Below are 114,945 nucleotides of genomic sequence, written 5' to 3' on the forward strand. Positions count from 1 at the left end.
GGGCAGCCGCAGTTCAGGTTGACCTCGTCATAGCCCCAGCGCTCGGCGAGCTTGGCGCAGGCGGCCAGGTCGGAAGGTTCGCTGCCGCCCAGCTGCAGCGCCACCGGATGCTCCTCGTCGCCGAAGTCCAGGTGCCGCGGCTGGTCGCCGTGCAGCAGCGCACCGGTGGTCACCATCTCGGTGTACAGGCGCGCGTGCTTGCTCAGCAGGCGGTGGAAGTGGCGGCAGTGGCGGTCGGTCCAGTCCAACATAGGCGCCACGCAAAGGCGCCAGGGGCTGGGTTCGACGGCGGGGACGGAAGCAGGAACGGCAGGCATCGCAGGGCTCGCGCGCCGGGCGGCGCAGCCCTCGATTGTCTCAGCCCGGCGCGCGCACGAAGTCCTGCAGGGCCTCCAGCACGCGCTCAGGAGCGCTGATGTGCGGCAGATGACCTTCGGCGTCGATGACACGCAGCGTGCTGCCGTCGATGGCCTGGTGCAGGAACTCGGCCGCCTCCAGCGGCACGGCGGCGTCGTTGCGGGTCTGCAGCAGCAGCAGCGGGCGCTGCAGGCGCTGCACGGCCTGCCGGTAGTCGCACTGGAAGATCGAGCACAGCACCGTCAGGATCGCGTCGGTCGGCACCCTCTTGATCGTGTTCGCGAAGTGCTCGGCGAGTTCCGGTCGGTCGCGGTTGCCCATCGCCACCGGCGCGAACTGCTCGGCCCAGGCGTCATGGCCGGTCGTCACCGCGCGGTACAGCGCGTTGAGGTCGGCCTCGCTGAAGCCACCGCGGTAGCCCGGCCCGTCGAGGTAGCGCGCCGAGGCCCCGATGCCCACCAGGCGAGAGAACTGCTCGGGCCTCGCGATCGCCGCCAGGATGCCGGTCATCGCGCCCATCGAGTGGCCGACGAAGACGACCTCTTGCAGGCGCAGTTCGTCGAGCAGCGCATTGAGGTCGCGCGCGTAGCCGTCCATCGTCAGGTAGCGGTGCTGCTCGAAAGCCGCCGGGTCGGCCTGGCCGGCACCGGCGTGGTCGTAGAGCACGATGCGGAACTCGTCGGCGAAAGCCGGCCAGATCTGCGCCCAGGCGCGCTGGTCGGTGCCGAAGCCGTGAGCGAAGACGAGGCTGCGGGCGGCGTCGTCGCGACCGGCGAAGGTGACGTGATGGCGGCGTCGCAGGTCCAAACGCGTCTCCGGGATACGGGGCCGACCGATTATGGTGGGCCCCCTTGTGGCCGCGCGGCCCCGCCGTCCCCTGCCCTGATCAGGTGCGGCGGGAGTTCGTCGCGATGGACTCGACGAAGCGCGGCAGCAGCGGCGCCGGCAGGTCGTGGCCCATGCCGTCGAGGATCTCGACCTGCGCGCCGCGGATCTTGACGCCCAGGTCGTGCGCCGCCGCCGGCGGCACCAGCGGGTCGGCGCGGCCGTGCAGCACCAGCGTCGGCGCGCGGATCGCACCCAGCATCGGCGTGCGGTCGCCGTCGGCGATCACGGCGGCGATCTGGCGCGCGGTGCCCGCCGGGCGCCAGGCGCGGTCCACCGCCTGCTCGAAGCGGCGGTGCATCACCGCCGGGTCGGGTGGATAAGCCGGGCTGCCGATGCGCTGCATCACGCGCTCCAGGTGGGCGACGATCGCGGCGCGCGAGTTGTCGGCCGGGCGGGCCAGCAGCGCCTGGCGCGCGCGCAGCGTCGGCTGCGGCAGGCCGCGGGCGCCCGAGGTCGTCATCATCAGCGTCAGGCTGCGCACGCGTTCCGGACGGCGCGCGGCGATGTGCTGGGCGATCATGCCGCCCATCGAGGCGCCGCACAGGTGCGCCGAGGCCAGGCCCAGCGCGTCCATCACGCCCAGCGTGTCGGCGGCCATGTCGGCCAGCCGGTACGGCGAGCGCGACGGCAGGCGCAGCGCGTAGCGGATGCCGGCGATCGCGAGGTTGGGCACGCCCAGCGCGTCGAAACCCTGGCTCAGCCCGGCGTCGCGGTTGTCGAAACGCACGACGCGAAAGCCGCGTTCGACGAGCTGCTGCACGAACTCCTCGGGCCAGGCCGTGAGCTGCATGCCCAGGCCCATCACCAGGACCAGCGGGATGCCGTCGGGCGGGCCGCGGTCGTCGACTTCGAGGGCGATGCCGTTGGCGGCGACCTGCATCAGCGGCCCTCCACCCCGGCGCTGGTCGTGCCGCAGGCGCGGCGCGGGGCGCGGTCAGTCATGAGCACGATGTTATCGGCAGCCGCGTGACCACGCGCCGGGGGCGCTCAGGCGGCCGCCGGTGCGCGTTCGCCGCCGAACTCCTCGTAGGCCTGCAGCGCCTTGGCGGCGTACATCAGCGACGGCCCGCCGCCCATGTAGACGCACAGGCCCAGCATCTCCTCGAACTCGGCGCGCGTGCAGCCGAGCTTGACCAGCGCGTCGGCGTGGAAGCCGACGCAGGGATCGCAGCGTGCGCCGACCGACAGCGCCATCGCGATCAGCTCCTTGGTCTTCTTGTCCAGCGTGCCGGGCTTGGTGGCCGCCATCGCCAGCGCGGAGAAGCCGCGGGTCGTCTCGGGAATGTCGGCGCGCAGCTGGGCCAGCGACGCGGAGATGGAGGCGGTGAGTTCGCGGTAGGACTCGATCATGATACGGGTAGGGGTATAAAAGCGCCGCCATTGTGCCTGGGTCGGCGCGCTCTTGCCAGCGGCAGCACCAGCGCCGGGCCCGGGCTTTGCCGAGCCGCCGCATGCCCAGAACCGCCGCCCCGGCCCGCGACCCGCTGCAGCACTACCGCGAACGCCGCGATTTCCGCGCCACGCCGGAACCGGGCGCCGACGCGGTGCAGCCCGGCGCCGACACCGGCCGCTTCGTCATCCAGAAACACGACGCGACGCGGCTGCACTACGACTTCCGGCTGGAACTCGACGGCGTGCTGCTGTCCTGGGCCGTGCCCAAGGGCCCCAGCCTGGACCCGGCCGACCGGCGCATGGCGGTGCGCACCGAGGACCACCCGCTGGCCTACGCCGACTTCGAAGGCAGGATCCCGGCCGGCCATTACGGCGCCGGCCAGGTCATCGTCTGGGACCGCGGCAGCTGGACGCCGCTGGCCGAACCGCGCGCCGCGCTGGCCGCCGGCAAGCTGCCGTTCGAGCTCGACGGCGAGAAGCTGCACGGCGCCTGGGAGCTGGTGCGCATGAAGCCCAAGCCCGGCGAGCGTGGCGAGAACTGGCTGCTGTTCAAGAAACGCGACGCCCAGGCGCGGCCACGCGCCGAGTTCGACGTCGTCGCCGAACAGCCCGACAGCGTCGCCGCGACGGCTGCCGACAAGCCCCGGCGCCGGCAAAGCCGCGCCGCGCTGGCGCTCGACAGCGTCGCGCCCAAGGCGCCGCAGCCCGAGACGCTGGCGCCGCAGCTCGCGACGCTGGCCTCGGCGGCACCGAGCAGCGGCAGCTGGCTCTACGAGACCAAGTTCGACGGCTACCGGCTGCTGGCGCGCATCCGCCGCGGCGTGCCGCGGCTGTTCACGCGCAACGGCCACGACTGGACGGACAAGCTGCCGGCGCTGGCCGCGGCGCTGAAGGGCCTGGGGCTGCAGTCGGCCTGGATCGACGGCGAGCTGGTCGCGCTCGGCAGCCGCGGCGCCGCCGATTTCAACGCGCTGCAGAACGCCTTCGACGGCCGCGACACGGCCCGACTGCTCTACTACGTCTTCGACCTGCCCTACGTGCAGGGCCGCGACCTGCGTGAACTGGCGCTGGACACACGCCGTGCGCTGCTGCAGTCGCTGCTCGACGAACATCCGCTGGACGGCGTGCGCTTCTCGGAGGAGCTGCCGGCCGGCGGCGCCGGCCCGCTGGCGACGGCCTGCGAACGCCAGCTCGAAGGCGTCATCGCCAAGCGCCGCGACGCGCCCTACCGCTCGCTGCGCAGCGAGGCCTGGCTCAAGCTCAAGTGCCGACGCCGCCAGGAGTTCGTCGTCGCCGGCTACACCGAGCGCACGAACGCCAGCGGCGAGATCGGCAGCCTGATCCTCGCCGTTCACGACGCCGACGGCCGCCTCGTGCACGCCGGCAAGGTCGGCACCGGCTGGGACACACGCGCCGCACGGGATCTGTTCACGCGGCTGCAGCCGCTGGCCCGCGAGGCCGTGCCGTTCGCCGCCGGGACGCCCTCGCCCGGGCGCTGGAGCCGCCGCGCCCCCGGACTGGAACGCTGGGTGCGGCCGGAGTTCGTCGTCGAGGTCGAGTTCGCCGAATGGACGCCCGGCGGCAGCGTGCGCCACGCGGTCTTCGTCGGCGTGCGCGAAGACAAGCCGGCCGCCCAGGTGCTGCGCGAACGCGCCGTCGTGCCCGACACGGCGCCGAGCGCCGCGCCCACCGCCTCGTCCAGCGGCCGCATCGCGCGCGTGCGCATCACGCACGGCGAGCGCATCGTCGACAAGGCCAGCGGCCTGAGCAAGCTGGACCTGCTGCGCTGGTACGACGGCGTCGCCGAACGGATGCTGCCGCACCTGAAAGCCCGGCCGGTGGCGCTGCTGCGCGCGCCGCAAGGCGTCGGACGGCCGGTGTTCTTCCAGAAGCACGCCGAACGCACCGAGATCCCCGGCCTGGTGCTGCTCGATCCGGCGCTGTGGCCCGGCCACGAGCCGCTGATGGAGATCCGTAGCGCCGAGGCGCTGCTGTCGGCGGCGCAGATGAACACGATCGAGTTCCACACCTGGAACGCCACGACGCGCACGATCGCCAAGCCCGACCGCCTCGTCTTCGACCTCGACCCCGGCGAGGGCGTCGACTTCGCCGCCGTGCGCGAAGGCGCGCTGCTGGTGCGCACCCTGCTCGACGAGCTGGGTCTGGCCTCGTGGCTGAAGACCAGCGGCGGCAAGGGCCTGCACGTCGTCGTGCCGGTCGCGCCGCGCGTGGCGGTCGACGTCGTCAAGCCGTTCTCGCGCGCCGTCGTCGCCCACCTCGCCGAACAGGTGCCCGAACGTTTCGTCGTGCGCAGCGGGCCGGCCAACCGCGTCGGCCGCATCTTCGTCGACTGGCTGCGCAACGGCGAAGGCGCGACGACGGTGGCCGCGTTCTCGGCCCGCGCCCGCCCGGGGCTGGGGGTCTCGATCCCGGTGTCCTGGGACGCGCTGCCGGAGCTGCGCGGCGGTGATCAATGGACGCTGGCCAACGCACGCGAGCACCTGTCCTTCGAACGCGAGGACCCGTGGGCCGCGTTCTGGACCACGCGCCAGGCGCTGGCGCCGGCGATGCGCCGCCTCGGCTTCGACCCGCGCGCCGGCGGGGATGGCCGCTGACGCCTGCGCGCCGGCACCGACAGCCGCTGCCGGCAGCTTCCTACAAGCGCAGCACCTGCGGGACGACTCCACGCGCCGCGCCGCTCGCGACACTGGCTGCAGCCTCAAGGAGCCCGCCATGACCGCCCTGCTCACCGCCACGACCGTCCGGCGTCCGACCTGGGTCCGCCCGCAGCCCGTCGTCGCTTTCCACGACTCGCGCGCCCCGCACGCCGACGGTTCGCCGCCCGGTCACGACCACCAGGCCAAGGCCCGTGTCGCCGCCGGCCTGGCCGCCCTGCTCGGCTGGGACTACGCCGGCGAGCTGCACCAGCTGCGCCGCAGCGACGCGCCGGTCTACCTGGTGCCGCGCGAGACGCTGACGCTGGCCGAGGCCCGCCGCCTGGGCGTGCACGGTCCGACGCAGGTCTTCGGCGGCGTCGTGCCGCAGGCCTTCGTCGCGACCAAGACCATCACCCACGGCGCCGCGCCGCAGTCGCCGGTGCCGCTGGGCTGGTCCGGCGCCTTCGGGCGGGCGGTGCAGCAGGCGGTGCTGCCTGGCTGCTCGTGTTTCTCCATCGCCGACGCGCGCCGCGCAGCGCTGCGCCTGCTGCGCCGCGGCGCCGTGCGCCTGAAGGACCCCGGCGGCGTCGGCGGCCTGGGCCAGTGGGTGCTGCACGACGGCGCCGAACTGGACCGCGTGCTGGCCTCGCTGGACGCCCAGGCCGTGGCCCGCCACGGCCTCGTCGCCGAGATCAACCTGCACGACGTGACGACGATGTCGGTCGGCCAGGTCTGCGTCGGCCCCTGGCAGGCCAGCTACTACGGCAGCCAGCGCCTGACGCGCAACCGCGAAGGCCAGGAGGTCTACGGCGGCTCGGACCTGGTCGTCGTGCGCGGCGGCTTCGACGCCTTGCTGCGGCGCGAGCTGCCGTCGGCGGTGCGCCTGGGCATCGAGCAGGCGCTGGCCTATCACCGCGCGGCGGAGAGCTGCTTCCCCGGTTTCTTCGCCTCGCGTGCCAACTACGACGTCGCCCAGGGCCTGGACGACGCCGGGCGCTGGCGCTCCGGCGTGCTGGAGCAGTCCTGGCGCATCGGCGGTGCCAGCGGCGCCGAACTGGCCGCGCTGCAGGCCTTCCTGGCCGACCCGACGCTGCGCCTGGTGCACGCCTCGACGCACGAGGTGCACGGCGGCACCGAGGTGCCGGCCGGCGCGATGACGCTGTACGACGGCGTCGACGCCCAGCTCGGCCGCCTGACCAAGTACGCCTTCGCCCAGACGCATGTCGACAACTGAAGAGACGATCACGATCGACGTCGACGGCGAACGCATCGCCGGCACTTTCGTCGCGCCGGGCACGCTGATCCCCGGCGTGCTGTTCGCGCACGGCTGGGGCGGCAGCCGCGAGCAGTACCTGGCGCGGGCGCGCGAGATCGCCGCGCTGGGCTGCGTCTGCCTGGCTTTCGATCTGCGCGGCCACGCCGGCACCCAGGCGCAGCAGGCCAAGGTCTCGCGCGAGACCAATTTGCGCGACCTGGTGGCCGCCTACGACCGCCTCGTCGCCCACGGCGACGTCGACCCGGAGGCCGTCTGCGTCGTCGGCAGCAGCTACGGCGGCTACCTGGGCACCATCCTGACGACGCTGCGCCCGGTGCGCTGGCTGGCGCTGCGCGCGCCGGCGCTGTACCTGGACGACGGCTGGGACACGCCCAAGCTGCAGCTGCACCGCGACCAGGACCTGAAGACCTACCGCCGCAGCGTCGTGCCGGCGCGCGACAACCGCGCGCTGCGCGCGCTGCAGCAGTTCGCCGGCGACGTGCTGCTCGTCGAGTCCGAGAACGACCAGATCATCCCGCGCGCGGTGATCAACAGCTACCAGGAGGCGGCGCGGCGGGTGAAGTCGATGACGATGCGCTGCATCGCCGGTGCCGACCACGGCCTCTCGGGCGAAGCCGACCAGCGCGCCTACACCCAGCTGCTGCTGGGCTGGTTCAAGGAGATGCTGCTCGGCGCGCGCCGCGGCGCCGTGCAACCGGCCGCGGCCGACGGCGCCGCGCCCGAGCGTCCGTTGCCGACGAAGAAGGCGCTCAGCGCTGTCGCCGCCGACGCGCGGCCAGCAGCGTGAGCAGGCCCAGGCCGGCGGCCATCATCGCGGCGCTGGCCGGCTCGGGCACGGCAAACGCCACCGACAGGTCCAGCGAGGCGTCGCGGCCGCCCCAGCCGGTGGCGCGCAGCGTGTAGGTGCCCGGGCCCAGCGCCCCGGCCAGCACCGAGTTGGCCAGGCCGGCGGCGCGGCCGGCGAAGGAGTCCGACAGCACGAGCTCGCCGTCGGCGCCCAGCAGATCGATGTCGACGCGGTACAGGCGGGAGCCCCGCGGCAGCACCGACCAGTTCGCTCGGCCGTCGATCTGCAGCGGGCTGTCGACGGTGAAGGTGATCGTCTGCTCCAACCGTCCGCGCTGGCCCGCGGCGAAGCTGTCGAGCACCAGGCGGTCGCCGGCCCCGAACGGCTTGTCGAGCACCGTCGACGCCACCAGGCGGTCGAAGTCGACGACTTGCACCGTGGCCTGCGCCGGCAGCGCCGCCCAGGCGGCCGCTGCCAGCGCCATCGCCGTCTTGGTCTTCATTCGCCCTCCAGCGCTTGAACCAGGTCAGGGGCGACGGTGTACCCGAAGCACGCCGGCGCGCCACCCCGCAGCCCCGGGGCGACACGCGGCAATCGGTAATCAAACGTCAACGAGGCGCGCTGGCCGATGCGCCCGCTTACCGCTGAAGCGGCTTGCGCTCAGTCGTCCGGCTGTTCGACGACGAAGAGGAAACCGAGCAGCTCGCCGTCGTCGCCGGTCATCTCGTAGACGTCGGCGCCGGCGATCGCGTCGGCGCCCGACATCTGCACCGCGGCTTCGGTGGCCGCGCGCAGCGCCGTGTCGACGTCGGCGCCGGCGGCGAGCTGCTCGGCCTGCACCGCGTTGGCGCTGTCGCGCGCGGCCAGCACGGCCGGCGTGTCGCCGAGTTCGCCGTCGGGCGTCAGCGTGCCGGCCAGGCGCGCGCCGAGGAACTCGTCGCGCACCGCCTCGCGGCTCGTCGGCTCGGCCCGAGGCTCCAGCGGCACGAGCGTCACGCCCGGCGGCACATGCGCCGGCTCGGCGGGCGGCTCCTGGGCCAGCACCGTGCCGGACAGGACCAGCGCCAGGCCGGCGGCCGCCAGCAATCGGCTCTTGTGCAAACGCTTCATCGCATCGCTCCTTCGGCAAGGGCCACCTCGAGCACGTTCTCGACCGTGCGCACGCCGTCGACCCGGGCAGCGATCTGCTCTGCGCGCGTACGCGCGTCGGGGTCGGGCACGCTGCCGCGCAAGGCGACGCGGCCCCCGACACAGTCGATCTCCACCGGCGCCATCGCCAGCGCCGGGTCGCGGCCGAGCTCGGCGCTGACCGCGGCGCCGATGCCGGCGTCGTTCACCTTGTCGACGAAGAGCTCCGGCGTCTGCAGACGCGGTGCCGGCGCCACGCTGGGCGTCGGCACCGGCTCGACGCGCACGACCGGCAAGGGGTCGGCGGGTTCGGCCGCACGCGCGTCGGCGAAGGGCCTGGGGCTGCACGCGGCGATCGCGGCGACGGCCCCGGCCGAGCAGATCAGGGTGTAGGCGGCGATGGGTCTCATCGGCGGTCCTTGCAACGCGCCGCCGGGATGGCAGCGCCCAGGGCTGCACCGTACGCGGCGGGCCCGCGGCGGCGGGTCGGGCGGCAGGGAAAACAGGCGTAGGACGAGGCCCCGGCGTGCCCGGCGCTCGTCAGCGGCCCGGCGCCGGCTTGGGTTGTGCCGTGCAGGGATCGGACTTCTCGCCGCTGCCCGGGTCGACGAAGGGCAGCAGCGCCGCCACCGGCGCCGCCAGCACGCCGAGCACGATCGCCGCCGCCGCCCGCCCGGCCAGCCGGCCGGCCTGCACGCCGACCTCAGGACGCGAGAAGTGGCCGCCGATCAGCACCGGCGTGCGCAGCGACAGCGGCGAGAAGTCCTTGGGCCGCACCTGCGCGCGCAACGCCAGCGTCTCGTCGGCCAGACTGGCGCGGCCGTCGACCAGCACCGTGCTGTCGCGGTTGTCGATGACCGCCACACGCGGCACGACCAGCCCGTCGCGCACGCCGAACTCCAGCCGAGCGCAGCGCAGTGGCAGCGGCTCGTCGCCGCGCACCAGCACGCCCAGCGCCTGCGCAAGGTCGAGACCCGCGGCCTCGGTCAAGAGGTGCGAGACGGTGCCGCGGCGCAGCATCAGACGGCCGTCGCCGTCGGCGCTGCCGAGGATCTGCGCCGTCGAACGGCCACGGCCGGCGAGCACCAGCCGGCCTTCCAGAATGCCGGTTAGCAGCGCCTGGCGTGCGTCGTCGCCGCCACCGCCGCGGCGCAGTGCCGGGATCCAGCGCGCGACGTCGACCCGCTCGAAACTCAGGTCCAGCGACCAGTGCGCCGGCGTCTGCCGCGCGTCCAGCGCGCTCCAGCCTTCGACCCGGCCGCCGCCGATGACGCCCGAAAGCGCATCCAGCCGCAGCACCGCGTCGTCCAGCCGCACGCGCGTGCGCAGCTGGCGCACCGGGGCCAGCGCCTCGGTGCCGAAGTCGAGCTCGCCGACGGCGACCTGGACGTCGGCGTCCATGCCGCGCAGCTGCGGCAGGTTGAACTCGCGCTGCGGCAGCACGCGCCGCGGCGGCGCATCGGCGGGCGCCGGACGCGCCGGCGCGCCTGCGGCACCGACCGCCGGCCCCAGGTCGGCCAGCGCCAGCCGCTCGCCCCCCAGCTGGCCGCTGAGCCGGCCGGGTTCACGCGTGCCGTCGTAGCGGAAGTCGCCCGCCAGCCGGCTGCTGCCGACGGCCGCGCGTTCGGCCACCAGATGCCAGACGCCGGCGTCGTGCGCCAGCCGGCCGACCAGCTCGAACGGCGGCGTCGCCGGCAGCGCCAGGCCCAGCGGCGACCCGACCGCGGCCAGCGACGGCCCTTTCAGGCGCAACGCGCCATCGAGCCGACGGCCGGTCAGCAGCGCGGCAGCGCGGCCGTCGAAGGCCAGCACGACCTCGCCGACCCGGCCTTCCAGCCGCACCGGCAGCGCCGGCGCCTGCTCGGACTCGTCGAGCAGCGGCAGCGCTGCGGCCGTCTGCGCGCGCAGGTCCAGCGCATGGCCGCGGTACTGGCCCCGGGCACGGGCCTCGATGCCGCGCCCGCCCTCGCCTTCGCTGCCGCTCAGGTCGACCGTCGCACGCAGCGCCAGCAGCCGGTCGTCGATCTCGACGTGGCCCTGGTCGAGCGCCAGCAGCCCGAACCGCGGCAGCGCGGCGTCGCCCGCCGGCGGCGCGGCGGGCTGGCCGAGCTGCCAGCTGGCGCGGCCGTCGGCCAGGCGCTGCAGGCGGGCGTCGAGCGCATGCGCCCGCAGCGCCTCCAGCCGCAGCGGCGCGCCGTCGCGCCAGCGGCGGATGTCGGACCAGAGCCAGTCGACACGCACCTCGCGCGCGTCGACGAAATGCGGCAGCTCCAGACCGTGCGCGGCGCCGACGACGATGCGCGCCGCCTGCACGTGGGGGCTTAAAACGAAGCGCACGCGAAACGGCGCTTCGATGCGCACCGGGCTGGCGGTGGCACGCGCCGCGGCGCGCTCGACCGGCCCGCGCAGGAAAGGCCAGCCCAGCGCTTCGCAGAGCAGCAAGGCCGCCAGCAGCAGACCGGCGAAGGCCGCCACGGGCCTGACAGCACGCAGCACGCCATGGCGGCGTGCGGGGGGATCGCCGAGGGCGGTGCCGGGAGGATTCATGGCCCGGCACCGGCAACAGGCGTTCCGGGCGGGTACGCACGTTGCCGCAGGCGGCCGATGAAACACTCGAACAAACCGCAGAAGCCGGCCGGCACCGCAGCCAAGTCGCCGGTGGCGGCGGGCACGCCACCGATCGCGCCCGGCCAGGCCCCCGGCGAAGAGGGCGAAGGCCTGCCGCTGCCGCACGAACGCGACGAATCGGCCGGCGACAGCGGCATGACGCCGCGCCCGGTGATGGAACAGGCGCGGCGCGACCTGGCCTCGGGCCAGGTGGACACCGACCTGCGGGGCACCCCCGGCCTGGACGCCGCGGGGCGTGAGGACGCCGTCGGGCCCGACGCCGCTGCCGCCAAGCCTTGAGCTCGCCGTGGCGGCCGCCCGCACCCGGGCGAGGTGCGGGGGCTCGCGCCGCGGCGGCGATCAGCGCCGCAGCGCCTCTTCGAGTTGCTGCTTGCTCATCGACGAGCGGCCCGGCAGCTTCGCCTTGCGCGCCTCCTCGTAGAGCTGGCGATAGGTTCGGCCGCCCGGCCCGGCGTGCGAACGCAGCCCACCGCGGCGCGACGGGCTGATGTCCTCGGTCGACGCACGGCTGGCCTCGCGGGCCTCGCCTTCCTGCGCCCGCACCTTGTTGACGGTGCGCGCGGCGATCTCCTCGGCCGTGGCTTCCGGGCGGCCGTGTTCGACCAGACCTTGCTTGATGTGCTCGTACTGGCGTTCGCGCTTGGCGCTCCAGGCCTTGGGCATGGTGTCGTCCTTCAATCGGCGCGCAAGGGCTCCGCCGCGTCGGTCTGGCCGCGCAGCGCCTCGCGCGGGGCGCCGTCGCGGCGCAGCCGGCCCTGCTCGCGCAGCATCTCGCGCCCCAGATCCAGGCGGTGGGCCTGCGGCAGCAGCAGCACGACCTTCGGGAACAGGTGCTCTTCCTCTTCCTCGTGGTGGTGCTCGCACTGCTCCTGCAGCACGTGGGCCTTGGCGCCGAAGGTCGTGTCGGCGGGGTCCATCACCAGCAGGTCGGCGACCAGGCGCTTGAGCGCCAGATGCTCTTCCAGCGATTCCAGCAGCACGTCCTCGGTGCTGGCGCCGGCGACGGCCGGATAGAACACGCGCTCTTCGGCGAGCAGGTGCAGTGCGAGTTCGTCGCCGGCTTCCTGCAACGCCTCGCGGCGCCGGTCTTCGGCTTCGGCGCCGGTCAGGCGGCGCAGCAGTTCCTCGAGGCGACGGTGCTGAGCGACCAGCATCACGACGGCGTCGTCGGCTTCGGGAGAGTCGGGTTCCACGGCGGGCTCCGGATGGGGTGACCAGGCGAGCCCGGGCACGCCGCGTGCCCGGTGGCGTGCCGATGAAGGAACCCGATCTGCTGCCGCCGCCCTCTCCCTCCCGCCAGGATGGAGACCGCCGCGGCGGGCGCGTCGGGCCCTGGCTGCTGACGCTGGCCGGCGTCGCGCTGGCCTGGGTGCTGGCCGACGTGCTGATGCTGGTCTTCGCCGGGCTGCTGTTCGCGCTGGTGTTGCGCGCGCTGGCGGCACCGCTGGAAGCCCGTGGGCTCTCGCCCCACCTGTCGCTGCCGCTGGTGCTGGCGGCGCTGGTGGCGCTGCTGGTGGGCTCGTTCTGGTTCGTCGGCGCCGGCGCCACCGAGCAGCTGCAGGCCTTGCGCGAGACGCTGCCGCGCGCCTGGGCCGCCTTCCTGCAGTGGATGGCCGAGTACCCGACCGGGCGCTGGCTGCAGTCGCTGTGGGAAAGCGCCAAGCCCTTCGAGGACTGGAGCCGGCTGGCCGGCCTGGCCACCGGCACGCTGAACGCCGCCACCGGCGCGGTCGGCGCGCTGGTGCTGCTGCTGGTCATCGGCATCTACCTGGCCGCCGACCCCGACACCTACCGCCGCGGCCTGATCACGCTGGTGCCGCCGCCGCGGCGCGCGCTGGCCGCACGCACGCTGGACGCCACCGGCCGCGACCTCTCGCGCTGGCTGCTCGGCCAGGCGGTGTCGATGCTCGTCGTCGGCGCGCTGACCGGCATCGGCCTGGCGCTGATCGGTTCGCCGCTGGTGCTGTCGCTGAGCCTGATCGCCGGGCTGCTGGAGTTCGTGCCGTACTTCGGGCCCATCGTCTCGGGAGTGCTGATCGTCGGCGTCGCGCTCGCCGAAGGCGAAGGGCTGGCGCTGCAGGCGCTGCTGGTCTGCGTCGCCGTGCAGCAGGCCGAGGGCTACATCGTGCAGCCGCTGGTGCAGCGCTGGGCGGTGCGGCTGCCGCCGGTGCTGGGCATGTGCTCGGTGCTGGTCTTCGGCGTGCTGTTCGGTCTGCCCGGCGTGCTGCTGGCGATGCCGCTGATGGTGCTGACGATGACGCTGGTCGGCGAGCTCTACGTGCGCCGCCTGCCGGGGGCTTCGCCCTAGGGGGCGGGTACGAAACTTGTCCCGTCGCGGCCGGGACGCCCGCACGAGGCGCCGGAGGACGGACATGAGAACCCGACGCAAACGCGGCTGGCGACGCCTCGGCGTGGCCCTGCTGCTGGTCACGATGCCGGCATTCGGCGGCGATGCCGGCAACCTGGTGCTCGAGGAACTCGGCGACCTGCCCCGTCTGCTGGTGCAGGGCGTCGCCACGGGTACGGGCCTTGCCGTCTGACGGGCCACACCAGGGAAGCCCCATGAACACGATTGCCGACGTGATGACCCGCGACCCGGTCGCGGTCCGCCCCCGCGAGACGGTGCAGCGCGCCGCGCAGCTGATGGACGAGCTCAACGTCGGCTGCCTGCCGGTCTGCGAGGACTGGCAGGTGCGCGGCATCGTCACCGACCGCGACATCACGGTGCGCGCCACCGCCGCGGGGCTGGACCCGGGCTCGACCGAGGTCGCCGCGGTGATGAGCGAAGGCGTGCGCTGCTGCTCGCAGCGCCAGTCGCCGGCCGAGGTGCTGCGCCAGATGGCGGCGGTGCAGATCCGCCGCCTGCCGGTGATCGACGACGCCGGCCGGCTGGTCGGCATCGTCTCGCTCGGCGACCTCGCCGCGCGGCTGCCGGCCGGCGTCGAGGAGGCCTTGCGCCAGATCTCGACGCCGGCGGCTCCCGACCGCGCGGCCGCATGAGGCCCGCCACCCTGGCCAGGCTGGCGCCGCTGGCCCTCGCGGCGGCCCTGATCGGCTGCTCCGAGACCTCGCGGCTGCAGAACGGGGCCGACGTCGGGCCCGACCCGACGCTGGTCGAGCCGGTGCGCACGATGCTGCCCACGGTCAAGGTCGCCAAGGCGGTCGGCTGGCCCGAGGGCGAGCGCCCGGTCGCGGCGCCCGGCCTGGAGGTGCAGGCCTTCGCCACCGGGCTGGACCATCCGCGCTGGCTGCAGGTGCTGCCCAACGGCGACGTGCTGGTCGCCGAGACCAACGCCCCGGAGCGCCCCGAGAAAGCCCGCGGCGGCCTCAAGAACTGGTTCATGAAGCTGACGATGAAGAAGGCCGGCGCCGGCGTGCCCAGCGCCGACCGCGTCACGCTGCTGCGCGACGCCGACGGCGACGGCCGCGCCGAGACCCGCGTGCCCTTCCTCGAGAACCTGCACTCGCCGTTCGGCATGGCGCTGGTCGGCGACCGCTTCTTCGTCGCCAACACCGACGCGGTGATGGAGTACCCCTACCGCGGCGGCGAGACGCGCATCACCGGCGCCGGCCGCCGCCTGGCCGAACTGCCGGCCGGGCCGCGCAACCACCACTGGACCAAGAGCCTGATCGCCAGCCTCGACGGCCGCACGCTCTACGCCACGGTCGGCTCCAACAGCAACGTCGCCGAGAACGGCCTCGACGAGGAGCGCGGCCGCGCCGCGATCTGGGCGATCGACGTCGCCGACGGCGCGATGCGGCTGTACGCCAGCGGCCTGCGCAACCCCAACGGCATGGCCTGGGAGCCGGCGACCGGGCTGCTGTGGGTGGTGGTCAACGAACGCGACGAACTCGGCAGCGACCTGGTGCCCGACTACCTCACGTCGGTGCGCGAAGGCGGCTTCTACGGCTGGCCGTTCCGCTGGTGGGGCGACCGCGTCGAGACGCGCGTGCCCGCGCCGCCGACCCTGCCAGAGACGGTCCGGCCCGACTACGCGCTCGGGGCCCACGTCGCCGCGCTGGGCCTGGCCGCGGCGCGCGGCTCGACGGTGACGACGCCGCTGGGCGGCGCCACCGACGGCATGTTCGTCGGCGAACACGGCTCCTGGAACCGGCGACCGCCTTCGGGCTACAAGGTGGTCTTCGTGCCCTTCGTCGGCGGCCGCCCGAGCGGCAAGCCGGTCGACGTGCTGACCGGCTTCCTCGACCCCGAAGGCCAGGCCCGGGGCCGCCCGGTCGGCGTCGCGGTCGACCGGCGCGGCGCGCTGCTGGTGGCCGACGACGTCGGCAACACCGTCTGGCGCGTCGTGCCGGCCGCCAGAGCGCAGCCGCCTCAGCGATAGAGGCCTTCGGCGTTCGCCGCGCGCCAGTTCTGCTCGAACCAGTCGGCGTCCTCGGCGTTGCGCGGACGCACACCCATCAGGATGCCGCCTTCGCGCAGCCCGCTCTCGTACTGCTTGACGCGTTCTTCGGGGATGCCCCAGCCGATCAGCGCGCCCAGCAGGCCGCCGGCGGCGCCGCCCGCACCCGCCCCGGCCAGCGCCGCGGCCAGCGGCCCGGCGATGACCAGGCCCAGGCCGGGCAGCGCGATCGTCGTGCCCACCGCGGCCAGCGCCGCGGCGACGGCGCCGACGGCCCCGCCGATGCCGGCACCGATGCCCGCGCCTTCGGCGGCCTTGGTGCCGAGTTCGGTCTGCGGCGCGCTGGCGCTACCGAAGTGCTGCTGCCGGGTTTCGTCGGACATCACGAGGTTGACGTCGTCGGCGCCGTAACCGCGGTCGATGACGCCCTGGTAAGCGCGTTCCGCGGCTTCGCGGTCGCGGAAAAGTCCGGTGAGGACGCGTTCCTGTGCCATGTGGTTCTCCTGTGGATCGTGGCCGGGCGGCAAGGCCCGTACCCTTGTCCGGGGGCCCCGCATGCCGAGGCACAGCGCTTGCCGACCCCGTGCAGGCGGCCGGCATCGGCCGACCTCAACCACGAAAGGACGGAGAGATGACACAGCACGACGATCGTTACCGGCAGCAAGGCGGCTCGCAGGACGACCGGCGCCAGTGGGAGCAGTCGGGCCGGTCGGAACAGCAGGCCGGCAGCGGCGGCTCGCGCAGCAGCGCGGGCAGCAACTACGGCGACTGGCGCCCCGAGTCCGACACGCGCGGCCAGATGGGCGGCAGCTACGGCGGTCACGACGAAGGCGGCCGCTACGGCCAGCAGGACCAGTACAGCTCGCGCGGTGGCCAGATGGGCGGCTCGTACGGCCAAGGCGGCCCCTACGGCGGCCAGGGCGGCCTCTACGGCAGCCAGTCCGGCATGGGTGCGGGCGGCAGCCGTCACGAAGGCAGCCAGGGTTACGGCCAAGGCTACGGCCAGGGCAGTCAGGGCTATGGCCAGGGCAACCAGGGCTATGGCCAGGGCAACCAGGGCTATGGCCAGGGCGAACGCTATGGTTCGTCGTCCGGCATGGGCGGCTCGCAAGGCGGCTTCGGCAGCAGCGGCTACGGTGCCGGCGGCACGCGCGGCGACTGGGGCCAGAGCGGCCAGCAAGGCGGCATGGGCGGCATGGGTGGCCTCGGCGACTGGGGTTCGACCCAGCGCCACGAGGACTGGGGCCGCTCGGGCACGGGCTCCGGCGGCTCGTGGGGCCAGGGTCAGGGCCAGGGCGGGTACGCCGGCCAGGGCGGCTGGAACTCCGGTCAGGGCCAGGGCCACGACCACCAGTTCGACCCCGACTACCACCAGTGGCGCAGCGAGCAGATGCGCACGCTCGACGACGACTACCGCAGCTGGCGTCAGGACCGCTACAAGAAGTTCTCGGACGAGTTCTCGCAATGGCGCAGCGGCCGCAACCGCGGCGGCACGGGCTCGTCGTCGGAGCAGGGTTCGGGCAGCAGCGGCTCGGGCATGTCCGGCAGCGGCATGTCCGGCAGCACCGGCCTGTCCGAGTCTTCGGGCAGCAGCGCGCTCGGCAGCACCGGCGGCAGCTCGGGCATCAGCGGCGCGGGCAGCCTGGGCGGCAGCTCGCTCGAGTCCGACTCGGGCAGCGGCAAGTCGGCCGGCAGCAAGACCAAGTGAGGTCGGGGCCGCTGGCGCGGCTCTGACACGAAGGGCGCCTCACGGCGCCCTCTTTCATGCGCCGTCCGGCGTGACCCTCGCCCGGCTCAGGATGAAGAACTCTTCCTGGCTGGGCCGCGCCAGCCGCGGCATCGGATCGAAGCCGGTGTCGAAGGCATCCGCCTCGGCCGCGTCGAACTCGTAGACCGGGCTGCCGCGGTACAGCCAGTCGCCGCGCGGCAGCGCACCAGGGACCAGTTCACGTACCAGCAGCGCGGCGGGGAAGACGCCCGGCGCGACGGCGATCGAGTGACGCACGCAGCTGCGAAAACCCAGCGACACGTAGTTCGCCGGGTTGCCGAAAATGACGACGACGTCGTGGCCCAGTGCCACGGCACGTGCGAAGGACTCGGCGACCAGCGCCTTGCCCAGCCCGCGCCGCTGAAACTCCGGCAGGATCGACAGCGGCCCGAAGCTCAGCACCGGCTTCTCTCGGCCCTGCCCGTCGACCAGCCGGGCGCGCGTGTACAGGATGCTGCCGACGAGGCGGCCATCGAGTTCGAGCACCAGTGCGAGCTCGGGCAAGACGTCGGCATGACGGCGCATCCGGTGCACCAGGTAGTGTTCGCTGCAGCCGGGCACATGCACGTTCCAGAACGCCTGGCGCGTCAGCCGCACGACCTCGTCGTGATCCGCCGGCGTCTCGAGACGGATGCGATATGGCGGCCGGCAGCCTCCGGGTTGGCTCGACACCTTGTCCTCCGTTGACGGTCAGGGGCCGACTTTAGGTCGTGCCGCCGGGTGAGGGCACGAAACGGCGCGCGCGCCCGGCATACAGTCGGCCGAATCCGACACCGGCGCTGCAGCGCCCCCGCCCGATGGACCGATTCGAAGCGATGCGCGCCTTCGTGCGCGTGGTCGACAGCGGCAGCTTCACCCAGGCCGCGCGCCAGCTGGGCCTGCACAAGGCCACCGTCAGCCAGCAGGTGATGGCGCTGGAGGCGACGCTGGGCGTGCGCCTGCTGACGCGCAGCACCCGCTCGGTCGCGCCGACCGCCGAAGGCCTGGCCTACCACCACCGCGCCTGCACGATCCTGCAGCAGCTCGACGAGGCCGAGACCGAGCTGCGCCAGGGCGGCCAGGCGATCCAGGGCCATCTGCGCGTGGACGTGCCGGTGGCCGTCGGCCGCCTGGTGCTGGCGCCGGCGATGCGCGAGTTCCTCGACCGGCATCCGGGCCTCAGCGTCGAACTCGGCTGCAGCGACCGCGTCGTCGACCTGGTCGGCGCCGGGGTCGACTGCGCACTGCGCGGCGGCGAGCTGCCCGACTCGGGGCTGGCCGCGCGCCGCATCGGCCAGCTGCGTTTCGTGCTCTGCGCGGCGCCACGCTACATCGACGAGCACGGCCTGCCGCAGACGCCCGAGGCGCTGGCCGGGCACCGGCAGGTCGGCTACCTGAGCGGCGCCACCGGCGCGCTGAGACCGCTGCGCCTGCAGCGCGAAGGCCGCAGCGTCGAGGTGGAGGTGCCGGCGCGCATCGTCACCACCGACAGCGGCGCCGCGCTCAGCGCCGCGCTCGACGGGCTGGGCCTGGTGCAGCTGGCCGAGTTCGTCGCCGCCCACCACCTCGCCAGCGGCGCGCTGGTGCGCGTGCTGCCGGGCTGGCAGAGCCCGTCGCTGCCGATCCACTGGGTGACGCCGACCCCGCGCCAGCGCCCGGCGCGCGTGCAGGCCTTCATCGACTGGGCGCAGGCGCTGCTGGTGCGGCGGCTGGGAAGCGGGCTGGAGCCGGCCTAAGGCCGCGTGCTGCCCGGCGCGCACCAGGACGCGAGATCGTCCTCGGCGCGTTCGACCGCGCAGCCCCAGTCCAGCGGCTGGTCCTGCACGTAGCGCTTGCCCAGGCGCCAGGCGAGTTCGGCGTGCGCCAGCTCGACGCCCATGTAGAAGGCATGCGCCGCGTCGCCCTCCAGCCCCAGCCGCGGCCACAGGTCGAAAGCGCCGGTGCCGTGGCGCAGGCCGTCGCGGTTGTAGACGTGCAGGCCGTCGTGCGCGACCTGGACGCGGAAGTTGGGGTCGCGCACCTGGGCGGCGGTGGCGGCGATCTCCTGCGGCGTGTCCGGGAAGGGATCGCGTGCGTGCACCGTGCACAAGGCCGACGACAGGTTCTTCGGCGGCGTCTTCTCGCGCGCCGCGGCGGTCATGATGCGGCGCGCCCAGTCGGCTTCCTTGATCGCGCGCCGGGCGTGGCGGCTGACCTGCGTCGTCAGCACCGCGGCGACGTCGAGTTCGGCGGCGATGCCGAACAGCAGCGCGTTGATGCCGCTGGTGTCGGCTTCGGTGAGTTCGGTCAGGTTGCCGACGCCCATCAGGATCGGCGCCGTCGGGAAACGCTGGCGCAGCGCGTGGTAGCGCACGATGGACGCGGTGAAGCCGAAGGGGATCGGGTCGAGGATGGGGTCGGCCAGGAAGGCGCGGCCGCGCGCCGACAAGGTCTCGACGGCCGTGAACAGCGAGGCCTCGTCCTGCGGCGTGCGCGGGATCAGCACCGGCGTCGACTTCACTTCGTCGGCGATCCACAGCGTGTCGAGGTTCAGGCTCAGCAGGTAGTCGGCACCGGCGCGGCCGGCGCGCAGCAGTTCGTCGGGGTCGGTGGAGTCGACGCTGACCTCCAGGCCCTCGCCCTTGAGCATGCGCACCACGTCTTCGAGATGCGGGAACGGCGTCGCCGGCAGGCAGCCGATGTCGATGACGTCGGCGCCCTGGCGCACGAAGGCCAGCGCGCGTTCGGCGATGTCCTCCAGCGACAGCCGCGGTGCGTCGATGATCTCGGCGAAGATGCGCGGGCCGGTGGCGCTCAGGTCCACCGGCTTGGCGGCGCGGTTGAAGAAACGCGGCAGGTCCTTCAGTTCCTCGGGGCCACGCTGCACCGGGATGCCGTAGTGCTCGGCCAGCGGCTCCAGCTCGCCGCGGCAGCGGCCGGGCACCAGGATGCGCTGCGCGTCCACTGGCGTCGCGACGCGGCGGCGGATCAGGTCGGCGGTCATCAGCGCGGCGACCTGCAGGCCGATCTCGCGCACCTCCCAGGTGAACGGCGGGTCGGCGATGCCGTCGAGCACACGCTCGAGTTGCGGCTGGGCCAGCCGGCCCGTCAAAAAGACAATGTGTTCCATGCCCGGGACAGTGGTGGAGTGCGCACGCCGGGCCGGGAGGCCGTGGCCGTGCAGATCCACCGTGGCAGCGGGCCTTTCGGCGGGCGGCACGCGGCAGACCTTGGCGCCGTCATGCAAGCCCGGTGCCCGCCTGCGGGCGTGTCAGCGGCGGAGGCGGCTCAGAACAGCAGCCAGAACTTGCGCAGCCAGCCGGGCACACGCAGCGGCTCGGGACGGTAGGTCTGGCGGAATTTGGCGGCGGTCGACATCGGCGGTCTCCTTGGGCTTTCGGATACTGTATATCCATACAGTTGTGCGCGCAAGGCATCAGCCGTCGTCGTTGGCGGCACGCTGGCCGACCGCAGCGGGCGCCGCCAACGGCGGCATCGCATCGAGCAAGGCGTCGAGTTCGTCGACCAGGCGCCGGCGCCGTTCGCCGTCCCAGGCCGCGGCCGCCGCGGCCAGGCAGGCGGTGTCCAGCAGCTCCATCGCCTCGGCCAGTGCACGCCGCCCCGAGGCGCTGAGCCAGACCTGCAGCCGCCGCGGGTCCTGCCGGTCGGGCTGGCGCGACAGCAGGCCGCCGGCTTCGAGCATCGAGACCCGGGCGCTGACGGTGGACTGCGGCCGCTCGAGCTGGCGCGCCAGTTCGGCCAGCGTCGCCGGGCCGGTCTGCGCCAGGTGCAGCAGCAGCTCGACGGCCTCGGGGGCCAGGCTGTCGCGGCCCTGCTCCATGCGCCGCGCGGCGCGCAGCGACAGCTCGCGGTACAGCAGGCCCAGGCGGCGGGCGAAGGTCGGGCTGTCCACCGTGCAGGCCCTCGCGGCGGGCGCGGCGCCCTCAGAGATCGATCTTGCCGATGTTGTCCAGCAGGAAGGGCTGGACGCGCGCGGCCACCGCGGCCTGGATCGCCTCCAGACGTTCGAAGCCGATGTCCAGCTGCCCTTCGGCGGCGCGCAGCCGGGCGTGTTCGGACGAGAGCTTGAAGAACAGCACCTGCGTGATCTCCTTGCTCGCCTCGATCGCCAGCGCCACCAGCTGGACCTTGACGGTGCCCGCCGCCTCGTCGGCGTCGACCGAGCCGAGCTGGAACTTGGCGCCGCCGACGTGCGTGCTGCTGCGGTCGAAGATCGTGATCCACGGGTTGGCCGCGTCCATCTCCTGCAGCCCCTTGAGCACCGAGACGATGAGCGAGCCCGCCGCCAGCGCGGCACCGCCCAGCGCCGCCGTCAACACCGGCAGGATCGCCTGGTGCACGCCGGCGTCGTCGTCGCCGACGGCGGTGTCCTTGAACTCCATCGAACGGGTCGTCCAGCCGACGTTCTGCAGCACCTCGACGTACTTGGCGTACCAGGCCATCACGTCGCGGCTGCCGGCGCTGGCCTTGTTGGCGGCGAGCTGGGCCAGCAGCAGACAGTCGGCGACCGCGGCGCGCTGGTCGGGCCGCACGCTGGTGTGGAACTCGGCGAGCTGGGCGCCGACCGCGGCGAGCTCCTGGCCGCTACCGAAGGACGGCGGTGGGGGCGCCTCGCCGCCGCGCGTGACGCGGTGCCGGGCCTCGGGGAGCGCGAGCTCGCGCACGTACTGGAGGGGATCGCGGGACATGGGAACCTCCTCTGGCCCCGGCGCGCAGCGGCCGGCGCCGCCAGCCTACGCCGCCGCGGCGCCCGCGGGCAGCGATGAGCCTAGGGATGTCCCGGACTCAGCCGCCGCCCCCGGCCCGGCGCACGAGGTCGAAGCGCAGCCCGCTGGCGCCCTCGCCTCGCCCGGTGTTCTTGCTGCGGCCGATCCACAGCAGCGCCCGCCCCGAGGCGTCGCGTGCGTAGTTGAAGGCCCGGCGGACCTCGATGCCGTCGCGCGGCACCTCCTCGTCTTCCAGGCGCAGGAAGTCGGTCGTGAACAGCGAGGCCGCGTCGGCCGGTGTCGTGCGCAGGATCTCGCCGCGCGGATGGAACATGAAGCCCTGAAGCCCGGCCTGCTCGGGCTTGGCCTCGACGAAGGGCGCCGCGCGCAGCCTCTCGACGACGGCCGCGATCTCGGCGTTGCGCGGCTCGGCCAGGCGCGCGGCGTCGACCTGCAGATGCTGCACGACGACGCCGCGCTGCAGCTGGATGGACCAGTTCGCCGGCGTCGCGCCGGCGCGTTTGACCGGCAGGAAGGGAATCCAGTTCGCCGCCACCGGCGTCTGCAGCGTGTGCTGAAGCGGCGCGCCCGGCGCCGGTACCGCGCCCAGCGGCACGCGCAGGGTCTGCGTCGTCGACAGCCGCGTGCTCTCGAAGCGCCGGTCCAGCGGATCGCCGGACGTGCCCTGCACGCGTTTCTCGATCGCCCAGGCCAGGTTGGCCATCTCGTCGCGCATCAGCACCACGTGCTCCAGCGCCGGGCCTTCCTGGGCGTGCAGCGCCGGGCACAGGAACAGGCAGTCGTCCAGCCGCGCACGCGGCGCGGCGGCGGCACGCACCGACATCTCGAACATCGTCCACTGCGAGCCGTCGAGGTTGCGCGCCGGCGGGATCGGTACCTCGATGCCGAAGTTGTCGCGCACGAAGAACTCGGCGACGCGGTACAGCGCGTTGACCGGCAGCGTCACCGGCAGCAGGTACCAGTCGTTGCCGAACACCAGCGCGTACTCCAGCAGCGCCAGCCGGGCGAGGTCGCTCTTGGCCGCGCCCATCGCGCCGAAGTTCAGCCGCCCGTCCTCGAACTCCCAGTAGCGGTCGGCCGGCATGCCGGGGTAACGCGCCATCGCCGGCATCGGCGGCCGCGCGGGGCGCCAGTCGATCGCCGCCGCGCCGGCCACCGCCTGGCCGGGCTGCGGCACCGAGGCGACGACGAAGTCGTCCCAGTCGAGCCGGCCGTCGACGTACTCGTCGGCCTCCAGGCGCAACTCGGGCTGCACGCCCTCGCTGGCGAGCGCGAAGCCGTACTCCAGGCGCTGCGGGTTCCAGTACGGGCTGGCGCCGCTGTCGCTGCGCGGGTCCAGCGCCAGATCGTCGACCCAGCGCAGCCAGCGTTTCAGCACCTCGACCACCGCCGGGGGATCGGCGATGCCGAGCGCTGCGACGAAGCCCTCGGCATCGTCGGCGACGGCGGCGCCGAAGGCAGTGGCCAGCACGTGGGCGTCGACCGAACGGCCGTGCAGCAGCCGGTGCCAGACGAAGCCGGCGTTGTCGGCCGCGGGGTCCGAGGGCGCGGCGATCGCCGCCGGGAAGGCGGCCAGCAGCGGCGCCACCGCGTCGGCGCGGCCGGCGGCGCGCAGCAGGCGCAACAACTGCTGCCCGGCCTGGGCGTTGAGCTTGGGGTGCGCGGCCAGCACCCGCTCCTGTTCGACCATCGCCTCCAGCGGCGGCGCGCCTTCGGGCAGCGCCGTCGCCGGCACCGCGCCGGACGGGTGCAGCAAGCGGCGCATCGGCACGCCCTGCACACGCAGCCGCGCGCCGATCGGGCTGCCGGCGTCCTCGCCCTGCAGCTCGTTGAACTGCCACTGGCGCGCCAGCAGCCACAGCGGGTCGGCCACCGGCGCCTGCAGGCCCAGGCCGACGTCGTCGGCGGTGGGCAGCGGTTCCAGCCGCGACCAGGTGGTCGCCGACGGATCCGGGCGGATCGCCTTCAGGTCGACGGCCACCACCTTGGCGGCCGTCGCGGAGACCTTCAGCACCATCGTCGGGCTCCTTCGTGCGCCGGGCGCATCATTCGCTGGGCACCAGCTTGCCGGCGGCCATCGTCATCACGCTGCGCGCCGAGTGCTCGCCGTAGGCGGCGCGCAGCGCGGCCAGGCTGCGCTCCATCATCGCGGCGAAGTCCACCGAGGGCACGTCGCGGCGGAAGTTGTTCGACAGCATCAGCCCCGGCAGCAGGTTGCCCAGGCCTTGCAGGTCCTGCGGCCGCACGGCGCGCAGCCGGGCCAGTGCCAGCGCCTCGTCGACGACGGCCAGCAACTCGTCCAGCGTCCAGTGCTCGGCCGCAGGGTCGGAAGGCACGGCGAGCAGCATCGTCTGCGGTGGCCGCGCGCCGGGCGCGTCGAAATGGAAAGACAGCCCGGTCGTCTCCTCGGTCGCCGGGATGGTTTCACTCCATTCGTCGACGAAGAGGCCGGCGAAGCCGCTGTCAGGCGTCACCGCGGCCAGCGCGCCCGGCGCGTAGGCGGCGACGGCGACGACGCCGCGCAGATCGTCGCCTTCGGCCGGCGGCAGCGCGCCCCAGCGCCGCACCGGCGCCAGGCCCGGTGCGCCCATCTGCACGAGCTGGAAGTCGGCACCGTCGACCGCCAGGCCACGCGCCTCGGCGGCGCTCAGCACGTCGGCCAGGCGGCCGGCGCCGTCGTGCACGCAGCCCAGCTTGGGCAGCCAGCCGGCGATCGCCAGCTCGTCGCCGTCGAGCAGCGTGGCGCGCGCGGCCAGCGAGGCCGCGACCTCGCCGGCGTAGCCGCCGAGCGTGAACACCGGCAGCACCGGGAACTCGGCGCCGAGGATGGCGTGGATGCGCTCCACCGTCTTGCGCACCTGCTCGCCGAAGCTGTCGCCGGCCTCGGCGGCCGGCGCAGCATCCAGGCGCGCCTTCATCTCGTCGTGCAGCGCGAGCGCACGGTCACGCGCCGCGGCCACGCTGTCTGGCGCCGGGCCGGCGGTGCCCGCCGGGTCGGCGGCCGTCGCGCTGCGCCAGCCCAGCGCCGCGGCGTCGGCCAGCGCGGCGTGCAGCGCGGCCAGCATCGCCTTCGTGTCGGGCGCCGCCGGGTCCAGCGCCTCGGCGTCGTCGGGCAGCGCGGCGGCGGCGACGCCGAGCGCGCCCAGCACCTGCACGGCGCGCGTCTCGGCCGGGGCCAGCCGCGCCTGCAGCTCGGCCAGGTCGACGCCGGCGTGGTCGCCGTGCTGCAGCGTCGCGTCGCTCTCGACGCCGTCGCGCGCCAGCACCATGTCCATGCGGCGCAGCGCCCTCGCCTTCTCCAGCAGCTGGCGCAGCAGCCAGCACAGCGACTCGAACTCGACCAGCCCGCCGGTGCCGGCGGCGGCGTCGGCCGGCGCTTCGGCCTCGAGCACGATCGCCAGGCGCTCGGCGTCGGCGCCGAAAGCGGCGCGCGCCTTGGCCGCCAGCACCGCGGCCAGCGCCTCCTGCACGCGGCTCTGGCCGCCGTGCTGCTGCGGCTCGCCGCCGAGCACCAGCGACAACGGCGACAGACCCAGTTCGTCGACGCCGGCCTGCAGGCGCTCGGCGCGCGGCTGCCAGCGCCAGCCGGGGCGGCCGTCGTAGACCTCGCCGCTGGGCACGCGTTCGACCAGCCGGGCTTCGAAACGCCAGCGCGCCGGGGCGCCGAGCAGCCGCGCCAGCCAGACGTTGAGCCGCGGTTCGACCTGCGACTGCAGGTCGTCCAGCGCCGCCCAGTCGCCGGCGTCGGTGCCGGCCAGCACGACGGCCACACGCTGGGTGTAGCCGCGGGTCGACCGCGGCGTGCGCGTGACGCGCGGCTCGGGCGGCCGCGTCTGCTTGTCCAGCGCCGACATCGCCGCCGCCGAGCCGTCGAGGTTGCCGCCGACCAGCTGGTGCACGCTCTCGCTGACCAGCAGGTCCGAGACCGCGTCGACCAGGTCGGCGAGCTCGTCGACGAAGGCCATCGCCAGCTGGTGCTCGGCGGCGGGCACGCCGGCCGGCCGCACCGCGTCGACGCCCTGCTCACGCGCTTCGGTCGCCAGGCGCAGGCCGTCGACGACGTCGCGGGCGCCGATGTCCTCGCCGGTCTCCGGCGCGTTGCCGGTCGGGCGGTACGGGAAGCGCCGGCGGTACTCCAGGATGTGCTGCGACAGGTCGTGGTCGCGCAGCGCACGCTCGAAGCGGTAGCCCAGCAGCGCCGCCAGCGCCTGGCCGTTGGCCACGCCTTCGAGCAGGCGCTTGGCGCGTTTGACACGCAACGAGCGCAGGTCGATGTCGAAGGCGTGTTCGGCGTGCTGGCGGTTGGCGAGGTGGCCGCTGCGCAGCACCGCGGCGGTCGTCGCCTGCTGCAGCGACGGCGCGTGCACGTAGCCCATGCTGTCGGCCAGGCGCTGGTCGCGTAGCGTGGCATCGGGCTTCAGCCCTTCGACGACGCCGAAAGCGCCCAGGTGCAGCCCGCCGGGCGCGCGTTCGCGCAGCCCGTCCAGGCGTTTGGTCGCCAGCGAGCTGATCCAGGCGTCGAGCCGGAAGGCGGCTGCGTCCAGCGTCGTGCGCAGCGCGTGGTCGAGTTCGCCGACGCTGCGCTGCTGCAGGAAGGCCAGGCTCTCGCGGAAGCTGGCGATGTTGCGCAGCGCCTCGGGCCAGTTCGCGAGCACGCCGCCCAGCCGGGTGCCGATGTACTGGCCGACCGACTGCTCGCCGGTCGTGCCGATCAGCCTGAGGCCCATCAGCGCGCCGGCGTGGCCGAGCTGGAACTGGTCGCCGACCAGCGTCGCGTGATCGACGCCGACGTATTCCGCCGGGCGCAGCCGCAGCGCGGCGGCCTTGGCCGCCGGCGACAGCAGGGTCTGCCGGTCCAGGTGGCCGTAGAACAGGCGCCGGCCGCTGGCCAGCACTTCCTCGTCGGCAGCGAAGGCCAGCAGCGCCTCCAGCAGGCTGTCGGCGTCCTGCATCGCGACCAGCGCGGCGCGCGGGTCCTGGCCGGCGGTCGACAGCAGCTGCACCAGCGCGGCCAGGTAGTCGCGCGCCAGCCGCGCCGCGGGCGGCAGTTCCTGCTTCGGGTTGGCCGGGTCGCGCTGCACCCAGGCCACCGCGTCCAGCGAATGCGCCTTGGGCCGCACGCCGCACAGCGCGATGAAGGGCATCAGTCGCGGCCAGCGGTCCAGCAGGTCGGCGACCATGAAGGCGTTGAGCAGCCGCTGCGAAGCGGCGATCTCCTCCAGGTCGGGATAGTTCTCCACCGCCGCCGGCCCGGCGACCTGGAGGAAACGTTTGGCCACCGACCAGGGCTGCATCGCCAGCACCTGGTGCAGCGTCTCGGCGTCGGCGGACTGCATCGTCGGCACACGCGGCACGGCGGCCTCCCAGAAACCGCGGAACCAGCCGAGCACGGCGTGCAGCTCGCGCTCCAGCGCCGAGTTCGGCTGCGGCCGGTAGCCGCGCGCGCAGACCGGCAGCAGGCCGTAGGGCTGGCGGCCGATGCGCAGCGCCGACAGCGGCCCGCCGGGGCGCAGGAAACGCACGGCATGCGCGCGCAGCGTCTCGATCGCCGCGTCGTCGATCAGGCTCTCGGCGTCCTGCACCGGGTTCCAGAAGTAGCGCAGCGTGTAGCCCAGCGTCGCGCTCCACAGCGCGTTGACCATGTGGCCCGAGCTCGCGCCTTCCTGCAGCGCGCCGCCGGGCACACGCGTGGCGTCGAAGCCGATGCCGCCTTCGGGCACCGGCGGCAGGCCCAGCAGCAGCTGCAGCCGTGCGCCGGCGCCGGCCAGCTCGTCGGGCGGCAGCGGCGGCGGTTCGGCCGGCACCGCCTGGGCCGCGGCCTCGGCCTGGGCCTGCGCGGCCACCGGGTCCAGCGCCGCGGCCAGGTCGCCGCCGTCGGCGGCGAAGCCGGCGCGCGCGCTGCCGGTGTTGTTGGTCGGCGTGCCCTGGGCGACGAAAGCCAGGCCCTGGCCGTGTTCGTGGTTGTGCAGCAGGTCGGCGACCAGCGCGGCGGCGGTCTCGGGCGTCTGCGTCCAGTCGACGCCGATGACGACCAGCCGGTCCAGCCCCTGCATCAGCGTCGTGCCGGGCTTCAGGTCGGCGGCGGTGACGGTGATCGCCATGCCGGCCGCTTCGGCCGCGTCATAGTCGACCAGCCAGGCGCGTTCGCCGGCGAACGGGTCCCAGGCCTCGGGGTCGGGCGGCGCCAGCAGCGGGTCGAACAGCGGCGACATCGGCAGCACGTCGGCGACGACGCGGCCCCATTTGCGCAGCACCTCGACGCCGCCGCGCCAGCCGACGGCGACGAAGCGGTCGGGCAAGGCGGCGGCGGTCTGCTCGCGCGCCTCGCCGGCCGAACGCGGGATCGCCGCTTCGTCGAAGACCGGCGCGGCCTCGGCGCCCAGCGCCGCCAGGTTGCTCGGCACGACGGCGCGCACCAGGTAGGCGGCGCGCATCGGGCCGTAGGGCCGCGACAGCTCGGTCCACGGCGAGGCGCTGTCGGCCGGCGACGCGAAACGCTGCGTCCAGTAGCGCTGCACGGAGGCGATCTCCTGCGGGGTGAGCCCGGGGTCGTGCTGGAAGGCGTGCACGACGTCGGGATAGACGCGGATCATCAGCCGCGTCGTGGCGTCGTCGTAGCGCGTCTGGATCGCCACCGGCAGCAGCAGCACCGGATGGGCGGCGTCCAGCGCCTGCACCATCAGCGCCGGGTCGCGCTGCGCGAGCAGCTGCTCGGACAGGCCGCGGATCGACTGCAGCCGCTCGCGCAGCGCGGCGTCGCCGCCGCGCGCCGCCGACGCCAGGTCTTCGACCCGCGAGACGGCCTGGGCCAGCGTGCGTTCGTCGGCGCCGCCGCGGCGCAGCCGGTCGAGTTCACGCTGCGCCGCGTCGAGCTCGGCACGCGCCCGGCGCTGGGCGTCGCGCGAGCGGGCGTACTCGGCGCGCGCGCCGGCGATCGCTTCACGGTTCAGGTCGAGCACGGGCATGGGGGCTCCTGGGGGCGTGCGCCGAGGTTCAGGTCGCGAGGTCCGGGCCTTCCCAGTAGGCGCGGAAGGGCTCCTGCAGCAGGGCCTGGGCGATCTCGGCGGCGGTCGGGGTGGCGCTGAGGCCCGGGAAGGACGCGAACGGCCGGTCGGCCGGGTTGGACAAGGCGGCCAGCGCGCCGATCGAAAGGTGCTGGCCGGCGTCGACCTTCAGCTGCGACCACGACAGCGTCTTCCACGGGCTCAGGCCCGCCGTGCGCAGCGCCTGGAAGGCCGGCGTCGCGGCGGCGCCCAGCGCGAACTGCTCGCGCGCCCAGGCGAGCGCGGCGCGCGGCCGGGCGCCGATCTTCGCCGCGCCGGCATCCGGTGGCGGCACCGGGACGTCGAAGCCGAAACGCGGCTCGCCCATCGGCTCCTCGACGACGAAACACCAGTCGGCTATGTCGGCCTTGTCGATGTCGAAGCCGAAGAAGCTGATGTCCGGGGCGATGAAACCCGAGAACACCGGCGTCTGCACGTCGGCCGCGCCGGGCAGGCGGCCGTCGGCGCCCTTCAGCAGCTTGCTGTCCTCGGGCCCGGCGTTCTTCACGCGGCGCCAGGCATAGACCGCGGCCGTCGGGTAGCGCAGCAGCAGCCGGCCCTTGATCAGCAGCGCCACGCGGTCGGGGTCGGTGACGTTCGGGTCGACACGTTCGCCCAGCGGCTGGCGGCCCCAGAGGTGGATCGGCGCCATGTCGGGCAGGTGTTCGATGCGGCCTTCGCTGCCCGGCCCCAGCCGGTGCCAGAAACGCTGGAACGGCGTGCCGCGCAGGTCGGTCGGGAAGCCGCGCCACAGCAGCTCGCGGTTCATCTCGTGGTTGGCGCCGACCATGAAGGCGTCGATGAAGTACTGGTTGACCTGCACCAGCATGATCAGGTCGGGCGGCAGCTGGCCGATGCCGGGCATGAAGGCTTCCGGGTCGTGCTCGGCGAGCGCGCGGTACATCGGCTCGCACAGCTGCGGGAAGGCCATGACGCGGTCCAGCAGCGGCCCGATCGCGTAACGCAGCCGGGCCGCGGCGGCCGTGGGCGGCAGGAACGCGGCGACGTAGGGGCTGCTGCCGCCGACCGGCGCGCCGGCCAGCGACAGCTGCGACTGCAGCCGCGCGCGCAGCGTCAGCTCGGGCCGGGTGCGCGCACGCAGCACCTGCGCCGCCTGGGCGAGCGGAAAGTCCACCGGCATGACACGCAGGTGCGTCGCGTCGAAGGGCTCGCGCCAGGCGCGCTGCACACCGCGTGTGGCCTCGGCGAAGGCGTTCAGCACGCCGCGCTGGCGGATCGCCGGCGGCAGCGTGACGCTGACCACGCCGCGCTCGGGCGGCGCCTCGCCCAGCCGCGTGATCTCCAGCGTCTCGCTGACGCCCAGGCGCACGCCGCTGTTGCCGCCCTGCAGGTCGAAGGCGTTGGGCGGCAGGCTGGCCAGCAGGCCGAGGTTGCCGTAGGCGCGCGCGTCGGCCGCCGGCCACGAACCCAGCGCCAGGCCGCTCGCCGCGCGCTGCACCGCCGCGCCGGCCGGCTGCGGCGCGCCGCGGCCGACGAAACGCAGCAGCGGCCGGTCGACACGCACGCTGCCGCTGCGCGCGTCGATGCGCAGCGCGCTGAACTGCAGTGCGCTGCCCTGGGTCTGGGCCTCGACGAGCAGGCCTTCGACACCGCGCCGCCCCAGCGCCTCGACCTGGGCGGCGACGAAACCGAGGTCCGCCGGCCCCAGGCCGCTGGCGGCGCCGGCCAGCGCCGCGAAACGTTCGACGTGCACGTCGGTGAAGACACCACGCGACTGGCCGGCGCGCACACGCGGCAGCGGCACGCCGCCGCGCTCGACGACGGCCCGTGCCGCAGCACCGGCGGCCAGCGCCGCACGCACCCGGCCGGCGGTCGGCGCGACGCGCAGGCCACGCGCGCCGAGTTCGACGCGCGCGTCGTCGGCGGCCGGCAGCGCGACGCCGTCGAACAGCCGCGTGCCGGCGACGCCGTCGGCGAGGAAGGCGTTGACCTCGAAAGCGGCCGGCTTGCGTGTCGCCTCGGCCATCGTGCCGAGGTAGCGCGTGGCCAGCGCCGGCAGCGTCTGCACGCCCACGCCACCACGCATCGCCGCCAGCCGCAGCGTGCGCCGCTGCGGGCTCAGGCCGCGGCGCAGCGCGCCGTCGACCATCGCCGCCGGCAGGCTGGAGCGTTCGACCTGGCCGCCGAGCGACGCCGTCCTGCCGTCGACGCGGTAGGCCACCGCGCCCGAAGGCAGCACGGCCTCGATGCGCGCCAGCGCCGGGCCGGCCAGCTGCAGCAGCCGCTCGGGCGGCAGCGGGTCGAAGTGGCGCGCCTTCAGCGCGCGCTGCACCTCGATCGCCAGGCGCGTGAAGTTCAGAAGCTGCGCGGCCTCGCGGATCGTGCCGACCTGGTCCCAGCAGGCGTCGACGTAGTCTTCCTGGTGACGCCGCACGACTTCGGCACCGTAGCCGGCGGCGGCGCGGTAACGCGGGTTCAGGTTCAGCCCGGCCAGCCACCAGCCGGGCTCGTCGGCCGGCGTCACCGCATGGCGGCGGGCGTGCCAGGCGCCGTACAGCGGCGGCTTGACCTCCTGATGGCGCACGCTGCCGTCGGGCTCGTCCTCGACGGGGTTGTCGACCTGCCCGGCCGGCGTGTCGACGATCGCCGCCAGGCTGGCTGCGTGTTCGGCGGCCGGCGGCGAGCCCGGCACGTAGCCCAGCGGCACCAGCGCGCCTTCCATCGTCGTCAGCTGCGCCGGCGCGTCGCCGTCGAGCAGCGCGTCGACGCTCATCGGCGAGGTGCCGACGCGGCCCAGCAGCGCGCTCGTCGCCGGGTCGTTCTGCCACTTCTTCGGGCTGCGCAGTCGCCGCGCCAGCGACTCGAAGTCGCCCTGGGCGCCGGTCGAAAACTCCCAGTGGTGATAGACCGGCAGCACGACGTCGGCGCCGGCCTGCGGGTTCCAGGCCGGCTGCAGCTCGGTCGGCGCCGAGTCGCCGGCCTGCCCCAGCCCGCGCAGCCGGCCGGGCTCGAACGCCGGCACGACGCAGGCGACGTAGTCGGTGTCGGGCGCCAGCCGGCGCGGGCAGACCAGGCGCGAAACGTTGGAACGCGGGTCGCCCTGCAGGTCGGCGCGGATGCCGTCGACGTCGCCCGCGGCTCGCGCGCTGACCACCTGCGCATGCGCCCAGGACCAGGACTCGGCCAGCGGCGGCAGTTCCTCGGCGAGGTGTTCGGCCGGCACGCGGATCTGCGGCAGCGGCGCCTGGCCTTGCAGGCGCGGCCGGCCGCAGCGGTCGCGGCGCAGCACGACCAGCACCAGCCAGGGCCGCAGCCGGTCGTCGGCGTTGGCCAGCGCCGGCGTCAGCATCCACGGCAGGTCGGGCGGGTCGAACTCGACGATCGCCAGGTAGTTGGGCTCGAAGTTCGTCGTGCCCGGCCGCGGGTCGGTGCGCACGACGAGCCGCGTGTCCAGGCCGACGACGTCGCCCGGGCCGTAGAGCTGGACCGTGAGCGGCGCGACGTTCCCGCCGTCCGGCAACCCGGCGAGCTGGATGCCGATGCTCGCGCGACCGTGAGGCGGCAGCGCCCCCAGGTGATCGACGGTGTCGAGCGCGACGCCGAGCCCGCGCCGCACCCAGGGCAGGAACTGGTAGCAGATGGCCATCGTGCGGCTCCGTCAGAACGCGGTCTCGAACTGCTCGACGACCAAGGCGCCGGCGGCGGCGTCCTCGGCGTGGAAATACGAACTGGCCGCCATGCCGCCCAGCGGGCGCGCGGCCAGGGTGCCCAGGCCGGCGTCCAGCGCCGCCAGCGGCGGCGGCCTGACGCCCAGCTTCAGCTCCTCGGCCGGCGACAGCGCACGTTTGCGGCGCAGCGGCGAGCGCCCGGTGGCGCCGACTTCCAGCGCCCACTGGCGGTGCGCCTCCAGCGCCAGGCCGGGCAGCGCCAGGCGGCCGTCGCTCTTGTCGATCGACAGGTTGACCTCCTCGTAGTCGAAGACCTCGGCCACCGCGGCGCCGAAGCGGTACTCGCGCTGGCCGACCTCGAACCCGGACGTGAAGCGGTCGAACGAGGGTTTGCCGAGCAGGTCGTCCTGGTTCATCTCCAGGAACTGCGCCGCCGGGAACGGGTCGGCGAGCGTGCGGTCGGGCGCCTGGGGCTGCCCGCCGAAGACAAGCGTCTCGACCGCGATCTCGCGAGCGCCGTCGATCGCGTCCGAGCCCAGCTTGTCCAGCCGCTTGGCCAGCGGCAGGCGCTTCTGCACGAACTGCAGCAGCGCGTTCGGATGCGCGATCAGCGACGCCGGCGCGTCGGCCGGCGTTTGCGGCTTGGCGAAGCTGGCGAAGGCGTCGCCGTCCTGGGCGAGCTGGGCCGACCAGTTGGCCAGGTTCTCCAGCTCGGGCCGCAGCGCGTCGACCAGGCGCACGCGGCGCACGATGGTCTCGCGCTCCTCGCCCCACTCCTCGTCGACGTGGAAACCGAAGTCCGGCAGCGGCCACGGCGTGTGCACCTCGGCGCGGCCGATGATGTGCCAGCGCCCGGGGCCGGCCAGCAGGCCGTAGATGTCGACGCTGGCGAAGTCGATGCCGAAGACCTCGACGCCGGCGAAGACGTGGATGTCGGTCTCGAAGCGGAACTTCGGCACCAGGTAGACGATGGCGTTGAACTCGAAGCCGCCCTCGAAGCTGGCGATGCCGACGTCGCCCCAGACGCGCAGCGCCGCGCCGCCCTGCACCGTCGCCGAGGTGACGGCGAAGTAGCCGTCGAAGCTCATCCCGACGATGCCGATCGAGAACTCGCAGCCGACACGCTGGAACGGGCTCGGCAAGCCCGGCGGCAGGTCGGTGAAACGCGGGTGGAAACCGCCGGCGCTGATCAGGAAGCTCGGCCGGTCGCCGAAGACGGCGCGGAAGGCGAACTGGCCGTGCAGCGAGATGAACAGCACGCGCGAGTCGCGCAGCACGCCGTCGAACCAGATCTGCAGCGGGTCGAAGACAACGCCGCCGGCGAAGTCGACCTGCAGGCGCAGGATCGCCAGGCTCTTGTCGACCAGCGGCGGCAGCTGCACGATGACCTGGCCGACGAAGACGATCTGGCTCGGTTCGATCAGCAGCCCGAGACGTGCGGTGACCAAGCTGAGCGTGCCCCAGCCCAGCTCCAGCATCGGCCCGATGACGAAGCCGCCGGCCTTGAACGGAAAGATCACGCGCAGCTGGTTGAACAGCTGCGGCGCGTTGGCCACCGGGTTCTGCGGGAACAGGAAGCTGTCCAGCGAGCCGGCGGCCAGGCCGTTGGACAGCACGTCGCGGTCGATCGTGTGCTGCACGCCGATCAGCCCGCCCAGCCCGGTCAGCGTGAAGCCGAAGCCGAGCTGGATCGGCGGCAGGTTGGCGGCGATGATCAGCAGCAGCGACCAGCCCTGCGGGTTCTTCGTGCCCAGCAGGCCGATCGCCTTGACGCCGATCTGCATCAGGCGGATGTCGAGGATGCCGCCGTACTCGCCGCGCTGCGGGTCGAAGAGCAGGAAGCCGCCGCCCTTCAAGACGCCGGCGTCGATCGCCAGCCCGGCGCCCGACGGCGGCTTGAGCCCCCAGTCGGCGGCGGCCACGCCGGCCAGCAGGTTCTGCAGGTTCAGCGTCGTGCCCAGGCGGTCGATCGAACCCTGGAACGGCCCGATCTGCACTTGGAACGAGCCCGAGAGCTCGAGCTCGACGCGGTTCAGGCCGTCAGCCTTGCGCAGCTCGAAAGTCAGGAATGGGATCTGCACCGGCGAGTTCGGGATCGCCTCCAGCGGGATCGTCGCGCGCAGCCCGGTGCCGTCCTTCAACCGCAGGCCGCCGGCGCGGTCGGCGACCAGGCCGAAGGCCAGCGCGACCTCGATCTGGTCGCCGAGGATGGCGCCGAGAAACGGGTCGTCGCCGACCTTCAGCACCAGGCGGCTGTCCTTCAGGTCGAACTCCAGCCGCGGCTCCAGGTTCTTCAGCACGATGGCGCCGGAAAGCTCGCCGATCGCGAAGTGCGTACCGTCCGCCGGCCCCAGGCGCAGCGGCTGGGCGGCGTTGCGGCGGCCGAAGACCAGGCCGAGCTCGACCGCGCCGCTGAACTCGGGCCGCGGCAGGCTGGCCGGCAGCGGCGCCAGCGGCGGCAAGGCGAAAGCCAGCGCAACCTCGTTGCTGGCCGTCAGGCCGACGACGAACCCGTCGCCGGCGGCCTGCTCTGCGGCCAGCGTGCTGCGCAGCCGCGCGTGCAGCTTCGGCGGCGCCGCGGCGCCGTCCCAACCGAGCTGCAGCACCAGCTTGCGTGCGGCGTCGGCCGACTTGGCGAGTTCGAACTCCCGGGTCAGCTGGGCCGGCGGCAGCGGGATCGCCGCCGCTGGCAGCGCTGCGGCGGGCATGCCGGCGTCGGCGTCGTCGCTGCCGAAACCGCGGTCGATGACGGTGCCCACGGCCATCAGCGCCAGCGCGACGATGGCCTGGGGCTCGGCGACGGCGGCGTCGGACAGCGCATTGCCGTCGGGGTTCTCGCCCTTGAGCAGGTAGACCAGGCGGCGCGCCGGCGGGCGGGTGTCGGGCTCGTCGGCGTCGCCGGAGACGATCAGCAGCAGCTTGGCCAGCGAATACGCCGACGGCGGCTTGCCCGGGCTGGCGCCGAGCAGGCGGTCGATCTGGCGCACGACCTTGACCAGGTCGCCGAGGTCGGCGGCGCCGGCCTGCAGCTCGGCCAGCACCTCGCCCAGCGTGCGCAATGCGGCCAGCGTCTCGCCGGTGACCAGCGTGGCCAGCGCCAGCGACTCGGCCGCCGCATGCGTGGCGGCAAAGCCCGCCGGGTCGACCGTGGCCTCGGTCTTGTCGAGCTGCAGGCCGAGCCGGGTGCGCAGCGCATCGCCCAGCGGCGTGGCCAGCGCCGGCAGCGGGACTTGGGACTGCAACTCGGCCACTGCGGCCTGAAACCATCTGAAGGCCCGCAGAAAGACCTTGTCCGCCGTTCCCGCCATGCTGACTTCCTCCGCAGGGAGGACGGACTGTAGGAAGGCGACCGGAGCGCGTCACCCCCTAGGGAGCGCGCGGCAGCGGTTCAGGGGGGCGGCGCTGCTCGTGCACCAGACGGCCCAGCGTGCGCAAGGCCGGTTCCACGCGCGCATCGGCCGGGTGGCCATAGTTCAGCCGCAGGCAGCGTGCGAAGCGCCGGTCGGCCGAGAACAGGTGGCCCGGCGCCAGGCCGATGTCGTGCGCCGCCGCCTGGCGCTGCAGCAGCAGCGCATCGACGCCGTCGGGCAGCTCGACCCAGAGGAAGTAGCCGCCCTCGGGCCGCGTGACGCGCGTGCCGGCCGGGAAGTGGCGCGCCAGCGCGGCCAGCATGCGCGCCTGGCTGTCGGCCAGCGCCTGGCGCAGCTGGCGCAGGTGGCGGTCGTAGCCGCCGTGCTGCAGGTAGGCGGCCAGCGCCTCCTGCGAGGGCATCGCGGTGGTCAGCGTCGTCATCAGCTTCAGCCGCTGCACCGCCTGGGCGTAGCGCCCCGCCGCCGTCCAGCCGACGCGGTAACCGGGCGCCAGGCACTTGGAGAACGAGCTGCAGTGCATCACCAGCCCGTCGCGGTCGAAGGCCTTGGCCGGCGGCGGGCGGCGGGCGCCGAAGTGCAGCTCGCCGTAGACGTCGTCCTCGATCAGCGGCACGCCGTGGCGCGCCAGCAGCTCGACCAGCGCGCGTTTGTTCGCCTCTGGCATCAGGCTGCCCAGCGGGTTCTGGAAGCTGGGCATGAACCAGCAGGCCTTCACCGGGTGGCGCTGCAGCACCTCGGCCAGCGAGTCGACCTCGATGCCGTGGCGCGGGTGCGTCGCGACCTCGACGGCGCGCAGCTGCAGCCGCTCCAGCGCCTGCAGCGCGGCGTAGAAGGTCGGCGACTCGACGGCGACCAGGTCGCCGGGCCGCGTGACGGCCTGCAGGCACAGGTTCAGCGCCTCCATCGCGCCGTCGGTGACGACCAGTTCGCGCGCGTCGACCGCGGTGCCGGCGACGACGTAGCGCAGGCCGATCTGCCGGCGCAGCGCCTCGCTGCCGGTGGTCAGCTCCTCGACGATGCGGCCGGCGTCCAGGCGGCGCATCGCCGGCGTCAGCGTGCGCGCCAGCGCGTCCAGCGGGAACAGCGCCGGGCTCGGGAAGGCCGAGCCCAACGGCACGACGTCGGGCCGGCGTGTCGAGCCGAGCACGTCGAAGACCAGTTCGCTGATCTCGACTTCGGTCGTGCGCGGGCTCGGCGAGGCCGTCGCCGGCTCGGCGGCACGCGCGGCCACCGGCTCGGCGACGTAGTAGCCCGAACGCGGCCGGGCCTGGATCAGCCCGCGCGCTTCCAGCCGGTAATAGGCCTCGAAGACCGTCGCCGGGCTGATGCGCCGGCTGGCGCTGGCCTGGCGCACCGAGGGCAGGCGCTCGCCGGGCCGCAGCGTGCCGCTGCGGATCAGTTCGGCGATCTCCTCGGCATAACGTTCGTAGCGCTTCACTGATCCGGTTCCAGGGTGACGGGCCCAATGTAGCGCCGTCGGCAGCGGCCCGGCGGCATGTCCCCGGCGTGGGCATCTGATCCGGTTTTTTGGCGCTCTTCTGAGTCTTATCGGATCAGATGCGGCGCGGCACAGTGCGCTTGACTTCCCGCAAGACGCCATGAGCCATCCCTCCCGCGTGATCCCTTTGAAGCCCGTGGCCGCCGGCGGCCACACGCCGCTGCTGACGCCGCGGCTGAAGATCCACCCGCGGTCGACGTACGGCCGCTACACGCGCTGGCGCTGGGCGCTGGTGTGGCTGACGCAGGCGGTGTTCTACGGCCTGCCCTGGCTGCAGTGGAACGGCCGGCCGGCGGTGCTGTTCAGCCTGGAGACGCAGCGCTTCTACCTCTTCGACCTGGTGCTGGTGCCGCAGGACATGGTGTTCCTCAGCGGACTGCTGGTGTTCAGCGCGCTGCTGCTGTTCTTCGTCACCGCGCTGGCCGGGCGGCTGTGGTGCGGCTTCGCCTGCCCGCAGACGGTCTACACCGAGATGTTCATCTGGCTGGAAGCGCGTTTCGAAGGCGAACGTGCGGCGCGCCAGCGCCTGGACGCGGCGCCCTGGAGTGCCGCCAAGCTCGCGCGCCGCGGCGGCAAGCATCTGGCCTGGACCACGCTGTCGTTGTGGACCGGCATCAGCTTCGTCGCCTGGTTCACGCCGATGCGCGAGCTGCTGCCGTCGCTGCTGGCCGCCAGCGCCGGCTGGTACGCCTTCTGGGCTCTGGTCTATGGCGGCTTCACCTACCTGAACGCCGGGCTGCTGCGCGAGCAGGTCTGCCGCCACATGTGCCCTTACGCGCGTTTCCAGGGGTCGATGCTCGACCCCGACTCGCACATCGTCGGCTACGACCGCCAGCGCGGCGAACCGCGTGGCCACCGCGCCCGCGGCGAGAGCGCCGCCGCGCGCGGCCAGGGGGCCTGCGTCGACTGCACGCTGTGCGTGCAGGTCTGTCCGGCCGGCATCGACATCCGCGCCGGTCTGCAGAGCGAGTGCATCAGCTGCGGCGTCTGCGTCGACGCCTGCGACACGGTGATGGACAAGCTGGGCGACGCACGCGGGCTGATCCGTTTCGACAGCCAGCGCCGCTTCGACGGCCAGCCGGCGCCGACGCGGCGCTGGCGCGTGCCGGTCTACGGCGCGCTGCTGCTGGGCGTCGGAACCGCGCTGGCCGCCGGGCTGGTGACACGTTCGCCGGTGCGTGTGGACCTGATGCGCGACCGCGGCGTGATGGCCCGCGAGGCCGAGCCGGGCTGGGTGGAGAACGTCTACCGCGTGCGCCTGACCAACGCCAGCGAACACGCCTGGCGGTTGCAGGCGCGCGTGCAGGGCCTGGCCGGCGCCGAGGTGCTGGGCGCCGCCACCATCGAGCTGGCGCCGGCCGGCGAACACACGCTGCCGCTGAGCGTGCGCGCGCCGGCGGTGGCCGACGGCGAACGCGTGCGCGCGATCCGCCTGGTCTTCGAGCCGGCCGACGGCCGCGAGGGCCCGCGGGTCGTGGAGGCGAGCACCTTTCTGATGCCGCGCTGAGCGGCGTGCGGCTACAGCGCTGGCATCGCCCGCGCCACGATCGCCGCCGCGTCGACCCCACGCGGCAACGTGCCGTACTGGCGCGCGCCGCCGCCGTCCAGGCGCGAGGCGCAGAAGGCGTCGGCCACCGCCGCCGGGGCGTGGCGCACCAGCAGCGAGGCCTGCAGCGCCAGCGCCATGCGGTCGACGAGGCCGCGGGCGCGGAACTCCAGGTCGGAGAGATCCGCGAACTCGTCCTGCAGCGCCGAGACCCAGCGGTCGAGCCGGCGGTCGGCGCCGCGCGCCAGCGCCAGCTCGGCGAAGAAGGCGTGCAGCGCCGCCGGCGCCTTCTCCAGCGCGCGCAGCATGTCCAGGCACTGCACGTTGCCGCTGCCCTCCCAGATCGCGTTGACCGGCGCCTCGCGGTACAGGCGCGGGAACGGGCCGTCTTCCATGACGCCGCTGCCGCCGATGCACTCCATCGCCTCGGCGGCATGGGCCGCCGTGCGCTTGCAGACCCAGTACTTGCCGATCGCCGTGCCCAGGCGCACCAGCGCGTCTTCGTGGGCGTCGCCGCGGCGGTCCAGCGCACGCGCCAGGCGCATCGTCAGCGCCAGCGAGGCTTCGCTCTCCAGCGCCAGGTCGGCGAGCACGTTCTTCATCAGCGGCTGCTCGGCCAGGCGGCGGCCGAAGGCCGAGCGCAGCGCGGTGTGATGCAGCGCCAGCGCCGTGGCGGCACGCTGGCCGGCGCTGGAGCCGACCATGCAGTCGAAACGCGTGCAGGCGACCATCTCGATGATCGTGCGCACGCCGCGGCCTTCGTCGCCGACGCGCCAGGCGAGCGCGCCGCGCAGCTCGGTCTCGCTGCTGGCGTTGGCGAGGTTGCCCATCTTGCGTTTCAGCCGCACTAGCTGCAGCGGGTTCTTCGTGCCGTCGGGCCGCCAGCGCGGCAGCAGGAAGCAGGTCAGCCCGCCCGGTGCCTGGGCCAGCACGAGGAAGGCGTCGCACATCGGCGCCGAGACGAAGTACTTGTGGCCGACGAGTTCGTAGACGCCGCCGGCGCCGGCCGGCCGCGCCTGGGTGGTGTTCGCGCGCACGTCCGAGCCGCCCTGCTTCTCGGTCATCGCCATGCCGATGGTGACACCGGCCTTCTGGGCGTCGGGCACGTTGCGCGGGTCGTAGACGCGGGCGGTGACGCGCGGCAGCCAGGCTTCGGCCAGCGCCGGCGTCGTGCGCAGCGTCGGCACCGAGGCGAAGGTCATCGTCACCGGGCAGCCGTGGCCGGCCTCGACCTGGCTCTGCAGGTAGAACCGGGCCGCGCGGGCGACGTTCGCACCCGGGCGCGGCGCGGTGTGCGGCGACGCATGCAGCCCGTGCCCGATCGCCGTGCGCATCAGCTCGTGGTACGCGGGGTGGAAACGCACGAGATCGACGCGGCGGCCGAAACGGTCGTGGGTGTCGAGTTCGGGCGGGTGACGGTTGGCCTCGGCGCCCAGTTCGCGGTAGGCGGCCGAGCCGGTCAGGCGGCCGAAGGCGCCGAGTTCGTCGTCGGCCCAGGCCGCGCCTTCGCGCACGACGGCTTCGACCAGCGCCGCATCGCTGCGGTAGGCGTCGTGGTCGGGCAGCTCGGCCCCGACGTTGAAGACCTCGTGGGTCTCGGCCAGCGCGCTGGCGTTCGTGTTCATCGGCGGATCTCCTCGGGTTCGGTGGCGCGGGCGGCGCGCGCCCGGGCGAGAAAGCCTTGCCAGACGGCCTGGCCGGCGGCGTCGAAACGTTCGACGGTGCGCACGTAGCGCGCACGGGCCTCGGCGTCGACCAGCGGCGCGGGCAGCAACGGGTCGAAGACCAGGCGGCGGATGGCCTCGCCGCCCAGTTCGAAGGATTCACGCGCCGCCTGCTCGGGCGGCAGGCCGGGCGCGGCGTCCAGCCAGGCGGCGAGCAGCGCCGTGCCGTCGCGGTAGCCGGCGTCCAGTGCCCCGGTGTCCCAGAGCGAGCAGGCGCGCGCGCTGTCGGCGCCGGACAGCCCGCCGAGCACGAACACGGTGCCGGCGGCGGCGCCGTCGGGCAGCAGCGCGGCCAGGCGCTCGCGCAGCGCCTCGACGCCGCCGGCCAGGTTGTCGGGCCGCAGATGCAGGCCGCGTTCGAACTCGGCCAGCCCGAGCAGGCCGAAAGCGCGCTCGCGCGCGCGCAGCGCCGGCCGGTCGCTGCGGCCGGCGGCGCCGACGTGCACCGCCAGCCAGTCGCCGCGCCAGTGCACGAGGCGTTCGGGCAGGCGTTTCCAGGCCAGCACCGCGTCGGCCAGCGGCCGCGCCGCCGGCCCCAGCGCGTAACGCCCACGCGCCGGCGACAGCAGCAGGCCGGCCGCGGCGGCCCGCGTCAACGCGACGCGCACGGCGTTCTCGGGCAGGCCGAACAGTGCCGCGGCGGCCAGCAGCTCGGGCACCGCCAGCGTCGGGTCGCCGCTGCGTTCGGCGCCGAGCAGCAGACTGAGGATCAGCGATCGGGGGTCGGTGGCCATGCCGGGACATTACTGACGTCGACCTTTATTGCCTATCGACGTAATCCCTGCCGACGATGCGCTAGAAGTTGCACGTTTGCATTCTTGTTTGTGCACGTTTATCCTAGCCACATGGAAGCCCACGACGTCCCGCTCGCCCGCCGCGACCTCATCGCCGCCCGCCTGGCCGCCGGCCAAGGCGTTGCTGCCGCGGCCTTGGCCGCCGAGTTCTCCGTGTCCGAAGACGCCATCCGCCGCGACCTGCGCGCGCTGGCCGCCGAGGGCCGCTGCCGGCGTGTCTACGGTGGCGCCTTGCCGCCGGCCCCGGGCGGATTGCCGATGGCCGCGCGCAGCGGCGTCGACATCGTGCGCAAACGTGCACTCGCCCGGGCGGCGGCCGCCACCGTGCGCCGCGGCGAATTCCTGTTCCTCGACAACGGCAGCACCAACCTCGTGCTCGCCGAACTGCTGCCCGAGGACCACGAGCTCACCGTGGCGACGAACTCGGTCGACATCGCCGCGGCACTGCTGCGCCGTCAGGACCTGCGCCTGCTGATGCTGGGCGGCATCGTCGACCCGACGGTCGGCGGCTGCGTCGACGCGACCGCGCTGCTGGCGCTGCAGCGCCTGGACGTGGACCGCGCCTTCGTCGGCGCCTGCGCCATCTCGGCCGAGACCGGCGCCAGCGCGCACGACGCGGCCGACGCCGAGTTCAAGCGTGCGCTGCTGGCCGCCAGCCGCGAGCGCGTGGTGATGGTGACGAACGACAAGCTCGGCACGCGCGCCCCGCACCGTTTCGCGGCGCTGCAGGCGCTGGGCACGGTGATCGTCGAACACGACGCCGACGCCGCCGCGCTGGCCGCCGCCGGCGCCACGCTGTGCCGCGCCGACGCGCCGGTCTGAGCCCTGCAGGAGAACCCCGATGCCCCTCGCCCACGTCGCCCTCTGGACCCGCGATCTCGACGCCTCGGCCGCCTTCTGGCAACGCCTGTTCGACGCCACGATCGCCCCGCCCTACCGCAGCGAACGCCGGCCGGGTTTCGTCTCGGTCTTCGCGACGCTGCCCGGCGATGCGCTGCGGCTGGAACTTATGGCCGCGCCCTGGCTGGCCGACGCGCCGGCCGGCGACGCCGTCGGCTGGGACCACGTCGCGATCTCGCTCGGCGACGCGGCGGCCGTCGACGCGCTGGCCACGCTCTGCGCCTCCGAGGGCTGCCTGGTCTCGGCGCCGCGCCGGACCGGCGACGGCTTCTACGAAGCGGTGATCGAGACGCCCGACGGCACGCGCGTCGAAGTGACGGCCTGAACCGCCGTCAGCGCAGCCTGTTCGGCAGCGCCGCGGCGGCCGACAGCGTCGCCAGCATCGGCGACGGCGGCGTGACGCTGGCGTCGTACGGATGCCAGCGCTGCCCGCCCAGCGAGGCCAGGATGCGGCGCACGTAGGCGCGTGTCTCGGCGTACGGCGGCACGCCGCGGTAGCGGTCGACCGCGCCTTCGCCGGCGTTGTAGGCGGCCAGTGTGAACAGCACGTCGCCCTGGTAATAGGCCAGCAGCCAGCGCAGATAGGCCATGCCGCCGCGGATGTTCTCCACCGGGTCCGACAGCTTGCGCACCTTGAAACGCGCCGCGGTGTCGGGCATCAGCTGCATCAGGCCCTGGGCGTTCTTCGGCGACAGCGCGCCGGGGTCGAAGCCGCTCTCGGTGGCCATCACCGCCAGCACCAGCTGCGGCGCGAGCTTGTACTCGGGCGCCACGAGGTCGACGAAACGCACGATAGGCTGCGGCGCGTTCGCAGGCGGCGGCAAGGCGGCGAAAGCCGAGGCCGGCGCGCGCAGGCCGGGCCGGGCGCGCGGCGCCGGGGCGGGTTTGGCGGCGGCGGTGACCGGGTCCTGCTCGGGCGGGCGCAGGCAAGGCGGCGGCGGCCCGAGCGGCGTGCCCAGGCTGGCGGCCATGTTGACCGCCTGCGGCAGGCCCTGCTCCGCGGCGGCGGCGAACAGGTGCGCGGCCTGGGCCTCGTCGCGTTCGATGCCGCGTGCGTTGGTCAGCATCCAGGCCAGGTTGAACTGCGATTCGGCGTCGCCGTAACGCGCGGCACGGCAATAGAGCTGGGCCGCCAGCACGGCGTCGCGCGGCACGCCGTCGCCGTACTCGTAGGCCTTGGCCTCGGCGCGCCAGCGTTCCACCTGCGCCGGCACGACGGGGCCGCGTTCGGGCGGCGGCGTCTCGGGGCGTGGCAGGGAGGACAGGTCAGGCACCGCCTGCGCGTGCGCGGCGGCCAGCCAGAACAGGCTGGCGGCGAGGACGGCGCTGCCGCGGCGGGCGGCGCGCGCTCCGGGGAGGTGGCGGCGCGGCTTCATCGGCGCACCGAGTCTAGGCCGCCGCGCGCGCCGGCGCCCTCCCCGAGCTCGGCGGGTCTGGCGGCCCGCGGCGTGAGTTAAGTCGCGTTCAGCTCGCCGCCGGCAGCACCGTGCCGCGGCATTCGCCCAGGCCGATGCGGCGCCGGCCGGGCGCTTCGCACCAGCCACGCAGCACGACGGCGTCGCCGTCTTCGAGAAAACAACGCTGCTCGCCGCCGGGCAGTCCCACCGGGCGTTTGCCGCCGACCGACAGCTCGATCAGCGCGCCGGCTTCGCCCGGCGTCGGCCCCGACAGCGTGCCCGTGCCCAGCAGATCGCCCGGGCGCAGATTGCAGCCGTTGACGCTGTGGTGGGCGACGAGCTGGGCCATCGTCCAGTAGGCGTGGCGCCAGCTGGTGCGGCTGATCGTCGCGCCGGCTTCGCCGCGTGCGCGCATCGCCGCGGTCTGCAGTTCGACCGAGAGCTGCAGGTCGACGGCGCCGACCTCGGCCGCCGCGGGCGAATCCAGGTAAGGCAGCGGCCGCGGGTCGCCGGCCGGCCGGCGCGCGGCGCCGACACGGAACGGCGCCAGCGCTTCCAGCGTCACGACCCAGGGCGAGATCGTCGTCGCGAAGTTCTTCGCCAGGAACGGGCCCAGCGGCTGGTACTCCCAGGCCTGCAGGTCGCGCGCCGACCAGTCGTCGAGCAGGCAGACGCCGAAGATCCGGTCTTCGGCGGCGCCGATCGGCACCGGCTCGCCCAGTGCATTGCCGGGGCCGACGAAGAGGCCGAGCTCGAGCTCGAAGTCCATCCGGCGCGTCGGCGCCAGCTCGGGGTACTCGGCGTCGGGCCGCATCAGCTGGCCGCAGGGCCGGCGGATGCCGGTGCCGGAGACGACGATGCTCGAGGCGCGCCCGTGATAGCCGATCGGCACCCACTTGTAGTTGGGCAGCAGCGGGTGGTCGGGGCGGAAGAGCTTGCCGACGTTGGTCGCGTGGTGGATCGAGGTGTAGAAGTCGGTGTAGTCGCCGATCTGCGCCGGCAGCGTGAACTCGGCCGCGGCCTGCGGCACCAGCGCGGCTTCGAGGCGGCGGCGTTCGAGCGCACCGGCACGCAGCAGGCGCGACAGCGTTTGGCGCAGCGCCTGCCAGTGGCCGCGGCCGGCGGCCATCAGCGGGTTCAGCGTCTCGCCGGCGGCCAGCGCCAGCGCCTCGGCGGCGCGCCCGTCGGCGACACCGGCGGCCTGCAGCGCGGCCAGGTCCAGCACCTGGTCACCGATCGCGACGCCGCCGCGCCAGGCCTGGCTGCTGCCGGCGCGGCGGAAGACGGCGAACGGCAGGTTCTGCAGCGGGAAGTCGGTGCCTTCGGCGTTGGCCGACTCGACCCAGCTCGTGAGCGCCGGGTCATGGGTCTCGTCGACGCCGGGCCTCATGCGTCCTCCTTCGCGAGGCTGCCGTCGTGCATCCAGGCGGCGTGTTTGGGCGCCTTCTTCGTGCGGCTCCATTCGTCGAGCATCTCGCGCTTGACGGCGTCCAGCCGCGACATCATCTCGGGCGTCGCACAGTCGGCGGCCAGTTCCAGCCGGTGGCCGTTGGGATCGAAGAAATAGATGCTGCGGAAGATCGTGTGGTCGGTCGGGCCGACGACCTCGATGCCGGCGGCTTCGAGCCGCGCCTTGGTCGCCAGCAGCGTGTCGACCGAGTCGACCTGCAGCGCCAGATGCTGCACCCAGGCCGGCGTGTTGCGGTCGCGGTCCATCGCCGGCTGGGTCGGCAGCTCGAAGAAGGCGAGCACGTTGCCGCCGCCGGCGTCGAGGAAGACGTGCATGTAGGGGTCGGGCGCCTTGGTCGACGGCACCTCGTCCTCGGCGATCGCGAGGATGAAGCGCATGCCGAGATGGCGCTCGTACCACTCGACGGTTTCGCGCGCGTCGCGGCAGCGGTAGGCGACGTGGTGGATCTTGCGGACCAGCATGGGGAAACTCCTGCGAACGGGGCTCGTGGCCCCGTGTCGCGGCCACGCCCGCGTCACGATGACGGCAGGCCGCGTGCCGCGGCCTGCGACTGTGGCGCGCCGCGACGCCGGCCGCGCCGGAGTTTTCCCTAGCGCCGAACGGCGCCTGAGGTCCTCAGCCCCAGAGCCCGGCGGGCGCCGGCTGCATCAGGCTGCCGTCGAAGGCGAAGCCCGGCACGCGGTCGCGCGCCAGCAGAAGCGGGCCGTCGAGGTCGACGAAACGCGCCCAGGGCGCGAGCAGGAAGGCCGGCGCCATGGCCAGCGAAGTGCCGAGCATGCAGCCGACCATCAGCCCGAGGCCGCGTTCGCGCGCCGCGTTCGCCACCTCGATCGCCTCGGTGAGGCCGCCGGTCTTGTCGAGCTTGACGTTGACATAGGCGTAGCGCCGCGCGACGGTGTCCAGCGTCTCGCGGCCGTGGAAGCTCTCGTCGGCGCACAGCGGCACCGGCGAGGCGAAGCCTTCGAGCACCGCGTCGGCGGCGGCCGGCAGCGGCTGCTCGATCAAGGCGACGCCGGCCTGGGCGCAGGCGGCGAGGTGGCGGTCCAGGTTCGCTTCGCTCCAGGCCTCGTTGGCGTCGACGATCAGCGTCGCGCCGGGCGCCGCGGCGCGAACGGCACGGATGCGCTCCTCGTCGCCGTCGCCGCCGAGCTTGACCTTCAGCAGCGGACGCTCGGCGGCGCGCGCCGCGGCGGCGGCCATCGTGCCGGGGTCGCCCAGGCTCAGTGTGTAGGCGGTGACGGTCGGCTGCGGCTCGGGCAGGCCGGCCTGCGCCCAGACCGGGCGGCCGGCGCGACGCGCCTCCAGCGCCCAGAGCGCGGCGTCGAGCGCGTTGCGGGCCGCGCCGGCCGGCATCGCGGCGGCGAGATCGGCACGCCGGCCGCCGGCAGCGAGCCAGGCGGACTGGGCACGCATCAGTTCGGCAACGCCCTCGACCGTTTCGCCGTAGCGCGCGTAGGGCACGCACTCGCCCTGCCCGGTCACGCCGCCCTGCGTGACGCTGGCGACGACGACCACGGCCTCGGTCTTGGTACCGCGCGAGATCGTGAAGCCGCCGGCGATCGGCCAGCGCTCGACCGCGACCTCGAGGCGGGCCTCAGACACGGCCGCTCTCGGGGAAGTCGGCGAGCAGGCGGTCGACGAGCACGTCGACGCCGTAGCGCACCGGGTCGGTGGCCGGCAGGCCGTGTTCGTGCGCCAGCTCGGCCAGCAGTGCGCGCGCCTCGGCCTCGCCCAGCGCCTTGGTGTTGATCGCGATGCCGACCGGGCGGATCGCCGGGTTGGTCAGCCGGCCGCAGCGCACGGTCAGCTCGATGACCTCGGCGATCGTCGGCAGCGCGTGCGTCACGCCGCGCATCGTGCGCCGCGTCGGCTCGTGGCAGACGACGAAGGCGTCGGGCTGGGCGCCATGCAGCAGGCCCAGCGAGACGCCGGCGAACGAGGGGTGGAACAGCGAGCCCTGGCCTTCGATCAGGTCCCAGTGGCCGGGTGCGGCGGCCGGCGCCAGCCATTCGACGGCGCCGGAGATGAAGTCGGCGACGACGGCGTCGATGGCCACGCCGTGGCCGGAGATGAAGACGCCGGTCTGGCCGGTGGCGCGGAAGTCGGCGTCCAGGCCGCGGGCGCGCATCGCACGTTCCAGCGCCAGCGCGGTGTACTTCTTGCCCGACGAGCAGTCGGTGCCGACGGTCAGCAGCCGCAGCCCGGAGCGCTTGGTGCCCTTGCCGGTGGCGAAGGTCTGGTCGTTGTGGCGCACGTCGAAGAGCTGCACGCCGTTGTGCGCCGCGGCCTCGCGGATCTCGGGGATCTGGCCCAGGCGCACGTGCAGCCCGCTGGCGACGTCGAGCCCGGCCTCGATGGCCTGGACGATGGTCGCCACCCAGTGCGCCGGCAGCACTCCGCCGGCGTTGGCGACGCCGACGATCAGCGTCTTCGCGCCGGCGGCCACGCCTTCGGCGATCGTCATCTCGGGCAGGCCGAGGTCGGCCTGGCAGCCGGGCAACCGGGTCTGGCCGAGACACCACTCTCGACGCCAGTCGACGATGCCGTGGGCGGTCTTGGCGGCGAGCTGGTCGTGCACGTCGCCGAGGAACATCAGGTACGGATGCGCAATGTCCATCGAAGCTCCTGAGGATCGGGGCGGCTGACGCTCGGCGCCGCGGCCGTGCCCCGATTGTGCGCAAAGCCTGGACGACTCAGAAGCTCGTCCAGTCGTCGTCGGCCGCCGGCGCCGTGGCCGCCGCGGGTGCGGGAGCCGGCGCGGCCTTGGCCGGCTTGCTCGCTGGCGCCGGCCGGGCGGCAGGCGCCAGCGCGACCGGCGGCGCGACCGGCGCCGAGACGGGCGCCACGGCTGCGGGCACCGGCGCATGGCGCGGCACAGCCGCGGCGGCGTCCACGCGGAAGACCGAGACCGCCTCGACCAGCAGCCCGGCCTGCTGGCGCAGGCTGTCGGCGGCCGAAGCGCTCTCCTCGACCAGCGCGGCGTTCTGCTGCGTCACCTGGTCCATCTGCGTCACCGCCTCGGCGACCTGGCCGACGCCGCGGCTCTGCTCGCCACTGGCCGAGCTGATCTCGCCGACGATGTCGCTGACGCGGCGGATCGACGCGACGATCTCGTCCATGCGCGCGCCGGCCTGGTCGACCAGCGTGCTGCCCTGCTCGACCTGCTCGACGCTGTGGGTGATCAGGCCCTTGATCTCGCGTGCCGCCGTGGCCGAACGCTGCGCGAGGTTGCGCACCTCGCCGGCGACGACCGCGAAGCCGCGGCCCTGCTCGCCGGCACGCGCCGCCTCGACCGCGGCGTTGAGCGCCAGGATGTTGGTCTGGAAAGCGATGCCGTCGATCGTGCCGATGATGTCGGCGATGCGGCGGCTGGAGTCGTTGATGTCCTTCATCGTCGTCACGACCTGGGCGACGACCTCGCCGCCGCGCGAGGCGGCGTCGGAGGCGCTGCGCGCGAGCTGGTCGGCCTGCTGGGCGTTGTCGGCGTTGTGGCGCACGGTCTCGCCGAGCTCGCTCATCGTCGCGGCGGTCTGCTGCAGCGCGCTGGCCTGCTCCTCGGTGCGCTGGCTGAGGTCCTGGTTGCCCAGCGCGATCTGGGCGCTGGCGGTGGCCACGCTCTCGGCGTTGCGGCGCACGCTGCCGACGGTGGCCACCAGCGACTCCTGCATGCGCGCCAGCGCGGCCAGCATCTCGCCGGTCTCGTCGTAGCGGCGCACCTCGATGCGCTGCGTCAGGTCACCGGCGGCGACGCGGTTGGCCGCGTCCACCGCCTCGCGCAGCGGCCGCACCACCGAACGTGTCATCAGCACGGCGGCGCCGATGCCGAGCAGCGTGCCGAACAGGCCCCCGACGAACAGCAAGCGGGTGGCCAGGGTCTCGTCCTCGGACGCCGTGACGGCGCCGCGCGAGGCCAGTTCGACCATGTGAGCGATCCAGGCCTTGCCCGCGCGGTCGGCGGCTGTGAACGCCTGCGCCGAGTCGCCGAGCATCAGCTTGGAGGCGCGGTCCTCGAGCGAGGCGTCGCCGGCGGATGCGCGCGACATGGCCTCGATGTCGGGCCACAACCTGCGATAGGTCTCGACGGCGGCCTTGAAGGCTTCGGTGTTGCGACGGTCGGTGTCGTCGCTGATGTCCTCGCGGAAGTACCTCGCGAGGCTCTCGTCGAGCGACTTGTCGACGCCGGCGATGCGGGCCTGGATCTGTTCCTTCTCGGCCAGGTCGCCGGTCGAGAGGTGGCGGTATTCGAGGATGCGACGGTCGGACAGGTAGCCCCGCGCCTCGTTCATCGTGGTCAGGCTGGGGACGATGTTGGTCGTGAAGTAGCGGACGTTGCCGGCGATCGAGTGCGTCTGGGTCGCGGCCGTGATCGACATCGCGATCATCAGCACGACCAGCAAGCCGAACGCCAGGCCCAGACGCGGGCCTATCTTGAGTTTCGCGAGCATGAGGGACCTCTTTCTTGTTCGTGGTTGACGGTACGAGAGCGCGAGTTCGACGCGCTGCCCGCGCTGACATACGCAGGCAGAACCCGTGGCCGAGCCATTGCGGCGGCTTACGACGCGCAGAACGTGCCGCTCGCCCGGGCCGCGATCGGCGCCTTGGGGTTCTTCGTGTCTTTCATTCGGCCATCGAGGCCAAGAATGAAGCCGATTTCTGCGACTTGCGCGCTTCAACCGCTTTGGCGAAGCCGGCGCTTCATCGCGCGGAAGGAGTCGCGCGCAGCGGCTTGGCCTGCGCCGCGTCAAGCCAGGACACCCCGAGGGCAGCTTCTGTCATCGAAACCGGCTTGTTGCCCGTTGGTGTCTGAATGGTGAATTGCCACCACAATCGCTGTGGGCATCAGACCCACAGTACCCACGACAGTCCCGAGGATCACCGATGAGCCGCGATCCCTTGCGCCGCTTCAGCCCCATTGCCGCCGCCTGCGCGGCCCTACTCGCCGTCGGCGCCGTGCGCCCGGCCTCGGCCCAGCAGGCCCCGACGACGGCGACGCCGCCGTCCAAGGCCGAGCGCATCGAGATCACCGGCTCGCGCATCAAGCGCACCGAGGACGAGAGCGCGCTGCCAGTGCAGGTGATCACGCGCGAGGAGATCATCAAGTCCGGCGTCACGACCGCCGCCGAGGCGATGCGCAACCTCAGCGCCAATAGCGGCGGCCTGAGCGACGGCGGCAGCATCAGCCCCGGCGCCTACGACCAGAAGGGCTTCAATTCAGCCAATCTGCGCGGCATCGGCACCTCGTCGACGCTGGTGCTGCTCAACGGCCGGCGCATGGCCAACTTCGCCTCGCCCGGCGACGACGCCGGCGTCGACCTGAACAACATCCCGGCGGCGGCGATCGACCGCATCGAGGTGCTGCTGGACGGCGCTTCGGCCGTCTACGGCACCGACGCGATCTCCGGCGTCATCAACTTCATCACGCGCAAGGACTACACCGGCGCCGAGGTCAACGTCTACGTCGGCGACAGCCAGGAAGGCGGCGCTGGCAAGCGCGCCGCGTCGGTCACCGCCGGCTACGGCACGCTGGCCGACAACGGCTTCAACATCTTCGGCGTCTTCGACGTGCAGCGCACCGATGCGCTCAGCACCTCGCAGCGCAGCTTCATCAAGGACCTGAAGATCCCCGAGCGGCTGCCGCACCTGCTGTCGGGCTACACGAGCCCGGCCAACATCCGGCTCAGCGGCGATCAGCTGGAGTACCTGCAGTCGCAGGGCGTGCAGATCAACGGTTCGCTGATCGACAGCCGCACGATCAACTTCTCGGCGCCGAACTGCAACCCGCCGGCCAACCTGCACCTGCCCACCGGCACCGGCGGCGCGCAAGCCTGTACCTACGACTACATGCGCGACACCGAGCTGTACCCGAAGTCCGAGAAGCTGAGCTTCCTGGGCCGCGGCGTCACCGAGATCGCCGGCGGGCACGAACTCTTCGCCGAAGTGGCGCTGGCGCGCGCCAAGACCTGGTACGTCGGCTCGGCCGCACGCGTCACCGGCACCATCGACTACTCGCTGGTGCCCGAACTCGCCGGCCTTAGCGGCCTGCAGGACGTCGACCCGGAGATCGAGCTGCGCATGCGGCTGGAAGAAGCCGGCAGGCGCACCAGCGAGCTCACCAGCACCAGCCAGCGCTACGTCGTCGGCATGAGCGGCAGCGTCGGCGACTGGGACTACGAGTGGGGGCTCAACCACAGCGTCAGCTCCGTCTCCGACCGCGACACCCACGGCTACCTGCTCTACAACGAGCTGATGCAAGGCATCGCCGACGGCCTGGTGAACCCCTTCGGGCCGTCGTCGGCCGCCGGACAGGCGCTGATCGACAGCATCCAGGTCGACAACGTCGTGCGCCGCGCGCGCGGCACGATGGACTCGCTGGACTTCAGCGTGACGCGCTCGTTCGGCAAGCTCGACGGCGGGCCGATCGGCGTCGCGCTGGGCGGCGAACTGCGGCGCGAGAAGAGCACCTTCAATCCGTCGGCGCTGCTGATGAGCGACAACATCAACAACGACTTCGCGCCCGAAGGCGGCGAGGCCACCAGCGACCAGCGCCGCGTCGCCGCGTTCTACGGCGAGATGCAGCTGCCGCTGACGAAGAAGCTGGAGCTGCAGCTCGCCGCGCGTTTCGACCATTACGAAGGCGTCGGCAACACGGCCAATCCGAAGATCGGCGCGCGTTACCTGGTGAGCCCGCAGTGGCTGCTGCGCAGCTCGTTCGGCACGGGCTTCCGCGCGCCGTCGATGAACGACCTGCACCGTCCGACGCAGTACGGTACGACCTCGACGCTGCCCGACCCGGTGTACTGCGCCACCGTCGACAACGACTTGGCCGACTGCGCCTGGAACTGGGACACGCGCCACTACAGCAACGCCAAGCTCAAGCCCGAGCACTCGCGCCAGTTCTCGCTGGGCACGGTGTTCAACCCGCACCCGCTGTGGAGCGTGAGCCTGGACTACTGGAACATCCAGAAGCGCGACGTCATCAGCGAGGTCGGCGACGACGTGATCCTGGCCAACCTCGACAAGTTCGAGAACCTCGTGCACCGCTACAACGAGAACGAGGGCCTGGACGGTTGCGACTACAACCCCGACGACAACTCGATCTGCTACATCGAGATGCGCAAGGAGAACCGCGGCCGGCAGAAGGCTTCGGGCCTGGACATCGTCGTCGAGATGAAGGGGCTGAAGACGCCGGCGGGCGTGTTCGGCACGCGGCTGGCCGGCACCTGGATGCTGCAGTCCGAGCAGCAGCCCAGCCCTGAACTGGGCTACATCAGCAACCTGGGCCGCTTCGTCACCGACGGCGTCGTGCAGCGCTGGCGCCACCGCCTGAGCTTCGACTGGGAACGCGGCGCCTGGAGCGCGAGCATCGGCAACACCTACTACTCGGGCTACAAGGACCAGAACTCGGCGATCAACACCGACGACGGCAGCGTCGTCGCGAAGAACCGGGTCAAGGCCTATTCGCTGTGGGACCTGTCGGGCGCCTACGAAGTCTCCAAGGACTTCACCGTGCGCGCCGGCGTGCAGAACGTGTTCGACACGGCGCCGCCGTTCTCCAACCAGGCCTACTACTTCATCTCGGGCTACGACCCGAGCTACACGGATCCGCGCGGCCGCTTCTTCTACGTGTCGGCGCGCTACCAGATCCACTGAACGCCGCGAGGCGCCACCGCCCGGGTGGCGCCTGCGCGACGGCGGCTGATGAAGCTCAGCCGCGGCGACGGCGCGCGGCCGCCAGACCCAGCAGCGCCATCGAGGCCAGCGCCAGCGTCGCCGGCTCGGGGATCGCCTCGCCGGTGACACGCACGTTGATGTCGCTGGACTTGTCCCAGCCGTTGCCCTGGCTGTCGACGACCTGCACCGCGCCCAGGTCGCTCTTATCGAAGATCAGGTACTTGCCGTCAGCGCCCTGCTGCGGCGTGCCGCTGAGCGCGGCATTGGAGGCGTGGCTCCACCACTCGTATTGATCGCCGTCGACACCGAAGTAATAGGTGACGCCGCCGTCGATCACGAGGTTCAGGTTGCTGAACACCGTCTGCGCGATGCCGTAGACGCCGCCACCCCAGCCTTCGTAGGTGTCGGTGACGCCATCGGCATAGCTGACGAAGGAATGCGTGATGTTCGGATTGCTGTTGGCATTGCCGCTGACGGCGCCTTCGGACACCCGCGACAGCGCGCTGCCGGCACGGCCGAAATAAAGCGCGATGTTGGCCACGTCCAGCGACAGCGGATCGAACTGCGCACCCCAGACGGTGATCGTGTCGATGCGGTACTTCTCGCCGGTCACGCCGATGCTGAAGTCGTCACCGGTGAACTCGGTGCCGCTCGCCGACCACGTGACGTTGCTGCGCGCGGCACCGGCGGCGTTGTTGAGGTTCAGGCTGGGCAGGCCGCGGTCGAACAGCAGCGGCGCGGCAGCCACGGGTTGCGAAACGGCGAACAGGCAGGCTGCCGACAGGGCAGCGGACAGGAGAGTCTTTTTCATCTTGGCGCTGATGGTCTGATTGATCTGGCGCAACGTCGCGCATTGGCGCGACATTGCCTGACGTAGCGTTTCCAGAGATTGCAATCGCCGTGCCCTCCTCTGCAAAACGCAGGCAAACCATTGGCGCAGAAGAAGCAATTCGGCAGCGCGAGAAAAGCCGAAGCGATGGCGACGCGGCGAATGTCAAATCGATCGACAGTTGACATTCCAATCGCCTTGCGACTGGACCGAAGCATCTGAAGCGATGCCTGCGCGCAAAGCGCCGTGATCGAAACCGTGCCGGACCTGAGCGTCCGGGGCCGCGCCGCACGATGCGTGCGCGCGAAGGCAGAAAAGACAAAGGCCCCGGCATTTCTGCCGGGGCCTTGTTCCTACCGTTTGGTAGGCGCGATTGGACTCGAACCAACGACCCCCACCATGTCAAGGTGGTGCTCTAACCAGCTGAGCTACGCGCCTGAAGAGCCTATGACTATATACGAGATCCGATTTTTTGCAAATACCCGACTGCTTTACCAGACCAAATTAGCGCAGCGATCGGGCCTCAGCGGCGCCGCGCGTGGCGCACGCCGCCGATGCCGGCCAGGTGCTTGAGCACCTGCGCCAGACGCGCGGTGTCGGACACCTCGATGGTAAACGTCATCCACGCGGTGCCGCCGCGCGCGTCCTTGACGCTCTGCGTGTGCACGCCGATGACGTTCATCTTCTCCTTGGCGAAGACCTCGGAGATGTCGCGCAGCAGGCCCTGGCGGTCGCTGGCCTCGATGATCACGTCCAGCGGGTAGACGCCGTCGCGCTCGCGACCCCACTCGACCTCGATGACGCGCCCCGGGTCCTTCTGCGCCATGTGGCGGAAGTTGGTGCAGTCGCGGCGGTGGATGGCCACGCCCTTGGCGCGCGTGACGAAGCCGCCGATCGTGTCGGGCGGCGCCGGGCGGCAGCAGCGCGCCAGCGTCGTCAGCAGCGAATCGACGCCGACGACCAGCACCCCGCCCTTGCCCTTGCCGCTGCCTTCGTGGCGCGGCCGGCGCAGCGCGATGCCTTCGTCCTCCTCGGCCGGCGCCGGCGCGGCCGGGCGCAGGATCTGCTCGATGTTGCGCAGCGAGAACTCGTCCTTGCCGACGACCTCGAACAGCGCGTCCGCCGTCTTGAAGCCCAGCTGCTCGGCCAGCGACTCGAGCTTGACCGCGGTCTTGCCCTCGCGCTGCAGCAGCTTCTCGACCAGCTCGCGGCCGCGCGCGATCGTCAGCCCCTGCGCCTGGGCGTTGAACCAGGCGCGCACCTTGGCCTTGGCACGCGGGCTCTTCAGATAGCCCAGCTCGGGGTTGAGCCAGTCCATCGACGGCCCGCCTTCCTTGGCGGCGACGATCTCGATCGTCTGCCCCGAGACCAGCGCCGTGTTCAGCGGCACCATGGCGCCGTCGACCCGCGCGCCGCGGCAGCGGTGGCCCAGGTCGGTGTGCAGCGCGTAGGCGAAGTCCACCGGCGTGCCGCCCACCGGCAGGTCGATGACGTTGACCTGCGGCGTGAAGACGTAGATGCGGTCGTCGAACACCGCCGAGGCGGTGGCGTCCTGCGTCGTCGCGAAGTCGCGTTCCCAGGCCAGCAGCTCGCGCAGCACGGCCTTGCGCGCCTCGGCCAGGCGCTCGTTGAAGTCGCCCGCGGCGCTGACGCCGGCGTAGCCGCGCACGCCGGCTTCCTTGTACATCCAGTGTGCGGCGACGCCGTGCTCGGCGTGCTCGTGCATCGCGCGCGTGCGGATCTGCACTTCCAGCGCCCGGCCGTCGTCGTCGAGCACGACGGTGTGCAGCGACTGGTAGCCGTTGGGCTTGGGCCGCGCGATGTAGTCGTCGTACTCGCCGTCGACGGCGCGGTAGCACTCGTGCACACGCGACAGCGCCGCGTAGCAGCCGGCGACGTCGTCGACGATGACACGCAGCGCGCTCAGGTCGAAGACACGCTCGATCGGCAGCCCCTTGCCGCGCATCTTCTTCCAGATGCTGTGCAGATGCTTCGGCCGGCCGTAGACCTCGGCGCGCAGGCCGGCCTCGGCCAGGCGCTCGCGCAGGCGGCGGCGCGCGCCTTCGATGCGCTGCTCGCGCTCGACACGCTTCTCGTCGAGCAGGCGCGCGATGCGCTTGTACTCGTCGGGCTGCAGGAAGCGGAAGGCCAGGTCCTCCAGCTCCCACTTGATCTGCCAGATGCCCAGGCGGTTGGCCAGCGGCGCGAAGATCTGCTGCGTCTCCTCGGCCAGCACTTCCGGACAGGGGACACGCTCGGCGGCGTACCAGCGCAGCGTCTGCAGCCGCGACGCCAGGCGCAGCAGCACGACACGCAGGTCGTGCGAGAAAGCGAGCAGCATCTTGCGCACCTGCTCGGCCTGCTGCTGGCGCTGCGCCTCCAGCACCGTCGCGGCCCGCGTGGCGCGCTGGATCTGCACCAGGCGCCGGGTGTGCGTCACCAGGCTGGCGTAGGACTGGCCGAAGGCCTTGGCGACCATCTCCTCGGGGTGCTGGAGGTAGTCGCCGGCGTAGACCAGGTAGGCGGCGGCGCGCATCGACGGCGCCGCGCCGATGGCCTGCAGGATCGCGGCGACACCGTCGGCGTGCACCAGCGCGGGCTCGCCGGTGTCGAGCAGGTGACCGGCCAGCAGCGGCTCGGCAAAAGCGCGGGCGCGTTCGAGCGCGGCGGCGCCGTCTTCGGCGACACCGGTTTCACGCGCCGCCAGTTCGACGATCGCGGCCGCGTCGACGGCCGCTTCGGAAGGTTCGGCGGTTCTCATCAGGACAAGAGGAAATCGCGGACGACGGCGCGCTGCTCCGGCTGCACCAGCATCGGCGCGTGGCCGACCCCGGCGAACTCGTGCAGCTGCGCACGCGGGCCGCGGCGCGTCATCGCCTCGGCGGTGGCGCGCGACAACAGATCGGAATCGGCGCCGCGCAACAGCAGCGTCGGGCAGCCGAGGCCGTCCCAGGCGGCCCACAGCGCGGCTTCGCCGGCGGCGGCGATCTCGGGCGTCATCGCCCGGAACGGGACCGCGATCGCCGGGTCGTAGTGCGGGATCCAGCCGTCGCCGTCGGCGACGAGCTGCGGCCGGGTCAGCGCCAGCCATTGTTCGGGCGTGTGCGAGCCGAAACCCAGCGACACCTGGCGGATCGCCTCGGCGGCGTCCTCGACGCTGGCCCAGCGCACCGGCTGGCCGAGGTAGCCCTTGATGCGCTCCAGCGCCGCCGGCTCGATCGCCGGGCCGACGTCGTTGAGCACCAGGCGGCGCACCGGCGAGCCGGCCAGGCTGGCGACGCCCAGGCCGATCAGCCCGCCCATCGAGGTGCCGACCCAGTCGACCGTGTCGACGTCCAGCCGCGCCAGCAGCGTGACGATGTCGGCGACGTACTGCGGCACCGTGTAGCCCGCCGGGTCGGCGAGCCGACCGCTGCGGCCGCGGCCGACGATGTCGGGGCAGACCACGCGCAACTGCGGCGCCAGGTCCATCGCCAGCGTGTCGAAGTCGCGCCCCTGGCGCGACAGGCCGTGCACGCAGACCACCGCGTGGCGCGCCGACGGATCGCCCCACTCCCAGTACGCCATGCGGTGCAGGCCCCGGGAATCCAGGCAAGACACGTCAGCAAGGCGGGGGTTCATGGGGGGCGACGAGGATGGTTGGCGCGGGAAGCGGTCCCGATAATCGTCCCATCGTAGCAACCGGCAAGGGGACGGCACATGCTCCAAGGAAAGACGGCGCTGGTGACGGGCTCGACGAGCGGCATCGGCCTCGGCATGGCGGTGGCGCTCGCGCAGCAGGGTGCGAAGCTGATGCTCAACGGCTTCGGCGACGTCGACGCCGCGCTGCAGACGGTGCGCGCCGCCGGCTCCGGCGAAGTCGCCTACCACGGCGCCGACATGCGCCGGCCCGACGAGATCGAGGATCTGGTGCACCAGTGCGAGCGCCAGTTCGGCGGCCCGGACATCGTCGTCAACAACGCCGGCATCCAGCACGTCGCGCTGGTCGAGGATTTCCCGGTCGAGCGCTGGGACGCGATCATCGCGATCAACCTCAGCTCGGCCTTCCACACGATGCGTGTGGCGCTGCCGGGCATGAAGCATCGCGGCTGGGGGCGCGTCATCAACGTCGCCTCGGTGCACGGGCTGGTGGCCTCGGCCGGCAAGAGCGCCTACGTCGCGGCCAAACACGGCATCGTCGGGCTGACGCGTGCCGCGGCGCTGGAATGCGCACGCAGCGGCGTCACCGTCAACGCGATCTGCCCCGGCTGGGTGCTGACGCCGCTGGTGCAAAAGCAGATCGACGCCCGCGCCGCCGAGCACGGGCTGTCGAACGAGGAAGCCGAGCGCCAGCTGCTGGCCGAGAAGGAGCCTTCGCTGCGCTTCACGACGCCCGAGCAACTGGCGGCGCTGGCGCTGTTCCTGTGTTCGCCGGCCGGTGACAACGTGCTCGGCACGGCCTGGAACATGGACGGCGGCTGGACGGCGCAGTAAGCCCCGCCCTGCCCTGCCGCGTCGGCTACTTGGCCGACATCTGCACGCTGCCCGAGACGCTGACCGTGACGCTGGCCTTGCCGGCTTCGACCGGCAGCGCCTCGTCGGCCATCGCGGCACGCGCCTTCATCGCCATCGGGAACACGCCCGACGGCGGCTCGCTGGCCGACACCGAGACCTCGCGAATGCCCCAGCCGCCGAAACCGAACTGGCGGCTGATCGTGTCCGCCTTGGCGCGAAAGCGCGCGATCGCCTCGGCCGACAGCTCGGCTTCGGCCTTCTCGCGCGCTTCGCGCGACAGCGAGTAGCCGACGCGTGCGATGGTCATCGTCTGCACCCGCCCGGTCAGCTGGGCGATGCCGGCGACGTCGCGGCCCTCGGCCACCAGCTCGGCGCTGCCCTGCCAGCCGTTGGCCACGCCTTTGCTGGAGTAGCGCGGGTACAGCGAGAAGCCGCCGGTGTGCAGCTCGATCTGGCCCGGCTTGGCGACCTTGCGCGCCTCGGCCAGCGCGGCGTCCAGCGCCTGCTTGAGCTGGGACTGCACGGTCTGCGCGTCGGGGCCTTCGCGCGAGGTCGAGAAGCTCACCGACAGCATGTCGCGCGGCACCTCGGCGGTGGCACTGGCCGACAGGCTGACGACGTTCTGCGGCGGCGGCAGCGTCTGCGCCTGGGCGGCGGCGGCGAGGCCGAACGCGGCGGCGGCGAAGGCCTTTCGGGCAAAGGGCATCACAACGTTTCCTTTCAGGAGCAAGGGTTGCTGACGAGGTTTCCCTCGTACAACGCGGGAACGGACCCCCGTGCGTGGCCGGAACGCCGCAAGACTTGTCACAACATGTCAGCAAACGCCGGGTCGGGCCGAAAACGGCCCGCACAATGCCGCTGTTACAAGTTTGGAGTCGGTGATGAACACCCCCGCCAATACCCGTCCCGACCGCATCGTGGTCGTCGACGATGATGCCCACATCCGCGACCTGCTGCGTCGCTACCTGTCGCAGGAAGGTTTCGAGGTCCTGCTCGCCGAAGACGCCAAGGCGCTGAACCGTGTGCTGACGCGCGACACGGTCGACCTGATCGTGCTGGACCTGATGCTGCCGGGCGAAGACGGCCTGTCGATCTGCCGCCGCCTGCGTGCGGCCAACGACCTGACGCCGATCATCATGCTCACCGCCAAGGTCGAGGACGTCGACCGCATCGTCGGCCTGGAAGTCGGCGCCGACGACTACCTGCCCAAGCCCTTCAACCCGCGCGAGCTGCTGGCGCGCATCCACGCCGTGCTGCGCCGCCGCCCGGCCCCGGAAGCGCCGGGCGCGCCGTCCAAGGAGCCGCAGGGCGTCAACTTCGGGCCCTTCGAGTTCGACCTGTCGCTGCGCCGCCTGTCCAAGAACGGCGAGCAGATCTCGCTGACCACCGGCGAGTTCTCGATGCTCAAGGCGCTGGTGCGCCACCCGCGCCAGCCGCTGTCGCGCGACAAGCTGGCGCAGCTGGCACGCGGGCGCGAGTTCGAACCCTTCGACCGCAGCCTGGACGTGCAGATCTCGCGCCTGCGCAAGATGCTCGAGCCCGACCCGGCGCAGCCGCGCTACATCCAGACCGTCTGGGGCGTGGGCTACGTCTTCGTGCCGGACGGCGCGAGCTGATGCCCGCCGGCGCTGACGCGCCGATGCGACAACCCGATGCGCGCCGCCCCCGGCGCGCCCTCCGAGCCCGCCCCGGCCCGCGACGCCGACGGCATCATCGCGGCCGATGGCACGAAAGACGATCGCCCTGAGCCTCTTCTGGCGCACCTTCTGCCTGCTGGCCATCCTGCTGGCCGGCGGGGTTTTCGCCTGGGTGCAGACCTTGCGCGCGCTGGAGTTCGAGCCGCGCGCGGTCGAGTCCGCACAGCAGATCGCCGGCCTGGTGAACCTGTCGCGCGCCGCGCTGCAGCAGGCCGACGGCATCAACCGCATCGCGCTCGTCAAGTCGCTGGGCCAGCAGGCGGCGGTGCGCGTCATGCCGCGCGAGCCGGGCGACCGCTGGGAAGGCTTCGAGGTCGACCGCTTCACGCGCCGCGTCGCGCGCGAGCTGAGGGCCGCGCTCGGCGAGGACGCGGTCGTCGCGCGCAGCGTCAACACCAAGCCGGGCTTGTGGGTCGGTTTCTCGATCGACGGCGACGCCTACTGGCTGCAGGTCGACGACAGCCACACCAGCCCGCTGACCAGCAACACCTGGTTCGTCTGGATCGGCATCGCGCTGCTGGCGACCCTCGTCGGCTCGGTGGCGATCGCGCGGCTGATCAACCGGCCGCTCAAACAGCTGTCCTTCGCCGCCAGCCGCATCCGCGAGGGCGACCTCGATTCGCGCCTGGATGAGAACACGCTGACCAGCGAGATCCGCGAGGTCAACCGCGGCTTCAACCGCATGGCGCGCGAACTGGCGCGTGTCGAGGAGGACCGCGCGGTGATGCTGGCCGGCATCAGCCACGACCTGCGCACCCCGCTGGCGCGGCTGCGGCTGGAAACCGAGATGAGCGTCTCCGACGACGAGGCCAAGCGCAACATGGCGCTGGACATCGACCAGCTCGACGCGATCATCGACAAGTTCATGGACTACGCGCGCCCGGGCGAGACGCAGATGCGCCCGGTGCACGTCTCGCAGCTGATCGACCGCGAGGCCGCCGGTTTCCGCGACCCGACGCAGATCCGCATCCACTCACGCGTGGCCATCGACCTGAAGGTGCTGGCCGACGAGACCGAGCTCGGCCGCGTCTTCTCCAACCTGTTCGAGAACGCGCGCCGCTACGGCCGCAACACCGACACCGGCATCGCCGAGGTGACGATCTCCTATGCGCGCACCGGCCCCTGGGTCATCGTCAGCGTGCGCGACACCGGCCCCGGCGTGCCTCCGGAGAAGCTGTCGCAGCTGACGACGCCGTTCTTCCGCGGCGACGCGGCGCGCACCGCCGCCACCGGCGCCGGCCTGGGCCTGGCCATCGTCGACAAGGCGATGCAGCGCATGGGCGGCAGCCTGGAACTGGCGAACGCGCCAGACGGCGGCCTGATGGCGCACATGCGGCTGCGCCGCGCGCCCTGATCAGGCGCGCACCAGCAGACAGGCAGCGCGCGTCTCGATCGAGCGCCCTTCGCCGACCGGCCCCAGCTTCTCGGCCGTCTTGGCCTTGACGTTGACGCGGTCGACGCCGATCGCCAGCAGCTCGGCGATGCGCGTGCGCATCGCGGCTATGTGCGGCGCCATCTTCGGCGCCTGGGCGACGATGGTGGAGTCGACGTTGACGATCTCCCAGCCGGCGGCGCGCACGCGACGCGCGCATTCGGCCAGCAGCACGCCAGAGTCGGCGCCCTTGAACTCGGCCGCGGTGTCGGGGAAATGGCTGCCGATGTCGCCCAGGCCGGCGGCGCCGAAGAGCGCGTCGGTGATCGCGTGCAGCAGCGCGTCGGCATCGCTGTGGCCGAGCAGGCCGTGGCTGTGCGGGATGGTCACGCCGCCGAGGATCAGCGGACGGCCGGCCACGAGCTGGTGGGTGTCCCAGCCCTCGCCGATACGGAAGTTCATCGTGTCTCCAGCAGACGGGCGGCCAGCGCGAAGTCGGCCGGCCAGGTGACTTTCAGGTTCTCCAGGTCGCCGGGCACCAGCCGCGGCGCCAGCCCCAGCGCCTCGACGGCGCTGGACTCGTCGGTGACGTGTTCGCCGGCCTCCGCCAGCGCACGCGCCAGCAGGCCGATGCGGAACATCTGCGGCGTCTGCGCCGCCCACTTGCCGGCGCGTGGCACGGTGTCGGCGACACGGCCGGCTTCCTCGGCTTTCAGCGTGTCGGCCAGCGGCAGCGCCAGCAGCCCGCCGACCGGGTCGGCGAGGCAGGCATCGATCAGGCGCTCGACCCACTCGGGGCGCAGCAGGCAGCGTGCGGCGTCGTGCACCAGCACCCAGTCCTCGTCGTGGGCGCCGAGTTCGCGCAGCACCGGCAGGCCGTTGGCGACACTCTCGGCCCGCGTGGCGCCACCGCAGCGGGAGAGCCAGCCGGCCCAGCCGGGCACCGCGGTCTCGAACTGCGTGTCCTCGGGCGACAGCACGACCAGCGTGCCCGCCAGCCGCGGCACCGCGGCCAGCGCCGCCAGCGTGTGCGCGACGACCGCCCGGCCGGCCAGCGGCGCGTATTGTTTGGGGCCACCGGCACCGGCCCTCAGGCCGACACCGGCGCACGGAACCAGGGCAAAACAGCGGGTCGGCGGCACAGTCATGCAGCGATTCTAGAATCGCGCCTCCCATGCAGATTCCGACCATTGCCCCGGGCAAGCGCTTCACGCTGCCGCGCCCGGTGGGTTCGGCCGACGCCCTGCTGCTGGCCCGCCTGGCCGCAGCGCGCAAGGCCGAGCAGCGCCTGCTGGCCGTCGTCACGGCCGATCCCGCCGACACCACCCGCCTCGCCGAAGAGCTGCCGTTCTTCGACCCCGGCCTGCGCGTGGCCGTCTTCCCCGACTGGGAGACGCTGCCCTACGACACCTTCAGCCCGCACCAGGACCTGATCTCCGAGCGCCTGGCGACGCTGTGGCGCGTGCAGCAAGGCGAGGTCGACGTCGTGCTGATGCCGGCCACGACCGCGCTGGTGCGGCTGGCGCCGCCCTCGTTCATGGCGGGCTACACCTTCCACTTCAAGCAGAAGGCGCGGCTGGACGAAGCGAAGCTGAAGTCGCAGCTGACGCTGGCCGGCTACCAACACGTGAGCCAGGTCGTGTCGCCGGGTGAATACGCGGTGCGCGGCGGGCTGATCGACCTGTACCCGATGGGCTCGCTCGTGCCCTACCGCGTCGACCTGTTCGGCGACGAGGTCGACTCGATCCGCACCTTCGACCCCGACAGCCAGAGAAGCCTCTACCCGGTGCCCGAGGTGCGGCTGCTGCCCGGGCGCGAGTTCCCGATGGACGAGGCGGCGCGCACCGCCTTCCGCGCGCGCTGGCGCGAGAAGCTCGACGGCGACCCGACGCGCTCGCGCATCTACAAGGACATCGCGCAAGGCATCGCAACCGGCGGCATCGAGTACTACCTGCCGCTGTTCTTCGACGAGATCGCCAGCGTCTTCGACTACCTGGGCGAGACCGCCGCAGTCGCGCTGCACGGCGAGGTCGACCAGGCGCTGGAGCGTTTCTGGACCGACACACGCGAGCGCCACCGCTTCCTGCAGCACGACCCGGAACGCCCGCTGCTGCCGCCCGAGGCGATCTTCCTGCGCCCGGACGAGTTCTTCGGCCGCACCCAGCCGCATGCGACGCTGGCCTTGCGCGGCAACGAGCCGGTGGACTGGGCGCGGCCGCTGCCCGACATCGCCGTCGACCGCGGCGCGCCCGAGCCGCTGGCCGGGCTCGAACGCCATCTGAAGGCGACGCCGCACCGCGTGCTGCTGGCAGCAGAGAGCGAAGGCCGGCGCGAAAGCCTGCTGGAGCTGCTGCGCGACCACCGCATCGACCTGCCGACGGTCGCCAACCTGGCCGAGTTCCTGTCCGGCGACGAACGTTTCGCCATCGTCGCCGCGCCGCTGGCCCAGGGCTTCCACTGGCACGAGCCGGCCGCCGGCGTGTCGCTGCAGTTACTGACCGAGACCGAGCTCTTCGCCACCGCGCCGCAGGCCCGCCGGCGGCGCAAGCAGGAGCAGACCAGCAACGTCGACGCGCTGATCAAGGACCTGTCGGAGCTGAAGATCGGCGACCCCGTGGTGCACATGAACCACGGCATCGGCCGCTACCGCGGCCTGGTCGAGATCGACGCCGGCGAAGGCCCGAGCGAGTTCCTGCACCTGGAGTACGCCGACAAGGCGACGCTGTACGTGCCGGTGGCGCAGCTGCACCTGATCAGCCGCTACACCGGCGTCAGCGCCGAAGAAGCGCCGCTGCACAAGCTGGGCTCGGGCCAGTGGGACAAGGCGCGGCGCAAGGCCGCCGAGCAGGTGCGCGACACCGCCGCCGAGCTGCTGAACCTGTACGCCCGGCGTGCCGCGCGCGAAGGCTTCGCGCACCGCTTCAGCCCGCACGACTACGAGGCCTTCGCCGCCAGCTTCGGCTTCGAGGAGACGCCCGACCAGCGCGCCGCGATCCACGCCGTCATCCAGGACATGATCAGCCCGCGGCCGATGGACCGGCTGGTCTGCGGCGACGTCGGCTTCGGCAAGACCGAGGTCGCGCTGCGTGCCGCCTTCGTCGCGGTGCACGCCGGCAAGCAGGTGGCGCTGCTGGCGCCGACCACGCTGCTGGCCGAGCAGCACTACCAGACGCTGGTCGACCGCTTCGGCAAGTGGCCGGTGAAGATCGCCGAGCTGTCGCGCTTCCGCTCGGCCAAGGAAGTGAAGGCGGCGCTCGAAGGCATCGCCGACGGCACGGTGGACATCGTCGTCGGCACGCACAAGCTGCTCAGCTCCGACTGCAAGTTCGCGCGCCTGGGCCTGTTGATCATCGACGAGGAGCACCGCTTCGGCGTGCGCCACAAGGAGGCGATGAAGGCGCTGCGCGCCGAGGTCGACGTGCTGACGCTGACGGCCACGCCGATCCCGCGCACGCTGGGCATGGCGCTCGAAGGCCTGCGCGACCTGTCGGTCATCGCCACCGCGCCGCAACGGCGGCTGGCGATCAAGACCTTCGTTCGCAGCGAGAACAACTCGACGATCCGCGAAGCCGTGCTGCGCGAGTTGAAGCGCGGCGGCCAGGTCTACTTCCTGCACAACGACGTCGAGTCGATCCAGGCGCGGCGCCAGAAGCTGGAGGAGCTGCTGCCCGAGGCTCGCATCGGCGTCGCCCACGGCCAGATGCCCGAGCGCGAGCTGGAACACGTGATGCGCGACTTCGTCGCCCAGCGCCACAACGTGCTGCTGTGCTCGACGATCATCGAGACCGGCATCGACGTGCCGACGGCCAACACCATCGTCATCAGCCGCGCCGACAAGTTCGGCCTGGCGCAGCTGCACCAGCTGCGTGGGCGTGTCGGCCGCAGCCACCACCAGGCCTACGCCTACCTGCTGGTGCCCGACGTCGAGGCGCTGACCAAGCAGGCGGCGCAGCGGCTGGAGGCGATCCAGCAGATGGAGGAACTGGGCAGCGGCTTCTACCTCGCGATGCACGACCTGGAGATCCGCGGCGCCGGCGAGGTGCTGGGCGAGAACCAGAGCGGCAACATGATGGAAGTCGGCTTCCAGCTCTACAACGACATGCTGTCGGAAGCCGTGCGCTCGCTGAAGGCGGGCAAGGAGCCCGACCTGCTGTCGCCGCTGGCCGCGACCACCGAGATCAATTTGCACGCCCCGGCGCTGCTGCCCGACGCCTATTGCGGCGACGTGCAGACCCGGCTGAACCTCTACAAGCGCCTGGCCACCGCCGAGAAGGGCGAGCAGATCGACGCGCTGCTGGAGGAGATCACCGACCGCTTCGGCAAGCTGCCGGCGCAGGGCCAGGCGCTGTTCGACACCCACCGCCTGCGCGTGCTGGCGCGGCCCTACGGCGTGCAGAAGATCGACGCCGGGCCCAAGGTGATGAACATCGTCTTCCGCCCCAACCCGCCAATCGAGCCGCTGCGCATCATCGAGCTGGTGCAGAAGAACCGCGCGATCAAGCTCGCCGGCAACGACAAGCTGCGCATCGACCGCGAGATCGCCGACGCGAAGGATCGTGCGCAGTACGTGCGCGACGTGCTGCGTGCGCTGGGCCAGCCGCGCCCCGCCTGAGGACCCCATGGACGCCATCGAACACGCCCCCGGCCTGCACATCCGCGGCTTCCAACCGCCGCTGCGGCTCTCCGACTTCCGGCTGGTGGCGTTCGACATGGACTCGACGCTGATCAACATCGAGTGTGTCGACGAGATCGCACGCGCCGCCGGCCGCTACGACGAGGTCGCGGCGATCACCGAGGCGGCGATGCGCGGCGAGATCAGCGACTACAAGGAGAGCCTGCGCCGGCGCATGGCGCTGCTGGCCGGCGTGCCCGAGGCGGCGCTGCACCAGGTCGCCGAGCAGCGGCTGCAGCTGAATCCCGGCGTCGAAGCCTTCGTCGCCGCCTGCCAGGCCGCCGGGCTGAAGACGATGCTCGTCTCCGGCGGCTTCAGCTTCTTCAGCGAACGCGTGCGCCAGCGCCTGAAGCTGGACTTCGCGCGCGCCAACACGCTGGGCATCGCCCACGGCAAGCTCACCGGCACGCTGCTGCAGCGGCCCTGGGGCGACATCGTCGACGGCGCCGAGAAGCGCCGCGTGCTACTCGAGGTGGCCGAGCTGATGGGCATCGAACCCTCGCAGGCCATCGCCGTCGGCGACGGTGCCAACGACCTGCCGATGATGGGCGCCGCCGGCCTGTCGATCGCCTACCACCCGAAACCCGCCGTCGCCGCCGAGGCGATGATCGCGATCACCTCCGGCGGCCTCGACCGCGCGCTCGAGGTGCTGCGGGCCTGATCCCGCGAGGCGACTGACCGACATCAAGACTCGGCCGGCCGGTCGCGGCGGACCGCCGCCCCGATGACAGAATTCCGCGTCCCCCAGGAGATGCGATGACGACGAAGTTCCTGCTCGAAGAAAGCCGCATGCCGCGGCACTGGTACAACATCGTGGCCGACCTGCCGGTGCCACCGGCGCCGCCGCTGCACCCGGCCACCAAGCAGCCCGTCGCGCCGGCCGACCTGGAGCCGCTGTTCACGCGCTCGCTGATCGAGCAGGAGATGGCGACCGAGCGCGAGATCGAGATCCCCGAGCCGATCCGCGAAGTCTTCCGCCTCTGGCGCCCGGCGCCGCTGATCCGCGCCCGCCGCCTCGAGCAGGCGCTGCAGACGCCGGCCAAGATCTTCTTCAAGTACGAAGGCGTGTCGCCGGCGGGCAGCCACAAGCCCAACAGCGCCGTGCCGCAGGCCTGGTACAACGCCCAGGCCGGCATCCGCAAGCTGAGCACCGAGACCGGCGCCGGCCAGTGGGGCTCGTCGCTGGCCTTCGCCGGCGCGCTGTTCGGGCTGGAGGTCAAGGTCTTCCAGGTGCGCGTGTCCTACGACCAGAAACCGTACCGCCGCGCGCTGATGGAGACCTACGGCGCCACCTGCATCCCCTCGCCTTCGCCCGAGACCGCCGCCGGCCGTGCCGCGCTGGCCGAGCGCCCGGACCACCCCGGCTCGCTGGGCCTGGCGATCAGCGAGGCCGTCGAGGTCGCGGCGACGAACGACGACACCAAGTACGCGCTGGGCTCGGTGCTCAACCACGTGCTGCTGCACCAGACCATCATCGGCCAGGAAGCGATGCTGCAGATGGAGATGGCCGACGCCGACCCGGACGTGGTCATCGCCTGCACCGGCGGCGGCAGCAACTTCGCCGGGCTGGCCTTCCCCTACGTCGGCCAGACGCTGCGCGGCGGCCGCCGGCGCCGCATCGTCGCCGTCGAGCCGGCCGCCTGCCCGAGCCTGACTCGCGGCAAGTTCGCCTACGACTTCGGCGACACCGCGCACCTGACGCCGCTGACCAAGATGCACACGCTGGGCAGCACCTTCACGCCGCCGGGCTTCCACGCCGGCGGCCTGCGCTACCACGGCATGGCGCCGCTGGTCAGCCACCTGAAGGAGCTCGGCCTGATCGAGGCCCAGGCGCACACCCAGAACGACTGCTTCGCCGCGGCGGTGCTGTTCGCGCGCTGCGAAGGCATCGTGCCGGCCCCCGAGGCCAGCCACGCGATCCAGGGCGCGGTGGCCGAGGCGCTGCGCTGCAAGGCCGAAGGCAAGGCCGAGACCATCCTCTTCGGCCTGAGCGGCCACGGCCACTTCGACATGGCCGCCTACACCAACTACCTCGGCGGCAAGCTGGTCGACGCCAGCTACGACGAGGCCGAGCTGGCGATGGCGCTGTCGGGGCTGCCGTCGATCCCGGCCTGAGACGCCGGCGCGCAGGCCCGGACGCGCCTCAGGCGTACGCCATCACGGCGAGTTCCGAGAAGGCGCCGGGCCACTGGCGCGCCAGCCGCGTCTCCAGCGTGCGCCCGAGCAGCAGACGGCCGCAGGCGTAAGGGCAGACCTCGACGCGGCTGAAGCCGCATCGCTGCGTCAGCAGCAGCGACAGGCTGCGGAAGCTGAAGTAGTGGAGGTGGCCCTCGTCGTGCAGGTCCACCGGCTGGCCCTCGTAGGTGGTGAGCCCCTCGTTGCCCGACGCGGTGGAGGGGAAGCGGCCGCGCAAGAGCTGCAATCGCCGGGTGTACTTGGCGATGTTGGGGGTATCGAGGTAGAGGAAACCGCCCGGCCGCAGAACCGCCCGCAGGCGCTGCAGCGCCCGCAGCGGATCGATCAGGTGTTCGACGAGCGCGATCATCACCAGGGCGTCGTAGGACTCGCCCTCGGGGTCAACGGCTTCGGCATCGACCAGCAGCGTGCGCACCCGTGGGTCGCGGAGGCGGCGGGCCACGCCTTCGATGCGCGGCGCGCTGATGTCGCCCAGCGTGTAGCCGGTGATCGCCGGGCAGGCGGCGAGCAGCGCGGCGGCCACCGCGCCGTCACCGGCGCCGAGCTCCAGCACGCTGCCTTGCAGGCGGCCGGCGAGGTACTTCAGCGCGGCCTGCTCCCGGTTGACCGGGCTGTCGGTGCGCTCGATGCCGCGGATGGCCGCGGCCGCACGTTCCCCCGCGTACTTGCGTTCGTAGTGGTCCCGAAGCTGCGAATCTGTCATGACCACCCCCTGAGGAGATCGCCGGACGAGCTTATTCGCGCCGTCTTGCGCCGTGCCAATTGCGGCCGTCGCAAACGGTCTTGCGCCTAGGGGGCGAGGAGGTCTGGGCGCCGCCTGCGGCGGCCACCCGGCCAAGCCGGGTGCTCAGCCTTGCAGGCCGCGCCATGCCAGTGGCCTGGCCCTTCGCGAGGCGTGGTCGGTCCACCGGACCGACCACGTCCGCGCTCAGCCTGAAAGCTGAGCCCAGGCTTTGTCCAGGCGCTTGACGCTGACCGGCTGCGGGGTACGCAGCTCCTGGGCGAACAGGCTGACGCGCAGTTCCTCCAGCAGCCAGCGGTACTCGTCCAGGCGCGCGTGCTGCGCGCCCTTCAGCTCGGCGACACGGCGCCAGTAGCGCTGCTCCAGCGGGCGCAGCTCGGCCAGACGCGTGGCGTCGCGGGCCGGGTCGGCGCGCAGCTTGTCCAGGCGCAGCGTCACGGCCTTCAGATAACGCGGGAAGTGGGCCAGCGCCGCCCAGTCGGTGTTCGCCAGGAAACGTCTGGGCACCAGGCGCTGCAGCTGCTGGGCGACGTCGTCGGCGACGTCCTTGGGCGGGCGGCTGTCCTTGAGCTTGCGCGCGGCGACCGCGTACTCGGCCAGCACGACGCCGGCCAGGCGCGCCACTTCCTGGGCGATCAGGTTCAGCCGCGTGCGGCCTTCGTCGACGCGGGCCTTGAAGCTGCGTTCGTCGCTCGGCAGCGGCTCGGCCAGGAAGGCGCGGTCGACGGCGACGTCGATGATCTGCTGGCGCAGCTCCTCGACGGTGCCGCCCATCGCCATGAAGGCGACGCCCATCTTCTGCAGATCGGGGATGTTCTTCTCGAGGTACTTCAGCGGCTCGCGGATCTGCAGCGCGACCAGCCGGCGCAGGCCGACACGGTGCTTGGCGGCGGCGACCTCGGGCTCGTCGAAGACCTCGATCTCGACGTGCGTGCCGCCGTCGACCAGCGCCGGAAAGCCGATCAGCGTCTGCGCGCCCTTGCGGATCTCCATCAGCTCGGGCAGCTCGCCGAAGGTCCAGGCGGTGTGGCGCTGCGCCGCGGCCGGTGCGGGAGGCGCGACGACCTCGGCGGCCACCCCGCGGCCCGGCCCCCTCTCCCGCCCCGCGGGAGAGGGCTGGGGTGAGGGCTGCGGCGCGGGCGCCGCCTTCACCTTCAGCGCCGCCAGCGCCTGGAACGCGCTGCGCGCCTGGCCGCCGAGTTCGGCCTTCAGCCCGGCGAGGTCGCGCCCCATCGCCAGCTGCCGGCCGTGCTCGTCGACGACGCGGAAGTTCATGAACAGGTGCGGCGGCAGCTGTTCGAGCTTGAAGTCGTTGCGCTGCACCGCGAGCTGGGTGCGCTCGCGCACCGCCTTCAGCAGCGCGTCCACCAGCTCGCCCTGGGCGAAGGGCGCGGTGGCGCAGAACTCGGCGGCGAACTCGGGCAGCGGCACCAGGCGCGAGCGCGGGCGCTGGTGCAGGCTCTTGCACAGCGCCAGCACCTTGTCGCGCAGCATGCCGGGCACCAGCCACTGGCAGCGCTCTTCGCTGGCTTGGTTGAGCGCGTAGATCGGCAGCGTGACGGTGAGCCCGTCCTTGGCGTCGCCGGGCTCGTGCAGATAGCTCGCCGCGCAGTCGATGCCGCCCAGGCGCACGGTCTTCGGGAAGGCGTCGGTCGTGATGCCGGCGGCCTCGTGGCGCATCAGCTCGTCGCGCGTCAGCTGCAGCAACTTCGGCTGCTTCTTGACCTCCTCGCGGAACCACTTCTCCAGCGTCGCGCCCGAGCACACCTCGGGCGGCAGCTGCTGGTCGTAGAAGGCGAAGATCAGCTCGTCGTCGACCAGCACGTCCTGGCGCCGCGACTTGTGCTCCAGTTCCTCGACCTGGGCGACGAGCTTGCGGTTGTGCGCCAGGAACGGCAGCCGCGACTCCCAGTCGCCGTTGACCAGCGCCTCGCGGATGAAGATCTCACGTGCCGCCTTGGCGTCGACGCGGCCGTAGTTGACGCGGCGGTTGTTGTAGATGACCAGCCCGTACAGCGTCGCGCGCTCCAGCGCGATGACCTCGGCGGCCTTCTTCTCCCAGTGCGGCTCGAGCAGTTGGGTCTTCAGCAGATGGCCGGCCACCGCCGGGATCCAGCCCGGCTCGATGGCGGCGATGCCGCGGCCGAAGAGCCGCGTCGTCTCCACCAGCTCGGCGGCGACGATCCAGCGCCCGGGCTTCTTGCTCAGGTGCGCGCCCGGGTGGCGCCAGAACTTGATGCCGCGCGCACCCAGGTACCAGTCGTCGTCGTCGGACTTGCAGCCGATGTTGCCCAGCAGGCCGGCGAGCATCGACAGGTGCAGCTGCTCGTAGGTCGCCGGCGCGGTGTTCAGCCGCCAGCCGTGCTCGGCGACGACGGTCAGCAGCTGCGAATGGATGTCGCGCCACTCGCGCACGCGCCGCGGGTTGACGAAGCTCTCGCGCAGGCGCTGCTCCTGCTGCCGGTTGGACAGCTTGTGCGGCGGCGCGGCCTCGGGCGCGGGCCGGCCGGCGCCGCGCTGAGGCGCTTTCGGCGGCGGGCGGTTGGCCTCGGGCGCGGCGGCGTGCACGTGGCCGCGGCCTTCCTCGATCCAGTTCCACAGCTTCAGGTAGCCGACGAACTCGCTCTTCTCGTCGTCGAACTTGCGGTGCTTCTCGTCGGCGGCCTGCTGCTGCTCCAGCGGCCGGTCGCGCACGTCCTGCACCGACAGCGCCGAGGCGATGACCAGCACCTCCGACAGCGCGTGGCGGTCGCGGGCCTCGATGATCATGCGGCCGACGCGCGGGTCCAGCGGCAGCTTGGCGAGTTCGCGGCCGATCTTCGTCAGCTCGCCCTGCTCGTCGATCGCGTCGAGCTCGTCGAGCAGCGCGTAGCCGTCGGCGATGGCCTTCCTCGGCGGCGGCTCCAGGAACGGGAAGTCCTCGACCGTGCCCAGGCGCAGCGCCTTCATGCGCAGGATGACGCCGGCCAGCGACGAACGCAGGATCTCGGGGTCGGTGAAACGCGTGCGCTGGTTGAAGTCGGCCTCGTCGTAGAGGCGGATGCAGACGCCGTTGGCGACACGGCCGCAGCGGCCGGCACGCTGGTTGGCCGCGGCCTGGCTGACCGGCTCGACCTGCAGCTGCTCGACCTTGTTGCGGTAGCTGTAGCGCTTGACGCGCGCCAGCCCCGAGTCGACGACATAGCGGATGCCGGGCACCGTCAGCGAGGTCTCGGCGACGTTGGTCGCGAGCACGATGCGCCGGCCGTTGCCGGCCTCGAAGACGCGGTCCTGCTCGGCCTGCGACAGCCGCGCGAACAGCGGCAGGATCTCCGGCTGCGGCCCGCCGCGCGCGGTGCTGGCCAGGTGCTTGCGCAGGTGGTCGGCGGTCTCGCGGATCTCGCGCTCGCCGGGCAGGAAGACGAGGATGTCGCCCGAGCCGCCACGCCAGAGCTCGTCGACGGCGTCGGCGATCGCGTCGCCCAGGTCCCAGTCCTTCTTCTCCTCGAACGGCCGCCAGCGCTGCTCGACCGGGTACAGCCGGCCCGAGACCATGATCACCGGCGCCGGGCCGGCGGCGGACTCGAAGTGCTTCGCGAAGCGGTCGGCGTCGATCGTCGCCGAGGTGACGACGATCTTCAGGTCGGGCCGGCGCGGCAGCAGCTGGCGCAGGTAGCCGAGCAGGAAATCGATGTTGAGGCTGCGCTCGTGCGCCTCGTCGATGATCAGCGTGTCGTAGGCCTTGAGCAGCGGGTCGGTCTGCGTCTCGGCCAGCAGGATGCCGTCGGTCATCAGCTTGACCGAGGCGCCCGGCTGCAGCCGGTCCTGGAACCGCACCTTGTAGCCGACGACCTCGCCCAGCGGCGAGTTCAGCTCCTCGGCGATGCGCTTGGCGACGCTGGAGGCGGCGATGCGCCGCGGCTGCGTGTGGCCGATCAGGCCGCGGCCGCCGGCGCCCAGGCCGCGGCCCAGCTCCAGCGCGATCTTCGGCAGCTGAGTCGTCTTGCCCGAGCCGGTCTCGCCGCAGACGATGACCACCTGGTGTTCGGAAAGCGCACGCGCGATCTCGTCTCGGCGCGCCGAGACGGGCAGCGATTCGGGATAGGTGATCGGCGGAACCGGGTTGGCCGGCCGCCCGGGGCGAGTGTCGGACACGGGGCGCGGATTATGGCCGCGCCCGCGCCTTCACATCGCTTCGTAGCGGATGACGTTGATCGCCGCGCCGGTCGGGTCGCGCAGCACGGCCATGCGGCCGACGCCGGGAACGTCCATCGCCGGCACCAGCACGCTGCCGCCGAGTTCGAGCGCCTTGGCGATCGTGTCGTCGACCGAGTCGACCGTGACGTAGCCCGCCCAGTGCGGCGGCACTTCCTTCGGCGTGTCGGGCGGGAAGGCCATGACGCCACCGACCGCGGTGCCGTCCGGCGTCTTGGCGACGCGGTAGGTGCCGACCCCGTCGTACTCCTGCTGGTCGAAGCTCCAGCCGAACAGCTCGCCGTAGAACGCGGCGGCGCGCTCGGGATCGGCCGTCAGCAGTTCGTTCCAGCTGAACGCGCCGTGAGTCTTGAAGACGTCCATGCGATCTCCTGTTTCGTGGAGCGCCGATGATGCTGCGGCACAATCGCCCGCGCCATGAGCGTCGTCTTCCCGCACACCTTCGTCCCCTGGTTCAGGGCGGTCGCCCCCTACCTGCATGCCTACCGGGGCAAGACCTTCGTCGTCGCGGTGACCGGGGAGATGATCGCCGCCGGCAAGCTCAATGCCTTCGTGCAGGACCTGTCGATCCTGCACGCGATGGGGCTGAAGATCGTGCTGGTGCACGGCTTCCGGCCGCAGGTCAACGAGCAGCTCGCCGCCAAGGGCCACGTCTCGCGCTTCAGCCACGGCCGCCGCATCACCGACCCGGTGGCGCTGGACGCTGCGCAGGAAGCCGCCGGCCAGCTGCGTTTCGAGATCGAGGCCGCGTTCTCGCAAGGCCTGCCGAACACGCCGATGGCCAACGCGACGGTGCGCGTGGTCTCGGGCAACTTCCTGACCGCGCGCCCGGTCGGCATCGTCGACGGCGTCGACTTCCAGTCCAGCGGCCTGGTGCGGCGTGTGGACCACGGCGCGATCCGGCGCGCGATCGACATCGGCGCGCTGGTGCTGCTGTCGCCGTTCGGTTTCTCGCCGACCGGCGAGGCCTTCAACCTGACGATGGAGGACGTCGCGACCTCCACCGCGATCGCGCTGCAGGCCGACAAGCTGGTCTTCATGACCGAGGTGCCGGGCATCCGCGAGAACCCGGACGACCCGGAAAGCGCGATCGACACCGAGCTGGCGCTGGCCGACGCGCGCCGCCTGCTCGCCGCCTGGCCGGCGCCGGCCAAGCCCACCGACCCGGCCTTCTACCTGCAGTACTGCGTGAAGGCCTGCGAACACGGCGTCGAGCGCTCGCACATCCTGCCTTTCGCCGCCGACGGCTCGCTGCTGCTGGAGGTGTTCACGCACGACGGCATCGGCACGATGGTCGTCGACGAGAAGCTGGAAAGCCTGCGCGAGGCCACGCCCGACGACGTCGGCGGCATCCTGCAGCTGATCGAACCCTTCGAACGCGACGGCACCCTGGTGCGCCGCGAGCGCACCGAGATCGAACGCGACGTCTCGGCCTACACGGTCATCGAGCACGACGGCATCATCTTCGGCTGCGCGGCGCTCTACCCCTACCCCGAGGCGCGCACCGCCGAGATGGCGGCGCTGACCGTCTCGCCGCTGGCCCAGGGCCAGGGCGACGGCGAGCGCATCCTCAAGCACATCGAGCACCGCGCCAAGGCGATGGGGCTGGAGAGCGTGTTCGTGCTGACCACGCGCACGATGCACTGGTTCATCAAGCGCGGCTTCGCCCAGGTCGACCCCGACTGGCTGCCCGAGGCGCGCAAGCGCAAGTACAACTGGGACCGGCGCTCGCAAGTGCTGGTCAAGCGACTGTTCTGAACAACTGGAGACCCCGATGGCCCGCATGGTGAACTGCGTCTACCTGAAGAAGGAAGCCGAAGGCCTGTCCTTCGCGCCCTACCCCGGCGAGCTCGGCAAGCGCATCTACGACAACGTCTCGAAGGAGGCCTTCGAGCAGTGGAAGCGCCACCAGACGATGCTCGTCAACGAGAACCGCCTGAACCTGGCCGACGCCCGCGCCCGCCAGTACCTCGCCCGCCAGATGGAGCAGTTCTTCTTCGGCGGCGGCGCCGACGCGCCGGCGGGCTTCGTTCCGCCGGCGGCCTGAGATCGTGATCGAGCCTGGGCCACAGGTGCGGGCCGCGACGTCGGGCGTATAACCCGACGAGATTTACGATAACGAAACTCATTCGCATTGCGAGCTAGACTCCAGGCTCTCTTTTGACCCCGGAGTCCCTCCAATGCAGCGTCCGTCGTTCGTCCGATTTGCCGCGCTCGCGCTGGCCGCCGTCGTCACCACGGCCGCGCAGGCGCAGGCCCCGGTGCTGAATCTCTATTCGGCCCGTCACTACCAGACCGACGAAGCGCTTTACGAGAATTTCACCAAGGCGACCGGCATCCGCATCAACCGCGTCGACGCCGACGATGCCGGCGTCGTGGCGCGGCTGCAAAGCGAAGGACAAAACAGCCCGGCCGACGTCGTGCTGCTCGTCGACGCGGCCCGCCTGTGGCGTGCCGAAACCCAGGGCCTGTTCCAGCCGGTGAAGAGCCGCGTGCTCGAGGAGCGGATTCCCGCCACCTTGCGCAGCGACGACGACGGCCAGGGCTCGCAATGGTTCGGGTTTTCCACCCGGGCCCGCGTCATCGTCTACGACAAGACCCGCGTCCAGCGCGCCGACGTCGACACCTATGAAAAACTCGGCGCTCCCGTGAACAAGGGTCGCGTCTGCACGCGGTCCGGCTCGCACCCCTACAACCTCTCGCTCTTCGGGGCGATGCTCGAACACCTCGGCCCGCAGAAGACGGAAGCCTGGCTGCGCGGCATCGTCGACAACATGGCCCGCCCGCCCAAGGGCGGCGACACCGACCAGATCAAGGCGGTGGCCAGCGGCGAATGCGCGGTGGCGCTGACCAACAGCTACTATCTGGCGCGCATGATGCGGTCGCAGAACCCGGCCGACCAGCAGGTCGTCGAGCGCATCGCGGTGGTCTTCCCCGACCAGGCGACGACCGGCACCCACGTCAATATCGCCGGCGGCGCCGTGGCGCGTTACGCGAAGAACCGCGAGGCCGCCGTGCGATTCCTCGAATACCTTGCAAGCGCCGACGCCCAGTCGTATTTTGCCAACGGCAACAACGAATGGCCGGCCGTTCCCGGGGTGAAGCCGCGCAATCCCGCGCTGGAGAGCTTCGGCAGCTTCAAGACGGAATCCGTGCCGGTATCCGCGATCGGCCGCAATCAGGTCAAGGTGCAACAGATGCTGGACCGCGTCGGTTACCGCTGATTTCTGTCTTTCGAGGTTTCTCCGGTCGCATCCGCGGCCCGCGATGGTATATTTCGCGGCACCCGAAGGATTCGACAGGAGATACCTAGATGGCTACGTTGTCCGAATTGCTCGCACAGAAGGCTGCACTCGAAAAGCAGATCATCGAGACGCAACGCGAGGAACGCGCTGCGGCGATCGCCCAGGTGAAGTCGCTGATGTCGCAGTACGGACTGACGCTGGCCGACCTGAGCGCCAAGTCCGGCGCCGCGACGCCGCGCCGCGGCAGCACCGGCAAGGTGCCTGCCAAGTACCGTGACCCGGACACCGGCGACACCTGGTCCGGCCGCGGTCTGCAGCCGAAGTGGCTGAAGGCGGCGCTGGCCAATGGCCGGTCGCTGTCCGATTTCACCGTCTAAACGCGGCCACCCCAATGCGGGGTCGCGCAGGGGTCGAGACCCTGGCTCGGCGCTAGCATGGTGCGGTTGTTCCGCCCTTGCCCACCTTCCGCCGCGTGACCCCCACCGATAGCAGACGACTGCTGCCCCGCCTGCTGGCGGATGGGCAAGCCGCCCCCGCTCGCGCCGTCGGTGCCTTCGCGGCGGCACTGGGCTGCCTGCTGGCCGGCCTGCTGGGCAGCTTCGCGCTGGCCGGCATGCCGTGGAGCACGATGGGCCCCGCGGCGGGTGTCGTGCTCGCCTGCAGCCTGCGCTGGGGCGCCGGAGCCGGCGCGGGCGCGGCGCTCGGCGCGGCGCTGGCCTTGCTGGCCCAGCCGCTGCCTCCCATCGAGATCGCCGTGGCCCTGGTCGCGCTGGCGTCCGGGATCGTGCTGGCCTGGCGGCTGCTGCGCCAGCTCGCTTTCGAACGACGGCTGGAGCGGGCCCGCGACGTGGGCTGGCTCGCCGTCGCGACGGTCGCGGTGTTCGCGCCGGTCGCCGCCGTCGTCGCGGCGGGTGCGCTGCGCTGGACCCTGCCGTCTCCCGCCGTCGACCGCGTCGACACCCTGCTGGCCGCCTGGGCGACGCTGGGCATCGGCGCGCTGCTGACGGCGTTCCCCCTGCTCGCGCTGGATCGCCGCGCCGCCGTCGTGCTCGACCGGCCGACGCGGCTGGCCGGCGCGCTGGCGCTGGCGGCCGCCGCGGCAGCGGCCACGCTGCTGCTGTGCAGCCCGTCCAACCGCGCCGGCGAACTCGGCGTGCTGCTGCCCTTTGCCGCGCCGCTGCTGCTGGTGGCGCTGGCCGTGTGCCACGGCGCACCGCTGGCCGCCGCGGCGCTGCTGCTGTGCACCACGGTCGGCGCGCTGAGCACCGTGTCCGGCTCGCCATGGTGGTCCGGCGCGGTGCAACCGCCGCCGCTGGCCACCGGCGCCTGGCTGGCGACGCAGGCCGCGCTGCTGCTGATCCTGCATGCCGGCGCCGTCGAGGCTCGCTGGCGCGAGCAGCGCTGGGAGTGGGCGCTGGACGGCTCGCACCTCGGCGTCGCCGACTGGCACGTGCGTCGCGGCGAAGGCTTCGCCTCGACCGCCTGGCGGGCGCTGGCGCCCGCCAGCGAGCCGGCCTGGACGCCGGCAACCTGGCTGGCCCAGGTGCATCCCGACGACCGCGCCGCGCTCGAAGCGGCGATCGCGCTGATCGACTCCGGGCAGTCCGGGCGCCAGCAGCTCGAGCTGCGCATGCGCCGCGAGGCGGTCTGGCGCTGGCGCCAGGCGACGCTGCTGGTGATCGAACGCGGCGCCGACGGCCGCCCGGCACGCATCCTGGCCACGCTGGCCGACGTCGAGGAGCGCCACGACGCGCTCGAGCGCCAGCGGCTGTCGGCGAGCCTGTTCCAGCACCTGCACGAAGGCCTGCTCGTCACCGACGCCGAACTGCGCGTGCTGGAGGCCAACCCGGCCTACACCGAGATCCTGGGCGTCGCACGCGAGGAACTGATCGGCACCGTGCCCTCGCTGCTGAGCCCGGCCCCCGACGACGCGCGTGCACGCCAGCAGCGCGCCGAGATGTGGAGCGCGCTGCGCGAGCGCGGCAGCTGGCGCGGCGAGCTCGACGAGCGCCGCGCCGACGGCAGCCTGCGCACGCTGCAGGCGACGATCTCCACCGTGCCCGGGGCCGAACGCAGCACGCACCACCACGTGCTCGTCATCTCCGACATCACCGAACAGCGCCGTCAGCGCGAGCTGCTCGAGCGCCAGGCGCTGTTCGACGAGCTGACCCGGCTGCCCAACCGCGCCCAGCTGTCGTCGCTGCTGGCCGAGGCGATGGAAGTCGCCGACCGCGACGGCTTCCTGGTCGCCGTCTGCTATCTCGACCTGGACCACTTCAAGCCGGTCAACGACCGCTTCGGCCATGCCGCCGGCGACCGCCTGCTGGTCGAGCTGGCGAGCCGGCTGCGCACCGCGCTGCGCCGGCGTGAGCAATGGGCCGACGTCGCCGCGCGCCTGCACGGCGACGAGTTCGTGCTGCTGCTGCGCGCCGGCTCGATCGACGAGGCGCGGCGCGCCATCGTGCGCGTGCTGCGCGTGCTGTCGCAGCCGTATCTGGTCGACCCCGCTGCCGACCCGGTGGCGATCACCACCAGCCTGGGCGCCACGCTCTACCCGCTGGACCGCCAGGACCCGGACACGCTGCTGCGCCACGCCGACCACGCGATGTACGAGGCCAAGCAGTCGGGCCGCAACGGCTACGTGCTGTTCGACCCGGCCAGCCGCCTGGAGCGCGAGGCGCAGGTCATGGCCCAGGACGAGATCGAGCAGGCGCTCGAGCGCGGCGAGCTGATGCTGCGCTACCAGCCCAAGGTCGACATGCGCAGCGGCCGCGTCGTCGGTTTCGAAGCCCTGCTGCGCTGGGAGCATCCGACCAAGGGCGAACTGCCGCCGCACGCCTTCCTGCCGCGAATCGAGGACGACGGCCTGCTGGTGCGCGTCGGCGACTGGGTGCTGTCGCAGGCGCTGGAGCACCTGGCGCAGTGGCGCCGCGACGGGCTCGACTTCGCCGTCGGCGTCAACGTCTCGTCGCGCCACCTGCGCCGCGCCGACTTCGCCGCCCAGCTGGCGGCGCTGATCGCACGCCACGGCCACGACCTCGCGCCCTACCTCGAGCTGGAGGTCGTCGAGACCGCCGCCATCGCCGCCGAGGACAGCCCGACGACCTCGGCGCAGATGAAGCAGTGCCGCGAGCTCGGCGTGCGTTTCGCGCTCGACGACTTCGGCACCGGCTACTCGCCCTTGCGCTACCTGAAGGACCTGCCGGCCGACACGCTGAAGATCGACCGCGGCTTCGTGCACAACATGCTCGACGACGCCCAGGACCGCGGCATCGTCGATGGCATCATCAGCCTGGCGCGCACCTTCGGCTGCAGCGTCGTCGCCGAGGGTGTCGAGACCCCGGCGCAGGCGCGCATGCTGCTGGACCTGGGCTGCGACATCGGCCAGGGCACCGGCATCGCCTCGCCGCTGCGCGCCAGCCAGGTGGCGCAGTGGGTGCGCGACTTCCGCGGTGTTTTCGTGATCGCGCCGGCAGGCGCCGGCGACGGCTTGGCTAGACTCGGCGGGTGATTCCCGCCGGTTTTCTCCAGGATCTGCTTTCCCGCGTCGACATCGTCGACGTGGTCGGCCAGCACGTCGAGCTCAAGCGCGGCGGCGCCAACCTGATGGGCTTGTGCCCGTTCCACGCCGAAAAGTCGCCCAGCTTCTCGGTGAGCCCGAGCAAGCAGTTCTATTACTGCTTCGGCTGCGGCGCCTCGGGCGACGCGATCCGCTTCCTCACCGAACACCTGGGCCTGAGCTTCGTCGAGGCGGTGCGCGACCTGGCGCAGCGCGTGGGCATGCAGGTGCCCGAGGAGCAGCTCAGCGCCGAGGAACTGGTGCGCCGCGACAAGCTGCGCGAGCGCCGCCTGTCGATGGGCGAGGTGCTGGTGCGCGCCAACGATTTCTACCGCGGCCAGCTGAAGACCAGCCCGCGCGCGGTCGGCTACCTCAAGGGCCGCGGCCTCACCGGCGTCATCGCCGCGCGCTTCGGCCTCGGTTACGCGCCGCCGGGCTGGCGCACGCTGGCCGGCGTCTTCCCGCGCTACGACGACCCGCTGCTCGAGGAAGCTGGCCTGGTGCGCCATCGCGAGGCCGCCGACGGCGAAGCCGAGGACAGCGAACGCGGCCGCTACGACTGGTTCCGCGACCGGGTGATGTTCCCGATCCGCAACGTCGCCGGCGAGGTCATCGGCTTCGGCGGCCGCGTGCTCGACGACAGCAAGCCCAAGTACATCAACTCGCCCGAGACGCCGCTGTTCAGCAAGGGACGCGAGCTCTACGGCCTGTTCGAGGCGCGCCAGGCGCTGCGCGAACGCGGCTGCGCGATCGTCGTCGAGGGCTACATGGACGTCGTCGCGCTGGCCCAGCACGGCGTGAACAACGCCGTCGCGACGTTGGGCACGGCCTGCACCGCCGAGCACGTGCAGAAGCTGTTCCGCTTCACCGACGCGATCGTCTTCTCGTTCGACGGCGACGCCGCCGGCCGGCGCGCGGCGGCACGGGCCCTCGAAGCCGCGCTGCCGCACGCCACCGACCTCCGCAGCGTGAAGTTCCTCTTCCTGCCGCCCGAGCACGACCCCGACAGCTACGTGCGCGAGCTCGGCGTCGAGGCCTTCGAGCAGGCGCTGGCCGCGGCCGTGCCGCTGTCGCGCCAGTTGGTCGAACAGGCCGCCGAGGACGCCGACCTCGGCAGCGCCGAAGGCCGGGCCAAGCTGGCGGCCCAGGCGCGACCGCTTTGGTCGGCGCTGCCCGAGGGCAGCCTGAAGGACCAGCTCCTCGGCGAGATCGCCGAACGCGCCCGGCTGCCGCGCGAGGACCTAGCCCGGCGCTGGGGCCTGCGGTCCGGCGATGCACCGCGCGCGGCGCCCGAACCCTCCGAGGAGCGCCCGGCTTACAGCCAGCGGCGCGGCCCGCCCTCGCCCCGCCGCGGCCCGGGCCGGGTCCCGGTGCGCCTGCCGCAGGACCAGGCGCTGCGCCTGCTGCTGCTGCGGGCCGGCTGGTGGCTGGAGCTGACCGACGCCGACCACGAGGCGCTGACCGGCGTGCCCGACTGGCATGCCGAGTGTTTCCGCTGGCTCGAGCGCTGGCTGGCCGAACACGGCGACACGCCCTGGCCGACGCTGCGCGAGCAGATCGCGGCCGAGCCCTGGGGCGAGCAGGCGGTCGCGCTCGTCGACGGCGCCGAGGTGCCGATCGAGCCGCTGCTGGAAGACCTGCGTACCGCGGTCGCCCAGACCGTGCGCGCCCAGGCCATGCTCCAGGCGATGGCCGTGCTCGGCCGGCGCTGAGGCGCAGGCCCGCGGCTTGCCCCGTCGCCAGGCTTGCCGGGGCCGTGGCGCCACATTCATTGGAATTTTTTGACGAATCGCCGTTCGTCGCCGATAATGGTGGGTTTGTTGCAGCGGCAAGAGTGAGCAGCAGCACCTCCGGGCCCCGGCCACCCGCGACACGGGTTCAACAGGCCAACTTCACCCGCAAGGGCTGCGCATTCCGATGAGTTCACGCGAGCTTGCCCGTCTGGACGCGCCACCCCAGGACGCCGCACGTCGCGGCGTGTTTCCGCACGCCTTGCGGCGAATGCAAGGCGGGGCGTGGCCGTGGAAACCTTCCCGAGGAACCGCATGACCGCCAAGAAGCCCGCATCCGCTGCCCCCGCCGACGAGGCCAAGACCACCAAGGCCAAGGCCGCCGCCATCGACACCGCCAAGCCGGCGAAGAAGACCGCCAAGGCGCCGGCCAAGACCGACGCCAAGGCCAAGGCCGGCAAGAAGGATACGAAGAAGGCCGCCGAGGAAGACGACCTGGTCGACCTGGAGGCCGAACTCGAGGCGGAACCGGAAGCCGAAGCGGAAGCCGAGGTCGAGGTCGACGCGAGCGAAGGCAAGGAAGCCAAGGCCAAGCCGCTGCGCATGAAGGTCAGCCGCGCCAAGGAGCGCGCGCTGATGCGCGAGTTCGGGCTCGACGAGGCCACCCTGACCGAAGAGGAAGTCGCCAAGCGCCGCCAGGAGCTCAAGACCCTCATCAAGATGGGCAAGACGCGTGGTTTCCTGACGCACCAGGAAATCAACGACCACCTGCCCGAGAAGCTGGTCGACAACGAAATCCTCGAGGCCATCGTCTCGATGCTCAACGACATGGGCATCGCGGTCTACGAGCAGGCGCCCGACGCGGCCACGCTGCTGATCAACGGCAGCAACACCGCCACCGCGACCGACGAGGAAGCCGAAGAAGCCGCCGAAGCGGCGCTGTCGACCGTCGACAGCGAGTTCGGCCGCACCACCGACCCGGTGCGCATGTACATGCGCGAGATGGGCTCGGTCGAGCTGCTCACGCGTGAAGGCGAGATCGAGATCGCCAAGCGCATCGAAGGCGGCCTGCAGGCGATGATGCTGGCCATCAGCGCCAGCCCGACGACGATCGCCGAGATCCTGGCGATGGCCGACAAGATCGCCGCCGGCGAGATGCAGATCTCCGAGGTCGTCGACGGCTTCGTCAGCGACGACGAGGCCGACGACTACGTCGCCGAAGAAGACTTCGACGAGTTCGACGAGGACGACGACGACGACGGCGCCGGCGGCAGCAAGGCGCTGACGAAGAAGCTCGAAGAGCTGAAGAAGCAGGCGCTGGAGAAGTTCGACCTGCTGCGCTCGCACTTCGACCGCATGCGCAAGGCCTACGAGAAGGACGGCTACAAGTCGCCGGCCTACAACAAGGCCCAGGAGTCGATCAGCGACGACCTGATGACGATCCGCTTCACGGTCAAGACGATCGAGAAGCTGTGCCAGATCCTGCGCGCCCAGGTCGACGACGTGCGCCGCTACGAGCGCGAGATCCGCAAGATCGTCGTCGACAAGTGCGGCATGCCGCAGGAACAGTTCATCAAGACCTTCCCGCCCAACGTCCTGAACCTCAAGTGGGCCGAGAAGGAAGCCGCGGCCGGCAAGCCGTACTCGGCGGTGCTGGGCCGCAACCTGCCGGCGGTGCAGGAACTGCAGCAGAAGCTCATCGACCTGCAGGGCCGCGCCGTCGTGCCGCTGGACGATCTCAAGGAGATCAACCGGCACATGAACGCCGGCGAGAAGGCCAGCCGCGACGCGAAGAAGGAGATGATCGAGGCCAACCTGCGCCTGGTGATCTCGATCGCGAAGAAGTACACCAACCGCGGCCTGCAGTTCCTGGACCTGATCCAGGAAGGCAACATCGGCCTGATGAAGGCGGTCGACAAGTTCGAATACCGCCGCGGCTACAAGTTCTCGACCTACGCCACCTGGTGGATCCGCCAGGCGATCACGCGCTCGATCGCCGACCAGGCGCGCACGATCCGCATCCCGGTTCACATGATCGAGACGATCAACAAGATGAACCGCATCTCGCGCCAGCACCTGCAGGAGTTCGGCTTCGAGCCGGATGCGCCGACGCTGGCCGAGAAGATGGAGATTCCCGAGGACAAGATCCGCAAGATCATGAAGATCGCCAAGGAGCCGATCTCCATGGAAACGCCGATCGGCGACGACGACGACAGCCACCTGGGCGACTTCATCGAGGACACGAACAACGTCGCCCCGGTGGACGCCGCGATGCAGGCCGGCCTGCGCGAGGTCGTCAAGGACATCCTCGACAGCCTGACGCCGCGCGAAGCCAAGGTGCTGCGCATGCGCTTCGGCATCGAGATGTCGACCGACCACACGCTGGAAGAAGTCGGCAAGCAGTTCGACGTCACGCGCGAACGCATCCGCCAGATCGAAGCCAAGGCGATCCGCAAGCTCAAGCACCCCAGCCGATCTGACAAGCTGCGGACGTACCTGGACAATCTCTGATTGGACAGAGAGGTCGCCGCCGCAGGCGGCCGCCGCCGCGACGCGGCGGCGCGCAGCGGGCGGCGAAGCCACAAGCTGCGGACCTCTGGACAATCTCTGATTGGAGGGGCAGCCGCCCCTTGAAGCCAGCCTGCGCGCCCTCCTCACCGGGGGCGCGCCCGTTTCGGCCGGCCGAAATGCCGCCGTGCCCGACACGCGCGCTGTGCCCTAACCCGCAGGCCCTCTCGTCGGAGGGGGGTGACGGTAAAATTTGGCGCTGAATGACGCAGATCTCCGACCTCACCGTGCTGTTCGCCGACTTGCGCGGCAGCACCGCGCTGTACGAGACCCTCGGCAATGCCGAGGCGACGTCGGTGGTCACGCATTGCGTCGGCTCGCTGACGCGCCCGGTCGCCGACTTCGGCGGCCACGTCGTCAAGACCCTGGGCGACGGCCTGATGGCGGTGTTCCCGCGGCCGTCGATGGCGCTGCAGTCCGCGGCGCTGATGCACGAGGTGCTCGACGGCATCGCCAGCCGCAGCCAGCAGCGCGGCGCCTCCTCAGGGCTCAAGGCCTTGAAGCTGCAGATCGCGATGGCCCGCGGCGAGGTCGTCGAGATGGCCGGCGACTGCTACGGCGACGCCGTCAACGTCGCCGCACGCCTGCTCGACCACGCCGGCGACAACGAGACCCTGGTCACCGGCGAGGTGCTTCAGGGCCTCACCGAGCAGACGCGCTCGCGATTCCGCTGCCTGGACCGCATGGTGCTGCGCGGCCGCGTCGAGCCGGTGCAGGTCTTCGTGCTCGGCGGCCGCCCCGGCACCGACATGCCGGCGACGCAGTTCGCCGGCGACGCGCCCCCGGTGTCCGAGCCCAACGGGCTGCGCCTGGAGTGGGTCGAGACCGACAAGGTCTTCGCCAGCCGGCAGATGCCGGTGGTGCTCGGGCGCGGCCCGCAAGCCGAGTTCCGCGTCGACGACTCGCGCGTCTCGCGTTCGCACGCCCGCGTCGACTGGCACGGCGGCGCCTTCCAGCTCACCGACCTCAGCTACAACGGCACCTACGTGCGCTTTGCCGACGGCGAGATCGTCAGCCTGCGCCGCGGGAGCTGCACGCTGCACGGCAGCGGCGAGATCGGCCTGGGCGTGTCGCCCGGCGATCCGGCCGCGACCTGCGTGCTGTTCGACATCCTGCGTTTCGACGACACCCAACCGCTGCTCTCGGCGGACCTGCTCTAGCATCCACTGGCCCCGACATGCGCGTGCTGTACGTCGACGACGACCGGATCAACACCCTGCTCTTCGAGGAGACCTGCCGCTGCGCGGGCGACTTCGAAGTGGCCTGCGCGAGCACCGGCGCCGAAGCGCTGGAGATCGCCGCCGACTTTCCCGCCGAGGCCCTGGTGATCGACCTGCACCTGCCCGACACCAACGGCTTCGAGCTGCTGCCCGCGCTGCGCCGCGCGCTCGGCGACGAGCGCCTGCCCGCCTTCCTGTGCACCGCCGACGAACCCAGCGTGGTGGCCGCGCAGGCCGCGTCTGCCGGCTTCGACGGCTGCTGGACCAAGCCCGTCACCGTCGAGGCCATCCTGGCCGAACTGCAGCGCAGCGGGCGCGGTGCGGCGGCATGACGCTGCGGCCCGAACCTCCGCACCGCCACGGCGACGTCGAACGCGTCGGCGTGCTGCTGGTCAACCTCGGCACGCCGTCCGAGCCCACGCCGGCGGCGCTGCGCCGCTACCTGGCCGAGTTCCTGTCGGACCCGCGCGTCGTCGAGATCCCGCGCATCCTCTGGCTGCCCATCCTCTACGGCATCGTGCTGAGCGCGCGGCCGGCCAAGTCGGCGGCCAAGTACGCCACGATCTGGACGCCCGAAGGCTCGCCGCTGGCCGTCTGGAGCGACCGCCAGGCCGTCGGGCTGTCGCAGGCGCTGCAGGCGCGCGGCCACAGGGTGCAGGTGCGCGTCGCGATGCGCTACGGCGAGCCCTCGGTCGCCCGCGGCCTGGACGCCCTGCGCGCCGAAGGTGCGACGCGCGTGCTGGTGCTGCCGCTGTATCCGCAGTACGCGAGCGCCACCACCGGCAGCGTCAGCGACGCGGTCATGAAGTGGAGCGCGGGCGCACGGCGCCTGCCCGAGTTCCGCTTCGTCAACGAGTACCACGACGACACCGGCTACATCGACGCGCTGGCCGAGCGCGTGCGCCAGCACTGGCGCCAGCACGGCCAGGGCGAGCGGCTGCTGCTCAGCTTCCACGGCGTGCCGCACCGCACGCTGGTGCTCGGCGACCCCTACCACTGCCAGTGCCACAAGACCGCGCGCCTGCTGCGCGAGCGGCTGGAACTGCCCGAGGAACGTGTCGTCGTCACCTTCCAGAGCCGCTTCGGCAACGCCAAGTGGCTGGAGCCCTACACCGAGCCGACGCTTCGCCGCCTGGCCGCCGAAGGCCTGCGCCGCGTCGACGTGATGTGCCCGGGCTTCGTCTCCGACTGCCTGGAGACGCTCGAGGAGATCAACGAGGAGGCACGCGAAGCCTTCCTCGCCTCCGGCGGCGAGCGCTTCGAGTACATCGAGTGCCTCAACGACCAGCCGGCGTGGATCGAGGCGCTGGCGACGGTCGCCGAGCGCCACATGGCCGGCTGGGACACGCAGGCCCGGCTCGACCCGGCGCAGGCGAGCATCACGCGCGAACGCGCCACCGCGCTCGGCGCCACGATCTAGACGGAAGGCGCGCGGGCCAGTGGCCCGATCGGCCGCACGACGGCCAGGAGATCCGATGAACGACACCCGGGTGCGGCTGGACAAGTGGTTGTGGGCCGCCCGCTTCTACAAGACCCGCGCGCTGGCCGCCGAGGAAGCCGACCGCGGCCGCGTCAGCGTCAACGGGCTGACGGCCAAGCCGGCACGCGAGCTGCACGTCGGCGACCGCGTCGCGCTGCGGCAAGGCGGCATCGAGCGCACCGTCGACGTGCTGGTGCTGGGCACCGTGCGCGGCCCGGCGCCGGTGGCGCAGACGCTGTACCGCGAGACCCCAGAGAGCATCGCCGCACGCGAGCGCGCCGCCGAGGCCCGCCGGCTGCAGCCCGAGCCCGCCGCCGCCATCGAGCAGGGCCGGCCGACCAAGCGCGACCGCCGCAAGCTGGCCGACTGGAACCGCTGGAGCGCGAGCCTCGACGACACGGGCTCTTGAAAGCCCGGGCCATGCCCCCAACTCCGTCCGAGTTTTGCCCCGAAACGCCCATGAACGCGAATCCGAACACCCCCGAGACCCCGTCCCCCGAGGCCGCCGAAGCGGCTGCCGCCGCGCAGGCGAGCGAGGCCGTGCCGAGCGCCGAGGCGCGCCTGGCAGAGCTCGAGGCCAAACACGCCGAGGTCGCCGACGCCTACCTGCGCGCCAAGGCCGAGACCGAGAACATCCGCCGCCGCGCCGAGGAGGAACTGGCCAAGGCGCGCAAGTTCGCCGTCGAGGCCTTCGCCGAGAGCATGCTGCCGGTCAAGGACAGCCTGGAAGCCGCGATCGCGATCCAGAACGCGACGCCCGAGCAGCTGCTCGAGGGCACGCACGCGACGCTGCGCCAGCTGACCCAGGCGCTGGAGCGCAACAAGGTCGTGCAGATCGCGCCGCCGGCGGGCACCAAGTTCGACCCGCACCAGCACCAGGCGATCAGCATGGTGCCGGCCGACCAGGAAGCCAACACCGTCGTCGCGGTGCTGCAGAAGGGCTACCTGATCGCCGACCGCGTGCTGCGCCCGGCGCTCGTCACGGTCGCCGCACCGAAGTCCTGAACACCCTGCACGAGCGGGCTTGAAAGCCGGCCCGGCAACCACAACTCCAAGACAACCGGAATCCAGATTTCAGGAGAACACCATGGGAAAGATCATCGGCATCGACCTGGGCACCACGAACTCGTGCGTGGCCGTGATGGAAGGCAACACGACCAAGGTCATCGAGAACAGTGAAGGCGCGCGCACGACGCCGTCGATCATCGCCTACCAGGACGATGGCGAGGTTCTCGTCGGCGCCTCGGCCAAGCGCCAGGCGGTCACGAACCCGAAGAACACGCTGTACGCGGTGAAGCGCCTCATCGGCCGCAAGTTCACCGAGAAGGAAGTGCAGAAGGACATCGACCTGATGCCCTACACGATCAGCGCCGCCGACAACGGCGACGCCTGGGTCGAGGTGCGCGGCAAGAAGCTCGCGCCGCCGCAGGTCAGCGCCGAAGTGCTGCGCAAGATGAAGAAGACCGCCGAGGACTACCTCGGCGAGGAAGTGACCGAGGCCGTGATCACGGTGCCGGCCTACTTCAACGACAGCCAGCGCCAGGCGACCAAGGACGCCGGCCGCATCGCCGGCCTCGAGGTCAAGCGCATCATCAACGAGCCGACGGCCGCGGCGCTCGCCTTCGGCCTGGACAAGGCCGGCAAGGGTGACCGCAAGATCGCCGTCTACGACCTGGGCGGCGGCACCTTCGACATCTCGATCATCGAGATCGCCGACGTCGACGGCGAGAAGCAGTTCGAGGTGCTGTCGACCAACGGCGACACCTTCCTCGGCGGCGAGGACTTCGACCAGCGCATCATCGACTACATCATCGGCGAGTTCAAAAAGGAACAGGGCGTCGACCTGACCAAGGACGTGCTCGCCCTGCAGCGCCTGAAGGAAGCCGCCGAGAAGGCCAAGATCGAGCTGTCCAACAGCTCGCAGACCGACATCAACCTGCCGTACATCACGGCCGACGCTTCGGGCCCGAAGCACCTGAACATCAAGCTCACGCGCGCCAAGCTCGAAGCCCTGGTCGACGAGCTGATCGAACGCACGATCGAGCCCTGCCGCATCGCGATGAAGGACGCCGGCGTCAAGGTCGGCGAGATCGACGACGTCATCCTGGTCGGCGGCATGAGCCGCATGCCCAAGGTGCAGGAGAAGGTCAAGGAGTTCTTCGGCAAGGAACCGCGCCGTGACGTCAACCCCGACGAGGCGGTGGCCGTCGGTGCCGCGATCCAGGGCCAGGTCCTGGGCGGCGAGCGCAAGGACGTGCTGCTGCTGGACGTCACCCCGCTGTCGCTGGGCATCGAGACCCTGGGCGGCGTGATGACCAAGATGATCAAGAAGAACACCACGATCCCGACCAAGTTCTCGCAGGTGTTCTCGACCGCCGACGACAACCAGCCGGCGGTGACGATCAAGGTCTTCCAGGGCGAGCGCGAGATGGCCTCGGGCAACAAGAGCCTGGGCGAGTTCAACCTCGAAGGCATCCCGCCGGCGCCGCGCGGCCTGCCGCAGATCGAGGTCACCTTCGACATCGACGCCAACGGCATCCTGCACGTCAGCGCCAAGGACAAGGGCACCGGCAAGGAGAACAAGATCACCATCAAGGCGAACTCGGGCCTGTCCGAAGCCGAGATCGAGAAGATGGTGAAGGACGCCGAGGCCAACGCCGCCGAGGACAAGAAGAAGCTCGAACTGGTGCAGGCACGCAACCAGGGCGACGGCATGCTGCACTCGGTGCGCAAGACGCTGGGCGAGCACGGCGACAAGCTCGACGCCGGCGAGAAGGAAAAGATCGAGGCCGCGCTGAAGGACCTGGAAGAAGCGCTGAAGGGCGACGACAAGGCCGCCATCGAGGCCAAGACCGAGGCCCTGATGACGGCCAGCCAGAAGCTCGGCGAGAAGGTCTACGCCGACGCCCAGGCGGCGCAGGCCGCCGCCGGCGCCGCCCCGGGCGCCGAGGCGCCGCAGCCCTCGTCCTCCAAGCCGGCCGACGACAACGTCGTCGACGCCGAGTTCAAGGAAGTCAAGAAGTGATCTTCCAGCGGCCGGGCGCAGCGCGTCCTGCCGTGATTTCCCGCCGCGTCCAGGCGTGCCGATCGACCCCGGCACCCCTGCGCGGCGTTTACGCTTGACGACTGGCTGTTCACGGCACCCCCATGGCAAAGCGCGACTACTACGAAATCCTCGGCGTGGCGAAAAACGCCTCGGACGACGACATCAAGAAGGCCTATCGCAAACTGGCCATGAAGTACCACCCTGACCGCAATCAGGGTGACGAGGCGAAGAAGGCGGAAGAGAAGTTCAAGGAGGTCAAGGAGGCCTACGAGATGCTCTCCGACGCGCAGAAGCGCGCCGCCTACGACCAGTACGGCCACGCCGGCGTCGACCCGAACATGGGCGGCCGCGGCGCGGGCCCGGAAGGCTTCGGCGGCTTCGCCGAGGCTTTCGGCGACATCTTCGGCGACATCTTCGGCGGCGCGGCCGGTGGCCGTCGCGGCGGCGGCCAGCAGGTCTACCGCGGCAGCGACCTCAGCTACGCGATGGAGATCACGCTGGAGGAAGCCGCCGCCGGCAAGGAGACGCAGATCCGCATCCCGAGCTGGGAAGGCTGCGAGACCTGCCACGGCAGCGGCGCCAAACCCGGCACCAGCCCGAAGACCTGCCCGACCTGCTCCGGCTCGGGCACGGTGCATCTGCGCCAGGGCTTCTTCAGCATCCAGCAGAGCTGCCCGCACTGCCACGGCAGCGGCAAGATCATCCCCGAGCCCTGCCCCACCTGCGGCGGCGCAGGCAAGATCAAGCGCCAGAAGACGCTGGAGGTGAAGATCCCCGCCGGCATCAACGAAGGCATGCGCATCCGCTCCGCCGGCAACGGCGAGCCGGGCACCAACGGCGGCCCGCCGGGCGATCTCTACATCGAGATCCGCATCAAGCCGCACGAGATCTTCGAGCGCGACGGCGACGACCTGCACTGCACCGTGCCGGTCGGCATGACCACCGCGGCGCTCGGCGGCACGATCGAGGTGCCGACGCTGGGCTCCAAGGCCGAGATCGAGCTGCCCGAGGGCACGCAGCACGGCAAGACCTTCCGCCTGCGCGGCAAGGGCATCAAGGGCATCCGCTCCAGCTACCCGGGCGACCTCTACGCGCACATCACGGTGGAGACCCCGGTCAAGCTGACCGAGCACCAGCGCAAGCTGCTGCGCGAACTCGAGGAGTCCTTCCGCAAGGGCGGCGACCGGCATTCGCCGAACGCGAAGAGCTGGACCGACCGTGTGAAAGACCTCTTTAAGTAGAGGATTTCCCGCGGTGCGCGCTGCGCACCGCTCAAGTGCGCGGCGGCTTGACCGACAACAGGGTCAGAAATCGCCGCCATGACGACACGCCGCCCTGCCCTGCCCGACGCCCACCGCCCCGCGGCGGGCGCCGCCACGCCCTCGGGAGGCTGCCGATGAGACTGGACCGCGACATCCACCTCAGCAAGGCGCTGGTCATCGACCCGAACCCGACCTCGCGCAGCATCCTCGTCGCCCAGCTGCGCGACTTCGGCATCGGCACCGTCGCCCAGTGCGGCCGCGTCGGCGACGCCCGCAGCCAGCTCGAGTCGCGCAGCTTCGACATCGTGCTGTGCGAGAACAACTTCGCCGGCAACGACGCCGCCGGGCAGCAGCTGCTCGACGATCTGCGGCGCCACCAGCTGCTGCCGCTGTCGACGGTGTTCATCATGATCAGCAGCGAGGCGACCTACAACAAGGTCGCCGAGGCCGCCGAGTCGGCGCTGGACAGCTTCCTGATCAAGCCGCACACCGCCGCCGGGCTGGGCGACCGCATCCTGCACGCCCGGCGCCGCAAGAAGGTGCTCAAGGACATCTTCGAGGCCGTCGACGAGTCGCGCTTCGACGACGCGATCCAGCTGTGCCTCAAGCGCTTCGAGGACCGCGGCGAGTTCTGGCTCTTCGCCGCGCGCGTCGGCGCCGAGCTGCTGCTCAACCACGGCCGCCACCGCGAAGCCTGGGGCCTGTACGAGGCCGTGCTCAAGGCCCAGGCCCTGCCCTGGGCGCGACTGGGCGTGGCCCGTGCGCAGGTCGAGGCCAACGAGCCGGGCAAGGCGATGTCGACGCTGGAGGCGCTGACCGCCGACCAGCCGAACTTCGTCGACGCCTACGACGTGATGGGCCGCATCCACGTCGACCAAGGCAACCTCGACGAAGCCGCGGCCGTGTTCTTGCGCGCCGCGTCGCTGACGCCGGACTCGGTGACGCGGCTGCAGAAGGTCGGCATGCTGTCCTTCTACCTGGAGCGCTGGGACGACGCGCTGAAGGCGCTGGAACGCACGGTCGGCATCGGCATCTCGTCGAAGATGTTCGATCCGCAGACGCTGGTGCTGCTGGCCTTCCTGCGCTGGCGGCAGTCCGACTCCAAAGGCGTGCAGCGCTGCACCGAGAACCTGGAGCACCTGCTTTCGCGCAGCCCCGACAACCAGCGGTTGCGGCGCTTCGCCGCCGTCGTGCACGTGCTGGAACTGGCGCTGCGGCTGCAGCACAACGACGCGCTGCAGGCCGTCGCCGACCTGGCGCTGGAGGTGCGCGAAGCCTCGTTCGACGTCGAGGCGGCCTGCAACATGCTGTCGCTGCTGGCGCGCCTGGCCGAGGCCGGCTACACGATGGAGCAGGCTGGCGAGTGGATCGACGCCATCGGCCTGCGCCACTGCACCGCCAAGTCGCTGACCGAACTGCTGGCGCGTGCCGCGGGCCCGCAGGCCGAGTTCGCCGAACGCATCCGCAACTGCCAGCACCGCGTGCTCGAAGTCTCCGAAGCGGCGATGGCCTTCAGCGTCGCCGGCGACCCGGGTTCGGCGGTGCGCACGCTGCTGGACAACGGCCGCGCCTCGCTCAACGGCAAGCTGATCGACACCGCGCGCCTGGTGCTGCAGCGCCACCACGAGAAGATCGACGGCGCCGACGAACTCCAGTCGACGATCGACGATCTGCGCCAGCGCTACTTCGCGCTGCCGACCAAGCTGCCGATCGGCGACGGCCCGGGACGCAAGGCCGGCGGTCTGGCGCTGCGCGGCGCGGTCGCCAGCGCTCTGGGCGCCGAGCCCGAGCCGCCGGTCGCCGCGGCGGCCTGAGTTCAGAACAGGCTGCCCTGCGGGCCTTGCGGCGGGCGGAACGCCGAGACGTCCAGCGCCTCGTGCCGGCGCTGCAAGCCGAGGCGATCGCAGGTCTTGCGCAATCGCTGGCGCAGCAGTTCGGCCCAGACGCCCTCGCCGCGCATGCGGCTGCCGAAACGCGGGTCGTTGTCGCGGCCGCCGCGCATCTCCTGCACACGCGCCATCACCCGCGCCGCGCGCTCCGGGAAGTGCTGCTCCAGCCAGTGCCGGAACAGCGGCGACAGCTCCGACGGCAGGCGCAGCACGATCGCGAAGGCGCGCACCGCGCCGGCTTCGTGCGCGGCTTGCAGCACGCGTTCGAGCTCGGGTTCGTTGACGAAGGGAATCAGCGGCGAGACGCTGACGCCCACCGGCACGCCGGCTTGCGCGAGCGTGCGGATCGTGCGCAGCCGGCGTTCCGGCGAGGCCGCGCGCGGCTCCAGACGGCGCGCCAGCGCCGGGTCCAGCGTCGTCAGCGTGACGTCGACACAGGCCAGCCCGGCGGCGGCCATCGGTGCGATGAGGTCCAGGTCGCGCTCGACCAGCGCCGACTTGGTGATCAGCGAGAACGGGTGCCGCGTCTCGTGCAGCAGTTCCAGCACCGCACGCGTCAGACCCAGCCAGCGTTCGATCGGCTGGTAGGCGTCGGTGACGGTGCCGATGGCGATCGGCCGCGGCCGGTAGCCGGCGGCGCCCAGCGCGGCGCGCAGGCGCTCGGCGGCGTTGACCTTGGCCACCAGCCGGGTCTCGAAGTCCAGGCCGGGCGACCAGCCGAGATAGGCGTGCGATGGCCGTGCATAGCAGTAGATGCAGCCGTGCTCGCAGCCGCGGTAAGGGTTCAGCGAGACCTCGAAGCCGATGTCCGGCGAGTCGTTCTCGCTCAGGATGCGGCCGGCGTGTTCCTCGACGACCTGGGTCGGCAGCGGCTGCGGCGCCTCGCCGGCCACGGCGTCCAGCGCCCCCCAGCCATCGTCGAAAGCCTCGCGCACGTCGCGCTCGAAGCGGTGGGCGATCGCCCAGGTCGTGCCGCGTCCCTTCAGCGGGGCGTTCGCCGGCGTGTCCGGCGGCGCGGGGGGTGGGCGGAACGCTCGGGGTGGCGACGTGCTGTTGTTTTATACAGCATTGCGCAACCAAGGTAGGAACGAGGCCTTCCGGCCTTGTACGTCGCGCCTCAGCCCTCGCGCGTGAAATCGCGCTCCGGCCTGAGTCAGGCGCGCGAGGCCTTCCGGCCTCGCTCGTCCGGACTCAGTACTCCGACGACATGGCGTCGGGGGCGAGGTTCTCGAACTTGGTCAGCGGCTTCAGGAAGGCCAGGCGCACGGTGCCGACCGGGCCGTTACGCTGCTTGCCGATGATGACTTCCGCGACGCCCGGGTCCTTGCTGTCCTTGTTGTAGTACTCGTCGCGGTAGATGAACATGATGATGTCCGCGTCCTGCTCGATGGCGCCCGACTCGCGCAAGTCGCTCATCATCGGCCGCTTGTCGGTCCGTGTTTCGACCGAGCGGTTGAGCTGCGACAGCGCGATCACCGGGCACTGCAGTTCCTTGGCCAGCGCCTTCAGGCCCCGCGAGATCTCGCCGATCTCGGTGGCGCGGTTCTCGCCGTTGCTGGCCGACGAGCCGCTCATCAGCTGCAGGTAGTCGATGACGATCAGCCCGAGCTGGCCGTACTGGCGCGCCATGCGGCGCGCGCGGGCGCGCAGTTCGGGCGCGGTCAGCGCCGGCGTCTCGTCGATGAAGAGCTGCACCTGGCCGAGCTTGTCGACGGCCTCGGTCAGGCGCTCCCATTCCTCGGTGCGCAAACGGCCGGTGCGCAGGTTCTGCTGGTCGATGCGGCCCAGCGAGCCGACCAGACGCAGCGCCAGCTGCGAGGCGCCCATTTCCATCGAGTACACGAGCACCGGCAGCCCCTCGGCGACGGCGACGTTCTCGGCGATGTTCAGCGCGAACGCGGTCTTGCCCATCGAGGGCCGCGCCGCGAGGATGATCAGGTCGCCCTTCTGCAGGCCCGCGGTCATGCGGTCCATGTCGAAGAAGCCGGTGCGCACGCCGGTCACTTCCTCGGCGCCGTTGTCGTGCAGTTCCTGCACGCGGTCGATCAGGTCGACGACCAGCTTGTCGATGCCCAGGAAACCCTGCTTCTGGCGCGAGCCTTCTTCGCCGATCTTGAAGATCTTGCCTTCGGCCTCGTCGAGGATGCTGCTGACCGGCCGGCCCTGCGGGTTGAAGGCGTTGGTGGCGATCTCGTCGCTGGCGGCGATCAGCTTTCGCAGGATCGCGCGCTCGCGGACGATCTCGGCGTAGCGCCGCATGTTGGCCGCGCTCGGCACGCTCTGCGCCAGCGCGTTGAGATAGGCCAGGCCGCCGCAGTCCTCGGCCTTGCCCAGGCTCTGCAACTGCTCGAAGACGGTGATGACGTCGGCCGGCTTGCTCTGGTTCACCAGCGTCGAGATGGCGCTGAAGATCAGCTTGTGCTCGAAGCGGTAGAAGTCGCTGTCGGTCAGCAGGTCGGCGGCGCGGTCCCAGGACAGGTTGTCGATCAGCAGGCCGCCGAGCACGCTCTGCTCGGCTTCGTTCGAGTGCGGCGGCACGCGCAGGCGGGCGACCTCGTCGTCGGGAACGGAGGAACCTCGGGATTCGAACAGCGCGGACATCGGATCTGTGGGCAAGTCTGTGGACAGCCTGGGGGCCGCCGGGGGACGGCCGGGGGACAACTCTGGAAGCCCAAAAAGAAGAAGGCCGGCGAGAGGCCGGCCTTCTTCAGAAGGGTGGACGAAGCGTAGGCGCTTCAGTCGGCTTGCGCAACCACCTGGACGGTGAGCTCGACGACGACGTCGCCGTGCGGGGCCACCGACACCGGGTGCTCGCCGACGGTCTTCAGCGGACCGTTGGGCATGCGCACCTGCGATTTCTGCACCGCCTTGCCGGCTTGCGTCAGCGCGTCGGCGATGTCGGCGTTGGTCACCGAGCCGAACAGACGGCCGTCGACACCGGCCTTCTGGACGATGCGCACGGTGCTGCCGGCGAGTTGCTCGCCCAGGGCCTGGGCGGCAGCGAGCTTGGCGGCCGCGGCCTTTTCCAGTTCGGCACGGCGCTCGGCGAACTCCTTGATCGCGACGTCGGTCGCGCGGCGCGCGAGCTTGGTCGGGATCAGGAAGTTGCGGGCGTAGCCGTCCTTGACCTTGACGATGTCGCCGAGGTTGCCGAGCTTGGCGACCTTTTCGAGAAGGATCACTTGCATGTTGTCGCTCCTCAGACCTTGTGTTGGTCGGAGTACGGCAGCAGCGCCAGGTAGCGGGCGCGCTTGATGGCCGTGGTCAGCTGGCGTTGGTAGAACGCGCGCGTGCCCGTCAGGCGAGCCGGCGTGATCTTGCCGTTCTCGCTGATGAAGTCACGCAGCGTGTCGATTTCCTTGTAGTCGATCTCTTCGACGCCGGCGACGGTGAAGCGGCAGAAACGCTTGCGGCGGAACAGGAGCGACTGGGTGTTGCGCTTCGGACGCTTGTCCTTCGAGAAGCGACCCTTGCCACGGGGGGGAGCCATAAGACCTCCTGGGAATGCTGAAAACTATCCGGAACAGTGGACCGGTCAGCCTTTGGGGGCGACCGACGTGATGTGGAACCGCATGCCGCGTCCGTTGCGCAGGGCTGCCAGGAAGCCGCCGAATTCGGCGTCGCTGCCCAGCGCCAGCTTGGCCAGCACCGCGGTGATGTCCGCCCCGATCGCCAGCGCCCGGATCTCCAGGGAGACCTTGCGCGGACCGCCGTTCTCGACGACCTCGGACTCGTGCTTCAAGCTCAGGTCCAGGGCCGGAAGGCCGGCGGGGGTGTACCGCAGTGCGCCTCGCTCCACCAGTTGCGCCGAGAGAACCAGCCGGTTCATCGACACCCCGCGGTGGCAGGCGCAGTCGTGCGCGTCAGGCCGAGGCCTCCTGCTGGCTGGCCTTGCGCGACTCTTCGCGCTCGACCGCCTTCATCATGACCGACGGCGTCGTCTCGGCCTTTTCCTTGCGCACCGTCAGGTGGCGCAGGACGGCGTCGTTGAAGCGGAAGCCGGTCTCCAGCTCCTCGAGCACGGTCTTCTCGCACTCGATGTTCAGGCACAGGTAGTGAGCCTTGGCGAGCTTCTGGATCATGTAGGCCAGCTGACGGCGGCCCCAGTCCTCGACCCGATGGACCTTGCCGCCACCGGCGGTGACCAGGGTCTTGTAGCGTTCCAGCATCGCCGGAACCTGTTCGCTTTGATCCGGATGGATCAGCAGAACGATCTCGTAGTGACGCATTGATTCTCCTCGTGGGTTTCCCGTTGCGGAAAGCCGCCCCGTAGCGTCTGGATCACGGGTGCGGCAAGGCGAAAAGCCGATGATTATAGCCCGGAAAACGTGCTCCGGGCACTGCCGCTCAACGCTCGGGCCGTGGATCGCGGATGCGGTCGACCAGCGCTTCGATGTGCGGCTCGGGCCGCGGCGTCGCCAGGCTGACGATGGCCATCGCCGCCAGCGCCGCCGGCACGCCGAAGACCCCGGCGGCGATCGGCGTGATGCCGAACCACATGCAGTCCTCGATCGGCCGCCAGACGCCGAACAGCCCGCGCAGCCAGGGCTGGGTCGTCGCCATGTAGTAGCTGGTGACCGCCAGGCCGATCAGCATGCCGCTGACGCAGCCCCAGCGGTTGGCGCGCTTCCAGAAGACGCCCAGCACCAGCGCCGGGAAGATCGACGAGGCGGCGAGCGAGAACGCCGCGGCGACGAGGAACAGGATGTCGGCCACGCGCATCGACGCGACGTAGGCCGCGGCCAGCGCGACCACCAGCAGCAGCACCTTGGACACCGCGACGCGGCGCGAGCTCGGCCGGTTGGGGTCGATGACGCGGTAGTACAGGTCGTGCGACAGCGCGTTGGAGATCGTCAGCAGCAGCCCGTCGGCGGTGGACAGCGCCGCAGCCAGGCCGCCGACGGCGACCATCGCCGAGATCACGTAAGGCAGCCCGGCGATCTCGGGCGCCGCCAGCGTCACCAGGTCGGCGCCGATGTGCAGCTCGCCGAGCTGCAGGATGCCGTCGCCGTTGACGTCGCTGACCTGCACCAGCGACGGGTCGACCTTGGCCCAGCTGGCGATCCACGCCGGCAGCCGGTCGAACGGCGTGCCGACGACGCTGTTGAAGATCTCGTGCTTGACCAGCAGCGCCAGCGCCGGTGCCGTGAGGTAGAGCGCGCAGATGAAGAGCAGCGTCCAGCCGACCGAGCGCCGCGCCTCGCGCACCGAGGGCGTGGTGTAGAAGCGCGTCAGGATGTGCGGCAGCCCGGCGGTACCCAGCATCAGGCAGAACACCAGCGCGAGGAAGTTGCGCCGCGAGTGTTCGTCGCTGACGCGTGCCGCCGGGTCGCCGCCGCGCGGATTGGCGGCGAAGGCCTGAGCATGCGGCGGCATGCCGCCCAGCGGCTGCGACCAGGCGTCGGCGGCGGCGAGTTCGTCGGCATAGCGCCGCCGCGCCTCGTCCTCGGTGCGCGGCAGCGCGGCCAGCTCGCGGCGCGCGGCCTGCACCTCGGCCAGCGGCGCCGCCGACTCCATCAGCTGCTCGACGCGGCGCTGCGCCCGGGCGCGGTCCTCGGCCATCGCCGCGGGTACGTCCAGCAGCTTGGCGCCGGCGATCGCGGCACGCTGCGCGTAGGCCGACATCACCTCGCGCTCGCGCACGTCGGCGCCCAGCTGCGACTCGCGCTCGGTGACCGACTGCAGCACCTGCCCCATCGCCACCTGCGGCACCGGGTTGCCGGTGACCTTCAGCGACAGCCAGGCCACCGGCGCGAGGTAGGCGACGACGAGGATGATGCACTGCGCGACCTGGGTCCAGGTCACGGCGCGCATGCCGCCCAGAAAGGAACAGACCAGCACGCCGCCCAGGCCGACGAAGATGCCGATCTCGAAGCCGAAGCCGGTGAAGCGCGCGACGATCAGGCCGACGCCGTAGATCTGCGCGACGACGTAGACGAAGGACACGACCACCGCCGCGGCCAGGCCCACGAGGCGCGGCATCGTGCCGCCGTAGCGCGCGCCGAGGAAGTCGGGGATCGTGTATTCGGCGAACTTGCGCAGGTACGGCGCGATCAGCAGCGCGACGAGGCAGAAGCCGCCGGTCCAGCCGATGACGAAGGCCAGCCCGTTGTAGCCGCTGAGGTACAGGGTGCCGGCCAGGCCGATGAACGAGGCGGCGCTCATCCAGTCGGCCGAGGTCGCCATGCCGTTGTAGAAGGCCGGCACGCGCCGGCCGGCGACGTAGTACTCGGTCGAGTCCGAGGTGCGGCAGCGCAGGCCGATGGCCGCGTAGAGCACGACCGTGCCCAGCAGCATCGTCAGCCCGATCAGGTTGCGGCCGAGCCCGAAACGCTCGGCCGCCGCCATCGCCGCGATGAAGCCGGCCAGCGCCAGCGTGTACAGCAGGTAGGCGCCGTGCAGGCGGCGGCGGAAACCCCGCGCGCCGCTGGCCGTCACCCCGCTGCCGACCGAGGACATGCGGCCCGGCGCAGGGTCAGCGCTTGGCCAGGCGCTGCCAGGTGTCGACGACCGTGTCCGGGTTCAGCGAGATCGACACGATGCCCTCGGCGGCCAGCCATTCGGCGAAGTCCGGGTGGTCGCTGGGGCCCTGGCCGCAGATGCCGATGTACTTGCCGGTGGCGCGGCAGGCGGCGATGGCACGCGAGATCATCGCCTTGACCGCCGGGTCGCGTTCGTCGAAGTCGCTGGCCAGCAGCTCCAGGCCGGAGTCGCGGTCCAGACCCAGCGTCAGCTGCGTCAGGTCGTTCGAGCCGATCGACATGCCGTCGAAGTGCTCGAGGAACTGCTCGGCCAGGATGGCGTTGCTCGGCACCTCGCACATCATGATCAGGCGCAGGCCGTCGACGCCACGCTTGAGGCCACGCTCGGCGAGCATCGCCGCCACGCGCTCGGCCTGACGCACCGTGCGCACGAAGGGCACCATGATCTCGACGTTGTTCAGGCCCATCTCGCCGCGCACGCGCTTCAAGGCTTCGCACTCCATCGCGAAGGCCTCGGCGAAGTCGCTGCTGATGTAGCGGCTGGCGCCGCGGAAGCCGAGCATCGGGTTCTCTTCCTCCGGCTCGTAGCGCGTGCCGCCGATCAGCTTGCGGTACTCGTTGGACTTGAAGTCCGACAGGCGCACGATCACCGGCTTGGGGAAGAACGCGGCGGCGATCGTCGCGATGCCCTCGGTCAGCTTGTCGACGTAGAACGCACGCGGCGAGGCGTGGCCACGCGCCACCGACTCGACGGCCTTCTTCAGGTCGGCGTCGACGTTCGGGTAGTCGAGGATCGCCTTCGGGTGCACGCCGATGTTGTTGTTGATGATGAACTCGAGGCGGGCCAGGCCCACGCCGGAGTTCGGCATCTGCGCGAAGTCGAACGCCAGCTGCGGGTTGCCGACGTTCATCATGATCTTCACCGGGCAGTACGGCATATCGCCGCGCTGCACCTCGCTGACCTCGGTCTCGAGCAGGCCGTCGTAGACGCGGCCGGTGTCGCCCTCGGAGCAGGCGACGGTGACCAGCGCGCCGTCGAGCACGCGCTCGGTGGCGTCGCCGCAGCCGACGACGGCCGGGATGCCTAGTTCACGCGCGATGATCGCCGCGTGGCAGGTGCGGCCGCCGCGGTTGGTGACGATGGCCGCCGCACGCTTCATCACCGGTTCCCAGTTCGGGTCGGTCATGTCGGTGACGAGCACGTCGCCGGGCTGCACGCGGTCCATCTCGGCCGGCGAGCGCACCAGGCGCACCGGGCCGGTGCCGATCTTCTGGCCGATCGCGCGGCCTTCGGCGAGCACGGTGCCCTGGCCCTTGAGCTTGTAGCGGTGCTCGACCTTGCCGGCGGCCTGGCTCTTCACGGTCTCCGGGCGGGCCTGCAGGATGTAGATGCGGCCGTCGCCGCCGTCCTTGCCCCACTCGATGTCCATCGGGCGGCCGTAGTGCTTCTCGATGATCTGCGCGTACTTGGCCAGCTCGACGATGTCGGCGTCGGCCAGCGAGTAGCGATTGCGCATCTCGGGCGGGTTGTCGACGACCTTGACCAGGCGGCTGCCGGCGGCACGTTCCTCGTCGGACGCGAACTCCATGCGCTGCAGCTTGCTGCCCAGCACGCGGCGGATGATCGGGAACTTGCCCGCGGCCAGCGCCGGCTTGAAGACGTAGAACTCGTCGGGGTTGACCGAGCCCTGCACGACGGTCTCGCCCAGGCCGTAGGCGGAGGTGATCAGCACCGCGTCGGGGAAGCCCGACTCGGTGTCGATCGTGAACATCACGCCGGCGGCACCGATGTCCGAACGCACCATGCGCTGCACGCCGGCCGACAGCGCGACCTCGGCGTGGGCGAAGCCCTTGTGCACGCGGTAGCTGATCGCGCGGTCGTTGTAGAGCGAGGCGAAGACCTCCTTCATGTGATGCAGCACCGACTCGATGCCGCTCACGTTGAGGAAGGTCTCCTGCTGGCCGGCGAACGAGGCGTCGGGCAGGTCTTCGGCGGTGGCCGACGAGCGCACGGCGAAGCTCGCGCCGGGGTGGTCGCCCTCGAGCAGCTTGAACTGCGAACGGATCGCGGCCTCGAGCTCAGCCGGGAACGGCGTCTCGACGATCCAGCGGCGGATCTCCGCGCCGGCTTCGGCCAGGGCGCGCACGTCGTCGGTGTCGAGCGCGGCCAGGCGCGCCTCGATGCGCTCGGCGAGACCGCCGTGGCGCAGGAAGAGACGGAAGGCGTGCGCCGTCGTCGCGAACCCGCCGGGAACGCGCACGCCGGTGGCGGCCAGTTGACTGATCATTTCGCCGAGGGAGGCGTTCTTGCCGCCTACGACCTCGACGTCGGTCATGCGAAGTTGTTCGAACGGGACGACCAGGGCGGTCGCCAAGTTGGCCTGGGACATGGTGGGAAAGCTCCGTGATGTGAGAAAACCGGTGCTGCCGCAGGCACGCTCTGACCCCTCGCTCCAGCGCTTGTGGATTCTGTTTGTCGGCCGGGGGTGGTCACGTCGAGGTGAAGGCAGGATGCTTGAGGGCATTCTACGGAAGTCTTTCCCTATGATGACCAGATACGGGGCACCAGCGCCCCACGACCCCATGAGCGAACGCAGCGTCTTCTTCGTCTCCGACGGCACCGGCATCACGGCCGAGACTTTCGGCAACTCCATCCTCAACCAGTTCCCGATGAAGATGCGCCACGTGCGCCGGCCCTTCATCGACACGCTCGAGAAGGCCGACGCGGTCGTCTCCGAGATCAACGAAGTCGCCGAGCGCGAAGGCCGCCGGCCGGTGGTCTTCATCACGCTCGTGGAGCCGAAGATCCGCGCCCGCGTCACCGGCCCGGGCGTCAACGGCATGGTGCTGGACATGTTCCGCACCTTCGTCGAGCCGCTCGACGACGAGCTGGGCGTCAAGTCCAACCACCGCGTCGGCCGCTTCAACGACGCCAGCCAGAGCCAGGAGTACAACGACCGCATCGAGGCGATCAACTTCAGCCTCGCGCACGACGACGGCCAGAGCTCGCGCAACCTCGATCTGGCCGACGTGATCCTGGTCGGCGTCAGCCGCTGCGGCAAGACGCCGACCTCGCTGTACCTGGCGATGCAGCACGGCGTGAAGGCGGCCAACTACCCGCTGATCCCGGAAGACTTCGAACGCGGCAAGCTGCCGTCGATGCTGGCGCCGCACCGCAAGAAGTGCTTCGGCCTGACGATCGAGCCGACGCGGCTGGCGCAGATCCGCAACGAGCGCCGCCCGGGCAGCCGCTACGCGGCGATCGAGAACTGCCGCTACGAGGTCAGCGAGGCCGAGACGATGATGCGCCGCGAAGGCATCCAGTGGCTGTCCTCGACGCACAAGTCGATCGAGGAGATCGCGACGACGATCCTGCGCGACATCCGTCCGGACCGGCTGGTCTACTGAGCCACGCGCGCGGCCGATTCGTACAGGCAGATCGCCGCCGCGGCGGCGACGTTCAGCGACTCTTCGCCGCCCGGCTGCGGGATGCGCACGGCCAGCGTGCAGCGCGACTGCAGCGCCGGCGACACGCCCTGTCCTTCGTGCCCCAGCACCCAGGCGCAGCGCGGCGGCAGCGCCGCCTCGCGCAGCGTCGCGCCGGCATGCGGCAGCGTCGCCACCAGCGGCACCGCCAGCGCTTCGAGCGCGGCCTCGTCCAGCCCTTCGACAAGGTTCAGCGCGAAGTGCGCGCCCATGCCGGCGCGCAGCACCTTGGGCGACCACAGCGAGGCCGTGCCTTTCAGCGCCAGGACCTGCGTCGCGCCGAGCGCGGCGGCGCTGCGCAGGATGCTGCCGACGTTGCCGGCGTCCTGCACGCGGTCGAGCACGACGCCGTGCGCGTCGGGCTGCACCATGCCGCCGGCCGGCGCGTCGATCAGGAAGCCGATCTTCGCCGGCGACTCCAGGCCGCTGGCGGCGGCGAACAACGCATCGTCGACGACGGCGACGGCCTGCGCCCAGCCGGCGAGTTCGTGCAGCGCCCCGCCCTGCTCCCAGGCGCTGGCGGCGACCAAGGCCTGCGCCGCCGGCCGGCCGCGAGCGCGCAGCGCCGCGCAGAGGTGGTCGCCTTCGAGCCAGACCTGGCCGACGCGGCGATAGGCGTTGCCGTCCTGCGCCAGCCGGCGCACGCGCGCCAGCAGCGGGTTGTCGCGCGAGCTGATGGTGCGCACGCTCGTCATGCCGTGCTCTTCTCGGCCGCCTCGAGCACGGCCCGCACCGGGGCGAAGCTGCGCCGGTGCTCGGGGCAGGCGCCCAGGCGGCGCAGCGCGGCCAGATGCTCGCGCGTCGGGTAGCCCTTGTGGCCGTCGAAGCCGTAGTCGGGCCAGCGTGCGTGCAGCTCGGCGCAAAGCCGGTCGCGGTGCACCTTGGCGACGATGGACGCGGCCGAGATCGCCGGCACCTTGGCGTCGCCGCCGACCACGGCCTCGGCCGGGAAACGCAGCACCGGCAGGCGGTTGCCATCGACCATCACGCGCTTGGGCAGCAGGCGCAGCGTCTCGACCGCACGCTTCATCGCCAGCAGCCGGGCGTGCAGGATGTTCAGCGTGTCGATCTCCTCGACGCTGGCCAGCGCGATCGAGACGCACAGCGCACGCGCCTGGATCTCATCGAACAGGCGTTCGCGCTGGCGCGCGCTCAGCACCTTGGAGTCCGCCAGGCCCTCGATCGGCGCCAGGTCGTCGAGGATCACCGCGGCTGCGACCACCGGCCCGGCCAGCGGCCCGCAGCCGGCTTCGTCCACGCCGGCCACCAGGCCGGGCGGATGCCAGCCCAGGTCCAGCTGTTCAGGAGCGGCTTTCGAGAACTTGCGCGAGGGCATCGGTGGCACGGCGCGCGGTATCGCGCTTGAGCAGATGATGCAGGTCGAGGAAGCGCGCCTGCAAGGCACGCGCACGCGGCGCGTCGTCCAGCCAGGCCAGCGTCTCGCGGGCCAGGGCCTCGGGTTCGCAGCGGTCCTGCAGCAGTTCGGGCACGACGAAGTCGCGCGCCAGGATGTTGGGCAGGCCGACCCAGGGCAGATAACCCATGCGGCGCATCAGCTGCCACGACAGCCAGGCCATGCGGTAGCCGATGACCATCGGGCGCTTGAAGAGCGCCGCCTCCAGCGTCGCCGTGCCGCTGGCGATCAGCGTCACGTCGCAGGCGGCCAGCACCTCGTGCGAGCGGCCGTCGAGCAACTGGATCGGCGCGTCGCCAGCGTGCGCCGCGACCAGCGGCTCGACCATCGCCCGCAGCCCCGGCGCCACCGGCAGCAGGAACCGCAGTTCCGGCCGCTGGCGGTGCAGACGCTCGACGGCCTGCAGAAAGGCCGGTGCGATGTGCTCGATCTCGCCGCGCCGGCTGCCCGGCAGCACCGCGACGACCGGATCGCCTTCGCCCAACCCCAGCGCCGCACGCGCGGCGGCGCGCGGCGGCTCGATCGGAATCGCGTCGGCCAGCGGGTGGCCGACGTAGGTCGCGGCGACGCCGTGGCGCTGCAGCAGCTCGGGCTCGAACGGGAACAGGCAGAGCACATGGTCGCAGCTGGCGGCCATCTTCTTCGCGCGCCCGCCGCGCCAGGCCCAGATCGACGGGCAGACGAAGTGCACCGACGGGATGCCGGCGGCCTTCAGCCGCTTCTCCAGGCCGAGGTTGAAGTCGGGCGCGTCGACGCCGACGAAGACCGCCGGCGGTTCGGCCAGCAGGCGGTCGCCGAGGCGGTCGCGGATGCCCTTGATCTCGCGGTAGTGGCGCAGCGCGTCGGCGTAGCCGTGCACAGCCAGCTTGTCGCTGGGCCACCAGGCCTCGAAACCGCGCGCGGCCATCTTCGGGCCGCCGATGCCGGCGGCGGCCAGCGCCGGCCAGCGTTCGTGCAATCCACCGAGCAGCAGGCCGGCGAGCAGGTCGCCGGATGCTTCGCCCGCGACCATCGCCAGTCGCATGGGATTCAGCGCGCGATGCCCCGCGTGGACGCGGCGAGGAAGTCCAGCACCAGCGCGACGTCGGCATCGCCGCCGTCGACCTGGCCGGCGAGCGCGGTGATCGCTTCGCGCGCCTTGTCCAGCGTCAGCCCGTCGCGGTAGAGCAGACGGTGCATCTGCTTGACCAGGCCGATGCGCTCGCGCGAGAAGCCGCGGCGGCGCAGGCCTTCGATGTTGAAGCCGTGCACGCCCAGCGGGTTGCCGCTGACCATCATGAACGGCGGCACGTCCTGCGAGACGTGGCTCTGGAAGCCGGTCATCGCGTGCGCGCCGACGTGGCAGAACTGGTGGATGCCGGTGAGCCCGCCGACGATGACCCAGTCGCCGACGTGCACGTGGCCGGCCAGCGTGGCGTTGTTGGCCAGGATGCAGCGGCTGCCCAGCTGCACGTCGTGCGCGATGTGCACGTAGGCCATGATCCAGTTGTCGTCGCCGATGCGCGTGACGCCGCCGTCCTGGGTCGTGCCGCGGTTGAAGTGGCAGAACTCGCGGATCGTGTTGCGATCGCCGATGACGAGCTCGGTCGGCTCGCCGCGGTACTTCATGTCCTGCGGCGCGGTGCCGATCGCGGCGTGGCCGTAGATCGTGTTGTCGCGGCCGATGGTCGTCGGCCCTTCGACGATGGAGTGCGGGCCGATCGAGCTGCCGGCGGCGATGCGCACGCCGGCGCCGATCACCGCGTAGGGGCCGACGACGACCGACTCGTCGAGTTCGGCCTTCGGGTCGACGATGGCCGTCGGGTGGATCCGGCTCATGTCGGCCTCAGGCAATCTTCCGCATCGTGCACATCAGCTCGGCTTCGACCGCGGTCTCGCCGTCGACGCTGGCGCGCGTCTTGTACTTGTAGATGCCGCCCTTGGCGCGGTCGATCCAGGCCTCCAGCACGAGCTGGTCGCCCGGCTCGACGACACGCTTGAAGCGCGCGCCGTCGATGCCGACGAAGTAGACGACGGTGTCGTCGCCGGGCTCGGTGCCCATCGACTCGAAGGACAGCAGCGCCGCGCTCTGCGCCAGGGCCTCGAGCATCATGACGCCGGGCATCACCGGGCGCGCCGGGAAGTGGCCCATGAAGAACGGCTCGTTGATCGTGACGTTCTTGATCGCCTTGATGCGCACGTTCTTCTCGAACTCGACGACACGGTCGACGAGCAGGATCGGATAACGGTGCGGCAGCTTCTTCAGGATCTTGTGGATGTCCAGCACCGGCTCGCTCATGGGGTCCTCTTCTCCAGCGCCCGCAGGCGCTCACGCAGGGAATGCAAATGTTTCAGGGTCGCGGCGTTCTTCTCCCAGGACGCGTGATCGTCGAAGGGGAAGACGCCCGTGTAATGGCCGGGCTTGCGGATCGAGGCCGTGACCAGCGTCGCGGCACTGATGTGCACGCCATCGCAGATCTCCAGGTGGCCGACGATGTTGGCCGCCCCGCCGATCGTGCAGTGGCGGCCGATGCGCGTGCTGCCTGCCACGGCCGAGCAGCCCGCGAACGCGGTGTGGGCGCCGATGCGCACGTTGTGCGCGATCTGCACCAGGTTGTCGATCTTCACGCCGTCGTCGACGACGGTGTCGTCGAGCGCGCCGCGGTCGATGCAGGTGTTGGCGCCGATCTCGACGTCGTCACCCAGACGCACCGCACCGAGCTGCTCGATCTTCGTCCAGCGCCCGGCTTCCGGCGCGAAGCCGAAACCGTCGGCACCGATCACCGCGCCGCCGTGCACGATGCCGCGCGCGCCGATTCGGCAGCCGAAGGCCAGCATCGAACGCGGCTTGAGCACCGTGCCCTCGCCGACGAAGGCGTGCTCGCCGACGTGGGCCTGGGCCGAGACGATGGCGCCGGCCTCGACGACGGCTCCGGCGCCGACGAACGCCAGCGCGCCGATCGAGGCCCCCACCCCGACGATCGCGCCTTCCTCGACGACGGCGCTCGGGTGGATGCCGGCGGCCGGCCGCTCGCGCAGCCGCGCCGCCCACCACTGCGAGAGCTTCGCGTAGGCCAGGTACGGGTCGGCGACGACGATCGCCGCGCCACGTGCCGCAGCCGCCTCGCGCATCGCCGCCGAAACGATGACGCAGCCGGCACGGGTCGTCGCCAGCTGGGCCTGGTAGCGGGGGTTGGCGAGGAAGCCGATGGTGTCGGCCTCGGCACGCTCGAGCGTGCCGATGCGGACGACCGTGTGCTGGGGGTCTCCGATCAGCTCGCCGCCGAGCAGCGCGGCCAGGTCGCCGATGCGCGCTTGCACGAGCGGGAGACCGGGTTCACTTGCCCGCGCCGGACGGCGCGTTCAGGACCTTGAGGACCTTGTCGGTGATGTCCACGCGCGGACCGGCGAACACGACCTCCTGCAGGATCAGGTCGTACTTCTCCTGATCGAAGATCTGCTTGATGACGCGGTTGGCGCGTTCGACGACGCTGGCCAGTTCCTCGTTGCGGCGCTGGTTCAGGTCTTCCTGGAATTCGCGGCGCTTGCGCTGGAACTCGCGGTCCTGGTCGACGAGCTCGCGCTGACGGCGGTTGCGCTCGGCTTCGGAGAGCGTCGGGCCGTCCTTCTCGAGCTTGTCGGCCGCCGACTTCAGCTTGGCGGCCTGGTCGGACAGTTCCTTCTCGCGCTTGCTGAACTCGGTCTCGAGCTTGGCCTGCGCCGCCTTGGCAGGCACGGCCTCGCGCAGCACGCGCTCGCTGTTGACGTAGCCGATCTTCAACTCCTGCGCACCGGCCAGGGGCACCAGAGCCACCAAGGCGGCTGCGGCGAGGAGGGATTTCATAGGCTGCATCTTCATCAGAACGAGGTCCCGATCTGGAATTGGAAACGTTGGATTTTATCGTTGTGCTCGACGCGCATCGGAATGGCGTAGCTCAACTGAAGCGGACCGACCGGCGAGACCCAGCTCAGGCCCAGGCCGGCGGAGGCGCGCAGCGTGCCGAGATCGACCGACTCGCCGTCGCGCCAGACGTTGCCGGCATCGCCGAAGGCGAAGACGCGCAGCGTCTTGTCGTTGCCCGAACCGGGCACCGGGAAGTACAGCGAGGCGTTCATGTTCAGGCGCTTGGCGCCGCCGATGTAGGCCCCGGTCGGGTCGACGACACCCAGCGAGTTCTGCTCGAAGCCGCGCACCGTGCCCAGGCCGCCACCGTAGAAGTTCTTGAAGATCGGGAAGGGCTTGCCGCCCAGCCCCTGGCCCCAGCCGAGCTCGGCGTTGACGCCCAGCGTCGTCTTGAACGGCATGCCCCAGTACTCCTGGTACTGCAGGTTGGTGCGCAGGTAGCGCACGTCGCCGATGAAGCTCCACTCCGCGTTGACGCGCGTGTAACGGCCGCGCGTCGGCACCAGCGCGCTGTCGCGCCGGTCGCGCTGCCATCCCAGGGTCAGCGGCACCGAGTAGCTGGTCTCCCCGTACATCGCCCGGTAGTTCAGGTACGACAGCGGGATGCCCGAGGAGGTGCCGATCTTGGTCATCTCGGCGCCGGCGCCGAAGAACACCGTGTCGTACTCCGAGAACGGCACGCCGAAGCGCACCGAGAAGCCCGGCGTCGCCAGGTCGTAGTTGTCGCCCAGGCTGTTGTACGGCCGGGTCGTGCGGTAGTAGACGTCGACCGCTCGCGAGATGCCGTCCTGGGTGAAGTACGGGTCGGTCGTGCTGACGACCAGCGTGCGCTGCGACTTGCTGGTGTTGACCTGCACGCCCAGGTAGTTGCCGGTGCCGAAGACGTTGTCCTGCTGGATCGACGCCGTCAGCGACAGGCGCTCGGCGTTGGAATAGCCGGCGCCCAGCATCAGGTTGCCGGTGGCCTTCTCCTCGACCTTGACGGTCAGGTCGACCTGGTCGGGCGCACCCGGCACTTCGTTGGTGTCGACCGAGACGTCGCTGAAGTAGCCCAGGCGGTCGACGCGGTCGCGCGAGAGCTTGATGCGGTCGCCGTCGTACCAGGACGACTCGAACTGGCGGAACTCGCGCCGGATGACCTCGTCGCGCGTTCGCGAGTTGCCGGCCAGCTCGATGCGGCGCACGTAGACGCGTCGCTGCGGCTCGGCGTAGAGCACGAGCGCGACCTGGCCCTTCTCGCGGTCGACCTCGGGGCGCGGGTCGACACGCGCGAAGGCGTAGCCGTAGAGGCCGAAACGCTCGGTGATGCGGCGGCTGGTCTCGGCCACCGCGTCGCCGCTGTAGGGCGTGCCCGGGCGGATGCCGACCAGCGAGCGGAACTCGTCGTCCTTGCCGATGTAGTCGCCTTCGAGCCGCACCGCGGTGACGGTGTAGGGCTGGCCTTCGTGGATCGAGATCGTGATCGCGATCGACTGCTTGTCCGGCGAGATCGTGACCTGGGTGGACTCGACGCTGAACTCGAGGTAGCCGCGGTTGACGTACCAGGCGCGCAGCTTCTCCAGGTCGGCGTTGAGCTTGGTGCGCGAATAACGGTCGTTCTTCGTGTACCAGGTCAGCCAGCCGCTGGGCGTCAGGTCGAACAGGTCGAGCAGCGACGACTCCTTGTAGGCCTGGGCGCCGACGATGCGGATGTCGGAGATCTTGGCCGCCTCGCCTTCGTTCATCGTGAAGGTGACGCCGACGCGGTTGCGCTCCAGCGGCGTGACCGTCGTGACGACCTCGGCGCCGTACAGGCTGCGCGTCAGGTACTGGCGCTTGATCTCCTGCTCGGCGCGGTCGACCAGCGCCTTGTCGAAAGGCAGGCCCTCGCCGATGCCGGCGTCGCGCAGCGACTTGACCAGCGGGTCGGAGTCGAACTCCTTCAGGCCGACGAAGTTGACCGAGGCGACGACCGGGCGCTCGTCGACGACGACGACCAGGTCCTGGCCGTCGACCTCGAGGCGCACGTCGTTGAACAGGCCGGTGGCAAACAGCGCGCGCAGCGCCGCGGCGCCCTTCTCGTCGTTGTAGGTGTCGCCGATGCGAAAGGGCAGCGCGCCGAACACCGTGCCGGGGTCGGTGCGCTGCAGGCCTTCGATGCGGATGTCCTGCAGGACGAAGGGCGTGACGGCGTAGGCGGCCGGCGCGGCCAGGGCAGCAGCCGTGGCGAGCATGGCGCAGGCCACGCGCTGCGGAGTGGTCGGAAGGACTGGGAGCATGAGGTTCAGTGCAGGCCCAGCAGCCGGGCCACGTCGTTGAAGAGGGCGAGCGACATCATCATCAGCAGCACCGCGATCCCGCCGCGCTGCAGCCTCGCCAGCCACAGATCGGAGACTGGCCGTCCGGTGACGGCCTCGAAAATGTAATACATGAGATGGCCGCCATCGAGCATCGGCAGCGGCAACAGGTTCAGCACGCCCAGGCTGACGCTGACCAGCGCGAGGAAACCGAGGTACACCGCCGGGCCGCGCTGCACCGACTGGCCGGCGTAGTCGGCGATGGTCAGCGGGCCGCTGAGGTTCTTCAGCGAGGCCTCGCCGATCAGCATGTTGCCGATCATGCGCAGCGTCAGCGACGACACCTCCCAGGTGCGCGAGGCGCCCTGCTGCAGGCCGTCGAGGAAGCCGCGGCGCACGACGATCGTCTCGGGCATCGAGCCGACGACGGTGTCGATGCGGCCGATGGCCTGGCCGTCGACCTGCACGACGCGCGGCACGATGTCCAGGTCGAGTTCCCTGCCGCCGCGCTCGACGCGCCAGCGCATCCCGACGCCCTTGCCGTCCTCGACCGCGGCGCGCACGCGGCGCACCAGCGCCGTCGCGTCGGCCACCGGCTGGCCGTCGACCAGCAGCACGCGGTCGCCGGCACGCAGCCCGGCGGCCGCCCCCGGGCTGCCGGCACGCACCTCGCCGATGCGCGCCTCGCTGAAAGGGGCGCCGAAGCCGAGCTGGCCGACGAGGCCGGAATCGACGTCGCGGGTCGAATAACGCGACAGGTCCAGGTGCAGCGTGCGCACGCCGTGTCCGTCGCGCTGGCTGACCTCCAGATCGATCGAGCGGCCCTGCATCGCCGCCTGCGTGACCTGCCAGCGCAGGTCGGTCATCGAGTCGACCTCGTCCCAGGCCAGGCCGTCGCGGGACACGGCTCGAACCCAGTCGCCGGCACGCAGGCCGGCGGCTTCGACGGCGCTGCCGGCCGGCGGCGTGCCGAGCACGGCCTTGGGCTCCTCGATGCCGATCCAGTGCGCCGCGGCGTACAACAGCACCGCCAGCACGAGGTTGGCCAGCGGCCCGGCCGAGACGATGGCCGCGCGGCGCGGCAGCGACTGGCGGTTGAAGGCGCGATGGCGTTCGTGGGCGGCCACCGGCTCCTCGCGCTCGTCGAGCATCTTCACGTAGCCGCCCAGCGGCAGCGCGCAGACGACGAACTCGGTGCGGTCGGCACCGCGCACGCGGCTGAACAGCACGCGGCCGAAGCCGATCGAGAAACGCTGCACCTTGACGCCGCAGGCCACCGCGACGCGGTAGTGCCCGTACTCGTGCACGACGATCAGCACGCCGAGCGTCGCCACGAAGGCCAGCGCGGTGACGATCACGCGGCGCGCGCTCCGATGAGGATGCGCGCGGCGGCACGCGCCCGTTCGTCCAGCGCGATCAGGTCGTCGATCGTGCCGATCGCGCCCAGCGCCGGCACGAGGCGCTCGACGGTGCCGGCGTTGACGGCGTGGATGTCGGTGAAGCCGATGCGGCGGTCGAGGAAGGCCGCGACGGCCTCCTCGTTGGCCGCGTTCATCACCGCCGTGGCGCCCACCGGGCCGCGCAGCGTCTCCCAGGCCAGCGCCAGTCCGGGGAAGCGGCGCAGGTCGGGTTCCTCGAAGGTCAGCGCCTGCAACTGCAGGAAGTCCAGGCGCGAGGCACCGCACTCGATGCGCTCGGGGAAGGCCAGGCCGTAGGCGATCGGCACGCGCATGTCCGGCGTGCCGAGCTGCGCCAGCACCGAGTTGTCGCGGCAGACGACCATCGAGTGGATGATGCTCTGCGGGTGGATGACGACGCGCACCTGCTCGGGCTCGAGGCCGAACAGCCAGCGCGCCTCGATGACCTCGAGCGCCTTGTTCATCATCGTCGCCGAGTCGACCGAGATCTTGCGGCCCATGACCCAGTTCGGGTGGGCCACGGCCTGCTCGGGCGTGACGTCGGCGAGCGTCGCCGGATCGCGGCGGCGGAACGGGCCGCCGCTGGCGGTCAGCACGATGTGGTCGATGCGCTGGCCCCAGACGCGGCGGTCCTCGGGCAGGCACTGGAAGATCGCCGAGTGTTCGCTGTCGATCGGCAGCAGCGTCGCGCCGCCGTCCTCGACGGCCTTCATGAACAGCGCGCCGCCGACGACCAGCGCCTCCTTGTTGGCCAGCAGCAGGCGCTTGCCGGAGCGCGCCGCCGCCATGCACGACGGCAGGCCGGCCGCCCCGACGATGGCCGCCATCACGCTGTCGACCTCGGGTTCGGAGACCAGTTCGCACAGCGCGTGGGCGCCGACGCGGACCTCGGTGCGCACGCCGCCGAGCAGCGCGCGCAGCGCCGTCGCCCGCTCTTCGGTTGGCACGACGGCGACACGCGGGCGGAACTGGCGGCACTGGGCCGCGAGCTCCTCGACACGCTGGAAGGCGCTCAGGCCGTAGACCTCGAAACGCTCGGGGTGGCGGGCCACGACGTCCAGCGTGCTGGTGCCGATGGAGCCGGTGGAGCCGAGGATGACCAGACGTTGGAGTGTGCTCACGATGCCTGCCAGGTGACGGAAGTAGCTTAGACCCCGGCCAAGGCCAGGGCGATCGGGAAGACCGGCAGCAGCGCGTCGACACGGTCGAGCACGCCGCCATGGCCGGGCAACAGGCGGCTGCTGTCCTTGGCGCCGGCCGCGCGCTTGACCAGCGACTCGACGAGGTCGCCGACGACGCTCATCGCGACCAGCGCCAGCAGCGCCGCGGCCGCCAGCGCCGGCCCCAGCGTATCGAGCATGCGGCTGTACAGCCCCGGGCCGTCCAGGCTCCAGTGGCGGTCGACGGCGATCCAGGCCAGGGCCAGCAGCAGCACCCCGGCCACGCCGCTCCAGACGCCTTCCCAGCTCTTGCCCGGGCTGACCGAAGGCGCGAGCTTGCGCCGGCCGAAGGCCCGGCCGCCGAAGTAGGCGCAGATGTCGGCCGCCCACACGAGGCAGAAGACCGAGAACATGAAATTCAGGCCGACGACGCGGGCATGGGCGATCGCCAGCCAGGCGGCCCAGAGCATCACCAGTCCGAGAATCCAGCGCGCGGCCTGCGGCAGCCTCGGCCACGCTGCCGGGCCGCCGCGCAGCGCGACGACGCTGCCCGGCACCCACAGCGCGACGGCCAGCCACCAGACGAAGGACGGTGCCCGCTCCACCCAGCCGGCCGCCAGCGACGCGCCGCAGGCGGCCGCCAGCACGGCGGCCATCGCGATCGCGACGCCCTGCCCGGCCTGGTTCAACCGTGCCCATTCCCAACCGGCGGCCGCCAGCAGCACCAGCGTCAGCAGCGCGAACCACCCCGGCCCGGGGGCCGCCAGCGACGCGATCAGGACGAGGAGCAGGACGACGGCCGTGATGACCCGCTGTCGCAGCATGGGACCTCAGGGGCTGTCGGACACCACCTGCGCGGGACGGATGCCGCCGAAACGGCGGTCACGCTGCGCATAGGCGGCCAGCGCGGCGTCGATCTCGGACTCGCCGAAATCGGGCCACAGGCACTCGGTGAAGAACAGCTCCGAGTACGCCGCCTGCCACAGCAGGAAGTTGCTCATGCGCATCTCGCCGCCTGTGCGGATGAAGAGGTCCGGATCCGGCGCGAAGGACAGCGCCATGTGCCGCGAGAGGTAGGACTCGTCGAAGTCCTCGGGCTTGACGCCGTCGGCCAGCGCCTGACGGCAGGCCTGCACGACGTCCCAGCGGCCGCCGTAGTTGAAGGCCACCGACAGCGTGATGCGGCGGTTGTTCGCCGTCAGCGATTCGGCACGGTCCCAGGCATCACGCAGCTTGTCGGAGACCGCCGAGCGGTCGCCGATGATGCGGATGCGCACGCCGTCGCCGGCCATCTTCGTCAGGTACTTGGACACCGCGACGAGCACCAGGCCCATCAGGCCCGACACCTCGTCGGACGGACGCTTCCAGTTCTCGGACGAGAAGGCGAAGACGGTGAGGTACTCGACGCCACGCTCGGCAAAGGCGTTGACGGCCCGCACCAGCGTGTCCACGCCCTGCTTGTGGCCGAAGAAACGCGGCATGTAGCGCTGGCGGGCCCAGCGCCCGTTGCCGTCCATGACGACGGCGACATGGCGCGGCCTGGCGCAATCGGGCACCTTGCCGTTGGGCGCGAGGTTTTCGGTCAGCGGGAGATGGGTCATCGGCGGCGCAGGCGACTCAGACGGCCATGACCTCCGCT

The 114,945-nt window shown here is 71.7% G+C and carries 94 protein-coding genes and 1 tRNA gene (2 of these 95 running past the window's edge); 36 read left to right on the forward strand and 59 right to left on the reverse strand.

Features of this window, described 5'->3' with window-relative positions; all coding sequences use genetic code 11:
• From dusA to RGE_RS12850, 4 genes are all read right to left on the reverse strand, one after another.
• Positions 1 to 317, reverse strand: the 5' end (the start) of a protein-coding gene (gene dusA, locus RGE_RS12835) for a tRNA dihydrouridine(20/20a) synthase DusA (protein ID WP_014428840.1). The gene continues 712 nt to the left of window position 1, outside the view; only the first 317 of its 1,029 coding nucleotides appear in the window; it begins with the start codon at positions 315 to 317; its stop codon lies off the left edge, out of view.
• A 40-nt stretch (positions 318 to 357) separates the two neighbouring features.
• Positions 358 to 1,164 (reverse strand): alpha/beta fold hydrolase, encoded by an 807-nt coding sequence (locus RGE_RS12840; RefSeq protein WP_014428841.1) that lies wholly within the window; start codon positions 1,162 to 1,164, stop codon positions 358 to 360.
• A gap of 79 nt (positions 1,165 to 1,243) precedes the next feature.
• On the reverse strand, positions 1,244 to 2,125 hold the full coding sequence (locus RGE_RS12845) for an alpha/beta fold hydrolase (RefSeq protein WP_014428842.1): 882 nt from the start codon (positions 2,123 to 2,125) through the stop codon (positions 1,244 to 1,246).
• A gap of 107 nt (positions 2,126 to 2,232) precedes the next feature.
• Positions 2,233 to 2,595, reverse strand: a complete 363-nt coding sequence (locus RGE_RS12850) for a carboxymuconolactone decarboxylase family protein (RefSeq protein ID WP_014428843.1) — start codon at positions 2,593 to 2,595, stop codon at positions 2,233 to 2,235.
• 101 nt (positions 2,596 to 2,696) lie between these two features.
• Here RGE_RS12850 and ligD point away from each other — a divergent pair, with 101 nt between their 5' ends.
• From ligD to RGE_RS12865, 3 genes are all read left to right on the forward strand, one after another.
• Entirely contained in the window at positions 2,697 to 5,252 is a 2,556-nt protein-coding gene (gene ligD / locus RGE_RS12855; protein WP_014428844.1) for a DNA ligase D, read from the forward strand.
• A gap of 118 nt (positions 5,253 to 5,370) precedes the next feature.
• Positions 5,371 to 6,528 carry a DUF3182 family protein gene (locus tag RGE_RS12860; RefSeq protein ID WP_014428845.1) on the forward strand — a complete coding sequence of 386 codons (1,158 nt, stop codon included), beginning with the start codon at positions 5,371 to 5,373 and terminating at the stop codon, positions 6,526 to 6,528.
• Positions 6,515 to 7,357, forward strand: a complete 843-nt coding sequence (locus RGE_RS12865; protein ID WP_014428846.1) for an alpha/beta hydrolase family protein — start codon at positions 6,515 to 6,517, stop codon at positions 7,355 to 7,357. The genes RGE_RS12860 and RGE_RS12865 overlap by 14 nt, the downstream gene beginning before the upstream one ends.
• On the opposite strand, the gene RGE_RS12870 is transcribed toward RGE_RS12865, so the two are convergent.
• The 4 genes from RGE_RS12870 to RGE_RS12885 form a co-directional block, all read right to left on the reverse strand.
• The gene (locus RGE_RS12870; RefSeq protein WP_014428847.1) at positions 7,320 to 7,859 is read right to left on the reverse strand and encodes a PEP-CTERM sorting domain-containing protein; all 540 of its coding nucleotides are present in this window, start codon (positions 7,857 to 7,859) and stop codon (positions 7,320 to 7,322) included. The genes RGE_RS12865 and RGE_RS12870 overlap by 38 nt on opposite strands.
• Before the next feature lie 158 nt (positions 7,860 to 8,017).
• A complete protein-coding gene (locus RGE_RS12875; protein WP_014428848.1) occupies positions 8,018 to 8,467 on the reverse strand; it encodes a hypothetical protein in 450 nt (149 codons plus the stop codon).
• Complete coding sequence (locus RGE_RS23250) at positions 8,464 to 8,895, reverse strand: BON domain-containing protein (RefSeq protein WP_014428849.1); 432 nt, start codon at positions 8,893 to 8,895, stop codon at positions 8,464 to 8,466. Before RGE_RS23250 ends, RGE_RS12875 begins: the two co-directional genes overlap by 4 nt.
• Positions 8,896 to 9,025: 130 nt before the next feature.
• Positions 9,026 to 10,960 (reverse strand): AsmA family protein, encoded by a 1,935-nt coding sequence (locus tag RGE_RS12885; protein ID WP_014428850.1) that lies wholly within the window; start codon positions 10,958 to 10,960, stop codon positions 9,026 to 9,028.
• Between the two features lie 129 nt (positions 10,961 to 11,089).
• Here RGE_RS12885 and RGE_RS12890 point away from each other — a divergent pair, with 129 nt between their 5' ends.
• Positions 11,090 to 11,392: a hypothetical protein gene (locus tag RGE_RS12890; protein ID WP_014428851.1), complete on the forward strand. Its 303-nt coding sequence runs from the start codon at positions 11,090 to 11,092 to the stop codon at positions 11,390 to 11,392.
• 60 nt (positions 11,393 to 11,452) lie between these two features.
• Here the strand turns inward: RGE_RS12890 and RGE_RS12895 are convergent, their stop codons facing one another.
• Both RGE_RS12895 and RGE_RS12900 read right to left on the reverse strand, forming a co-directional pair.
• Positions 11,453 to 11,776, reverse strand: a complete 324-nt coding sequence (locus RGE_RS12895) for a hypothetical protein (RefSeq protein WP_014428852.1) — start codon at positions 11,774 to 11,776, stop codon at positions 11,453 to 11,455.
• 11 nt (positions 11,777 to 11,787) lie between these two features.
• A complete protein-coding gene (locus tag RGE_RS12900) occupies positions 11,788 to 12,306 on the reverse strand; it encodes a hemerythrin domain-containing protein (RefSeq protein ID WP_014428853.1) in 519 nt (172 codons plus the stop codon).
• Positions 12,307 to 12,368: 62 nt separating this feature from the next.
• Here RGE_RS12900 and RGE_RS12905 point away from each other — a divergent pair, with 62 nt between their 5' ends.
• The 4 genes from RGE_RS12905 (at position 12,369) to RGE_RS12915 (ending at position 15,456) form a co-directional block, all read left to right on the forward strand.
• Positions 12,369 to 13,421 (forward strand): AI-2E family transporter, encoded by a 1,053-nt coding sequence (locus tag RGE_RS12905; RefSeq protein WP_014428854.1) that lies wholly within the window; start codon positions 12,369 to 12,371, stop codon positions 13,419 to 13,421.
• A 64-nt stretch (positions 13,422 to 13,485) separates the two neighbouring features.
• Complete coding sequence (locus tag RGE_RS24295) at positions 13,486 to 13,653, forward strand: hypothetical protein (protein ID WP_157781869.1); 168 nt, start codon at positions 13,486 to 13,488, stop codon at positions 13,651 to 13,653.
• 22 nt (positions 13,654 to 13,675) lie between these two features.
• On the forward strand, positions 13,676 to 14,113 hold the full coding sequence (locus RGE_RS12910; RefSeq protein ID WP_014428856.1) for a CBS domain-containing protein: 438 nt from the start codon (positions 13,676 to 13,678) through the stop codon (positions 14,111 to 14,113).
• On the forward strand, positions 14,110 to 15,456 hold the full coding sequence (locus RGE_RS12915; protein WP_014428857.1) for a PQQ-dependent sugar dehydrogenase: 1,347 nt from the start codon (positions 14,110 to 14,112) through the stop codon (positions 15,454 to 15,456). The genes RGE_RS12910 and RGE_RS12915 overlap by 4 nt, the downstream gene beginning before the upstream one ends.
• Here the strand turns inward: RGE_RS12915 and RGE_RS12920 are convergent.
• Complete coding sequence (locus tag RGE_RS12920; RefSeq protein WP_014428858.1) at positions 15,447 to 15,968, reverse strand: hypothetical protein; 522 nt, start codon at positions 15,966 to 15,968, stop codon at positions 15,447 to 15,449. The two genes, RGE_RS12915 and RGE_RS12920, sit on opposite strands and share 10 nt — an antisense overlap.
• A 137-nt stretch (positions 15,969 to 16,105) precedes the next feature.
• Here RGE_RS12920 and RGE_RS12925 point away from each other — a divergent pair, with 137 nt between their 5' ends.
• Positions 16,106 to 17,182 carry a hypothetical protein gene (locus RGE_RS12925; RefSeq protein ID WP_014428860.1) on the forward strand — a complete coding sequence of 359 codons (1,077 nt, stop codon included), beginning with the start codon at positions 16,106 to 16,108 and terminating at the stop codon, positions 17,180 to 17,182.
• Positions 17,183 to 17,236: 54 nt separating this feature from the next.
• Here RGE_RS12925 and RGE_RS12930 read toward each other — a convergent pair whose 3' ends face one another.
• Positions 17,237 to 17,914: a GNAT family N-acetyltransferase gene (locus tag RGE_RS12930; protein ID WP_014428861.1), complete on the reverse strand. Its 678-nt coding sequence runs from the start codon at positions 17,912 to 17,914 to the stop codon at positions 17,237 to 17,239.
• A 125-nt stretch (positions 17,915 to 18,039) separates the two neighbouring features.
• Between RGE_RS12930 and RGE_RS12935 the strand changes: the two genes are divergently transcribed.
• Positions 18,040 to 18,957, forward strand: coding sequence for a LysR family transcriptional regulator (locus RGE_RS12935; RefSeq protein WP_014428862.1), 918 nt, complete (start codon positions 18,040 to 18,042; stop codon positions 18,955 to 18,957).
• On the opposite strand, the gene RGE_RS12940 is transcribed toward RGE_RS12935, so the two are convergent.
• The 8 genes from RGE_RS12940 to RGE_RS12975 form a co-directional block, all read right to left on the reverse strand.
• Entirely contained in the window at positions 18,954 to 20,330 is a 1,377-nt protein-coding gene (locus RGE_RS12940; protein WP_014428863.1) for a DUF6513 domain-containing protein, read from the reverse strand. The genes RGE_RS12935 and RGE_RS12940 overlap by 4 nt on opposite strands.
• Before the next feature lie 306 nt (positions 20,331 to 20,636).
• A complete protein-coding gene (locus tag RGE_RS12945; RefSeq protein WP_014428864.1) occupies positions 20,637 to 21,113 on the reverse strand; it encodes a MarR family winged helix-turn-helix transcriptional regulator in 477 nt (158 codons plus the stop codon).
• A gap of 31 nt (positions 21,114 to 21,144) precedes the next feature.
• Complete coding sequence (locus tag RGE_RS12950) at positions 21,145 to 21,909, reverse strand: hypothetical protein (RefSeq protein ID WP_014428865.1); 765 nt, start codon at positions 21,907 to 21,909, stop codon at positions 21,145 to 21,147.
• Positions 21,910 to 22,006: 97 nt separating this feature from the next.
• A complete protein-coding gene (locus RGE_RS12955) occupies positions 22,007 to 23,965 on the reverse strand; it encodes a hypothetical protein (RefSeq protein WP_014428866.1) in 1,959 nt (652 codons plus the stop codon).
• A 28-nt stretch (positions 23,966 to 23,993) separates the two neighbouring features.
• Positions 23,994 to 28,913: a hypothetical protein gene (locus RGE_RS12960; protein WP_014428867.1), complete on the reverse strand. Its 4,920-nt coding sequence runs from the start codon at positions 28,911 to 28,913 to the stop codon at positions 23,994 to 23,996.
• A gap of 28 nt (positions 28,914 to 28,941) precedes the next feature.
• A complete protein-coding gene (locus tag RGE_RS23255) occupies positions 28,942 to 32,598 on the reverse strand; it encodes a hypothetical protein (RefSeq protein WP_014428868.1) in 3,657 nt (1,218 codons plus the stop codon).
• 12 nt (positions 32,599 to 32,610) lie between these two features.
• Positions 32,611 to 35,862 (reverse strand): DUF6603 domain-containing protein, encoded by a 3,252-nt coding sequence (locus RGE_RS12970; protein WP_148280186.1) that lies wholly within the window; start codon positions 35,860 to 35,862, stop codon positions 32,611 to 32,613.
• A 124-nt stretch (positions 35,863 to 35,986) separates the two neighbouring features.
• Positions 35,987 to 37,429, reverse strand: a complete 1,443-nt coding sequence (locus RGE_RS12975; protein ID WP_014428870.1) for an aminotransferase-like domain-containing protein — start codon at positions 37,427 to 37,429, stop codon at positions 35,987 to 35,989.
• Between the two features lie 160 nt (positions 37,430 to 37,589).
• Between RGE_RS12975 and ccoG the strand changes: the two genes are divergently transcribed.
• Complete coding sequence (gene ccoG, locus RGE_RS12980; protein WP_043784077.1) at positions 37,590 to 38,996, forward strand: cytochrome c oxidase accessory protein CcoG; 1,407 nt, start codon at positions 37,590 to 37,592, stop codon at positions 38,994 to 38,996.
• 11 nt (positions 38,997 to 39,007) lie between these two features.
• On the opposite strand, the gene RGE_RS12985 is transcribed toward ccoG, so the two are convergent.
• Both RGE_RS12985 and RGE_RS12990 read right to left on the reverse strand, forming a co-directional pair.
• Positions 39,008 to 40,660, reverse strand: a complete 1,653-nt coding sequence (locus tag RGE_RS12985; protein ID WP_014428872.1) for an isovaleryl-CoA dehydrogenase — start codon at positions 40,658 to 40,660, stop codon at positions 39,008 to 39,010.
• Positions 40,657 to 41,493: a PaaX family transcriptional regulator C-terminal domain-containing protein gene (locus tag RGE_RS12990; protein WP_014428873.1), complete on the reverse strand. Its 837-nt coding sequence runs from the start codon at positions 41,491 to 41,493 to the stop codon at positions 40,657 to 40,659. The genes RGE_RS12985 and RGE_RS12990 overlap by 4 nt, the downstream gene beginning before the upstream one ends.
• A 111-nt stretch (positions 41,494 to 41,604) precedes the next feature.
• Here RGE_RS12990 and RGE_RS12995 point away from each other — a divergent pair, with 111 nt between their 5' ends.
• Positions 41,605 to 42,375, forward strand: coding sequence for a DeoR/GlpR family DNA-binding transcription regulator (locus tag RGE_RS12995; protein ID WP_014428874.1), 771 nt, complete (start codon positions 41,605 to 41,607; stop codon positions 42,373 to 42,375).
• Positions 42,376 to 42,394: 19 nt separating this feature from the next.
• On the forward strand, positions 42,395 to 42,778 hold the full coding sequence (locus RGE_RS13000; protein WP_014428875.1) for a VOC family protein: 384 nt from the start codon (positions 42,395 to 42,397) through the stop codon (positions 42,776 to 42,778).
• A 7-nt stretch (positions 42,779 to 42,785) separates the two neighbouring features.
• Here the strand turns inward: RGE_RS13000 and RGE_RS13005 are convergent, their stop codons facing one another.
• From RGE_RS13005 to RGE_RS24915, 6 genes are all read right to left on the reverse strand, one after another.
• Positions 42,786 to 43,829, reverse strand: coding sequence for a lytic transglycosylase domain-containing protein (locus RGE_RS13005; protein ID WP_014428876.1), 1,044 nt, complete (start codon positions 43,827 to 43,829; stop codon positions 42,786 to 42,788).
• An 88-nt stretch (positions 43,830 to 43,917) separates the two neighbouring features.
• On the reverse strand, positions 43,918 to 45,240 hold the full coding sequence (fahA, locus tag RGE_RS13010) for a fumarylacetoacetase (RefSeq protein ID WP_014428877.1): 1,323 nt from the start codon (positions 45,238 to 45,240) through the stop codon (positions 43,918 to 43,920).
• Entirely contained in the window at positions 45,237 to 45,782 is a 546-nt protein-coding gene (locus tag RGE_RS13015; protein WP_014428878.1) for a VOC family protein, read from the reverse strand. The genes fahA and RGE_RS13015 overlap by 4 nt, the downstream gene beginning before the upstream one ends.
• A 154-nt stretch (positions 45,783 to 45,936) precedes the next feature.
• A complete protein-coding gene (dgcA, locus tag RGE_RS13020; protein WP_014428879.1) occupies positions 45,937 to 46,923 on the reverse strand; it encodes an N-acetyl-D-Glu racemase DgcA in 987 nt (328 codons plus the stop codon).
• Complete coding sequence (gene dgcN / locus RGE_RS13025; RefSeq protein WP_014428880.1) at positions 46,916 to 47,938, reverse strand: N-acetyltransferase DgcN; 1,023 nt, start codon at positions 47,936 to 47,938, stop codon at positions 46,916 to 46,918. Before dgcN ends, dgcA begins: the two co-directional genes overlap by 8 nt.
• Before the next feature lie 76 nt (positions 47,939 to 48,014).
• Positions 48,015 to 49,766, reverse strand: a complete 1,752-nt coding sequence (locus tag RGE_RS24915; RefSeq protein ID WP_014428881.1) for a methyl-accepting chemotaxis protein — start codon at positions 49,764 to 49,766, stop codon at positions 48,015 to 48,017.
• Between the two features lie 433 nt (positions 49,767 to 50,199).
• On the opposite strand from RGE_RS24915, the gene RGE_RS13035 reads away from it, so the two are divergent.
• Complete coding sequence (locus RGE_RS13035) at positions 50,200 to 52,971, forward strand: TonB-dependent receptor (protein WP_014428883.1); 2,772 nt, start codon at positions 50,200 to 50,202, stop codon at positions 52,969 to 52,971.
• A gap of 55 nt (positions 52,972 to 53,026) precedes the next feature.
• Here the strand turns inward: RGE_RS13035 and RGE_RS24595 are convergent, their stop codons facing one another.
• The 4 genes from RGE_RS24595 to RGE_RS13055 all read right to left on the reverse strand — a co-directional run bounded on the left by RGE_RS24595 (position 53,027) and on the right by RGE_RS13055 (position 57,442).
• Positions 53,027 to 53,803 carry a PEP-CTERM sorting domain-containing protein gene (locus RGE_RS24595; RefSeq protein ID WP_232504929.1) on the reverse strand — a complete coding sequence of 259 codons (777 nt, stop codon included), beginning with the start codon at positions 53,801 to 53,803 and terminating at the stop codon, positions 53,027 to 53,029.
• A 379-nt stretch (positions 53,804 to 54,182) separates the two neighbouring features.
• Positions 54,183 to 54,259, reverse strand: a tRNA-Val gene (locus RGE_RS13045).
• Positions 54,260 to 54,344: 85 nt separating this feature from the next.
• Complete coding sequence (locus RGE_RS13050; RefSeq protein WP_014428885.1) at positions 54,345 to 56,582, reverse strand: RelA/SpoT family protein; 2,238 nt, start codon at positions 56,580 to 56,582, stop codon at positions 54,345 to 54,347.
• Positions 56,582 to 57,442, reverse strand: a complete 861-nt coding sequence (locus RGE_RS13055; protein WP_014428886.1) for an alpha/beta fold hydrolase — start codon at positions 57,440 to 57,442, stop codon at positions 56,582 to 56,584. Before RGE_RS13055 ends, RGE_RS13050 begins: the two co-directional genes overlap by 1 nt.
• A gap of 78 nt (positions 57,443 to 57,520) precedes the next feature.
• Between RGE_RS13055 and RGE_RS13060 the strand changes: the two genes are divergently transcribed.
• Positions 57,521 to 58,294, forward strand: coding sequence for a 3-hydroxybutyrate dehydrogenase (locus RGE_RS13060; RefSeq protein ID WP_014428887.1), 774 nt, complete (start codon positions 57,521 to 57,523; stop codon positions 58,292 to 58,294).
• 25 nt (positions 58,295 to 58,319) lie between these two features.
• Here RGE_RS13060 and RGE_RS13065 read toward each other — a convergent pair whose 3' ends face one another.
• A complete protein-coding gene (locus RGE_RS13065) occupies positions 58,320 to 59,021 on the reverse strand; it encodes an SIMPL domain-containing protein (RefSeq protein WP_014428888.1) in 702 nt (233 codons plus the stop codon).
• A gap of 175 nt (positions 59,022 to 59,196) precedes the next feature.
• Here RGE_RS13065 and ompR point away from each other — a divergent pair, with 175 nt between their 5' ends.
• Positions 59,197 to 59,931 carry an osmolarity response regulator transcription factor OmpR gene (gene ompR / locus RGE_RS13070; protein WP_014428889.1) on the forward strand — a complete coding sequence of 245 codons (735 nt, stop codon included), beginning with the start codon at positions 59,197 to 59,199 and terminating at the stop codon, positions 59,929 to 59,931.
• A 106-nt stretch (positions 59,932 to 60,037) separates the two neighbouring features.
• Positions 60,038 to 61,366, forward strand: coding sequence for a sensor histidine kinase (locus RGE_RS13075; protein ID WP_014428890.1), 1,329 nt, complete (start codon positions 60,038 to 60,040; stop codon positions 61,364 to 61,366).
• On the opposite strand, the gene ispF is transcribed toward RGE_RS13075, so the two are convergent.
• Both ispF and ispD read right to left on the reverse strand, forming a co-directional pair.
• Positions 61,367 to 61,846, reverse strand: coding sequence for a 2-C-methyl-D-erythritol 2,4-cyclodiphosphate synthase (ispF, locus tag RGE_RS13080; RefSeq protein ID WP_014428891.1), 480 nt, complete (start codon positions 61,844 to 61,846; stop codon positions 61,367 to 61,369). It abuts the gene before it with no gap.
• Positions 61,843 to 62,532, reverse strand: coding sequence for a 2-C-methyl-D-erythritol 4-phosphate cytidylyltransferase (gene ispD, locus RGE_RS13085; RefSeq protein WP_014428892.1), 690 nt, complete (start codon positions 62,530 to 62,532; stop codon positions 61,843 to 61,845). Before ispD ends, ispF begins: the two co-directional genes overlap by 4 nt.
• A gap of 26 nt (positions 62,533 to 62,558) precedes the next feature.
• Between ispD and mfd the strand changes: the two genes are divergently transcribed.
• The 3 genes from mfd (at position 62,559) to RGE_RS13100 (ending at position 68,171) form a co-directional block, all read left to right on the forward strand.
• Positions 62,559 to 65,996 carry a transcription-repair coupling factor gene (gene mfd / locus RGE_RS13090; RefSeq protein ID WP_014428893.1) on the forward strand — a complete coding sequence of 1,146 codons (3,438 nt, stop codon included), beginning with the start codon at positions 62,559 to 62,561 and terminating at the stop codon, positions 65,994 to 65,996.
• Between the two features lie 7 nt (positions 65,997 to 66,003).
• On the forward strand, positions 66,004 to 66,717 hold the full coding sequence (gene serB, locus RGE_RS13095; protein WP_014428894.1) for a phosphoserine phosphatase SerB: 714 nt from the start codon (positions 66,004 to 66,006) through the stop codon (positions 66,715 to 66,717).
• Between the two features lie 95 nt (positions 66,718 to 66,812).
• Positions 66,813 to 68,171, forward strand: coding sequence for a TrpB-like pyridoxal phosphate-dependent enzyme (locus tag RGE_RS13100; protein ID WP_014428895.1), 1,359 nt, complete (start codon positions 66,813 to 66,815; stop codon positions 68,169 to 68,171).
• 28 nt (positions 68,172 to 68,199) lie between these two features.
• Here the strand turns inward: RGE_RS13100 and RGE_RS23260 are convergent, their stop codons facing one another.
• The 3 genes from RGE_RS23260 to RGE_RS13115 form a co-directional block, all read right to left on the reverse strand.
• Positions 68,200 to 68,955 carry a class I SAM-dependent methyltransferase gene (locus RGE_RS23260; RefSeq protein ID WP_014428896.1) on the reverse strand — a complete coding sequence of 252 codons (756 nt, stop codon included), beginning with the start codon at positions 68,953 to 68,955 and terminating at the stop codon, positions 68,200 to 68,202.
• A gap of 225 nt (positions 68,956 to 69,180) precedes the next feature.
• Positions 69,181 to 73,128: an ATP-dependent RNA helicase HrpA gene (hrpA, locus tag RGE_RS13110; protein ID WP_014428898.1), complete on the reverse strand. Its 3,948-nt coding sequence runs from the start codon at positions 73,126 to 73,128 to the stop codon at positions 69,181 to 69,183.
• Between the two features lie 30 nt (positions 73,129 to 73,158).
• Positions 73,159 to 73,551, reverse strand: a complete 393-nt coding sequence (locus RGE_RS13115) for a VOC family protein (RefSeq protein ID WP_014428899.1) — start codon at positions 73,549 to 73,551, stop codon at positions 73,159 to 73,161.
• A gap of 54 nt (positions 73,552 to 73,605) precedes the next feature.
• On the opposite strand from RGE_RS13115, the gene argA reads away from it, so the two are divergent.
• From argA to RGE_RS13190, 15 genes are all read left to right on the forward strand, one after another.
• On the forward strand, positions 73,606 to 74,946 hold the full coding sequence (gene argA / locus RGE_RS13120) for an amino-acid N-acetyltransferase (RefSeq protein WP_014428900.1): 1,341 nt from the start codon (positions 73,606 to 73,608) through the stop codon (positions 74,944 to 74,946).
• Between the two features lie 16 nt (positions 74,947 to 74,962).
• Positions 74,963 to 75,235: an oxidative damage protection protein gene (locus tag RGE_RS13125; RefSeq protein WP_014428901.1), complete on the forward strand. Its 273-nt coding sequence runs from the start codon at positions 74,963 to 74,965 to the stop codon at positions 75,233 to 75,235.
• Positions 75,236 to 75,368: 133 nt separating this feature from the next.
• Positions 75,369 to 76,412: a Fe(3+) ABC transporter substrate-binding protein gene (locus tag RGE_RS13130; RefSeq protein ID WP_014428902.1), complete on the forward strand. Its 1,044-nt coding sequence runs from the start codon at positions 75,369 to 75,371 to the stop codon at positions 76,410 to 76,412.
• 89 nt (positions 76,413 to 76,501) lie between these two features.
• Positions 76,502 to 76,810 (forward strand): H-NS histone family protein, encoded by a 309-nt coding sequence (locus RGE_RS13135; RefSeq protein WP_014428903.1) that lies wholly within the window; start codon positions 76,502 to 76,504, stop codon positions 76,808 to 76,810.
• Between the two features lie 95 nt (positions 76,811 to 76,905).
• Entirely contained in the window at positions 76,906 to 79,944 is a 3,039-nt protein-coding gene (locus RGE_RS13140; protein ID WP_014428904.1) for a putative bifunctional diguanylate cyclase/phosphodiesterase, read from the forward strand.
• A complete protein-coding gene (dnaG, locus tag RGE_RS13145) occupies positions 79,941 to 81,704 on the forward strand; it encodes a DNA primase (RefSeq protein WP_014428905.1) in 1,764 nt (587 codons plus the stop codon). Before RGE_RS13140 ends, dnaG begins: the two co-directional genes overlap by 4 nt.
• Before the next feature lie 333 nt (positions 81,705 to 82,037).
• Positions 82,038 to 84,233: an RNA polymerase sigma factor RpoD gene (rpoD, locus tag RGE_RS13150; protein ID WP_014428907.1), complete on the forward strand. Its 2,196-nt coding sequence runs from the start codon at positions 82,038 to 82,040 to the stop codon at positions 84,231 to 84,233.
• 260 nt (positions 84,234 to 84,493) lie between these two features.
• On the forward strand, positions 84,494 to 85,450 hold the full coding sequence (locus tag RGE_RS13155; protein WP_014428908.1) for an adenylate/guanylate cyclase domain-containing protein: 957 nt from the start codon (positions 84,494 to 84,496) through the stop codon (positions 85,448 to 85,450).
• A gap of 17 nt (positions 85,451 to 85,467) precedes the next feature.
• Positions 85,468 to 85,842, forward strand: coding sequence for a response regulator (locus RGE_RS13160; RefSeq protein ID WP_014428909.1), 375 nt, complete (start codon positions 85,468 to 85,470; stop codon positions 85,840 to 85,842).
• On the forward strand, positions 85,839 to 86,930 hold the full coding sequence (hemH, locus tag RGE_RS13165; RefSeq protein WP_014428910.1) for a ferrochelatase: 1,092 nt from the start codon (positions 85,839 to 85,841) through the stop codon (positions 86,928 to 86,930). The genes RGE_RS13160 and hemH overlap by 4 nt, the downstream gene beginning before the upstream one ends.
• A gap of 55 nt (positions 86,931 to 86,985) precedes the next feature.
• Positions 86,986 to 87,399, forward strand: coding sequence for an RNA-binding S4 domain-containing protein (locus tag RGE_RS13170; protein ID WP_014428911.1), 414 nt, complete (start codon positions 86,986 to 86,988; stop codon positions 87,397 to 87,399).
• 50 nt (positions 87,400 to 87,449) lie between these two features.
• Positions 87,450 to 87,995, forward strand: coding sequence for a nucleotide exchange factor GrpE (grpE, locus tag RGE_RS13175; protein ID WP_014428912.1), 546 nt, complete (start codon positions 87,450 to 87,452; stop codon positions 87,993 to 87,995).
• 82 nt (positions 87,996 to 88,077) lie between these two features.
• Positions 88,078 to 90,015 carry a molecular chaperone DnaK gene (dnaK, locus tag RGE_RS13180; protein WP_014428913.1) on the forward strand — a complete coding sequence of 646 codons (1,938 nt, stop codon included), beginning with the start codon at positions 88,078 to 88,080 and terminating at the stop codon, positions 90,013 to 90,015.
• Between the two features lie 122 nt (positions 90,016 to 90,137).
• Positions 90,138 to 91,277: a molecular chaperone DnaJ gene (dnaJ, locus tag RGE_RS13185; RefSeq protein ID WP_014428914.1), complete on the forward strand. Its 1,140-nt coding sequence runs from the start codon at positions 90,138 to 90,140 to the stop codon at positions 91,275 to 91,277.
• Between the two features lie 155 nt (positions 91,278 to 91,432).
• Complete coding sequence (locus RGE_RS13190; RefSeq protein WP_014428915.1) at positions 91,433 to 93,112, forward strand: response regulator; 1,680 nt, start codon at positions 91,433 to 91,435, stop codon at positions 93,110 to 93,112.
• A gap of 2 nt (positions 93,113 to 93,114) precedes the next feature.
• Here RGE_RS13190 and RGE_RS13195 read toward each other — a convergent pair whose 3' ends face one another.
• The 8 genes from RGE_RS13195 to ppsA all read right to left on the reverse strand — a co-directional run bounded on the left by RGE_RS13195 (position 93,115) and on the right by ppsA (position 102,059).
• Positions 93,115 to 94,173, reverse strand: coding sequence for a PA0069 family radical SAM protein (locus tag RGE_RS13195; RefSeq protein ID WP_043784083.1), 1,059 nt, complete (start codon positions 94,171 to 94,173; stop codon positions 93,115 to 93,117).
• 205 nt (positions 94,174 to 94,378) lie between these two features.
• Positions 94,379 to 95,788, reverse strand: coding sequence for a replicative DNA helicase (gene dnaB / locus RGE_RS13200; RefSeq protein ID WP_014428917.1), 1,410 nt, complete (start codon positions 95,786 to 95,788; stop codon positions 94,379 to 94,381).
• Positions 95,789 to 95,922: 134 nt separating this feature from the next.
• Entirely contained in the window at positions 95,923 to 96,375 is a 453-nt protein-coding gene (rplI, locus tag RGE_RS13205) for a 50S ribosomal protein L9 (protein WP_014428918.1), read from the reverse strand.
• Between the two features lie 11 nt (positions 96,376 to 96,386).
• Positions 96,387 to 96,677, reverse strand: coding sequence for a 30S ribosomal protein S18 (gene rpsR, locus RGE_RS13210; protein ID WP_014428919.1), 291 nt, complete (start codon positions 96,675 to 96,677; stop codon positions 96,387 to 96,389).
• A gap of 45 nt (positions 96,678 to 96,722) precedes the next feature.
• A complete protein-coding gene (priB, locus tag RGE_RS13215) occupies positions 96,723 to 97,016 on the reverse strand; it encodes a primosomal replication protein N (protein WP_014428920.1) in 294 nt (97 codons plus the stop codon).
• A 34-nt stretch (positions 97,017 to 97,050) separates the two neighbouring features.
• Positions 97,051 to 97,416: a 30S ribosomal protein S6 gene (gene rpsF, locus RGE_RS13220; RefSeq protein WP_014428921.1), complete on the reverse strand. Its 366-nt coding sequence runs from the start codon at positions 97,414 to 97,416 to the stop codon at positions 97,051 to 97,053.
• 118 nt (positions 97,417 to 97,534) lie between these two features.
• Positions 97,535 to 99,646: a sodium:solute symporter family protein gene (locus tag RGE_RS13225; RefSeq protein WP_014428922.1), complete on the reverse strand. Its 2,112-nt coding sequence runs from the start codon at positions 99,644 to 99,646 to the stop codon at positions 97,535 to 97,537.
• 16 nt (positions 99,647 to 99,662) lie between these two features.
• Complete coding sequence (gene ppsA / locus RGE_RS13230) at positions 99,663 to 102,059, reverse strand: phosphoenolpyruvate synthase (protein WP_014428923.1); 2,397 nt, start codon at positions 102,057 to 102,059, stop codon at positions 99,663 to 99,665.
• Between the two features lie 193 nt (positions 102,060 to 102,252).
• Here ppsA and ppsR point away from each other — a divergent pair, with 193 nt between their 5' ends.
• Positions 102,253 to 103,077, forward strand: a complete 825-nt coding sequence (gene ppsR, locus RGE_RS13235) for a posphoenolpyruvate synthetase regulatory kinase/phosphorylase PpsR (protein WP_014428924.1) — start codon at positions 102,253 to 102,255, stop codon at positions 103,075 to 103,077.
• Here the strand turns inward: ppsR and RGE_RS13240 are convergent.
• The 13 genes in view from RGE_RS13240 to frr are tightly spaced (at most 26 nt apart) and all read right to left on the reverse strand, a layout consistent with a single transcriptional unit that may run on beyond the window.
• The gene (locus RGE_RS13240; RefSeq protein WP_014428925.1) at positions 103,071 to 103,850 is read right to left on the reverse strand and encodes a TrmH family RNA methyltransferase; all 780 of its coding nucleotides are present in this window, start codon (positions 103,848 to 103,850) and stop codon (positions 103,071 to 103,073) included. The two genes, ppsR and RGE_RS13240, sit on opposite strands and share 7 nt — an antisense overlap.
• Positions 103,847 to 104,491 (reverse strand): ribonuclease HII, encoded by a 645-nt coding sequence (rnhB, locus tag RGE_RS13245; protein WP_014428926.1) that lies wholly within the window; start codon positions 104,489 to 104,491, stop codon positions 103,847 to 103,849. The genes RGE_RS13240 and rnhB overlap by 4 nt, the downstream gene beginning before the upstream one ends.
• The gene (gene lpxB, locus RGE_RS13250) at positions 104,457 to 105,593 is read right to left on the reverse strand and encodes a lipid-A-disaccharide synthase (RefSeq protein WP_014428927.1); all 1,137 of its coding nucleotides are present in this window, start codon (positions 105,591 to 105,593) and stop codon (positions 104,457 to 104,459) included. Before lpxB ends, rnhB begins: the two co-directional genes overlap by 35 nt.
• Positions 105,594 to 105,598: 5 nt before the next feature.
• On the reverse strand, positions 105,599 to 106,387 hold the full coding sequence (gene lpxA / locus RGE_RS13255) for an acyl-ACP--UDP-N-acetylglucosamine O-acyltransferase (protein ID WP_014428928.1): 789 nt from the start codon (positions 106,385 to 106,387) through the stop codon (positions 105,599 to 105,601).
• A gap of 7 nt (positions 106,388 to 106,394) precedes the next feature.
• On the reverse strand, positions 106,395 to 106,835 hold the full coding sequence (fabZ, locus tag RGE_RS13260; protein WP_043785411.1) for a 3-hydroxyacyl-ACP dehydratase FabZ: 441 nt from the start codon (positions 106,833 to 106,835) through the stop codon (positions 106,395 to 106,397).
• Between the two features lie 8 nt (positions 106,836 to 106,843).
• The gene (gene lpxD / locus RGE_RS13265; protein ID WP_014428930.1) at positions 106,844 to 107,869 is read right to left on the reverse strand and encodes a UDP-3-O-(3-hydroxymyristoyl)glucosamine N-acyltransferase; all 1,026 of its coding nucleotides are present in this window, start codon (positions 107,867 to 107,869) and stop codon (positions 106,844 to 106,846) included.
• Between the two features lie 16 nt (positions 107,870 to 107,885).
• Positions 107,886 to 108,392, reverse strand: a complete 507-nt coding sequence (locus RGE_RS13270; protein WP_014428931.1) for an OmpH family outer membrane protein — start codon at positions 108,390 to 108,392, stop codon at positions 107,886 to 107,888.
• Positions 108,393 to 108,406: 14 nt separating this feature from the next.
• A complete protein-coding gene (bamA, locus tag RGE_RS13275; protein WP_043784088.1) occupies positions 108,407 to 110,710 on the reverse strand; it encodes an outer membrane protein assembly factor BamA in 2,304 nt (767 codons plus the stop codon).
• 5 nt (positions 110,711 to 110,715) lie between these two features.
• Positions 110,716 to 112,086, reverse strand: coding sequence for an RIP metalloprotease RseP (gene rseP / locus RGE_RS13280; RefSeq protein ID WP_014428933.1), 1,371 nt, complete (start codon positions 112,084 to 112,086; stop codon positions 110,716 to 110,718).
• Positions 112,083 to 113,267, reverse strand: a complete 1,185-nt coding sequence (locus RGE_RS13285; RefSeq protein WP_014428934.1) for a 1-deoxy-D-xylulose-5-phosphate reductoisomerase — start codon at positions 113,265 to 113,267, stop codon at positions 112,083 to 112,085. Before RGE_RS13285 ends, rseP begins: the two co-directional genes overlap by 4 nt.
• A gap of 26 nt (positions 113,268 to 113,293) precedes the next feature.
• A complete protein-coding gene (locus RGE_RS13290; RefSeq protein WP_014428935.1) occupies positions 113,294 to 114,130 on the reverse strand; it encodes a phosphatidate cytidylyltransferase in 837 nt (278 codons plus the stop codon).
• A gap of 6 nt (positions 114,131 to 114,136) precedes the next feature.
• Complete coding sequence (uppS, locus tag RGE_RS13295) at positions 114,137 to 114,907, reverse strand: polyprenyl diphosphate synthase (protein WP_014428936.1); 771 nt, start codon at positions 114,905 to 114,907, stop codon at positions 114,137 to 114,139.
• Positions 114,908 to 114,923: 16 nt separating this feature from the next.
• Positions 114,924 to 114,945, reverse strand: partial view of a ribosome recycling factor gene (gene frr, locus RGE_RS13300; protein WP_014428937.1) — the final stretch only. 539 nt of this gene lie beyond the right edge of the window; the window shows 22 of its 561 coding nt (coding positions 540–561); its start codon lies off the right edge, out of view — the gene reads right to left on this strand; the stop codon is at positions 114,924 to 114,926.

This window comes from Rubrivivax gelatinosus IL144, assembly GCF_000284255.1.
GTDB classification, from domain to species: domain Bacteria; phylum Pseudomonadota; class Gammaproteobacteria; order Burkholderiales; family Burkholderiaceae_C; genus Rubrivivax; species Rubrivivax gelatinosus_A.

Bases quoted from the DNA above. Each gene is read 5' to 3' on its own strand.
- ompR (WP_014428889.1), top strand. From the start codon at position 59,197: ATGAACACCCCCGCCAATACCCGTCCCGACCGCATCGTGGTCGTCGAC.
- RGE_RS13065 (WP_014428888.1), bottom strand. From the start codon at position 59,021: ATGCCCTTTGCCCGAAAGGCCTTCGCCGCCGCCGCGTTCGGCCTCGCC.
- RGE_RS13050 (WP_014428885.1), bottom strand. From the start codon at position 56,582: ATGAGAACCGCCGAACCTTCCGAAGCGGCCGTCGACGCGGCCGCGATC.
- argA (WP_014428900.1), top strand. From the start codon at position 73,606: ATGAGCGTCGTCTTCCCGCACACCTTCGTCCCCTGGTTCAGGGCGGTC.
- priB (WP_014428920.1), bottom strand. From the start codon at position 97,016: ATGAACCGGCTGGTTCTCTCGGCGCAACTGGTGGAGCGAGGCGCACTG.
- serB (WP_014428894.1), top strand. From the start codon at position 66,004: ATGGACGCCATCGAACACGCCCCCGGCCTGCACATCCGCGGCTTCCAA.
- RGE_RS24915 (WP_014428881.1), bottom strand. From the start codon at position 49,766: ATGCTCGCGAAACTCAAGATAGGCCCGCGTCTGGGCCTGGCGTTCGGC.
- RGE_RS12950 (WP_014428865.1), bottom strand. From the start codon at position 21,909: ATGTCCCGCGATCCCCTCCAGTACGTGCGCGAGCTCGCGCTCCCCGAG.
- RGE_RS13190 (WP_014428915.1), top strand. From the start codon at position 91,433: ATGAGACTGGACCGCGACATCCACCTCAGCAAGGCGCTGGTCATCGAC.
- ccoG (WP_043784077.1), top strand. From the start codon at position 37,590: ATGAGCCATCCCTCCCGCGTGATCCCTTTGAAGCCCGTGGCCGCCGGC.
- RGE_RS13130 (WP_014428902.1), top strand. From the start codon at position 75,369: ATGCAGCGTCCGTCGTTCGTCCGATTTGCCGCGCTCGCGCTGGCCGCC.
- ispD (WP_014428892.1), bottom strand. From the start codon at position 62,532: ATGACTGTGCCGCCGACCCGCTGTTTTGCCCTGGTTCCGTGCGCCGGT.
- RGE_RS12895 (WP_014428852.1), bottom strand. From the start codon at position 11,776: ATGCCCAAGGCCTGGAGCGCCAAGCGCGAACGCCAGTACGAGCACATC.
- RGE_RS12870 (WP_014428847.1), bottom strand. From the start codon at position 7,859: ATGAAGACCAAGACGGCGATGGCGCTGGCAGCGGCCGCCTGGGCGGCG.
- rpsF (WP_014428921.1), bottom strand. From the start codon at position 97,416: ATGCGTCACTACGAGATCGTTCTGCTGATCCATCCGGATCAAAGCGAA.
- bamA (WP_043784088.1), bottom strand. From the start codon at position 110,710: ATGCTCCCAGTCCTTCCGACCACTCCGCAGCGCGTGGCCTGCGCCATG.
- ppsR (WP_014428924.1), top strand. From the start codon at position 102,253: ATGAGCGAACGCAGCGTCTTCTTCGTCTCCGACGGCACCGGCATCACG.
- RGE_RS12860 (WP_014428845.1), top strand. From the start codon at position 5,371: ATGACCGCCCTGCTCACCGCCACGACCGTCCGGCGTCCGACCTGGGTC.
- RGE_RS13115 (WP_014428899.1), bottom strand. From the start codon at position 73,551: ATGGACGTCTTCAAGACTCACGGCGCGTTCAGCTGGAACGAACTGCTG.
- RGE_RS13035 (WP_014428883.1), top strand. From the start codon at position 50,200: ATGAGCCGCGATCCCTTGCGCCGCTTCAGCCCCATTGCCGCCGCCTGC.
- RGE_RS13055 (WP_014428886.1), bottom strand. From the start codon at position 57,442: ATGAACCCCCGCCTTGCTGACGTGTCTTGCCTGGATTCCCGGGGCCTG.
- RGE_RS12960 (WP_014428867.1), bottom strand. From the start codon at position 28,913: ATGCCCGTGCTCGACCTGAACCGTGAAGCGATCGCCGGCGCGCGCGCC.
- RGE_RS24595 (WP_232504929.1), bottom strand. From the start codon at position 53,803: ATGAAAAAGACTCTCCTGTCCGCTGCCCTGTCGGCAGCCTGCCTGTTC.
- fahA (WP_014428877.1), bottom strand. From the start codon at position 45,240: ATGAGGCCCGGCGTCGACGAGACCCATGACCCGGCGCTCACGAGCTGG.
- RGE_RS12935 (WP_014428862.1), top strand. From the start codon at position 18,040: ATGGACCGATTCGAAGCGATGCGCGCCTTCGTGCGCGTGGTCGACAGC.
- RGE_RS13135 (WP_014428903.1), top strand. From the start codon at position 76,502: ATGGCTACGTTGTCCGAATTGCTCGCACAGAAGGCTGCACTCGAAAAG.
- lpxB (WP_014428927.1), bottom strand. From the start codon at position 105,593: ATGCGACTGGCGATGGTCGCGGGCGAAGCATCCGGCGACCTGCTCGCC.
- RGE_RS12910 (WP_014428856.1), top strand. From the start codon at position 13,676: ATGAACACGATTGCCGACGTGATGACCCGCGACCCGGTCGCGGTCCGC.
- RGE_RS13075 (WP_014428890.1), top strand. From the start codon at position 60,038: ATGGCACGAAAGACGATCGCCCTGAGCCTCTTCTGGCGCACCTTCTGC.
- RGE_RS24295 (WP_157781869.1), top strand. From the start codon at position 13,486: ATGAGAACCCGACGCAAACGCGGCTGGCGACGCCTCGGCGTGGCCCTG.
- RGE_RS13000 (WP_014428875.1), top strand. From the start codon at position 42,395: ATGCCCCTCGCCCACGTCGCCCTCTGGACCCGCGATCTCGACGCCTCG.
- RGE_RS12915 (WP_014428857.1), top strand. From the start codon at position 14,110: ATGAGGCCCGCCACCCTGGCCAGGCTGGCGCCGCTGGCCCTCGCGGCG.
- grpE (WP_014428912.1), top strand. From the start codon at position 87,450: ATGAACGCGAATCCGAACACCCCCGAGACCCCGTCCCCCGAGGCCGCC.
- RGE_RS13005 (WP_014428876.1), bottom strand. From the start codon at position 43,829: ATGAAGCCGCGCCGCCACCTCCCCGGAGCGCGCGCCGCCCGCCGCGGC.
- RGE_RS23260 (WP_014428896.1), bottom strand. From the start codon at position 68,955: ATGACAGATTCGCAGCTTCGGGACCACTACGAACGCAAGTACGCGGGG.
- dnaJ (WP_014428914.1), top strand. From the start codon at position 90,138: ATGGCAAAGCGCGACTACTACGAAATCCTCGGCGTGGCGAAAAACGCC.
- RGE_RS23255 (WP_014428868.1), bottom strand. From the start codon at position 32,598: ATGGCCATCTGCTACCAGTTCCTGCCCTGGGTGCGGCGCGGGCTCGGC.
- RGE_RS12890 (WP_014428851.1), top strand. From the start codon at position 11,090: ATGAAACACTCGAACAAACCGCAGAAGCCGGCCGGCACCGCAGCCAAG.
- rnhB (WP_014428926.1), bottom strand. From the start codon at position 104,491: ATGCCCTCGCGCAAGTTCTCGAAAGCCGCTCCTGAACAGCTGGACCTG.
- ispF (WP_014428891.1), bottom strand. From the start codon at position 61,846: ATGAACTTCCGTATCGGCGAGGGCTGGGACACCCACCAGCTCGTGGCC.
- ppsA (WP_014428923.1), bottom strand. From the start codon at position 102,059: ATGTCCCAGGCCAACTTGGCGACCGCCCTGGTCGTCCCGTTCGAACAA.
- RGE_RS12865 (WP_014428846.1), top strand. From the start codon at position 6,515: ATGTCGACAACTGAAGAGACGATCACGATCGACGTCGACGGCGAACGC.
- rpoD (WP_014428907.1), top strand. From the start codon at position 82,038: ATGACCGCCAAGAAGCCCGCATCCGCTGCCCCCGCCGACGAGGCCAAG.
- RGE_RS12875 (WP_014428848.1), bottom strand. From the start codon at position 8,467: ATGAAGCGTTTGCACAAGAGCCGATTGCTGGCGGCCGCCGGCCTGGCG.
- rplI (WP_014428918.1), bottom strand. From the start codon at position 96,375: ATGCAAGTGATCCTTCTCGAAAAGGTCGCCAAGCTCGGCAACCTCGGC.
- RGE_RS13160 (WP_014428909.1), top strand. From the start codon at position 85,468: ATGCGCGTGCTGTACGTCGACGACGACCGGATCAACACCCTGCTCTTC.
- RGE_RS12850 (WP_014428843.1), bottom strand. From the start codon at position 2,595: ATGATCGAGTCCTACCGCGAACTCACCGCCTCCATCTCCGCGTCGCTG.
- RGE_RS13015 (WP_014428878.1), bottom strand. From the start codon at position 45,782: ATGCTGGTCCGCAAGATCCACCACGTCGCCTACCGCTGCCGCGACGCG.
- RGE_RS12985 (WP_014428872.1), bottom strand. From the start codon at position 40,660: ATGAACACGAACGCCAGCGCGCTGGCCGAGACCCACGAGGTCTTCAAC.
- RGE_RS12955 (WP_014428866.1), bottom strand. From the start codon at position 23,965: ATGGTGCTGAAGGTCTCCGCGACGGCCGCCAAGGTGGTGGCCGTCGAC.
- RGE_RS12940 (WP_014428863.1), bottom strand. From the start codon at position 20,330: ATGGAACACATTGTCTTTTTGACGGGCCGGCTGGCCCAGCCGCAACTC.
- dnaK (WP_014428913.1), top strand. From the start codon at position 88,078: ATGGGAAAGATCATCGGCATCGACCTGGGCACCACGAACTCGTGCGTG.
- RGE_RS12920 (WP_014428858.1), bottom strand. From the start codon at position 15,968: ATGGCACAGGAACGCGTCCTCACCGGACTTTTCCGCGACCGCGAAGCC.
- RGE_RS12995 (WP_014428874.1), top strand. From the start codon at position 41,605: ATGGAAGCCCACGACGTCCCGCTCGCCCGCCGCGACCTCATCGCCGCC.
- RGE_RS13155 (WP_014428908.1), top strand. From the start codon at position 84,494: ATGACGCAGATCTCCGACCTCACCGTGCTGTTCGCCGACTTGCGCGGC.
- RGE_RS13060 (WP_014428887.1), top strand. From the start codon at position 57,521: ATGCTCCAAGGAAAGACGGCGCTGGTGACGGGCTCGACGAGCGGCATC.
- RGE_RS13240 (WP_014428925.1), bottom strand. From the start codon at position 103,850: ATGACGAGCGTGCGCACCATCAGCTCGCGCGACAACCCGCTGCTGGCG.
- dgcN (WP_014428880.1), bottom strand. From the start codon at position 47,938: ATGGACATTGCGCATCCGTACCTGATGTTCCTCGGCGACGTGCACGAC.
- mfd (WP_014428893.1), top strand. From the start codon at position 62,559: ATGCAGATTCCGACCATTGCCCCGGGCAAGCGCTTCACGCTGCCGCGC.
- RGE_RS13270 (WP_014428931.1), bottom strand. From the start codon at position 108,392: ATGAAATCCCTCCTCGCCGCAGCCGCCTTGGTGGCTCTGGTGCCCCTG.
- RGE_RS13290 (WP_014428935.1), bottom strand. From the start codon at position 114,130: ATGCTGCGACAGCGGGTCATCACGGCCGTCGTCCTGCTCCTCGTCCTG.
- uppS (WP_014428936.1), bottom strand. From the start codon at position 114,907: ATGACCCATCTCCCGCTGACCGAAAACCTCGCGCCCAACGGCAAGGTG.
- hemH (WP_014428910.1), top strand. From the start codon at position 85,839: ATGACGCTGCGGCCCGAACCTCCGCACCGCCACGGCGACGTCGAACGC.
- RGE_RS23250 (WP_014428849.1), bottom strand. From the start codon at position 8,895: ATGAGACCCATCGCCGCCTACACCCTGATCTGCTCGGCCGGGGCCGTC.
- RGE_RS12990 (WP_014428873.1), bottom strand. From the start codon at position 41,493: ATGGCCACCGACCCCCGATCGCTGATCCTCAGTCTGCTGCTCGGCGCC.
- RGE_RS12845 (WP_014428842.1), bottom strand. From the start codon at position 2,125: ATGCAGGTCGCCGCCAACGGCATCGCCCTCGAAGTCGACGACCGCGGC.
- RGE_RS12925 (WP_014428860.1), top strand. From the start codon at position 16,106: ATGACACAGCACGACGATCGTTACCGGCAGCAAGGCGGCTCGCAGGAC.
- lpxA (WP_014428928.1), bottom strand. From the start codon at position 106,387: ATGAGCCGGATCCACCCGACGGCCATCGTCGACCCGAAGGCCGAACTC.
- RGE_RS12905 (WP_014428854.1), top strand. From the start codon at position 12,369: ATGAAGGAACCCGATCTGCTGCCGCCGCCCTCTCCCTCCCGCCAGGAT.
- dnaB (WP_014428917.1), bottom strand. From the start codon at position 95,788: ATGTCCGCGCTGTTCGAATCCCGAGGTTCCTCCGTTCCCGACGACGAG.
- RGE_RS13225 (WP_014428922.1), bottom strand. From the start codon at position 99,646: ATGTCCTCGGTCGGCAGCGGGGTGACGGCCAGCGGCGCGCGGGGTTTC.
- RGE_RS13170 (WP_014428911.1), top strand. From the start codon at position 86,986: ATGAACGACACCCGGGTGCGGCTGGACAAGTGGTTGTGGGCCGCCCGC.
- RGE_RS13100 (WP_014428895.1), top strand. From the start codon at position 66,813: ATGACGACGAAGTTCCTGCTCGAAGAAAGCCGCATGCCGCGGCACTGG.
- rpsR (WP_014428919.1), bottom strand. From the start codon at position 96,677: ATGGCTCCCCCCCGTGGCAAGGGTCGCTTCTCGAAGGACAAGCGTCCG.
- ligD (WP_014428844.1), top strand. From the start codon at position 2,697: ATGCCCAGAACCGCCGCCCCGGCCCGCGACCCGCTGCAGCACTACCGC.
- RGE_RS13125 (WP_014428901.1), top strand. From the start codon at position 74,963: ATGGCCCGCATGGTGAACTGCGTCTACCTGAAGAAGGAAGCCGAAGGC.